This is a genomic window from Ruegeria sp. CDSA077 (assembly GCF_059612265.1).
On sequence record NZ_JBXWQG010000001.1, the window covers coordinates 219,830 to 335,172 of the forward strand.

Genomic DNA, 115,343 nt, shown 5'->3' on the forward strand with positions numbered 1-115,343 from the left:
CGCGAGTTGTCTAACGACGCCCTGAACGAGCTGCACGACCTGCTGGGTCTGCCGGCGCTTGCGGATTATGATGTTTTTGATGATGAAACAGAAAAGGAGTTGGTCGAAGATGAGGTTGAAGAAGAAACCGTAGACGGCTGAACCTTAACCCAATGAAATGGAAAAGGCGCGCCCCAGAGGCGCGCCTTTTTTTGCTATTCCAGCTCGATCAGCAGGTCCTTGGCGTCAATTTGGCCGCCTGGCTGAACGTGGATGGCTTTGACTACGGCGTCCCTTTCGGCGTGAATGCCAGTCTCCATCTTCATGGCCTCGATGGTCAAAAGCATATCGCCTTCTTTGACCTCTTGTCCCGCAGTAACCGCAACGGTTGCCACGACACCCGGCATCGGTGCGCCGATATGTGCGAGGTTGCCGATTTCTGCTTTGGGTCGGGCCTGCGTGGTTGATGTCACCAAACGGTTTGGCACCCGGATCACACGGGGCTGACCGTTCAGTTCAAAGAACACTTTGACCTCACCATTTTCATCGGTTTCACCGATGGCCTGACAGCGAATTTCCAGAGTCTTGCCGGGATCGATTTCCGCGGCGATCTCTTCGCCGGGCTCCATTCCATAGAAGAATGTGCGCGTGGGCAGGGTGCGGACGGGGCCATAGATCCGATGGCGACCCATGTAATCAAGGAACACCTTGGGATACATCAGGTATCCGTTCAGATCCTCGTCGTCGACCTCTTTGCCGTCCAGTTGTTTGGACAGTTCGGCGCGCGTTTCCTCCAGATCGACCGGGGGTACGTCTTTGCCGGGGCGGTCAGTGTTGGGGCTTTCGCCCTTAAGCGCCTTGCTGATGATCGCATCAGGGAACCCGCCCGGAGGCTGCCCCAGATTGCCGCGCATCATGTCGATGACCGAATCCGGGAAGGCCACGTCCGAGTCCGGGTTTTCGACATCGGCGCGCGTCAGCCCTTGGCTGACCATCATCAGCGCCATATCGCCAACCACTTTTGACGAAGGCGTGACTTTGACGATATCGCCGAACATCTGGTTCACGTCCGCATACATCTGCGCCACTTCATGCCAACGCTCTTCCAGGCCAAGGCTGCGCGCCTGAGCCTTGAGGTTAGTGAACTGGCCACCGGGCATCTCGTGCAGATATACCTCGGATGCAGGGGCCTGCAGGCTGGATTCAAAGGCCGCATACTGGCCTCGGACCACCTCGAAATAGTCGCTGATTTCGCGGATGGCCTTGATGTCCAGACCGGTGTCGCGTTCCGTATGGCGCAGCGCTTCGACCACAGTGCCCAATGTCGCCTGAGAAGTGTTGCCACTGAAGCTGTCCATCGCGCAATCCACTGCGTCCACACCCGCCTCGGAGGCGGCCAGAATGGTGGCGCTGGCGATACCGGCAGTGTCGTGCGTGTGGAAGTGGATCGGTAATCCGACCTCTTCTTTCAGCGCACGGATCAAAATCTTGGCCGAGGCTGGTTTCAGCAGGCCGGCCATGTCTTTCAGGCCCAGAATATGAGCCCCGGCATCGCGCAGCTCTTTCGCCATGCCAACATAGTATTTTAGGTCATATTTGGCACGGTTCGGGTCCAGAATATCGCCAGTATAGCAAACGGTGCCTTCACAGATTTTACCGTTCTCGACCACCGCATCCATCGCGACACGCATATTTTCGACCCAGTTGAGAGAGTCGAAGACGCGGAACACGTCGATATTTTCTGACGCCTGACGAACGAATTCCTGCACCACGTTGTCGGGGTAATTGGTGTATCCAACCCCGTTTGCGCCGCGCAAAAGCATCTGGGTCATCAGGTTCGGCATCACCTCGCGCAGGTCACGCAGACGTTGCCATGGACATTCCTGCAAGAACCGATAAGCCACATCGAAAGTGGCGCCGCCCCAGCATTCGACGCTGAACAGCTGCGGCAGGTTGGCCGCATAGCTCGGGGCCACTTTGATCATGTCGATCGACCGCATCCGCGTCGCCAGCAGCGACTGGTGCCCGTCGCGCATCGTGGTGTCGGTGATCAGCAACTGGCGCTGAGCCTTCATCCAATCGGCCACCGCCTGCGGGCCCTTTTGTTCTAGCAGATTGCGGGTGCCCATCTGCGGTTCACTTTTCAGAGCCGGGGCCTTGGCCTCTTTCAGATCGGTACGCGGTTCGGGACGATCCTTGGTTTCGGGATGCCCATTCACGGTGATATCCGCAATATAGGTTAGAACCTTGGTGCCCCTGTCACGGCGTCGTTTAAAGGTGAACAGCTCGGGCGTCGTGTCGATGAACTTGGTGGTGTATTCATTCGACAGGAAAGTCGGGTGTTTCAGCAGGTTGATGACAAAGTCGATATTGGTGCTGACGCCACGAATACGGAACTCGCGCAGCGCTCGGTCCATTCGCGAAATCGCGGCCTGTGGCGTCGGGGCCCAGGCCGTGACCTTGGTCAGCAGCGAGTCGTAGTACCGCGTGATTACACCACCCGCATAGGCCGTGCCGCCATCCAGGCGAATACCCATGCCAGTAGCCGAGCGGTATGCGGTGATGCGACCGTAGTCGGGAATGAAGTTGTTCTGCGGGTCTTCGGTTGTGATCCGGGTCTGAAGGGCATGACCGTTCAGGTGCACATCCGCTTGGCTGGCGGCGCCGGTGGCTTCGGCCAACGATTTGCCCTCGGCGATCAGGATCTGTGCCTGCACAATGTCGATACCTGTGACTTCCTCGGTGACGGTATGTTCCACCTGAACGCGCGGGTTCACCTCGATGAAGTAGAACTTGCTGGTTTCCATATCCATCAGGAACTCGACGGTGCCTGCGCATTCATAATTTACATGGGCGCAAATCTTGCGGCCCAGTTCGCAGATTTCCGCGCGTTGTTCTTCGCTGAGATACGGGGCAGGCGCGCGTTCCACGACTTTCTGATTACGGCGCTGGACCGAGCAGTCGCGCTCATACAGATGGTAAATTTCGCCATGTTTATCGCCCAGAATCTGCACTTCGACATGGCGGGCGCGGATAATCATCTTTTCCAAATAGCCCTCGCCATTGCCAAAGGCAGCCTCGGCTTCGCGGCGGCCTTCCAGGACCTTTTCTTCCAGTTCGTCCTCGGATTCGATTGGGCGCATGCCGCGGCCACCTCCGCCCCAGGATGCTTTGAGCATCAGGGGATATCCGATCTCTTTGGCTTGTGACCGGATCGCGTCCATATCGTCGCCCAGCACTTCGGTCGCAGGGATCACCGGAACTCCGGCGGCGATGGCCACGCGGCGGGCGCTGGCCTTGTCGCCCAAGGCGCGCATGGTTTCGGCCTTTGGTCCAATGAAGGTGATCCCGTTCTGGACGCAGGCATCCACGAAATCTGGGTTTTCCGACAACAAGCCATAGCCCGGGTGGATGGCATCCGCACCACATTCCTTGGCCACGCGAATAATCTCGTCAATGCTGAGGTAAGCGGCAACCGGCCCCATCCCCTCGCCGATGCGATAGGCCTCGTCCGCCTTGAAACGGTGCAAGCCAAGCTTGTCCTCTTCCGCATATACGGCGACTGTGCGTTTGCCCATCTCATTCGCTGCGCGCATCACGCGAATGGCAATCTCGCCGCGGTTGGCGATCAGGATCTTGTCGAAATGTGTCATATCAGGTCCCGGTCCTGTTTGTTTGGCGAACTTCTAGGCGAACAATACGCGCAGGTATATCGGTGATTTGGGTAGAACCGGCATGTTAACGCTCGCAAACGCCTCCTGTTGGTGAATGCTTGATAGCCTTGCTGCGCTGCGGCATCAAGACTGGTGAATTGCGGCGTGATTTGGCGTGTTCATTATGGACTTTTTGGCCACGGTCGGCAGATGCTTTGCCAAGTTTCGACATAGCAGGCAAGTTGCGCGCATGGTCGTGCCGGGTGCCGAGCCGATTGACTTCAAGAACGTTGGGAACGAAAGGCCTGACCGTGTCCGGTTATCGTGGATGTGCAGCCCCGAGAGGTTTTGGGCAGATCGTTTGCGTGCTGCTTGCCTCAAATCATTGCGTTACTTCTTTATCCGATCCTCTGAAAGATCACCGACCGTTTAAGAGTCTAGGGATTGTGCCGCTCAAAAGCGATAGGGCTGGCTAGGACGGTTGGCAAGATCGCGATGTGGCCAAGATGTTGGTGAAAGCTAACAAGTATAGAAGTGGCTACCTTGCCCGCTCAGTCAGGCGCCGAGTAACTGAAGTTTTTGCTAAGTATTAGCTAGAGTTTCACGCCGCCGCGACTGGGCCTGAAGTCCGAACCTTTTGGCCGTTGCTATCAGCGGACCCGGTTTCGGTTGGCGTTCCCTTGGCGACTTGCACCTGATTGCGCCCTTTGTCTTTTGCCATATACAGCGCGTCATCGGCGGCGCGCATCAAATCTTGCGGCATGGTGCCATGCGCCGGGTAATGCGATACACCAACCGAAATCGTTATTCGCGGCAGCGACTTGTCACCGTATCGGACCGAGACCGCTTCGACCGACTGCCGTAATTTCTCGGCACGGCTCACCGCGTCATCCGGGGTGTTGTCCGGCAAGATCAGCATGAATTCCTCACCACCAATACGGCAGGCAACCTCGTCCCGGTCACAGCCCTGTTCCAAGGCGGCTCCGACTGCGCGCAGCACCATGTCGCCTGCATCATGGCCATGAGTGTCGTTGAACTTCTTGAAATGATCGACATCAACGGCGATCAGGCTCAGCGGTACACCGGTCTGTTGACTGCGTGAAATAGACTTGCGCAGGGTTTCCGTCATATGACGACGGTTGAACAGTCCGGTCAAAGGATCACGCACGGACTGGTCGTGCAGCTGATCGCGCATCCTCACATTTGCAATGGCCATGCTGATCTGTTCAGCGCAGAGCTGCGCCAGTTTCCTGCTAACGTGAAACTCTTCTTCGCGCTCTTCAAGCGCGCGCAGATGCAGCAGGCCGACTGTTTCGCCATGCGCCAGAATTGGAAAGCAGAAATACGGGCGACCGTCATGCGGTTCCGCATGTTCGCAGATGAAATCAATCTCGGAGACGCCGAATTCATAGGTACGCCCCCGGCGCAGACCCCAGCACCCCTCGGGGTGGATATGCGCTTTATGGGTGCCGCCGTTCCAGCTGGCACATCCATCCAGCACATCGCGCGAGTTCGAGTAGACGTAAACGCTGCCCTCTGCTTCGGGCAGGATATGGGTCATAAAGCGTGAGACCATGTCGAACAGCTCATCCAGAGAACGGCTGGATTGCAGCCATTCGTTCAACTCCCCTAGCAGCCGCACCTCACGCGCCAGCCGCAACTGGTCAGCCATCAGATCACGCTCTTTTTCGGATTGTTTGTGCAAAGAGCGCAGTTGCGCCCGGTTGGTCCTGTAGGTCACCAATGACACCATCGCCAGCGCCAACAGGGCCACACCGCTTAGAACGATCAGCGAAATTCTAAGCCGGGTTATGAAGGTCGCCCGCAAATCCGAGATATCGGTAAAAAACTCTATCGCACCGATGAAGCGACCGTTTTTTGTAACCGGCATAAAGACTTTGACTATGTGATGCGCACTGGAGTTCTGAATGTTGCCTGTGTGCAAGTCCAAGCCGTCAATCTCGGATAGGGGCACAACCTCTTGTAAATAGTACACCATTCCCCGGGCAACATCGGCGCGAAAGAACGCGCTGTCTTCGCGCAGGCCGACCTCACCTTGACGAGTGGACCAGACCACGCGTCCACTCGTGTCGAACAACCTGAACCGGTAGACATCCGATGCTTCGGGCATCGAGGTCAGAAACTCTGCGTCATGCCCGTCTATATGGCCGGTTCGCAGCGTTGTTTCGGGGTCTTCAAGGTGCAAAACAACCCTGCGTTTCCACAATTCTGACTGTTTGAGGATATCTGTCCGCAGCATCCGTTCCACCAAGGGCGCAGGAAGCCGATAGACACCCCAGCCCGCTCCAATGGCGAGGCTGATCAGCAATAGGGTGATCCCGGTCCATTTGAGTCGATGATTGATCGTCCCCCGCTCAGCCAATGCCATATCCATATGCTCCCAAACCTTTGGGCCAAGCATCTGACCTAAGGCTTTACAGAGAGTTAATGGCATCAGTCGAACACCGCTTCATTTGGTTAGAATTGAACGCAAGGAAAATCTTAAAAGCTTGTGAACAAGCCGTGAACAAAGCCTTTCCCTTTGCGCCCATCCGGCGTAGTTTAAGCGTATGAGCAGTTTTGACGAAATGGACGCCTTCGAGGGCGCATCGCTGTCGGCGCGGGCGATGCCTGCGGTGGCTGCCGACTATTTGAACGACCTCAACCCGGCACAGCGCGAAGCGGTCGAGCGGCTGGACGGTCCGGTTTTGATGCTGGCAGGTGCCGGCACGGGCAAGACCAAGGCACTGACCGCGCGGATCACCCATCTGCTCAGATCGCATCGGGTACGCGAGAACGAGATTTTGGCCGTGACCTTCACCAACAAGGCCGCGCGCGAGATGAAAGAACGGGTCGGGCGCATGCTGGGCCGACCTGCCGAAGGGATGCCGTGGCTGGGAACGTTCCACGCGATCTGCGTCAAACTGTTGCGCCGCCATGCCGAACTGGCGGGCCTCAAGTCGAATTTTACCATTTTGGATACGGATGACCAAAAGCGCTTGCTCAAGCAACTGACTCAGGCAGCCAATATCGACGACAAACGCTGGCCTGCGCGGATGCTGGCCGGGATCATTGATGACTGGAAAAACCGCGCGCTGACGCCAGATAGGGTGCCTGCTGCGGATGCCGGAGCTTATAATAACAAAGGCATTGAGCTTTATGCCCAATACCAGACCCGCCTGCGTGAGCTGAATGCGGTGGATTTCGGCGATCTGCTGTTGCACGTGGTGACGATCTTTCAAACCCACCCGGATGTGCTGGAGCAATACCAACGCTGGTTCCGCTACATCCTTGTCGACGAGTATCAGGATACCAATGTCGCCCAATATCTCTGGCTGCGTCTGCTGGCCGGGGGGCATAAGAATATCTGCTGTGTTGGCGATGACGATCAGTCGATCTATGGCTGGCGCGGGGCTGAGGTGGGTAACATCCTGCGGTTTGAAAAGGATTTCCCCGGCGCTTTCGTGGTGCGGTTGGAGCAGAACTATCGCTCGACCCCGCATATTCTGGCCGCCGCCTCGAATGTGATCCGTGGCAATGAAAAACGACTGGGTAAAGAGCTTTGGACCGACCGGGAAGAGGGCGAAAAGGTTCGCCTGATCGGCCATTGGGATGGCGAGGAAGAGGCGCGCTGGATCGGAGAAGAGATCGACGCGATGCAGAGCGGGACGCGTGGCGTGCGCCCGATGAACTTGGACGAAATGGCTATCCTCGTGCGCGCGTCGCACCAGATGCGCGCGTTCGAGGATAGGTTTCTGACCATTGGGATGCCTTACAAAGTGATCGGCGGCCCTCGGTTCTATGAGCGGTTGGAGATTCGCGATGCCATGGCCTATTTCCGGCTGGTGGTCAGCCCCGAGGATGATCTGGCCTTCGAGCGGATCGTGAACACGCCCAAACGCGGCCTTGGAGACAAGGCGCAGCAGACGATTCAGGTGGTGGCGCGCGAAAACGGAGTGTCTCTGGTCGAGGGCGCGCGGATCGTTGTCGACAACCAATTGATCAAGGGCAAGGGCGGCAAGGCGCTGCGCGAGTTGATCGACGGGCTGGCTCGGTGGAATGCGATGACACGCGGACCACGTATCGAAGTGGATGATGACACCGTCATTGATGACGGGGTGTCTCCGATCCGCTATGGCGCGCCCGAGCACACGCATATCGAACTGGCGCAGATCGTGCTGGACGAGTCCGGCTATACCGCCCATTGGCAGAATGAAAAGACGCCCGAGGCGCCGGGGCGGCTGGAAAACCTCAAGGAACTGGTCAACCAGCTGGACAATTTCGAGAACCTGCAAGGGTTCTTGGAACATGTCAGCCTGGTCATGGACAATGAAAAGGAAACGGATGGGGCAAAGGTCTCGATCATGACTCTGCATGCGGCCAAGGGGCTGGAGTTTCCCGCCGTGTTCCTGCCGGGTTGGGAGGACGGGTTGTTCCCGTCGCAGCGGTCGATGGACGAGACCGGAATCAAGGGGCTCGAAGAGGAACGGCGTCTAGCCTATGTGGGCATCACCCGTGCCGAAGAAGTCTGTACGATTTCCTTTGCCGCCAACCGCCGGGTGTTCGGGCAATGGCAGAATTCGATGCCATCACGGTTTATTGACGAACTGCCCGAGGAGCATGTCGAGGTTCTGACGCCTCCGGGGCTCTATGGCGGGGGGCAGCCGTCGGCCGGGATCGAAACCCGCGCGGCTGGGGCAAATGTCTATAACTCACCCGGCTGGAAACGGCTGCAGGCGCGGCAGGGACAATATGGCATGTCGCAACCGCGCGAAACCCGCAACACGGTGATCGACGCAACCGCGGTGGCAAGTTTCACACTGGGTGAACGGGTGTTTCACAAGAAATTCGGCTATGGCGCAGTGGAGGGCATCGAGGGCGACAAGGTTGAGGTCGCGTTCGACAAGGCGGGCACCAAGAAGGTTGTTGCCCAGTATCTTTTTCCGAAGGACGACGTTCCGTTTTAACCAAAAGGAATGCGCCTGACGGCGCATGCTCAATGTTTTGAAAGGCGCCTGGGTGGGCGCCTTTTTCTTTGGGGGAAACGAAAAACGGCGGTTCCCAGGGAGGAGGAAGGAAACCGCCGTTCTTTTCAACACCAAGGCAGGGAGGAGGAGAGCCCCGATGTATCCGAACCCGGGTTTGATCCCGGTATGAGGAAGACGCGGCGACGTCAGGGAGGAGGAGAGACGTCGCCGCGTACTTTCAACATCAGGGCAGGGAGGAGGAGAGCCCCGATGTATCTGCTTCCGGCGTTCAGGGCCGGTATAAAAGGCGGCAACGTCAGGGAGGAGGAGAGACGTTGCCGCAGATTACAGACCCAAGGGAGGAGTAGGGTCTGATCTCTGTATTGCTGTGCGCTTAACGCGCGAATTGTTCTTCTGCGGCCTGCATTGCCAGCCGACGGATCATTGAGCGGTGCAGGCCCAGGTCGGCCAACTCGCGATCGGACAACTCGGACAGTTCGTTAACCGTCTGGCGGTAGGCCCGATAGCGTGCAAACCGGGTCTTTGCGGTTTCGATCATCGAAGCCAGGCCGAATGCCGGAGCGCTTCTCAGAGCGGTTTGTTGTGTTGCTACACCCATCTGCGTAACCCGTTTCGTATGTTGGTGCCGAAGTGTTTCGGCGTTTGCTTGAGGATGAAAATAAGCAAATGCTGCGATTGCACAATAGTTGACGTCGTCAATGCTGCTATGCAGCAAATGCATGGATATCAAAGAGTTGAATGTTGGCAATCGAATATGCCTTAAAAATATGGGTTTGAGTTGCGCCAAGGGTGTCGCTTCTAATGCGGTTCCACTGAAAACCATAGGATCGTGACGTAAGGTCCGATTGCTTCGGTACGGTTATCGAAGAAGCCGAATGGCTGTGGTCGTGCGTATATGGGAAATCGTGGGTTCAGGTGGTTTTTAGTAACTTGGGAGTGCGTGGGAACCGAGCCACCTTTGTTGATTCGTAGTTTGGAATGGAGGATTTGCTGGCTCTATCTACGGGGAATCGATGAAAGTGAAAAAATGTTGGGAATTCATGGGATGCTCATAATTTCTCTGGTTTGTCTATATATGGTTGCTTTGAGGTAGTTGTGTTCTAATTCTGGTGTATAAATAGAGTTTCCATTCATTTTCTTATCGATTACATTGTGAGTTGGGACGTGAGTGTGAGAAATTTTCTATTGATTTCCATGAATTCCCATGCCATCCCTTGGTTATCCGATGAGGACGAGGCACATGGGGCGCTAAACGACCCCGAACCAATAAAATCAGGTTTCATACAGGCATCTCGCTTTCATCAATCAAGAGATCCGGCGCGCGGGCGAGCAGACATCCCCCCAGGTGGCGCGCGCAGCTGGACATCCCGCAAAGCGGGTCAATGCGGCGGGTTGATCAGTGGCAGCAGATCAACCCGCCGTTTTAATTCTGGGGGGAGTGAGAATTTCAAGTGGGGCGCAAGCGAAAGGGACAGTCGTCTTGGCGCGCAGGTTTAGAGGTGAAAGCCGCCATAAGGTGGACACGAAGGGCAGGGTCTCGATCCCGGCCTCGTTTCGCCGTGTGCTTGAAGCTTCTGATCCCAACTGGCAGCCCGGTGACAATCCCGAACTTGTAATTGTTTATGGCGACCACCGGCGCAAATTCCTTGAATGCTATACTATGCAGGCGATTGACGAAGTTGACGCCAAGATTGATGCGCTTCCACGGGGCTCAATGCAGCGGAAGACATTGCAGCGCATGTTCCACGGACAATCCTTTCCGACAAACGTGGATGAGACCGGGCGTCTGGTTCTACCCGCCAAGCTGCGCAGCAAGATTGACCTAGAGGGCGAAGCCTTCTTTATTGCCGCTGGCGACACGTTCCAGATCTGGAAGCCTGAAACCTACGAGTCTGATGAATTGGCGGCGGCCGAAGAATGGCTGGATGATCAGCCCGAAGATTTTGACCCTCTGGTGTTCCTAGATGGCGTCGGGGACGCGTGACGGCATGGCCGGTGCGCAACCCTCTTCTGACAAACCACATATTCCGGTATTATTGCGCCCTTTGCTGGCTGCGGTCTCTCCGGTGTCGGGTGTTTGGTTGGACGGAACCTTTGGTGCCGGGGGATATACCCGTGGCCTGCTCGAGGCAGGCGCGGACAAGGTCGTCGGCGTTGATCGTGATCCGCTGGCCTTTGAAATGGCCGCGGACTGGGCCAAGGGCTATGGCGATCGGCTGGTGATGCAGCCCGGCGTCTTTTCGCGTCTGGACGAATACGCGCAGGACTTGGACGGGGTGGTGCTGGACCTTGGGGTTTCCTCCATGCAGCTGGATTTGGCCGAGCGTGGCTTTTCCTTTATGAAGGACGGCCCGCTGGACATGCGTATGAGCCAGGACGGCGAAAGCGCGGCTGATCTGGTCAACACAGCAAGCGAAGCGCAGCTGGCCGACATCCTGTTTCACTATGGTGAAGAACGCGCCAGCAGGCGTATTGCCAAAGCGATTGTCAAGGCGCGGGCGGAAGAGCCGATCACAACCACTTTGCGGTTGGTGGGGCTTATCGAATCCTGTCTGCCCAGGCCCAAACCCGGTCAATCGCATCCCGCGACACGCAGCTTTCAGGGGCTGCGCATCGCGGTGAATGCAGAATATGAAGAATTGTTCCAGGGCCTGATGGCCGCTGAGCGCGCGCTGAAACCTGGCGGGCAGCTGGCTGTTGTGACGTTTCATTCGATCGAAGACCGCATGGTCAAGCGGTTCTTTCAGTCGCGGGCGGGCAAAACAGGTCGGGCAAATCGCTATGCGCCCGAAATTGCGCAGGACCAGCCGCAATTTACGCTCAAAACCCGTAAGGCAGTGGGGCCGGACGAGCAGGAATTACAAGAAAATCCGCGTTCGCGCTCAGCCAAGCTGCGTGTTGCTGTGCGCACCGAGGCTCCGGCGGGGGAAATTGAAGCCCGCGCCATTGGGATGCCGCAACTAGGGGGAAGGGCAAAATGAAGAGTGTATTGTATGTGTTGACTGCCTTGGCCGTGTTCGGGGTGGCCCTTTGGGCGTATCAAGAGAACTACCGCACCCAGCAAGTTGTGAAAGAAACGCAAACACTGCAACGAGAGATCGGCGTGGCGCAGGTCCGACTGGCCGTTCTGAATGCGGAATGGGCTTATTTGAACCGTCCTGATCGTCTTCGAGAGCTGGCGGATCTGAATTTTGAACGTCTCGGCCTGCTGCCCTTGCGAGCAGAGCAGTTTGGACGCGCGGATCAGGTTGCCTATGCCGAGGATCCGGATCTTCCGATTGTCGATCCCATCGAATTGCAGGCGATAACCAACATTAAGGCGTTGGGAGAGGTGCAATTCCCATGACGCGCACGCCCCTCCGCCCTCTGGCCCGTGTCCTGGATGCGCGTGCACGCGGTGAAAACCCCAAGGTTATCGAGCGCGAAAACATCCAGAAGCGCCATGAAGATATGAAGGACAGGGCCCGCGCTCGGGCCGAGGGCCGTTTGCTGGTGCTGGGTCTTTTCTTCTTTTGCGCCTTCTCGGTGGTTGGCGTTCGGATGGGGATGCTTGCGACATCCGAGGCGCAAGAACCCTTGGCCAACGCCCCCGGTGCCACAATCGCGATGCAGCGCGCCAATATTGTTGACCGTGAAGGGCGCATTCTGGCGACCAACCTGGACACCTATTCCGTCTATGCCCAGCCGCCGTTGATGATCGATCCGATTGCCGCCGCGGATCAACTGGTGGCAATCTTCCCGGATTTGGAAAAAGACCGTCTGATCAAGGATTTCACCGGCAACCGCAAGTTCCTGTGGATCAAAAAGCGTATCTCGCCCGAGCAGAAGCAAGCCGTGCATGACATCGGTGATCCAGGTATTCTGTTTGGCCCCCGCGAAATGCGCCTTTACCCGAATGGCAAGCTGGCAGCACATATCCTTGGCGGGTCAGGTTTTGGGCGTGAAGGCGTGAGCGCTGCCGAGGTGATAGGCGTGGCCGGGATTGAAAAGCAGTTCGACGATTATCTGCGGGACCCTGCCAACGGAAACAAGCCGCTGCAACTCTCGCTGGATCTGACTGTACAGGCCGCTGTCGAACAGGTGCTTTTTGGTGGCATGAAGATCATGAACGCCAAAGGCGCCTCAGCCGTTTTGATGGATGCGCATACGGGCGAGGTCATCTCGGCGGCGTCGCTGCCATCCTTTGATCCCAATGATCGCCCGCGCCCCCCGACCTCGGGGTTCGATCCATCGGACAGCCCCTTGTTCAACCGCTATGTGCAGGGCGTGTACGAGTTGGGATCGGTGTTCAAGATATTCACCGCCGCGCAGGCAATTCAGCTTGGTCTGGTGAATTCTGAAACGATCATCGACACCTCGGGTCCGATGAAAATCGGTCGTTTTCCGATTGGTGAGTTCAACGGCAAGAATTACGGCAAGATCAGCGTGGCGGATGTGATCGTCCACAGCTCGAACCGGGGTACTGGGCGTCTGGCGCTGCAAATTGGCGCGCAGCGGCAACAGGAATTCCTGCGTTCGCTGGGCATGTTCGAACCGACCCCGTTCGAGATTGTCGAAGCAAAAGGTGGTGAGCCGCTCAAGCCCAAGAAATGGGGTGAGCTGAGCACAGTGACCATTTCTTATGGCCATGGCTTGTCGACCAGCCCGATGCATCTGGCGGCGGGATATGCGGCGATTGCCAATGGCGGGTATTATGTCAGCCCAACCATTCTGCGCCGGAGCGGGTCACAATATGGCCCGCGCGTGATGTCGCTGGGGGCGGCGACGCAGGCGCAGAAGATGCTGCGCAAGGTTGTCACCGATGGCACCGCCAGCTTTGGCGATGTCGCGGGGTATGACGTGGCAGGTAAAACCGGTACGGCAGACAAACCGAAACCGCGCGGTGGGTACTATGATGACAAAGTCATCGCCACTTTCGCCACGATCTTCCCGGCCTATGATCCGAAATACGTGCTGATCGTCACGCTGGATGAACCTTCCATCGTGGCCTATGGCGAAAAGCGCCGGACGGCGGGGTGGACAGCCGTCCCTGTGGCGGCAGAATTGATCGGACGGATCGCGCCCTTGCTGGGTCTGCGCCCCCGGCTTGAGCCTGAGGCGCGCGCTGCTATAACGCTGACCTCGAATTAGGCGTCCGGCGAAAGGTGGGTCATGGGCACTAGGACAAAGAAACTCAGCCAACTGGCCCTGACCGCGCGTGCGGGTGCAAACCCTGAGATTACCGGGTTGGCCGTTGATAGCCGCGAGGTCAAAGACGGTTATCTGTTTGCGGCACTTCCGGGAACGCGGGTCCATGGCGCAGAGTTCATTCAATATGCTCTGCGCATGGGGGCCGCCGCAATCCTCACCGATGCCGAAGGGGTCGAGGTCGCAGCGGATGTGCTTGCGGGGTCGGATGCCGCGCTGGTGGTGGTTGAAGACCCAAGGCAGGCGCTGGCAGGATGCGCAGCACTGTGGTTCGGAAAGCAGCCTCAGACCATCGTGGCTGTGACGGGGACCAATGGTAAAACCTCTGTCGCGACCTTTGTCCGTCAGATTTGGATGGAGCTGGGCCATGCCGCCGTCAACCTGGGCACAACCGGGGTCGAGGGCGCATGGACTGCCCCTCTAGCGCATACAACGCCCGAACCGATCACCCTGCATCGGTGTTTGGCCGAGGCGGCTGAGAATGGCGTGACGCATGCGGCGATGGAGGCATCCTCGCATGGTCTCGAGCAGCGCCGCCTCGACGGGGTACAGTTGGCGGCAGCGGGTTTCTCGAATTTCACCCAGGATCATCTGGATTATCACGAAACCTTCGAGGCGTATTTTGCGGCCAAAGCAGGACTTTTCGACCGCGTGTTGCCTCAGGACGGCACGGTTGTGGTCAACATGAGCGATCCAAAGGGTGGGCAGGTTCGTCGTATCGCTGAAACCCGTGGACAAAATGTGCTGACCGTTGGATTGGGTGATGCAGATCTGTGTCTGCTCAATCAGCGCTTTGATGCAACCGGGCAGGATCTGCGGTTTTCGTGGCAGGGTAAGGTGTATCAGACCCGATTGAACCTGATCGGTGGGTTCCAGGCTGAAAACATCCTGCTGGCATGTGGGCTGGTGATCGCTGGTGGCGAAGATCCCACGCGTGTTTTCGAGACCCTGCCGCATCTGACGACGGTCCGGGGACGGATGCAACTGGCTGCGACGCGTGAAAACGGGGCTGCTGTGTTTGTCGACTACGCCCATACGCCAGATGCTGTGGCCACGGCACTCAAGGCTTTGCGCCCTCATGTTATGGGCCGGCTGATCGCCGTCATCGGTGCCGGCGGAGATCGTGATGCGACCAAGCGCCCGCTGATGGGCAAGGCTGCGGCCAATAACGCTGATGTGGTATTTGTCACCGACGACAATCCCCGAACCGAAGACCCAGCTACCATTCGTACTGCGGTGATGCTGGGCGCGCCCGAGGCAACCGAAGTGGGTGATCGTGCCGAAGCCATCCTGCGCGGCATAGATGCCCTGCAACCGGGTGATGCGCTGCTGATCGCCGGTAAAGGGCACGAGACAGGCCAGATCGTGGGCGATCAGGTTTTACCTTTCGACGACGTAGAACAGGCCAGCATCAGCGTGGCCGCCCTCGACGGGAGGGTGGCATGAGCCTCTGGACTGCGGCCGAGGCCGCTGCGGCCACGGGTGGGCGTGCCACTGCTGATTGGCAGATCAATGGCGTATCCATCGACACCCGGACACTGCAGTCCGGCGACTTGTTTGTTGCTCTCAAAGCGGCACGCGACGGCCACGATTTTGTGGCGCAAGCGCTTGAGAAGGGCGCAGGCGCAGCGCTGGTCTCGCAGATACCCGAAGGCGTTTCCCCGCACGCGCCGTTACTGATCGTCGAGGACGTGCAGACCGGGCTTGAGGCGCTGGGACAGGCGGCTCGTGCCCGGACAGAGGCGCGCGTGGTCGGTGTAACCGGCAGCGTCGGCAAGACATCGACCAAAGAAATGCTGGTCAACATCTTGGAAATTAATGGGAAAACACATGCCAGCGTTGCCAGCTACAACAACCATTGGGGGGTGCCGCTGACGCTTGCGCGGATGCCGCGCGATACCGAATTCGCTGTGATCGAGATCGGGATGAATCATCCCGGAGAGATTGCTCCGCTGGCGCGTCAGGCCCGTCCACACGTGGGATTGGTCACCACAGTTGCGGCAGTCCATCTGGAAGCATTCGAGTCGGTTGCAGGTATTGCGAAAGAGAAAGCCGCGATATTCGAAGGGTTGGTCCCAGGCGGTGCGGCCATCGTGAATGCGGATATCGAACACGCCGACATTCTGCGCCAATACGCAGATGAGGCCGGAGCAGGGATCGTCGATTTTGGGCGCGCTGCGTCAGATTACGTGCTGACCGATGTTGTGCAGAAACCGGACTCGGTCCATGCAACGGCCAGGGTCGACGGAAAAGCCATCTCCTTTGATGTGCAATCAGCAGGCACTCATTTTGCCATGAATGCACTTGGGGCATTGGCGGCCTGCGTTGAACTTGGTGTCGACCTGAACGAAGCCATCGCAGGCTTGGGCAACTGGTTGCCGGTAAAAGGTCGCGGCGTTCGCGAGCAGATTTCACTGGCGGATGGTGATCAGGTCGAATTGCTGGACGACAGCTATAACGCCAATCCAACTTCGATGGAGGCTGCCTTGGAAGTTTTGGCCGCCTCACAGGGCAGGCGCCGGATCGCATTTCTGGGTGATATGAAAGAGCTGGGCGAACAAGAGATCCCCATGCATGCAGCGATGGCGAATGTCGCGGCTATGACGCAGATGGATCAGGTTCACTGCATTGGCCCGCTTATGAAAGCGCTTTACGATGCGTTGCCAGCGGAAAAGCGCGGACTTTGGTTTGAGACCAGCGTTGAGATGGCTGAACGGCTGCCAGAGCTGATCTGCGCAGGCGACACTGTTCTGGCCAAAGGATCACTCAGCATGGCGCTGGCGCGAATTGTTGACGGTTTGCGGGAAATGGGGCAAGGGGACGCGCTTGAGCCATGATCGCCGCACGGGAAAGGTATTGATATGCTCTATTGGTTGACCGGCCTGTCGGACGGAGGGGACTTTTTCAATCTCTTCCGGTACATCACGTTCCGGGCGGGCGGTGCCTTTATGACAGCGCTGATTTTCGGGTTTATCTTTGGCAAACCGCTGATCAATGTTCTGCGCCGCAAGCAGGGCAAAGGTCAACCGATCCGGGATGATGGCCCCGAGGGGCACTTTTCCAAGGCGGGCACGCCGACCATGGGCGGCTTGCTGATCGTGGGCGCGCTTGTCACATCGACACTGGTTTGGGCACGGTGGGATAACCCTTATGTCTGGATGGTCTTATTCGTGACGCTGGCCTATGCCGCCATTGGGTTTGCAGATGACTATGCCAAAGTATCCAAGCAAAACACCAAAGGTGTTTCGGGGAAAATGCGGCTGGGACTTGGGGTGATTATCGCGGTTCTGGCCTCGGTCTGGGCCACGATGCACCACCCCGAGGCGCTGCAGAATCAGCTTGCTGTGCCGGTATTCAAAGACACGCTGCTCAATCTGGGGATATTCTACATTCCCTTCGCGATTGTCGTGATCGTTGGGTCAGCAAATGCGGTGAACCTGACCGACGGGCTGGACGGGCTGGCGATCATGCCCGCAATGATCGCCGCATCGACCCTGGGGATTATCGCCTATGCGGTGGGCCGGGTCGACTTTACCGAGTATCTGGATGTGCATTACGTGCCCGGAACCGGCGAGATCTTCATTTTCACCTCGGCCCTGTTCGGCGCTGGCCTTGGGTTTCTATGGTACAACGCGCCGCCTGCAGCCGTGTTCATGGGCGATACCGGATCGCTTGCCCTAGGCGGTGCTTTGGGCGCAATTGCGGTCGCCACCAAACACGAGCTGGTCCTTGCAGTGGTCGGAGGTCTGTTCGTGGTCGAAGCGCTGAGCGTGATCATCCAGGTGCTGTACTTCAAACGCACAGGACGCCGCGTGTTCCTGATGGCCCCTATCCACCATCACTATGAGAAAAAGGGCTGGGCCGAGCCCACCATCGTAATCCGGTTCTGGATCATCTCTCTGATCCTGGCGATGATCGGTCTGGCCACGTTGAAAGTGCGCTAACAAGGCCTTTTCCTTGCAGGTTTCGCCCGAACTCAGGCGAAATCCACCTTCCAAACGCGCCACATGCCGGTATGGTGGCGCAATAGATTATGGATTGGTGCGGCGTTGGATTGGCTTGCAGATTTTGGGTTTTCCATTTGGGCTTGGTTTGGGGATGAGGATCACCAAAACAGGGTGACGGCAATTTCGGCTGCGGTCGCAGTTTTCTTGCCGTTAATCGGGATGGTACTGGGGGCGATCTGGTTTTGTATTCAATGGATATCGCCAAAACCAAAACCCCTGCAGAACGACCAAAAACCAATTCCGCTTCCGGACGTCAACGTGCTGACTCTGGATCAGCATTTGGCGATTCTAGAGAAACGAGAGCATCAGTTAGAGCAGAAACTGGCAACTGCCCATGATGATGAGAAAGCGCAGTTAACTGCGCAGATCGCTGAGCTTAAAAATCAGATGGCCAATCCAGACGCGTCGCTTGCAACAGCGCGAAAACGTATTGCCGAGTTAGAAGCGCTGCTGGAACGATCCGGCAATGAAATCGGCGGGGGCCGTCTGGCAGAGGCGCGGGAGGCTTTAGAAAAAGGCGACTACTCCATCGCGGATAATTTGTTTGCCGAGATTGAGGAGCGCCGCAAACTGGAGATCGAGGAAGCCGCGCGCGCGGCCTTTGGCCGTGGAGAGATTGCTGAGGCTGAAGTCCGCTGGGCTGATGCCGCAGAGCACTACGCCCGTGCAGCAAAATTGGACGCTCGTTTTGATACTTTGAGCAAAGCTAGTGCTTTTGCCGAGCGCTCTGGAAACTTTGGCGCAGCTATACGTTTCAGCGGTGAACTTCTCGAAGTTGCACGATTAGATGAAAGACAAGAACGTCTCACTCACGCACTCAACGAACACGCAGTCAACTTAAATGCGTTGGGGCATTACGATGAAGCCGAGCCGCTTTATCGCGAAGGGCTGGAGATTGACCTCAATACGATTGGTGTCGAGCATCCCGCCTACGCCACCCGATTGAACAACCTCGCCTTATTGTTGGATGCGACGGGTCGTTATGACGATGCAGAGCCACTCTATCGCGAGGCACTTGAAGTTGGTCGTAAAACAATCGGTGCCGGGCATCCGGACTATGCCACCCGACTGAACAACTTCGCTTTGTTGCTGAAGAAAACAGGACGTTACGACGAGGCCGAGCGGCTTTATCGCGAGGCGTTGGAGGTTGACCGTATAGCGCTTGGAGACGAGCATCCCAACTATGCAACAGACCTTAACAACCTAGCGAGTTTGCTAAAGACAACGGGTCGTTACGACGAGGCCGAGCTGCTATATCGCGAAGCGCTGGAGATTGATCGCAAAACGACGGGTGTCGAGCATCCCAACTATGCAACGGACCTCAACAATCTCGCGAGTTTGCTCAAGACAACGGGCCGTCACAGCGAGGCCGAGCCGCTTTATCGCGAGGCGCTGGGGATTCTTGAACAGGCACTTGGCATCGAGCATCCAGATACGGTAACCGTCCAGAAAAACTTGGATGCCTTGCTCGCAAACAAGCCCGACTAACCGCGCTTGCATTCCACATCGTGGCCTGTACAGGGTAGTCTGCGCGGCAAACGGCAAGGATGGAGTGCACGAATGATCCCGGTCAAAGGGTTTTCAGGACAGAAAGTTGCGGTTCTGGGGCTGGGGCGATCCGGTCTGACCACGGCGCGCGCTTTGCGGGCCGGTAAGGCCGAACCCGTTTGCTGGGATGACAACCCGGCTGCACGTGCGGCGGCCGAAGCCGAAGGGTTCACATGCCGCGATCTTGGGCGCCAGGGGGCGTTTGATGAGGTTGCCTGTCTGATTGTCTCGCCCGGGATACCGCATCTCTATCCATCGCCGAACCCTGTTGTGGCTGCCGCGCTAGAGGCCGGGGTGCCCGTGGACAATGATATCGGTTTGTTTTTCCGCTCATTTGCCGGGCCGGAATGGGACAATCTGGATACTCCGCCCCGCGTGGTCGCGGTGACCGGGTCGAACGGCAAATCAACCACCGCCGCCCTTATCCATCATATCCTGACCGAAGCTGGCCGTGAGGCACAGCTGGCGGGGAATATCGGCCGAGGCGTATTGGACATTGATCCAGGGGGCAATGGCTCGGTCGTGGTGTTGGAACTGTCCAGCTATCAGACAGAGCTTGCGCGGTCGCTGACACCCGATGTGGCCGTTTTCACCAATCTGTCGCCGGATCATCTGGATCGTCACGGCGGCATGGGGGGCTATTTCGCCGCCAAGCGCCGTTTGTTTGCCGAAGGCGGCCCTGACCGGGCCGTGATCGGTGTGGATGAGGACGAAGGCGCCTTTCTGGCCGGTCAACTGGCCGAAGCGCCAACGGATGACCGGGTGATCCGTATCTCGGTTGCCCGCAAGTTGACCGGACCCGGATGGCAGGTATTCGCGCGCAAAGGGTTCCTGTCGGAATATCGCAAGGGGCGACAGGCGGGGTCGATTGACCTGCGCGAGATCAAAGGTCTGCCCGGTGCACATAATCACCAGAATGCCTGTGCCGCCTACGCCACGTGCCGCGCGTTGGGGTTGGCCCCACGGATCATTCAGGATGCGTTGCACAGCTATCCGGGCCTGCCGCATCGCAGTCAGATCATCGCCGAAGCGGATGGGGTCACCTATGTAAACGATTCAAAGGCGACCAATGTCGACAGCGCAGTAAAGGCGTTGAACGCGTTCAAGAAGGTCCGCTGGATCTGTGGCGGGCTTGAGAAAGAGGGCGGGTTGTCTGCACTCAACTCAGCCAGTGAACATGTGCTCAAGGCTTATGTGATCGGGCGCGAAGCTGCCGGATTTGCAATGCAGTTACATGCAGATACCCTGGTTTGCACCACAATGGCAGAAGCCGTTGAACAGGCAATGAACGACGCGCAGTCGGGCGAGACGATTTTGCTGGCCCCTGCCGCAGCCAGTTTTGATCAATATGACAATTTCGAACAACGCGGTGAGGATTTTGCAGAACAGGTTCGTAAACGGCTTTAGGACACGCCATTTGCAATAGATCGCCGGTTGGGCCAAGCTGAGATGCTATCAGCTTGACGCGCCATATTTTTTGGTTTTGCTACCCGTCAAATTCAACACGAGGTTATGACTATGCCATATCGTAAGTTTTCCCTGATCCTGCCTGCCATTCTGATTGCGGGTGCCTGCACCAACACTGGCGCAAACTACCAGCCGATCATCGATGGTCCGGTTGGCCCTAATTACAACGTTGATCTGCAGCAGTGCCAACAGCTTGCGGCATCGCAGGCATCTGTTGATGGCACCACGGCCGGGAATGCAGCCATCGGCGCCGTTGGCGCAGCCGCAGTGACCGGGATCGTACAGGACAGCAGCGATAATCTGGGCCGTGCTGCAGTTGCAGGTGCGTTGGTTGGCGCCGGTGCGGATGTGATCAACAAGAACCAGAACAAAGAAGTGTTGGTGCGTAACTGCATGCGTGGCCGTGGGTACAACGTCGTCGGCTAGTGCCGCGCAAATACCGTGTCGGCTAACCACGACTGGCGATTGCAGTTCCAGCGGCATGGCCTGAGGACCATGCCCATTGGAAATTGTACCCGCCCAGCCAACCGGTGACATCCACCGCTTCACCTATCGCATAGAGGCCGGGGACATCCCTGGCCTCCATCGTTTTTGACGATAGATCATCGGTGTCGATGCCGCCCAGCGTGACCTCGGCGGTGCGATAGCCTTCGGTCCCGGACGGGGTCAGATGCCAGTTCGACAGGGCCTCGACCAGGTCCGAAAGGGCGGTGTCCGATTGGTCGGCCAAATTGCCTTGCATGGGAATGTGTTGGCTCAGGAAATCGACCAATCGCGCGGGTAACTGCCGGGAAAGTTCAGTAGTCAGGGCTTTGCGTCCGCTGTTTTGGCGCTGATCTCGCAGCAGGTCGAACAGTGGCATATCCTGGATCAGGTTGACCCGGATCGCCTCACCCTCGCGCCAGTATGAGGATAGTTGCAGCGCAGCTGGTCCGCTGAGGCCGCGATGGGTGAAAAGCAAAGCCTCGTCAAAGCTGGTCCGGTCGTTCGACAGCCGCGTCGGCAGCGAGACACCGGACAGGTCCTTGAATCTGCCGTCGGTAAAGGTGAACGGCACCAGAGCCGCGCGTGTCTCGGTCATCCGCAATCCAAACTGGTGTGCGATGTCATAAGCCAGACCCGTCGCCCCCATTTTAGGGATCGACTTGCCACCCGTGGCCAGAACCAGATTGGTGCAGGTCAGGGCATGACGCTGTCCCTCGCGTTCAACCGTCAGCGCGAAACCAGTGTCGGTTTTGCACAGGTCCTTCATCTCGGTCCTTACCCACAGCTCGGCCCCGGCGCGCTCTATTTCATCCAGCAACATTTGGATGATCTGTTTCGAGGAACCGTCGCAGAACAGCTGTCCCAGTGTTTTCTCGTGCCAAGCGATGTCATGACGCCCGACCATTTCAATGAAATCCCACTGCGTGTAGCGCGCCAATGCGGACTTACAGAAATGCGGGTTCTGAGACAGGAAGTTGCCCGGCCCCGCGTACATATTGGTGAAATTACACCGCCCGCCGCCCGAGATGCGGATTTTCTCACCCGGCGCCTTCGCGTGGTCGATCACCAGAACGCGCCCAACGCAATGGGCGGCACACATCAAGCCAGCAGCACCGGCGCCCAGGATGATCGTATCATAAGTCATGCGCGGGGGATGGCGTGGAATGGCTGGGATGGCAAGGGGGAGACGTAAACACGCGCTGCAATCGTCCGTCCGTGACTGTGGATCCGTCCTCTGATTGGTTTGGGAAAATGGAATGAAATTGGCAGTTGGAACATTTGTGATATTGGCCGGAATACCATGTGCCAGAATACGCCCGACAAGGAAGCTCAATATGACGCACTGCACAGGAGGGCGGTTCAGTGATCACGCGCATTTCCCAAGTCACAGTTCAACTGGGAAAAAAGGCTGAATTGGTCGAATCCAGGAGGATAAAGCACTACGATCTTGTTCCCTAGGTGTTCCGAACGCCCGGGACGGGAAGCCCTGAAGCGGATCACTGGCTTGAAGGCGCCAATTTCCCTCTGTTGCGGCGTCATTCCACTAGCCCAAACACTAAAACCCCTGTAGACTCGCTCGTAGACCCCGAAAACGGGGCGTTGACGAGGCAGATAGTGGCGGTATCTCATGACTGAGATGGTGTATGGCGCGGTTCAGGACCAGCGCGGAGAACCGATTCTACCAAAGTGGTGGCGGACGATTGATCGTTGGACGATGTCCTGCGTACTGATCCTGTTTGTCATCGGGCTGTTGCTGGGGCTGGCCTCATCGCCGCCGCTGGCTGGTCGCAACGGGTTCGACCCGTTCCATTACGTCGAACGCCAGGCGCTGTTCGGCGGATTGGCGCTTGTTGCGATGCTGCTGACCTCGATGATGTCGCCCACACTGGTTCGACGTCTGGCGGTGTTGGGGTTTCTTGCTGCTTTTGTCGCGCTGGTCTTCCTTCCCGTCTTTGGCACAGATTTTGGCAAAGGTGCGGTGCGCTGGTATTCGCTTGGCTTTGCCTCGCTGCAGCCGTCTGAATTTCTGAAACCCGGGTTTATCGTTGTGGCGGCCTGGTTGCTGGCCGCGTCACAACAGATCAACGGCCCACCCGGTCGGCTATGGTCTTTTGCGCTGTGCATGGCGATTGTCGCCATGTTGGTTATGCAGCCCGATTTTGGTCAGGCCTGCCTGATCCTGTTTGGCTGGGGCGTGATGTATTTCGTTGCCGGTGCGCCGATGTTGTTGCTGGTTGGTATGGCGGGGTTTGTCGTGCTTGGCGGTATGTTCGCCTATTCCAACTCGGAACATTTCGCCCGACGCATTGACGGGTTCCTGAACCAAGAGGTCGATCCGACCACTCAGCTGGGCTATGCCACCAATGCGATCCGCGAGGGCGGGCTTTTCGGTGTCGGCGTGGGTGAAGGGCAGGTGAAATGGTCGCTGCCCGATGCCCATACGGATTTCATCATCGCTGTCGCGGCCGAGGAATATGGCCTGATCCTGGTGCTGATTATCATCGCACTGTATTCCCTGATCGTCGTGCGGTCATTGCTGCGGCTGATGCGCGAGCGCGACATGTTCATCCGTCTGGCGGGTACCGGTCTGGCCTGCATGTTCGGGGTTCAGGCGATGATCAATATGGGCGTCGCCGTGCGCCTTTTGCCTGCCAAAGGCATGACTTTGCCGTTCGTCAGCTATGGTGGGTCCTCGCTGATTGCAGGTGGTATTGCAATCGGCATGCTTCTGGCGTTTACCCGCACCCGCCCTCAGGGCGAACTTGGTGATATTCTACGCGGACGAGGCTGATGGGCAAACCCTACCTTCTGATTGCGGCTGGCGGGACCGGGGGCCACATGTTCCCGGCTCAGGCGCTGGCCGAGGCGATGCTGCACAGGGGCTGGCGTGTGCGCTTGTCCACCGATACGCGCGGCGCACGATATACGGGTGGCTTTCCGCATTCGACTGAAATTGTCGAGGCGTCCTCGGCCACATTCGCCCGTGGCGGACTGCCCGCCAAACTGATGGTCGGTCCCAAGATCGCAGGTGGTGTCGCCGGTATGGCGTTTCAGATGTTGCGCGACCGACCGGACGTCGTGGTCGGCTTTGGCGGCTATCCCTCAATCCCGGCGCTGGGCGCTGCGACGATGTCGAAGATCCCGCGCATGATCCATGAACAGAATGGCGTTTTGGGCCGTGTGAATCAGCTGTTTGCGACTCGCGTGGCGCAGGTGGCTTGTGGTGTCTGGCCGACTGATCTGCCGGACGGTGCAAAGGGCATACATACCGGCAACCCGGTTCGGGCCGCTGTGCTGGACCGGGCTGCGGCGGGCTATATCCCACCAGGTGATTACCCGATGTCGATCCTGGTGATGGGTGGCTCGCAAGGGGCGCGCATCCTTAGTCAGATTGTGCCCGAAGCGATTGCCGCGCTGCCTGATGAGGTGCGCCGCCATATTCGTGTCGCGCATCAGGCCCGCGACGAAGACGGTGCCCGTGTTTCCGCGTTTTATGACGACCACGGTATCCGTGCCGAAGTGAAACCGTTCTTTCAGGATGTGCCCCGTCGTATGTCCGATGCGCAGCTGGTGATATCACGCTCAGGTGCGTCAAGTGTGGCGGATATATCCGTCATCGGGCGGCCCTCGATCCTGATCCCGTATGCCGCCGCCGCGGGCGATCATCAGACCGCCAACGCACGCGGGCTGGTTCAGGCCGGAGGGGCAATCATGATCCCCGAGAACCTGCTTGACGTTCCTTCGCTGACGCAGCAAATCACCGCAGTTCTGACAAACCCTGAAGCCGCACAAAAGATGGCCCATGCCGCCCTATCGACCGGCGCACCGGACGCGACCGAGCGTTTGGTCGCCCAGGTCGAACAGTTGGCGCAGAAGGAGACCGCATGACCCCAGCAACCAAACTGCCGCAGGATGTCGGGCCGATCCATTTTGTGGGGATTGGCGGGATCGGGATGTCAGGCATTGCCGAGGTGCTGTTGAACCTGGGCTACCGGGTGCAGGGCTCGGACCTGAAAGCGTCAAAAATCACCGACCGCCTTGCTGGTCTGGGCGCCGAGATCTTTGTCGGTCAAAGTGCTGAAAACCTTGAGAACGCCGCCGTAGTTGTGGTGTCGACCGCGATCAAACCGGTCAACCCGGAGCTGGACGGTGCCCGTGCGCGCGGCCTGCCAGTGGTGCGTCGGGCCGATATGCTGGCCGAGTTGATGCGCCTGAAATCCAACATTGCCATTGCCGGAACCCACGGCAAGACCACCACCACCACGATGATGGCTGAACTGATGGTGGCAGGGGAATTTGACCCGACCGTGATCAATGGCGGTATCATTCACGCTTATGGCTCGAATGCGCGGATGGGGCAGGGCGAATGGATGGTGGTCGAGGCGGACGAATCCGACGGCTCGTTCAACCGGCTGCCCGCGACCATTGCCATTGTCACCAATATCGACCCCGAGCATATGGAGCATTGGGGTGATTTCGACCAGCTGCGCGACGGGTTCTACGAATTTGTCTCGAACCTGCCGTTTTACGGGCTTGCCGTCTGCTGCACCGACCACGCCGAAGTGCAAACACTGGTGGGTCGCATCACAGACCGGCGCGTGCGGACCTATGGTTTCAACGCGCAGGCGGATGTGCGGGCCGAGAACCTGACCTATAAGGGCGGCGTCGCACATTTCGACATTCACCTGCAATATGAAGACAAGAGGATCGAGGGTTGCACCCTGCCGATGCCAGGCGACCACAACGTCTCGAACGCATTGTCGGCCGTCGCTGTTGCCCGCCATCTGGGCATGAAAGCCGCCGAAATCCGCGAAGCGTTGGCTAATTTCGGTGGCGTCAATCGTCGCTTTACCAAAGTGGGTGAGGTCGATGGCGTCACGATCATCGACGATTACGGTCACCACCCGGTTGAAATCGCAGCGGTTCTGAAAGCCGCACGCCAGGCCACCGAAGGCCGTGTGATCGCGGTCCATCAACCCCACAGGTATTCGCGTTTGTCTAATCTGTTCGATGATTTCTGTACCTGTTTCAATGACGCCGACGTTGTTGCCATCGCCGATATTTTCGCTGCCGGAGAGGACCCGATCGAAGGGGCGTCCCGCGATGACCTGGTTCAGGGGCTCATCCGGCATGGGCATCGACATGCCCGCGCTTTGATGGACGAATCCGATCTTGAACGTCTGGTTCGTGAGCAGGCTCGCCCCGGAGACATGGTTGTCTGCCTTGGTGCCGGTACGATCAGCGCCTGGGCCAATGGCCTGCCTTCGCGCTTGCAGAAATAACAGGCGATGTGACGTAATGGACTCTTTTGCGGTGCAACCCTAAAGAGTGATCGTGCAACCGCAGAAAAAGCGGTCTCGGAGGCAAGATTTGGCGTACTCGGTATTATTTGCAGGGATGTGGGTCATAGCGTCGACTATCGTGGCCATGCTACCGATGCGCCTGCAATTTCCACCGGGGATTGTGTTGGTTATCGTTGCGCCGGCGCTGATTGTCTGGCTGGGTTACGATTTCGGCTGGTTCTTTTCGGTCCTGGGCTTTGCGGCTTTTGCATCCATGTTCCGCAACCCAATTCGCCACTATTGGCAACGTTGGACAGGCCGAGGGGACGACGAATGAATTGGTCCATTGCCCTTGCCGCCCTGTGGGGAATTGTTGCGAATGTGCTGGCGATGATCCCCAGCAAGGATAATCACTGGACCCGCGCCTATTTCTTGATTGCTGCGGGTATTCCTATCGTTGGCTATGTCACGCTGCAGAACGGCCCATGGATCGGGTTGATTGTTCTGGTTGCTGGGATCTCGGTACTGCGTTGGCCCGTGATTTATCTGGGCCGGTGGTTGCGTCGGATCCTGGGTGCCGCGCAATAGCGGATACAGCTTGCTTTGGCGGTTCAAATCCGCGAATTAGCGGTCATGACTTCTGTTCCCTCGCCACGCGGCAAGCTCACCCAGAACCGCCCGCTGAATGATCTGACCTGGTTGCGGGTCGGAGGACCGGCGGATTACCTTTTTCAACCCGCCGACCAGGAAGACCTGCAGCAGTTTCTGCGCGACTTGCCTGACGATATCACGGTTTTCCCGATGGGCGTCGGTTCGAACCTGATCGTCCGGGACGGAGGGCTGCGCGCCGTAGTGATCCGGTTGGGCCGGGGATTTAATGGCATCTCGATTGAGGGCAACATTGTCACCGCAGGCGCGGCGGCGCTGGATGGGCATGTGGCGCGCAAGGCAGCTGATGCGGGCGTGGACCTGACGTTTTTGCGAACCATTCCGGGGTCGATCGGCGGCGCTGTGCGGATGAATGCGGGATGTTATGGCAGCTATACGGCGGATGTTCTGTGCAAGGCGACGATCATCACGCGGCAAGGGCAGGTCGTCGATCTGACGCCCGAAGAACTGAATTTTCGCTATCGTCAGTCGGATCTGCCTGAGGGTGCGGTGCTGATCTCGGCCACGTTCGAAGGCCCCCTAGATGATCCTGATGAACTGCATGCCCGCATGGACTCGCAGTTGAAAAAGCGGGATGAGACCCAGCCGACCAAAGATCGCAGCGCGGGCTCGACCTTCCGCAATCCGGCCGGGTTTTCCTCGACGGGCCGCGCAGATGATGTGCATGACCTCAAGGCCTGGAAGGTGATCGACGACGCGGGAATGCGGGGCGTGATGCGGGGCGGAGCGCAGATGAGCCCCAAGCATCCCAATTTTCTGATCAACACCGGCTCTGCCACCGCTGCCGACCTCGAAGGGTTGGGCGAAGATGTGCGAAAAAAGGTTTACGAAACAAGCGGCATCACGCTAGAGTGGGAAATCATGCGGGTCGGTGATCCGCTGACAGATTAAAGCTCCGACCGTCAGACCCCAAACAGGCAAAATAGGGCGACGGATCAAAGGCATAAAGCAGGACGGACCACCACATAAGGTCCGCAGGATTTGAGGCGCACGACGTGGGTAGTTCGAGCAGGACAAACCCCAAAGTGGCGGTATTGATGGGTGGACCCTCGGCGGAACGTGAGGTGTCTCTCAGCTCTGGGCGCGAATGCGCAGCCGCCCTAAGGGGAGAAGGCTTTGAAGTGGTCGAACTGGACGCGGGTCCGGACCTCTATGCGCGACTTTTGGATATCAAGCCGGATGTGGTCTTCAACGCTCTGCATGGTCGCTGGGGCGAGGATGGCTGCGTGCAGGGTCTGCTGGAGTGGTTGCGTATTCCCTATACCCATTCGGGTGTGCTGGCTTCGGCGTTGGCCATGGACAAGCAGCGCAGCAAAGCGGCGTTTGGTATTGCGGGCCTGCCAATTGCCGACAGTGTGATCGAGGCCAAATCCGAAGTTGCCGCGCGTCACACGATGGAACCGCCCTATGTGGTCAAGCCCAACAACGAGGGTTCCAGCGTCGGCATTTATCTGGTGCATGAGGGCGCCAACACTCCACCGAAACTGGCAGACGACATGCCCGAACTGGTAATGGTCGAACAATATGTGGCTGGCCGTGAGTTGACCGTCACAGTCATGGGCGACCGCGCTTTGACCGTGACAGAAATCATGACGGATGGCTGGTACGATTACGATGCCAAGTACAAGCCGGGCGGGTCGTGGCATGTGCTGCCTGCTGAAATCCCGCAGGACATTTTTGACCTGTGTATGGGCTTTGCCAAACAGGCGCATGATCTGTTGGGGTGCAAAGGCGTCAGCCGCACAGATTTTCGGTGGGATGACAGCAAGGGCGCAGAGGGCTTGTTCCTGCTGGAAACCAACACCCAGCCAGGAATGACGCCGACGTCACTGGCTCCGGAACAGGGCGCGCATTGCGGGATAACCTTCGGCCAGTTTTGTGCATGGATGGTGGAGGACGCATCATGCGACCGCTGACAGCCACCCGTGCGCCGGTTATCCACCGGTCAAAGCCACTTGCTGGTCCGGATGCCGATTTCGCTTCAGGGGACCGCAACAATGTAGAACCCAAGTTCCGCCTGCGGCGGCTTTGGGGGCGTAAGTCATCGGCGTTTGATCCGGCGCCGTCTCGCCTAAGCTATCGGTTACAGCGCTGGATGTTGACGCCTGGTGTTCGCCGTGGCCTGAAATACGGGCTGCCGGTCTTCGCTGTGTGTGCTGCGTTTGGCGGGTATTTCAGCTCTCAGGACCGGCGCGAAGCGATTGTGGCTCATGTCCATGATGTGAAAATCTCGATCCAGCAGCGACCAGAATTCATGGTCAACCTGATGGCGATTGATGGGGCGGGAACCAACCTTTCGGAAGACATTCGTGAAGTGGTGCCGCTGGACTTCCCAATCAGTTCTTGGGACCTGGATGTCGAACAGATGCGCGAAACGATCACAGGGCTGGATCCGGTTAAATCCGCCTCTGTGCGCATCCGTCCCGGAGGTATCCTGCAGGTGGATGTTGTCGAACGGCAGCCCGCCATTGTCTGGCGTACCCGCCGAGGGGTCGAATTGCTGGATGAAACCGGCGCGCATGTTGAAATCATCGCATCGCGGCAGGATCACTCCAATCTGCCACTGATCGCGGGTGAGGGCGCGGATTCCTATGTACCCGAAGCGCTGCAACTGACGGCCACAGCCAGCAGTCTTGGCAATCGGGTGCGCGGTCTGGTGCGAATTGGCGAACGTCGCTGGGATCTGGTTCTGGATCGCGGTCAGCGCATCATGTTGCCGACAGAACGGCCAGTGCGCGCATTGGAACGCGTGTTGGCCGTGAACGAGGTTCAGGATCTTCTGGAACGCGATGTGGCCGTGGTGGATATGCGCCTGGGTCAGCGACCAACAATCCGAATGACCAAAGCCGCCAGCGAAGACTGGTGGAATACAAAAGTAGATGTGAGTAGCGGGCAGTAACGACAATGATGACCGATCTTTATCAGTCCCAACGGGCGATGCGGCAGATGCGCAGGCAGGCAATGCAACGCGGCGTCGTCGCCATTCTGGATGTCGGGAGTTCGAAGATCTCCTGCCTTGTGTTGCGGTTCGACGGTGCCGGACGCCTGCACGAGGACAGCGGCATCGGGTCTCTGGCCGGGCAGTCCGGGTTCCGGGTGATTGGTGCTGCGACGACGCGATCGCGTGGGGTTCAGTTTGGCGAAGTCACTGCGATGCAGGAGACCGAGCGCGCCATTCGCACCGCGCTTCAGGCCGCGCAGAAAATGGCAGATATCCGGGTCGACCATGTGATCGCCTGTTTCTCGGGGGCAAACCCGCGGTCCTATGGTTTGGATGCCCAGGTGGATCTGGAAGGCCAGCTTGTCACCGAGGCCGAAGTCGGCCGGGTTCTGAATGCCTGTGACGTGCCCGACTATGGTGCGGGCCGCGAAGTCCTACATGCTCAGCCGGTGAATTTTGCGCTGGATAACCGATCGGGCCTGATTGACCCAAGGGGTCAGATGGGGCAATCGCTGGCCGTCGATATGCACATGCTGACCGTGGACGCGGTCTCGATCCAAAACATCGTGCGCTGTATTAAACGCTGTGATCTGGAATTGGCCGGTATCGCGAATTCGGCCTATGTCTCGGGCATCTCGGCGCTGGTTGAGGATGAACAGGAACTGGGTGCGGCCTGTATCGACATGGGCGGTGGCACCACCAGCGTGTCAATCTTCATGAAGAAACACATGATCTATGCCGATTGCGTGCGCATGGGTGGGGATCACGTGACCAGTGACATCTCGATGGGGCTGGGCGTTCCGGCCTCTGTGGCCGAGCGGATCAAGACCTTCAATGGCGGCGTTCACGCGACCGGCGCGGATGATCGTGACCTGATCGACATCGGAGGGGATACCGGTGATTGGGAACATGACCGTCGTACGGTCAGCCGGGCCGAGCTGATCGGCATCATGCGCCCGCGTGTCGAAGAAATTCTGGAAGAAGTGCGTGTCCGGCTGGATGCTGCCGGGTTTGAGCATATGCCCAGCCAGCAGATCGTGCTGACCGGTGGCGGCAGTCAGATTATGGGGCTCGACGGGTTGGCCTCTCGTATTCTGGGGCAACGTGTTCGCCTTGGTCGCCCGCTGCGGGTCCATGGGTTGCCGCAATCGGCCACGGGGCCGGGGTTCTCTTCGGTTGTGGGGCTAAGCCTGTTTGCAGCCAACCCACAGGATGAATGGTGGGATTTTGAAATCCCCGTAGACACCTATTCCGCACGCCCGTTCAAGCGCGCTGTGCGGTGGTTTCGTGACAACTGGTAAGGCCGCGATCGCGGCGCTGGTCATGGCTGTGCCGTCAGCGATAGAGGCTCAGACCCGTATCACACCCGAAGCCTTCCTGGGGGCCGTTCAAGGAAAGACCGTAAAGTTTCACGTCTATGACAGCGGTATGCTGGTCGGCACCGAAGAGTTCCTGAGCCCGACTCTCTCGGTCTGGCGTATGGAGGGCAAGGGTTGTGTGTACGGGAAAATTACAACTCCTAATGGGCAGATTTGCTTTCTGTACGACGATGACGAGGATGGTCTGCCAGTTTGCTGGTGGCCGTTTTTGTATGAAGACCAGTTGATGGTGCGAATGGTCGGTTTCTCCAGGACAGAAATTCAAGAGGTCAGGGACATTTCTGAGAAAGGTCTTAACTGCCCAAGTGCCCCAATTAGCTAAAGAAATATCTTGCAGGGGCTGTCAAAATCCCGCAAGATATCCACAGGGCCCGTCAGAGGCCTTGCGAGAGGGCTTGAGCAGTTTTCCGCAGACAGAATGTGAATGAATTGCAAGTGACGCGCCCGTCAACAGTGGCGCGAGCGTCGCATGTTTTGTGGTGCTTTGAGATAATTCCGCAACATCTGGCAATCTCTGCCAAATACTGTTTCCAGGCGCCTTATTTCCTCCATATTTTGTGGATTTTCGCGATTTTTGGCGTGACGTTTGCCGTTTGGATCGGTAGGATTGTTAGTGGATAGGTAAGAAAAACACCGCGTTGGCGGGTTATATAAACAGGCGGACAGAAGCATGACATTGAATCTTTCGATGCCCGGGCACGACGAGCTGAAGCCTCGGATTACAGTTTTTGGCGTTGGCGGAGCGGGCGGTAACGCCGTCAACAACATGATTGAAAAACAGTTGGACGGTGTCGATTTTGTCGTTGCCAACACCGATGCCCAGGCGCTGCAGCAAAGCCAGTCTTCGTCACGAGTTCAACTAGGCGTGAAAGTCACCGAAGGTCTGGGTGCGGGCGCGCGTCCGACAGTGGGTGCGGCAGCAGCCGAAGAAAGCATCGAGCAGATTGTAGACCATCTGGCTGGCGCGCATATGTGCTTCATCACGGCCGGTATGGGCGGTGGCACCGGCACGGGTGCCGCACCGATCATCGCGCAGGCAGCGCGTGAATTGGGTGTTTTGACCGTCGGTGTTGTGACCAAGCCTTTCCAGTTCGAAGGCGCCAAGCGGATGCGTCAGGCCGAAGACGGTGTTGAAGCCTTGCAGCGCGTAGTCGACACGCTGATCATCATTCCAAACCAGAACCTGTTCCGTCTGGCCAACGAAAAGACCACGTTTACCGAGGCGTTTTCGATGGCGGATGACGTTCTGTATCAGGGTGTCAAAGGCGTGACCGACCTGATGGTGCGTCCGGGCCTGATCAACCTCGACTTCGCGGATGTTCGCGCCGTTATGGACGAGATGGGCAAGGCGATGATGGGCACGGGCGAAGCCACTGGCGAAGATCGCGCGGTTCAGGCCGCCGAGAAGGCCATCGCGAACCCGCTGTTGGATGAAATCAGCCTCAAGGGCGCCAAGGGCGTTCTGATCAACATCACCGGCAGCCACGACCTGACCCTGTTCGAACTGGACGAAGCCGCAAACCGTATCCGTGAGGAAGTGGATCCTGAGGCGAATATCATCGTCGGCTCCACGCTGGATACCGCAATGGAAGGCGGCATGCGCGTTTCGGTTGTGGCAACAGGTATCGACGCCAGCGAAAAGCAGGATGATGTGCCTGTCGCGCGTCGTTCGATGTCGGCACCGCTGACCCGTTCGGTTTCTGCAGAGGAAGCGGCCCTGGAAGAAATGTCAGTGGCGGCAAGCGCCGAACCTGAACCTCAGCCCGAACCAACGCGTGAACCTTCGCTGTTTGAGGCAACTGAAGAGCCGATGGAACCGCAGTTCCAACCGCGCGCAGAACAGGATGATGACGGCCTGCCACCCCCGGCTTATCAGCCGCGCGTGGCCGAATTCGAGCCGACTCCCGAGCCGGTCGAATACGCCCCAGAAAGCTTTGTCGCACCTCAGCCGCAAGCACCCGCAGGATCGCCATCACCTGAAGCGCTGAGGCGCTTGCAGGCAGCCGTCCAGAATGTACCTCCGGCTGAAAGAGGTCATCCTGCGCCTCGGCCGCAGGAGGTCTCCGATAATCATGGGGATGCCGACCGCCCGCGATTTGGTTTTAACCGCCTGATTGATCGCATGACCGGCCACGCAGCCGATACTCCGGCGCAGCAACCGGCCCGCCAGCAGCCGGTATTGCGCCAATCTGACGCTACGGCACCTGCACATGTCGAGGACGACCCGGAGCAGGATCGGATCGAAATACCGGCCTTCCTTCGCCGTCAAGCCAACTGATCGCGGTAACAATATACTAAAGAGGGGCTGCCATTTGGCGGCCCTTTCTTATTTTAAAACAGTGCATTATCCCTATGTGAGCAGGGTTTTGCCGACCTGTCACATTCATGTTTCATTCGGTTGCAAAGAGTGAGTTGAGCCTTTTGACCTGCTTCCTTAGTTGAATGCCAACACGGCCATCACAGGTCGGACGCCACTCACCGAGGTCACACTTGCAACATACGCTCAAATCTCCGATCACGTTTACAGGCCTGGGGCTGCACAGCGGTAAGCCTGCGACGATGATCCTGAAGCCGGCTGCTGCTGGCCACGGCATCTGGTTCAAACGGACGGATATCGAGCTGGGCAATGCGTTGATCCCTGCAATCTACGATGTGGTCGATCGTACCCCGCTTTGTACCCGACTGGTCAATGAAGCGGGCGTTACGGTTTCCACCGTCGAGCATATCATGGCAGCCTTGGCTGGATGCGGTGTCCACAATGCGCTGATCGAGATCGATGGCCCCGAAGTGCCGATCATGGACGGGTCTTCGATTGAATTCGTTCGTGGCATCATGTTGAAAGGCGTGCGTCGTCAGGCAAGCCCGGTCCTGGCCTATGAAGTTCTTAAACCTGTGACCGCAACCCGTGAGGGTGCCAGTGCTTCGATTGCGCCTGCGGACGGTTTGATTATCGATTTTCATATCGATTTTGAAGACAGCGCCATTGGTCGTCAGACTAAGAGGCTGGATATGTGCAATGGCTCTTTTGCACGCGAGCTTAGTGATTGCCGGACATTCTGCCGTCGTACCGACGTCGAAGCGATGCGCGAGAACGGCTTGGCTCTTGGCGGCACGCTTGAAAATGCTGTGGTCGTTCAGGGCGACGAAGTTCTGACCCCGGGTGGCCTTCGCCACGCAGACGAGGCAGTGCGTCACAAGATGCTAGATGCTCTGGGTGACTTGTATTTGGCGGGTGGACCGATTCTGGGTCATTTCATCGGCGACAAGTCTGGTCATGCGATGACAAACACGCTGCTGCGCAAGCTGTTTGAAACGCCCGGTGCTGTGCGTCCGATCCTGTGTACCCCCGAACAGGCCGCGCGTCTGCCCGGGCAGGGTCTGGTCTGGGACGAAATCCCCGAAGTCGCCTGATTGGTTCCACTCTGCTGACAAATCCGCCAAAGGGCCTACTAAGGCGTTTTGCACTGGAATTTTATGTGCTAGACCAAGGCCCAAACCGGGGTATTCCCATAAAGCAAGACGACAAGGATTGGCGGAATGATAGGCACCAAAGCGGCGGTCAGATTCGCAGGGGCGGTACTTCTGACGGCAGTTTTGACAGCGTGCAACAGTGGGGGCGCGGACCGCAATCAGAACCTTGAAGGGTTCACCCCCGAACAGATTTTCACGCGTGGGGAATTTGAGCTGTCCGAGAATCGGTCCGACGATGCGGCGTGGTATTTTTCTGAGGTTGAACGCCTTTACCCGTATTCTGACTGGGCAAAGCGCGCGCTGATCATGCAGGCGTTTTCGTACCATGCGGATGAGAACTACGAAGAAAGCCGTGCGGCAGCACAGCGCTATATCGATTTCTATCCAACCGACGAAGATGCGGCCTATGCCCAATATCTGTTGGCACTCAGCTATTATGACCAGATTGACGAGGTTGGCCGCGATCAGGGCCTGACCTTCCAGGCGCTTCAGTCTTTGCGCACGGTGATTGAGGTCTATCCAGACAGCGAATACGCCACCTCGGCAGTGCTGAAATTCGACCTGGCCTTCGACCATCTGGCCGGTAAAGAGATGGAGATTGGGCGCTATTACTTGCGTCAGGATCACTATACCGCCGCGATCAACCGGTTCCGCGTTGTGGTCGAGGATTTCCAAACGACGTCCCATACCGCCGAAGCGCTCTATCGTTTGATCGAGGCGTATCTGTCGCTGGGTCTGCTGGATGAGGCGCAATCGGCTGGTGCGATTCTGGGTTACAACTACCAATCCTCGGAATGGTATGACGCTGGCTATAAGCTGCTGACCTCACGCGGGCTGAAACTCAAGAGCCGCGGTAACAACTGGCTCAGCACGATTTACCGCCAGACCGTCAAAGGTCAGTGGTTGTAATCGCCATGGCCAAAGGCGTGGGACGCTAAGACCCGATGCTGCGCGCCCTTGATATCCGCGATATGTTGATCATCGACCGGTTGGAACTCACGTTCCAGCCGGGATTGAACGCGCTGACCGGTGAAACCGGCGCGGGCAAGTCGATCCTGCTGGATTCGCTGGGGTTTGTTCTGGGCTGGCGCGGGCGGGCCGAATTGGTTCGTCAGGGGGCCGCTCAGGGCGAGGTCGTGGCCGAGTTCGAGCTGCACGACAATCACCCCGCACATGCGATTTTGGCCGAGGCCGGATTGCCCGGAGGCGAAGAGCTGATCCTGCGCCGCGTGAACACAGCCGAGGGTCGCAAGACCGCCTGGGTCAATGACCGGCGCTGCTCGGGCGAGGTGCTGCGGGCCTTGTCGGAAACCCTGGTCGAGCTGCACGGCCAACACGATGACCGCGGCCTGCTGAACCCGCGCGGTCATCGCGCGATGCTGGATGATTTTGCCGGAGCGGCGGCGCAACTGGCCACAGTGCGCGCTGCATGGTCCGAGATGTCGCGCGCGCGTAAGGCTCTGGCTGAGATCGAAGCCACTTTGGCCGCCATGCGCGCCGAAGAAGAATTTCTGCGCCATTCGGTGGCTGAGCTTGATAAGCTCGGTCCCCAGCCCGGCGAGGATGCCGAACTGGATGTCCGCCGTCGGATGATGCAGGGGGCCGAACGGATCCGCGATGACGTCGCCCGTGCCTATGACTTGCTTGGCGGTGATGGAGCCGAGGGCACGATGTCTGATGCTTTGCGCTGGTTGGAAGGCGTGTCCGACAATGCGGGTGGGCAGTTGGAAGAGCCTGTCGCCGCGCTAGGGCGCGCGCTGGTCGAATTGGGCGAGGCGCAGGATGGCGTCAATGCCTGTCTTCAAGCGCTGGATTTCAATCCGGCGGAACTGGAGGCCGCCGAAGAACGGCTTTTCGCCATTCGCGCGCTGGCCCGGAAACATGACGTAGCCCCGGACGACTTGGGCGGGTTTGCCGAAACCCTGCGTGAGCGGCTGAGCCGCTTGGATGCCGGTGACGCCGATCTGGCAGACAGGCGCGTCGCTGTTGAGACTGCGCGGGCTGCGTACAGCAAAGCTGCCGAGGCGCTGAGCACCCTGCGTCAGCGGGCAGCGGCGGAACTCGACACTGCGGTGATGGCCGAACTTGCACCGCTAAAAATGGAACGCGCTGTCTTCCAGACCGAGATCACCCCCTCCGATCCCGGACCCGAAGGTGCGGATGCCGTCGCTTTCACCGTTGCCACCAACCCTGGTGCACCGTCTGGGCCGTTGAACAAAATCGCCTCGGGCGGTGAGCTGAGCCGTTTTTTACTGGCGCTCAAGGTCTGTCTGACCGGCGAAGACAGTGCGCGTACGATGATCTTTGATGAGATCGACAGGGGCGTTGGCGGCGCGACAGCTGACGCCGTTGGCAGGCGTCTGGCATCGCTGGCACAGGGCGGGCAGGTGTTGGTCGTGACGCATTCCCCGCAGGTCGCTGCCCGTGCCGCCTATCACTGGCGTGTTCAGAAACATGTGACCGACGGGCAGACCCTGTCGACCGTGGTGCCATTGGCCCAGTCCGACCGGGTGGACGAGATTGCCAGGATGGTCGCCGGAGACACGATCACCGACGAAGCGCGCGCCGCCGCCCGTGCTCTTCTGGACGCATAGGCCGTCACAGACGCGCGATCCGGCTTTTATCCGTGCCCTCCGTGGCTTAGTAAGGGGTGTATCCTGATCCCCCGAGGGCAAATGACCCAGTCAACCCGCACCGTTCTGCGCAACCAGCTCAATCAGGCTCTGGCCGCGATGAAGGACGCGTGGCGGGTGATGCGCAGGCGCGGGCCCAGCCAGATCCAGTTCTGGTTCATCGCGCTGGCGATCGGGATTGCAGCAGGCTTTATGGCCTTGGGGTTTCGTAAGGCAATTCAGGCTTTGCAGGCCTATGTCTATGACACCGGGGATATCTCATTGTTGCACAGCCATGTGGAAAAGCTGCCGTGGTTTCTGATCCTGATCACGCCGATCATCGGTGGTCTTATCGTTGGCATCATCCTGCATCGGTATACCGATGATGGACGCGTGCGTTCGGTTGCCGACGTAATCGAGGGCGCTGCTCTGACCGATGGTCGGGTCGAAGGCAAGGCGGGTATCGCGTCTTTTTTCTCCTCGCTGATTACGCTCAGCACCGGTGGGTCCACGGGTCGAGAAGGGCCGGTTGTGCATATGGCAGGCGTGATCTCGACCTGGGTCAGTAATCGTATCCATGCCGACGGAATTACTGGTCGCGATTTGTTGGGCTGTGCGGTGGCGGCGGCGGTGTCGGCCAGTTTCAACTCACCCATTGCCGGGGCTTTGTTCGCGCTTGAGGTGGTGCTGCGCCATTTCGCGGTACATGCTTTTGCGCCCATCGTTATCGCTTCGGTCGCCGGGACGGTGATTAACCGGCTGGAATACGGCGACGTGACCGAATTCACGCTGGATACGCCCGGATCCCTGCAATTCTATGTCGAGCTGCCCGCGTTTCTGATCCTTGGGTTGATCTGCGGGTTGGTGGCCTTGCTTCTGATGCGGTCGATCTTCTTTGCAGAAGATATTGGCAATCACATTCAAAGCCGGCTTTCCTTGCCCGGGTGGCTGCGTCCTGCTGTATCAGGCGCAATGTTGGGACTGATCGCGATCTGGTTTCCCCACATCATCGGCGTTGGATACGAAACCACGATCCGGGCTCTGGCCGGAGATTTGGTTCTGACAACCGCCATCCTGTTCGCAATCATCAAAACTGTGGCTGTTGCGATCACGATGGGGGGACGTATGGGTGGCGGTGTGTTTTCACCCTCGCTGATGATAGGTGCGTTAACCGGGTTGGCATTCGGGTTGATTGCAACGGGTTTGCTGCCCGATGTATCGGGGACCCATACCCTTTATGCATTTGCCGGGATGGGCGCGGTTGCCGCTGCCGTGCTTGGTGCCCCGATTTCGACCACGATGATTGTCTTTGAACTGACCGGAGATTGGCAGATCGGTCTGGCGGTGATGGTGTCGGTTTCAATGTCCACGGCGCTGGCTTCGCGCCTCGTGGATCGATCCTTCTTCCTGACACAACTGGAACGGCGCAATGTGCATCTGGCCGCGGGGCCACAGGCCTATCTTCTGGCGATGTTGCGCGCAGGCGCAGTGATGCGACCGCTTGGCGATGCACGTTCAATCACCCGGGAAGAAGCACAGGTTTTGATTGATCAGGGTCTTTTTGTTCAAGCAAGCGCTACACTTGAGGCGGCGATGCCGTTCTTCGACCGAGACGAAATCCTCTGCATACCGGTGGTGGTGAGCGGTGATGACGGAGCTGAGACGCCAGTCGGTACGCTCTACCATATTGATGCGCTAAAGGCCTATAACCGCGCGTTGGCAGCCACGGCTGCAGAAGAACATTCATAACAGAGGCCCCTGTAACATTGGTCTTTGTCCATCTTGTTCCTTGATACAGGCGAGGCATTGAAGCGATACGATCTTTGGATCTGCACCTGCCGGGCGTGGCCAGTCGAAATCCAGAGGCTCATGTGTTCGATCTGACAAGCTGTGCAGAACTGAGCTTTCTGGCTGAAAAGCATTAGGCCTTGGAGTGCTGGTGAAGGACTAACTTTACCTCACTGACGCTCTGGAATTTGTGGAACGACGCGCAACTTTGAGCCGTCGACAGCTTCCCAGAATCTTTTGGAGCCAGCGGGTCATGCAATATTGGCCGTAACATCGAGAAATTCTGATCTATTGCGGACTTTTGTCGGTATTTGGTCAAAGAACGGCAGTGCGGCGCAGCCCAATTCAGCGCCGGCTGCGCCAATGTCTGATTTTGGAAGTTAGATTCAATTTCCGCAGAATCCGATTTGCACACTCTTTGTCTGTCATCGCGCTCTGAGGGCAACAATCCGAGCGATTGATGAACTTTGCGCCAACACCGCTCCTTACGATCTGTTGGCATTCGCCGCTGGAAGGAGGCCATCCGGGCGTAACAGCAACAACAAGATGACTGAGGCCAGAACCATTGCATCCCGGTATGGGGCCAGACTGTCTGGCAGGAAAGCCTGTAGCAGAACCTCCAGCCCGCCGACGATGAACCCACCAAGGACAGCGCCGCCCAAGCTGCCCAACCCCCCAAGTACGGTCGCAATGAAGGCCTTGAGAACGGGGAAAAATCCCATCAGTGGATCCACTGACCCGCGTTGTGCCGTCCAGATGACAGCGGCAATACCCGCAAGTAGCCCTGACAGGCCAAAAGCCACAGCAACGACCCGGTTGGCCTTGATACCCAGCAGTTTGAGCATCTCGATATCTTCGGCAGCGGCGCGCATGGCCATGCCAATGGTTGTGCGCCGCAATACGAATGTCAGGCCTGCAAGGGCTGAAAATGTTACGATGATTGATACGGTCGGGATAATGCCAAATGTCGTCTGGCCGATATGATATGTGCCAGACCATGACGCTGGAAAAGAGATCGGGACGGGTCTGGCGGAAATTCCGTTCTGGAACAGAACTTTGAGGATTTCGGACACCGCGAAAGATGTGATCAAAAGTGCAACGACATCCGCGCCGCGCATGGCGCGAAACGCTGTACGCTCCATTGCCATGGCCATGAACACAGAAGCCCCAAGCCCGACAACAAGAGCGGCGATCGGCGGCAGGCCAAAGCTCATGGCCAGAAAGATGCCATAGCCCCCGAACGTCATGATTTCGCCATGCGCGAAATTGATCAATCGTACAATAGAGAACACAATCGCCAGCCCCAGGGCCAGCATCGCATAAATTCCCCCAAGGCTAAGCGCGTTGATCATTTGTTGAAGAAGAACTTCCATCGCTCAAGCCGCCAGATATGCGGATTGCAAGACCGCGTTATTTGCTAGTTCCGACGGTGCACCGGCAGCGGCAACAGCGCCATTCGCCAGCACGACAGCATGATCGGCAATGTCCAGGGCAAGAGCCGCGTTTTGCTCGACCAGAAGCACTGAAATACCGTCGGCTTTCAATTCTTCTACGATGTCGAAAATCTGATCCACGACCTGCGGCGCAAGGCCAAGCGACGGTTCGTCCAGCAACAGCAAGCGCGGTCCGCTCATCAAGGCACGTCCCACCGCCAGCATCTGTTGTTCGCCCCCCGACAAAAGCCCCGCCATCTGACGGCGGCGTTCGCCTAGGATCGGGAAACGCTCTTTCATCTCGGCCAAACGTTTGGCGCTGAGCGTCTCGTCGCCCAGAATTGATCCGGCCAGCATAAGATTTTCTTCGACCGTCAGCTGCGCAAACACGCGGCGTCCTTCCGGTGAAATGGCCACACCCGCCCGCACAATGGAGTCAGGTGCAGCCGCTGTCATATCCTTGCCAAAAAGGGAAACAGCGCCCGATACCACGGGCAAAGCACCTGCGATGGCCATTACCGTCGTTGTCTTGCCTGCGCCATTGGCCCCTAAAAGCGCCGTTATGCCGCCTTTGGGGACGATCAGGTCAATGCCCTGAACCGCGCGGATTGGGCCATAGCGGACGTGCAAGCCTTGGATATCGAGTGCTGTTTCCATTGGGTTCAGACCTTACGGCTGTGGCAGGATTGCGGGATCAGCTGAGGTGCGCAGGACAAACTCTTTTTCGCCTGCATCGGTAATCCGTGCGACCACAACATCACGCAGAGGCATCCGGTCGGTCCCCGCGAAAGTGAAGTTGGACATGATACCCTCACCATTCTCAATGCCGGCCATTGCGGCAGTCACGGCATCAGGGTCTGTCGTGCCAGCCGCTGCGACAGCATCCTCGATCATATGCGCAATATCGCAGCCATTTACGTAGTAATTGTTGTCCGGCGTGATCCCCTTTGCAGCAGAGAACCGCGTGATGAAATCGGCATAGGCAGAGCCTTCGTCTGGGAAGCCACCAGATGTATGCGTTACGCCTGTGACGACATCACCAAGGCCGCGTACGGTTGGTGAATCGAGTACGTCACCTCCCATCACCTGGGTATCAATCCCGGCACCCCGCAGCGCACGGATGAAGGCCGGGAAATCAGGCTCCCACGCCCATGTGACGATCACGTCCGGGGTGGTATCCGCATTCTTGATGGTCGTCACGATGGCAGAAAAGTCCGGCTGGTTCAGCGAATAGTTGCTTTCCCCGACAACGGCACCACCAAGCGATGTGAAGGCCTCGCCAAAGTACTCGGGCCCACCCAATGTGTAGGCACTGTCTGGGGATTTCACGAGCCAGACACGTTCGAACCCTTGCTCGCGTGCGTGGCCTGCCAGTACGGCGGCCTGTTGGTTGTCCGCGGGGTAACTGCCAAAGACATGTTCACCGACTTGCGTCAGAACCGGGGCTGTTCCGGCAAAGGTCATTGTTGGGATGCTGTCAGCCGCTGTGATCTGGGCCGCGGCGATTGTCGGATCGGCATCGGCTGACGCCACGATGAACTGCGCGCCGTCATCGATCATTTCCTGTACAACTTTAACGCCTTCGGCGATGTCAGACCGGGTGTCGCGCACAATCAACTCAACCGGTGTTGTGCCGTTCAGGCCCCCCTTGGCGTTCATTTCGTCAATGCAGAACTGGAACCCGGCATAGGCGGGTCCGTCATAGGGGGCCAGATAGCCCGATTGCGCGGACATTACGCCGATTTTATAACTCTCAGCCATCGCTGTTCCAGCCAGGCCGGTGATAACTGCTGTTGAAAGAAGAAGGGCATTACGTATCATTTTATTGCTACCTCTGTTGGTTGACTTCGGTTGGTTTCGCTAATTTCTGCTTTTTGGGCTGTGCGCCCTTTGCCGATGTAAGCCTCGATGACTTTGGGATTTGCGCGCACGTCTTCAGGCGTGCCTTGCGCGATGACGCCACCTTGGTGCATCACCACGATCCAGTCCGACAGGCGGTTCACGAACCTCAGGTCATGATCGATCAGAAGGACACCGATGCCGCGTGTTTTGCCGACCTTAATCAGCCGATCAGCCAGATCATCTGTTTCGCCAGGATTCATGCCAGCGGCCGGTTCATCCAGTAAAAGAATCTTAGGGTCTTGTGCCAAAGCGCGGGCGATTTCCAGGCGCTTGCGGGCACCATATGGCAGGCTGTCGGCGCGATACCCGGCGACTTCCCCAAGATCAAAGGCATCCAGTTCACGCAGGGTGATAGCCGCGGCAGTCTTGCAGTCGTGACCTGCGGCCAAAGCGGCAACAAGAACATTTTCGTAGGCTGTCAGACCGCTGAACAGGCGCAAGTTCTGGAAGCTACGCGAGACACCAAAGCCTGGCACTTTGTGATGCGCGACACGGGTCAGATCAACCTCGCCCATATGCGCAGAACCGGTGTCCGCCTGATAGGCGCGTGTCAGCAAGTTAACAAGCGTGGACTTGCCAGCACCGTTGGGGCCAATCAGGCCAGTGATGCGCCCAGTCGGAGCTTCGAAACTGACGTCTCTCACGGCTTTGACGCCTGCGAAACTTTTTGACAGGTTTGATGCTTTCAGCGTGGCTGGGACGACGGGCTCGGGCGTGCGCGCAGGAGTTACTCGGGACTTCAGGCGCGCGAGCAGATTTGCATCGGCGCCAGGGCCAAGTTCAAAGCCTCCGACCAGACCCTGAGGTCGCGCCCAGATCACCAGCAGGATGGCAAGCCCCAGGACAATCGTCGTCAGGCCAAAGACCTCGGGCAAGGTGACGCCAAGCACAGTCGAGCCGCCTTCGAACTGGCGCACAGTGTCCTGCAGCAGCGTCACCGCGATCACCCCGACCACTGCGCCGCCAACCGATGACATACCGCCGACAATCATCATGACCACCTGCGCAAAGACGAGCCCAAGGTAGAAGGATGCGGGTGAAAATGCCCCCAGCATATGCCCGTAAAGTGCACCCGCGACTGTCGCCATGGTACCAGAGGCACACCAAGCGATGAATCTTGTGCGTCGGGCATTGATGCCAAGTGCTGTTGCGGCATCCTCATCGTCACGGGCCGCGCGGGAAAACAGGCCCAAACGGCTTTCGCGAAACCAACGGGCCAGCAGGATTGCGACCGTGGCCGCGCCGAGGGCCAGAACCAGATCTGTCACCCTTGGCACACCGTAAAACGTCTGGCTGCCGCGTGTGATTTCGCGTGCGGCGATGGCCACGCCATGGGCGATGATCAGCAGGCCAAGCGTGGCAATCGTGGCAGACGCACCCACAAGCCGAGCGATGGCGCTTCCGGTTAGAGCTGCAAAGGCAAGTCCCGCAAGGGCGACCACCGGCAGCGACACCCAGATCGTTACTTCATGGCCTGCCAGAAATGACGGTAGATCCGGTAGGGCAGAACGTTGAAGAGCAGCAGGCATGGTGAGAATGCCTGACAGATAGGCGCCTAGCGCCAAAAACGCGCCATGCCCGAAAGACACAATGCCCGTGTTGCCGCAATAAATCGCAAGGGCCACTACAGCGACCACATTGACACACATCTGTACAGCAATCCGCTCGCCAGTGCGTCCAAAAATCAACGTCAGCCCAAGCACCACAGCCAGCAGCACAGCAACCGCCGCCGCCGTCCGGAGCAAGTTGGACGCCCGCAAGCGTCCGGGATGTGTATGAAGGGGGGCGATGCTCATGAGGGAATGTCCCCTACCGCTGTAAGGATTGCGTCTGCCAGCAGATCCGCCCACAGCCCGACTTGCGATTGTTCGCGGATTTGATCGTTTCGAATTTCAATCAGGCAATGCACAAGCTCACGGGGTTCTGCATGCGCTGGAATAAACCAATCGCCCTCAGTTTCGATCTGATAGGGCTTGTTCAACGCAAAGGTCATGTCAGGGCGGAGCTGCGCGATATGTGCCATCAATGCTTTGGCAGCACCGCCTGTACCGCGGCTTAAAAAGCCTGCCTGCCAAGGCCGGTCCTTGCCATCGAGATGCGGTGTAAAGGAATGGATCGAAAACGCGGCACGACGCGGACGGTTGGCAAAGAGCCGATTCAACTCTGCATCCATAGGTCGAAAGATTTCATCGACACGCATGGCCCGGCTCAATTCGGTGATCGCGCTGTTCCCCGGCACCTCAACCTGGTCGCTGATCGCAGGGACCGCCAAGGGGCTGTCAGGGGGACGGTTACAGTCAAATACCAGCCGTGAGTAATTTTGGACGACGAGAGGCGCGTTCAACTGTTCAGCCAACTGGCGCGCTACATCCTCGGCACCAATGTCCCAGCCGCGGTGGCTTTCAATGACGTCGCGGTGGACGCCCAAATCTCCAAGCATCTCGGGGACCGCATTGCCTGCATGCTCACACAGCAGCACGATCTCCGACGTGCTATCCGCATTAACGACGTCAATCGGCGCAGGATCGTTCGGCCCCAATAAGGTATGAGTACACAAATTCATGCAGCTTGGACCGCACGGTGTGTGTATCGTCTTATCATACCGAGCAGATCCTTGGGATCGTGCGGGTCGGCAATCAGATCCAGCATTTTGCTTGGGGCGCCGTCAGTCGCTTTTTGATGCAGCCAGCGTGTGGCCGAGAAATCCTCGACCACAAAGCCAACACCATCAAAAACCGTGATCTGATCTTCGGAGGTTCGTCCCTTTTTAGAACCGGTTAGAACCTGCCACAGTTCGTTGACCGCGTGATCCGGGTCGAGTTGCTGGATATCGCCCTCGATGCGCGTCTGTTTTGGGTACTCTACAGAAATATCATTGCGCATCAGAATATCCTGTAGCCGATACTCGCAGGGGTTTTAGCTGATTTTGGGGCCAATATTCGCGTCACCATCGCCGATGTTGCCACCGTGCGAAGCGCCGTCAGAAGGGTCATTTCAGAAAAGGGCTGTGGATAGCCGGGATCAACAGAGGCCAGCACACCAACGGCGGTTAGGGTTTGCAGGCCGACCTTGGTGTTCGATGGGTGCCCGTTCACGGATTTGAAGGTGTGATCCACACCATCAGAGCTTGGCATCAGTTCAATCACACCCGCCTTAGAATGGGACGCAACGCGCGGTGTTTTGTCAAATACCGGCCAGGGTTTGAAATCGGCTTCGATCATATTGGCCAATTCCGCAAGGCAGTCCCGTAGGCCATGCTTGTGGACCAGGTCCCGCATGTTTTCGACGCTGACAAATGGAACTAATGCTCTGTCAGAGGGCGCACTCATCAGTATGTTCCTTCATACGCGGCGCATTTCTGTGCTGTGTCCAGGTCTTTTACCGCGTCGATTTCTGCAGCCTTATGGGCGGCGTAGACGCTCGCGAAATCTGGTCCGAACCAACCGGTGACTGTCGTATCCGCCTGAAACGCCTCAAGGGCGGCCTCAAGCGTTTCGGGCAGGCGTACAAAACCACGCGCCGTGAGATCATCCGCTGACAGAAGCGACAGGTCTTCCTCGGTCGGCGCGGGCGCTTTCAGCCCATCTTCGATCCCCTGAACACCAGCATGTACAACAGCGGCCAAAGCCAGGTAGGGCGACGCCGCTGCATCCGCCGCGCGGTATTCAATGTTGAATTGTCTGGCGATTGAAGCGGGGTCCTTTGCCGTCACAGGGCAGACCCTTAACGAGGCCTCGCGGTCTCGGAACCCGAGATTGTTATACGCAGCCGACCACCGGTGCGGAGTAAGGCGTTCGTATGACACGACAGACGGTGCCGTTAGCGCCAGAATGTTAGGCAGGTATTTTAGCACGCCAGCAGCGAACCCATCAGTAAGTCTGGACATCCCGCAGGGGCCGCTTGCATCAAATGTGACCGGCTCGCCGGCATCGTCGACAAAGCTCATGTGGATATGAACGCCATTGCCGACGCTCGCCACATCGCGGATTGGCGTAAAGGTTGCAGCCTCACCCAGGTGACGCGCTGCCGAGCGAGTAAGCTCGCGCAGGATTACTGCCTCATCTGCCGAGCGCACACCTTTGGCAGGGCCGATAACGACCTCGTATTGATTGGGGCCGAATTCCTTCATGATACTGTCTGGTTCAAGCCCGTTTTCGGCGAGTGTCGCCATCAGCACTTCGCAAAGCTTCCGCTGAATCTCGAACCCTTCGCGTCCGTATCCCTGATTTTCCACCGCCGGTGGGCTTTTCAGTTGAAACTCGTGCTCGAACGCCGAGATCAGATGAACGCCTGCTACATCATGCAGGCGCTTCAGCGCGGATTTGAGGATAGCGCGCGTACAAAAGGCCCAAGGATCCCCGTCAAGCGTGACGACATCGCCCATCAGGAAATGCTCGGTCACATCTCCAAATGTCGCCCGGGCCTCTGCGTTTGCATCGGGAATCAAAAGCAAATCACCTAGCGCGCCGAACGGGCTGTCAGCGATTATGTCGAAACAGGTGATCTGCACATTGGTAGGGGTCCAGCCGACCCCCCGCACCAGCCGTTTTTCCAACTGATCAGCGGGAAAGGCTTTGCCGCGCACCTTTCCGGCAACATCGGATATGGCAGCAAAAATTAGCGGCAGGGTCATTTTTCATTTTCCTCTTGAGTAAAGCGCAAAGCATCCCAGGCCTTGATACGGTCTCGGGTCTGATCCCAGTTGTCCTCGGCGATCCGCGTCACGATGGCCTCGGTCACCGAGAGAGCCGCTGAGTAAGTATCCCATAAGGTGCCGCTATCAATTGGCACCGGCATGACCTCATGGGCGTGTTTGGCAATCGGTGAAATCCATTTGTCCGTCATCAGGATCACACGGGCATTCCGATCGCGTGAGGCAACAAGCGACAGCTGCTCCAGCGCCGGTTGGTAGCGGCGAAAATCAACAGCATATAGGATATCCCCGGGCCGCATCCGCAACAGATATTCTGGCCAGCCTTCAGGCGTATCAGGCAGATGAAACACATCCTTGCGGATCTGACGCAGGTGGAACGAAAGATGCTTGGCGATCGTATCGCTGATCCGGCCACCCAGCACGTAAACGCTGCGTTTCGGGTCGGTCAGAAGGGTGCAGATCTGGTTAAACTGATCTTCGGTGATCGCATCAGCCGCCATGGCCATCTGGCTGGCCGATTTGGAAATAAAGTCCTTCAGATATCCCCCATGAACGGGCCGTTCCGCCTGGTGGAGTTGAACAGGCGAGCGGTGCCCATCTTTCAATTCCGCGATAAGATCACGTTGGAAATCCTGATATCCATCAAGTCCAATCTTGGTAACAAACCGTGAGATTGAAGGCGGTGACACCTCGGCGTGTTTTGCCAGCTCCTGGATCGAGGAAAGGCCAGCAAATGGGTAATCCGACAGGATAGCTGCAGCAAGTTTGCGCTCTCCGCTGGTTAGCATATCGGCTGCGTTTTCGATGCGGTCTCTGATCAACATGCGCTATATGGTGGTGGAAAAATATTTTCTGTCAATCTAAATTGAATTGACTTTGGAATTTTATTTTCCTTTAGTATGGACGTCATGATCGCCCTCATTCATAAAATTAGACCTCTTGGGCAAACATTTGAAAGCAGAGACAGACATGGAATTGACCCGCGATCTTCCACTAGAACATGACCAATCGGGATTGCTGTTTATTGACGTGCAGAACTTTGCAGCCCACAGGGATGGTGCTGAATTCGAAGGGCTGACAAATGCCGATTTTGACGCAAAGTTTGGCTGGTTTTTTGAGCAGCTGAAATCCCGTATCGTACCTAATATGCAAGCCTTGCAAAAGGGATTTCGCGCGGCAGGAATCGAGGTTCTTTACACAACGATTGAAAGTCTGACCAAAGACGGGCGCGACAGATCTCTGGATTACAAAATCACGGGCTTCAACGTGCCCAAAGGATCCTGGGACGGCAAGGTGATCGACGAACTGGCACCAGCCGATGATGAGATCGTGTTTCCAAAATCTTCCTCCTCAGTCTTTGTCTCGACCCACATAGATTACGTGCTTCGCAATCTCGGCATAAAGCAATTGGTGCTGGCAGGGATCGTGACCGATCAATGCGTCGAAAGCGCAATTCGCGATGCCTGTGATCTGGGCTATCTGGTCACCCAAGTGACGGATGCCTGCATGACCTACACGCAAGAGCGTCACGACAATTCCCTGCAAACGATCAAAGGCTACTGCCGTCAGGTGACGACAGCCGAATTGCTTGACGAAATAGGTCGTGGCTAGGTCGGTGAGGCGCCCAGCCGATCCGTTTGACGGCGCGTCTCAGGCGTTACCCACACCCGTTTTCTCGCCAAATTCCGATTTTCCCCTGCGCGTCAGTTCAACCTGTCATCATCCAAAAAATCGCTCAGAAATATTGACGAGGCACACTCAAAACAGCATGTGAGATCAGAGACAAACCCACACTTTTCGGTAAAACGTCCAAGCATTATCTGCCCTCACCACATGTTTTCCTTGATGCAGCGAATGCCAGTTTCAGAGTGACATACTAAAAAGGCTACATAAGTGGTCACGGATTTGCCGATACACAAAGCAAATGCCAGGTTGAAACCAATTTTTTGATCGGTATCGGGGCCTTGGGAACAGCGGTAAGGCCACGAGCGTTGTAATTGCGTCTCCAAGTGGTTATATAGAGACCACTAAAGTTCTGGTTTTCTGCAGCCCTGGCGTATCGCCTGCTAGAGTGAACTAAGTTCTTCCATCATGAAAATTCAGCTGTCACGTCCTCTACTTGGATATGATGTTTGGGAAAGTTGCCGATGTTATCGCGCACGACCACATCGCTTGTGACGTTAGTTGATCCGTTTGTGGTGATCAGACGCACCGATGGCTTGCCAATAAACCACAACGCAACCGTTGATCAAATGAGCTTCCGATAGGCAAGAACTGCGCCTATCGACCATCGCGTCCTGAGAATGGCCTGGGCGCAAGATCAAGATTGCGCAGAAAGACATAAAACAGCGAGGCGGCGCTTTCTCCGCCAGAGGAACTAAAATGACATTTCCAGAATGGACGAAACCAGGCATCTACGGTGCTTTGTGTGGTGCGATTGCGGTCTCAATCCTTGGCTTTACCTGGGGCGGATGGACAACCAGCGGCAGCGCTCAAGAGTTGGCGAAAGACCATGCAAGCGAAGAAGTAACGCTTGCGATGGTGCCGGTCTGCCTGAACAGGTCAACCGCTGATCCCAAGCGCGAAGAAATAATCGAAACACTGCAAGAGGCCTCTGGCTTCAACCGCCGCAAGGCCATGATGGATACAGGTTGGGCAACACTGCCGGGGTCAGATTCGCCAAGCCGCGACCTCGCAGATGCCTGTATCGCGGGGCTTGAGCTGGATGGATCATAAGGCAAAGGCAATGCCGCAACTCTTTCGGACGACTTGGCGCGCAAATCTGTTACTAGGCATTCAGATGAGTGCGGCGCTGATCGGGTTTACACTCGGTGCTTTGCTTTTATTTTCGATGCCTGCATTCTCTCAATCTACATCGCAATCGGTGCCAGAAAATGCCACTGCAACGAGTTACGGTGACGGTTGGAAATGTAACGCCGGGTATAGGTTGAGTGGCGACGTCTGCGCGGCTGTTATAGTGCCAGCAAATGCCTATCCGACCAACCGTACCTATGGTTTAGGTTGGGAATGTCTTCATGGTTTTCGCGAGAACGATGAAGCGACCTGTGTTGCGGTGATTGTACCCGATGGCGGATTCCTTGATTCATCAGGTGAACGTTGGCATTGCTCGCGCGGTTTTCTCAAAATCGATGACACGTGCCAAGAAATCGTCGTACCCGCAAACGCTTATCTGGCTGATACGACCTATGGACCCGCGTGGGAATGCAAACGTGGGTTCGAAGCATTGGACGACCGTTGCGTCGCCATTGTGGTCCCGGCCAACGCGTATTTGAATTCATCAGGATACGGCCAACCCTGGACATGTGAACGTGGATATTTTGTACAGGATGGCACGTGCGCGGCCGTCGTGATCCCTGAACATGCCTACTTGGACGATGCAACGTACGGCACGGGATGGAAGTGCGAGCGGGGATACGCGACCTCAGGTGTGAATTGCGAAACAATAGAGATTCCTGCGAATGCCCATCTTGACAGGTCCGGAAACCGTTGGAACTGCAACAAGAATTTCAAGTCATCTAAAGGCCTGTGCGTTCTCGATAACTGAGCGCGCGGCGCGACTATTTCGACTTTGGTATCCGATGGTGACGACCGTGTTGCCTTGGGTGTCGACCACACAAAGGAAACATCATGAAAACCGACTTTAACGTGGCAAACACGATCCGTCGTCCTGTTAGCGGGGCGCAGGCGCCGCCATTTACCAGCGACGAACCCATAAGATCAACTTCTGCCACTCAGATCATCTTGCCGCCAACTGCGATTGTCTATTGCCAAGGTAACTTTGCCAAGGCGGATGGCAAAACTGCAAATGGCCTCGTTCGCCATTCAGAGGCCTATAGGATCCTGTCTGTCATAGATAGCGATCACGACGGCAAAGACAGCGGGTTGGTTCTTGACGATACTGTAAACCACATTCCGGTCTTCAGAAGTCTGGACGCTGCTGTTGTCCATGAAGCCGTAATCCCAGATACCCTCATTTACGGGATGGCACCATCTACGGGCAGGCTCTCATCGACAGATCGTGACGTTGTTCTCGACGCGATATCACTTGGTATGAACATCGTCAGTGGATTGCATGAGTATCTGGGCGATGATCCAGAAATCGCCTCTTTTGCGGCCGAACGCAAAGTCACCATCCGAGATATTCGCAAACCTAAACCCAGCAAGGATATGCGCCTGTTCGATGGAAGTATTGCAGGTGTGAAAGCACTGCGCATAGCGGTTCTTGGGACCGACTGCGCCATTGGAAAACGGACAACAGCGACCGTATTGGCCCGTGCTTTGAACGCAAGAGGCATCAAGACTGTCCTTGTTGGTACCGGCCAGACAGGTTTGATGCAGGGTGCAAAATATGGGGTGGCAATGGATGCCGTACCACCGCAGTTCTGTTGCGGCGAACTTGAAGGCGCGATTGTTGACGCATCCGAGGTTGAACGACCCGATGTCATATTGATCGAAGGTCAAGGAGCGTTGAGCCATCCGGCGTTCTGCACATCCGCCTTTATCCTGCGGGGCAGCCAGCCGGACGCCGTAATCCTCCAGCACGCTCCAAAGCGCGCGCATCGCTGTGACTTTCCCAATATGCCGATGCCCAAGCCTGCAAGTGAGATTGCCCTTATCGAAGCATTTGCTGACACAAAGGTCATTGGTGTCACGCTCAATCATGAGGGGATGTCCGAGGCCGAAGTAACCGACACGATCGCCGCACAGTCACAAATACTCGGGCTGCCGGTAACGGATGTACTCAGCCGGCCGGCTTCGCATTTGCTTGCAATGGTTGTTGCCGCTTATCCTGGGTTACATCACTCGACACCCGTGGCTGCGATATGAGTACCCCTCGCATTGAGGTGCATCTGAGCAAGATACGTCACAATGCGAAGACTGTTGTCGAGCGCCTCAAGACACGCGGCATCGGTGTCACCGGTGTGACCAAGGCAGTGTGCGGGCATCCAGCCATCGCTCAGGCTATGCTCGACGGCGGCGCTGTGGGGCTTGCGGAAGCGCGGCTTAGTAACGTGCGAAGGTTACGCAACGCGGGCATGACATGCCCGATCACATTGATCCGTACACCAACGCTGAGCCAGGTCGATCAGGTCATCCAATACTGTGAGGCGAGCTACAATACAGAAATCCTCGTGATTACCGCTCTGGCCGCCGCCGCGATCCGGAAAGACTGCATTCACGGCATTATCCTGATGGTTGAGATGGGCGATCTGCGCGAAGGGATCATGCCAAAAGACCTCGGCTCAGTTGCACAGCAAGTGGTGGACATGCCCGGTGTTACGCTGAAAGGCATCGGAGCGAACTTTGCATGTCTGGGGGGGATTGCCCCGAATGCTGCAGATATGGAGGCCCTATCTGACCTAGCGAATGAAACAGAGGGGCAGTGTGGTCCCTTCCTTCACACGGTATCTGGCGGAAACTCGGCCAACCTTCCTTGGGCCCTCGGCGGACACCCAGCTTGTCGCATCAATGATCTAAGGCTGGGGGAAGCAATACTTCTGGGCGTTGATCCGGTTTCCGGAGATCAGATAGGCGGGATGTATACGGATGCATTCACGCTTGTCGCTGAGGTAATTGAAACAGGGTCCAAACCTGCATCTCACCCTCAGAGCATCTGCGATCCGGTATTCAAAAGACTTCACCTCGTCCCGAAAAGCGGACAGAGCACACAAATAATTCTGGCCGTTGGTCAGCAAGATACGGACATTTTGGGGCTTTCGATGCCCCCTGGATACAGGTTTATCGGTGCAACAAGCGATCATCTTGTCGTTGGCACTTACCATTCGACGCAAAGCGTAGGATCGGAAATGAAGTTCCAAATGAACTATAGTGCATTGATGAATGCTATGTCCGCTCCTGACGTTAAGACAAAGCTGCTCCGTGGTAGTCATTCACGACACGCGCATGTCTCTCAAGGATCAGGCAATCACCTGGCATCGATTTGAACACTCAACTGATAAATGCACCGTTGAAAACGGTTAGGAGAATAACCATTGGCAAAGCTGACAAAAAAAACTGTCTTCAATGCACACGTTCCCAAGGCGGAAACACCGATGGACAAAACAACGCGGATCGTTAGAGAAATGGTCAACGAAGAAGCAGAGCAAAGACAGATCAAGAATGCCCGGCTCCGCAAAACTCGGCTCGAAAGGGATGCGAATACAATATCTGAAGCCTGTCCGCCGAAGCCCGTCAAAAAGCGGTGACAGGATTGTCGCCCCTTCTTTTTGCGCGACTTGAATGATCGAAACACGAACAAAGCGGCTAGCGAGCATTGTTTTTCGCATACATCAATCGCACCCATACTCATTTTACGGATACTGCCATGACAATCTCAGATGAGAGCTCAGAAAAAATTCACTATATCTGCCAGACATATGTGGAAAACAAGCCCGGTCGCGGAGGGCAAGGAAGCTTGAAAATTGGCAAGCAATTTGAATATTCCACGGCGGCAGAGGCACAAAACAGAGCAGAAAGGGAAGCGCTATCCGACGATTGCGCTGGCGCTGATGCCTACATGGTCAGTGAGGACCCGAACAGTGGCGAGGTCGGGGCGCCGAGTTTCATCATTAGGCTTGGAAATGTTCCGGAATTTGATGAGTTTTAGATCTTGAGCAGGCTTCAGTTTAACTCTCTAAACTCACATTAATTGCGGCATTAGATCGACAAAAAGTAAATCTATTTGGTGCCAGAAAAACAGACCATTTTGGGCGTGGGTTTTGCCAAGAAACTGCGCCATGAATACCGGAAAAAAGCAGTTTTTAGTGTAGGCGCAGCGAGAAATCCCAAGGTGCAGGTCGGGCTCGTTTGATACTTTCGTGGTATCCAGCGTAAAGGATCGTTCTCTTACTTCGAGCCAGATTTTGACGTGAAGGCCAAAGCGATCTGGCCTTTCATATTGTGCAACAACTAGATTGAGTAGAGGTATTGCGCATCTGGGACATACGTCAGATTTGTTCGACCTTCACGGAATCAAGCGGGTAGAAGGCAACATGGCCTTTGATGTCTAAGGCAGAATGGATCGGGTCTTCATAGCTCCAAGCAGCGTTTTCAGTGACCGAGGATTTGTTGACGATCGAAAAATGCGTGGCTTGGCCCTTGTGTTTGCACTGCGTGACCTTGTCGGTAACATCCAGAAATGCCATCGCGATATCGGTACGAGGGAAATAGATGACCGGATCAAGATCGCCCTCGAGCAATTCCAGAGCATTTGTGGTTTCACCCAGAATGGCGCCTCCTGAACGGACGCTCCATTTGCCTGGTGTCTTGCGAATGGTGATCTCGGTCATCTTTGCTCTTTCCTCTGGTCCGGTTTCCCGCTTGTCCACTGCCCGGTATATGTAACGATGCGGTGTCAGATCGGTGCGGTTGCGGCATCCAACCATAGTTGGGCGTCATCTCCCAGCCTTGGTCGAACTTTTTCGGCAACTTCGCGGTGATATGCGTTCAGCCAGTCGCGTTCGACTGCCGTCAGCATATCGGTCAGAACCAAGCGTCGGTCGATAGGGACATAGGTCAATGTGCGCCAATCCAACATGGGACGTTCCGCGTCACCACTTGGCAGGGTAGCGGCAGACTGCACCACCAAAAGGTTTTCAATCCGGATTCCAAAGGCGCCTTCGCGGTAGTAACCCGGTTCATTCGACAAGATCATGCCCGGCAGCAAGGGCTCATGGCTGGCTTTGGACAGACGCTGAGGGCCCTCATGCACACTCAGATAGGCACCGACGCCGTGCCCGACACCGTGATTAAAGTCCTGACCCGCTGCCCATAGGGGCATACGCGCCACGGATTCGATATCACGTCCAGCCAACCCGGCAGGCCAGCGCAGCATAGACATGGCGATCATGCCTTTCAGCACGCGAGTAAAGCAGGCTTTTTCTTCTTCACCCACATTGCCGATAGCAATGGTCCGGGTGATATCAGTCGTGCCATCCAAATATTGTCCGCCGCTGTCCAGCACCAAGATATGACCGTCTTGCAGCAGGCTGTCGGTTTCCTCGGTCACCCGGTAATGCATGATCGCGCCATTGGGTCCTGTCCCTGCAATCGTATCGAACGAGATATCCTGCAGGGCATTATCCTTGCGCCGGTTCTCCTCAAGCCGAGTGACCATCTGCGTTTCCGTAACATTGCCAGCGGCTTGCGCATCCAGCCAGCATAGCGTTTCGATCACAGCGACAGCATCGCGCAGATGTGCCTCGGCACTGCCTGCGATTTCGGCAGGGTTCTTGCAGGCTTTGGGCAGCGCACAAGGGTCGCCGCCATCGACCATCTGCCCCTCTAGCACATCGGCCACTGCCTGTGGCAGCGTACCAAGATCAACCTGAACCTTACCGTCAAGCGCTGCGACAGCCGTCAAAAACGTGTCCGGCGCATGAACTGTGACTGAATCGGCCATCGCCACGTTCAGCTTTTGGTGCGCCATGAACAGATCCACGCGGCCATCCGCATGCAGTATAGCAAACCCATGCGCCACCGGGTTGTACCCGATATCGGAGCCCCGAATGTTCAACAACCACATGATCGAATCGGGCAGGGTAATCACCGCTGCGCTACAGCCCGCGTCCTGCAGGGACTGCGCCAGACGCGCGATTTTGCTGTCTGCGCTTTCGCCCGCGAATTCGATCGGGTGCAGCTTTACCGGGTTCATTGGTGGATCGGGTTGATCCCGCCAAACCCGGTCCACCAGATTGTCGCTGCGCACCAGTGTAATATCGCGGCCTTCAAGGTCGGTCTGCGTTTTCGCGATCTGACCCGCCGAATGTAGCCACGGATCAAAGCCAACCCGACCACCCTGCGGGAGTTGTTCCTTTAGCCACGCGGCAAGGCTGACCTCGGGCCATGGAACAGGTGTGTAATCGGCGGCGACCTGCGCTTTGACCTGCGTGCGATAACGTCCGTCAATGAAGACGCCGGCCTTATCTGCCAAAACCACGCAGAACCCGGCCGAACCTGTGAACCCGGTCAGCCAGGCAAGCCGTTCGTCGCGCGGGGCCACATACTCGCCTTGATGCACATCCGCGCGCGGGACCAAGAAACCGTCCAACCCGTCGCGTGCCAATTCGGTCCGCAGATCGGCCAGCCGGGGCGGGCCCTGTTCCGGCCGTGCGGTCACGGCGAAGGACTGAAACATGTCATACCTCTATCAGTTTGGAGCGCGCGACGCCATGTTATGGAAAAGGCGATTCAGCCTACTCTCTTCATTCCCATCACCCGTGCTCGTGCGCGCGGATCACTGTCAAACAGAGCGGCCAGTTGCTCAGTCATGGCTCCGGCCAGTTGCTCGACATCCGTGATGGTCACGGCGCGGTCGTAATACCGGGTCACGTCATGGCCGATGCCGATGGCAAGCAATTCCACCATCTTGCGCTTTTCGACCATCCCGATCACATCGCGCAGGTGCTTTTCCAGATAGTTTGCTGGGTTCACGCTGAGCGTTGAATCATCGACCGGCGCCCCGTCCGAGATTACCATCAAAATCTTGCGCTGCTCGCGCCTTGCCGTCATCCGGCGATGCGCCCATTCCAGCGCCTCGCCGTCGATATTTTCCTTCAGCAGACCTTCTTTCATCATCAGCCCCAGATTGGGCCGGGCGCGTCGCCACGGGGCATCTGCGCCTTTGTAGATGATATGGCGAAGGTCGTTCAGGCGACCGGGCTGCTGTGGACGGCCATCGTTCAGCCAGGCCTCACGCGCCAGTCCGCCTTTCCACGCTCGCGTGGTAAAGCCCAGAATCTCAACCTTGACGTTGCAGCGTTCCAGCGTGCGTGCCAGAACATCCGCGCAGATCGCCGCGATCGAAATAGGTCGCCCGCGCATCGAGCCCGAATTATCCAACAGCAGCGTCACCACCGTATCGCGGAACTCAGTGTCCTTCTCGACCTTAAAGCTCAGCGGTGTGGTTGGGCTTGCAACAACACGCGCCAGACGGCCCGCGTCCAGTATGCCTTCTTCGCGGTCGAACTCCCAGCTGCGGTTCTGTTGCGCCTGCAACCGGCGCTGCAATTTGTTGGCCAAACGGCTGACGGCGCCTTTCAACGGTTCTAGCTGTTGATCCAGATAGGCCCGAAGGCGTTCCAGCTCAGCGGGCTCCGCCAGATCCTCGGCGGCGATCTCTTCGTCATGGGTGCTCAGGTAGACCTTATAGTCGGGATCAGCATCGGATGCAGGCGGAGGGGCAGGCGGCTCCAGCGGGGCCTCGCCCTCGGGCATCTCGGCCTCTTCTCCCATTTCATCCTCGGCCATCTCATCCATGGAGACTTGGGCCTGAGACTGATCCTGCTGTTCTTCCTGTGACTGCTCAGGGGTCGCATCCGCGTCCTGTTCGTCCTGATCATCCTGACCAGTGCTGTCGGGGTCGGGCTGTTCTTCGGCGTCGTCTTCGGCCTGATCTTCCTGATCTTCGTCCAGCTCATCCGGGTCATCGCCCAGCTGATCGCCATAGCCCAGATCCTTGATCATCTGGCGTGCAAACTTGGCGAATTCGGCCTGGTCCGAAAGCACCTCGTCAAGGTTCTCCAGTACGCCCCCTGCCTGATCTTCGATAAACCCGCGCCACAGGTTCATGACATTGTCAGCCGCAGGCGGCAGGTCGCGACCAGTGGCCAGATGCCGGATCAGATAGCCGGCGGCCACCGAAAGAGGCGCGTCAGCTGGCTGTTTGCACTGATCATACCCACGCCGGATCGCTTCGTGCCCGATCTTGACGTCGATGTTGGACGCAGTGCCTGGCATGTCCCGTGCACCCATCGCTTCGCACCGGGCCACCTCCATCGCCTCGTACAGATCGCGGGCCATGTCACCCGGAGGCGCATAGCGATTATGAGTAGCATCATCGTGATAGCGTCGCTGCAAAGCCAAAGCATCCGCGGTCCCGCGCGCCAACAGAACCTCTTCCCGCGTCATGCGCCGCGAGACCTGAGGCAACCGCATCGACTCACCCGACAGGCCCGACGGGTCGACCGTATAGCTCACCGTAAGTTCCGGATCGTCGGCCATCACTTTGGTGGCTTCGGCCAGAGCTTTCTTGAACGGATCAGCGGGGTTGTCTTTGGGTTTGCTCATCGGTGGCAGGTCCGGTCTTGTTCTACTCGGGCAACCTAGAGCCAATCATAGGTCTTGACCATAGGGTCGGCCTTGTTTTCCGGGTAATCAGCGGCACGCCCGAATTGCATAAACGCCGGACCTGTAGAAAAGGGGCAACGCCTGGCTTCTGCGTGGCCTGTGATTCTAACTGGGGGTGACTTTTCCGTCAGTACAATGCAAAACGAACGGTACACGAACGCGTGATATAGTTATTTGTTTGGGACGGTTTTATGGGACTCAGAAGACAATTTCGAAAATTGTTCGGGATCAAAAGACAGACCATAGAATTACAGCCCTCCGGCTGGCTAGCCGAGAATGTTTTCTGTCAGTCACCCTCAACGCCGCTGAGTGAGATAGTTCACGTTTTCGATCCCAAATACAAAGATCCTGACCCAATCAACCTGGTGCATATCGTCAATTTCTTTTCTTTCGACGGAGCGATGAATGATGTGCAGCGCGCTACGTTGGATAGCATGGTGACTGCCAAATCAGATCCGTTGGCTGGTGAAGGTGAAACAACATTGGTGCAGGTTCCGGTGCATGGGGACGAAGATCTGATTCAGGCCCATTTCGGCCTGCAAGTTGCGACAAAACTGGAACGCACGGTTCTGGATGTCGGAACGTTTCGAATTCCTCGGCCTTTGCCACTTTTGTTTGATATTCTGGAAAAGGGTGCATCCGTTGCTAAACCCGGAGATTTTATAATCTACACTAATGCAGATATTTGTCTTCAGCCCTATTTTTATGGCGCGGTACGTCAGCTTATTGCGGGTGGTTTCGATGCCATCACGATCAATCGCCGGACATTTGGCGATGCGCATGGGTTTTCCCATGACCCCCTGTCTATGGGCGAGGTTGGTATGCAGCATCCGGGTTTCGACTGCTTTGTTTTTTCCAAAGAAGTTTTCGATCAATTTGTTCGCACAGATTCCTGCCTCGGGATGTCTGGGGTCATACAGCCAATGCTATTCAATCTCGCTGCGCACTCGAAACGAATGCTGATGCTCAAGAATGTCAGTCTGACGTTTCATTTCGGCGATGATCGGCCGTGGAAAACCCAGGACTTTGATGATTATGCCATGCATAACTTTACAGAAGCGGCGGATAGTTTAACCAAATTGGCGGAAGACGTCAGTAAACGCGGTCATCTTCGCGAATTCTGTGACAATCACATTGGAATCTGGAAACTTGACGACGATGGACTGCTGGCTCCAGGTGCGGCTCAAGAAGTTGCACAGGCACATTTGGCCAATAATGCATAAAGGCTAGCTTTCGTAGCTTTTGATGATGTGGCCCTGCCAGAGCTTCCGAAAGCCTGTGCCACGCACAAGCCCCCGGAAATTCCGTATAATTTGTTATCCCAAGCTGGTGCTTGCAGCGCTTTCCGGGAGTTCCTCGTCAAAACACCGCTGATAGAACTCGGCCACTGTCTGGCGCTCCAGCTCGTCGCATTTGTTCAGAAAGGATAGGCGGAAAGCATAGCCGACATTGCGGAAAATCTCGGCGTTTTGGGCCCAGTTGATTACCGTTCGGGGGCTCATCACGGTCGAAAGATCACCGTTCATGAAGGCGGTCCGAGTCAGATCGGCAACGGTGACCATCTGAGCGACGATCTTGCGGCCCTCGGCAGTGTTGTAGTGCGGCGCTTTGGACAGAACGATCATCGTTTCTGCGTCATGGCTAAGGTAGTTCAGCGTCGCGACCAGAGACCAACGGTCCATCTGGGCTTGGTTGATCTGTTGTGTGCCGTGATACAGGCCGGTTGTGTCACCCAGGCCAACAGTATTGGCGGTGGCAAACAGGCGGAAATACTTGTGCGGGGTCAGAATCTCGTTCTGGTCCAGCAGGGTCAGGCTGCCATTGGTTTCCAGAACGCGCTGGATCACAAACATCACGTCTGCGCGCCCGGCATCGTATTCGTCAAAGACGATCGCAACAGGGTTACGCAGAGCCCAGGGCAGAATTCCTTCGTGGAAATCCGTAACCTGCTTGCCGTCGCGCAGTTTGATCGCGTCCTTGCCGATCAGGTCGATCCGGCTGATATGGCTGTCGAGATTCACACGCACAGCCGGCCAATTCAGGCGTGCGGCAACCTGTTCGATATGGGTCGATTTACCGGTGCCGTGATAACCCTGAATCATCACGCGGCGGTTATGGGTAAACCCTGCGAGGATTGCCAGCGTCGTATCTGGGTCGAACTTATATGTCGGGTCGATCTCGGGAACCCGTTCTGTCTGTTCGTAAAAGCGTTTGACCTGCATGTCAGAATCGATGCCGAACACATCTCGGACCGAAATCTCTTCTGTTGGTTTTGCGTTTGCGTCAATCGGCCAATCCATGCCTGTCGTCCTTATCCTGATACCGCGGCCCCCGCGCGGGCTTCTGAACCCGTGTGTGGTGCAACATATTGCGGGTAAGGGCAAGGGGAAGCGGCGAGGCTAAAAGACTGAGGCGCAGTTTCATTCGTATTGACGCACTCGGCATACCGCCTCCGTTCGTTTCAGATAAAGGCACAGTGCCCAATCGGTTTACACATAAGGAGATGGTCTTGGTGAAATTGCACTTTTACATCAGGCGATATTGTTGGCCAGCAGGCAACAATATGCATTCAAATATGAAAATATCACTTAGTTTGGGGGTAACTGTGTTTTAGACTGAACATATTAGTGAGTTTTGATGGGTTCCGAGTGAGGTAGTTTATGAGAAGCTTGGTTCAGTCTGCTTTCAGTTCTGTACTTTCCATGGTCATTTGTTGGCGCATTCGGTCGTCAGCATCCTGGGCCTGACCAATGGCTTTTGATGCCCTTCTTCATACTGTCAACAGCACTGGCCGCGGAGACCTGATCGTTCAGGACACGACCGTTCCTGCCATTATCTCTGGCTCTACGATCTCGTTCGACGGTGGGGCAACGTTCCAGACCTACACATATCTTGGCCAAGGCAATTACCGTGGAACAGGGGAATCTGGCGAGTTCATTCGGGTGGGCGGCCAGGTTTATGCCTGGGACACGGCGAACCCGACGGGCCCGATGACATTGGGGAACTGGAAGATCACGACCTCGGATCTTGATCCAACAGACCCACCCTGTTTTGTTTCCGGGACTTTGATTGATACCGACAACGGACCGGTCCCGGTCGAGAAATTGGTTGTTGGCGACAGGGTGCTCGTCTCGAATGGCGGGGCAACGCCTATTGTCTGGATCGGCAAAAGGGCTCTTAGCACTATGGCTTTGCACAGCAGGCCAAAGTTCAGACCTGTCTGCATCCGGAGAAATGCCCTGGGCAAAGGGGTGCCGGATCAGGATTTGTACGTGTCGCCTCAGCATCGGATCGTGCTGGAAGGCTGGCGGGCCGAGTTATTGTTTGGCGAAGCAAAGGTTTTTTCGGCTGCCATCCATTTGGTCAATGGCGATGCGGTCTATCAAGTGTCGCCCGATAAGCCGGTAGAATATTTTCACATTGCCTGCGAACGGCACGAGATTTTGACATCCAATGGCGTGCGCAGCGAAAGCCTGTTTCTGGGCGACAGGGCGCTGCAATCCTTTCACCGCGAAGACGTCGACGAATTGCGCGCGCTATTCCCTGAACTGTGTGCTGAGGCGTCGGTTCCTCGAACGCGGTTACGTTGCTTGAAACGCCCCGAAGTGCTGGCGCTGCAGGGTATGGCCAGCAATTAAAACGCCTATTTAAAGTTCCGGCTGTCTTTGATCTGGTCCCAGGCCCAGACAACCTCTTGCAGCTGCTCTTCCTGCGAGCGGTCGCCGCCGTTCATATCGGGGTGCAACACCTTGATCAGCTTTTTATAGGTCTTTCGGATTTCGGCCTTGGACCAGCTGTCATTGGCTTCCAGAATCTCGATAGCGCGACGTTCGGTCGGGGGCAGGCGGCGGCCGCCTCCGCCTGTAGTGCGCCCTTTGTTCTGGGTACTGTTCGCGCCCAGCACCTGGTGCGGGTCTTCGATTCCCAAACGGGCCCAGGCACGTGCCTCGGGATCGCCCAAGGGTTTGGTTTCACGCTCCCAGACTTTGTCCTTAGACTGTTGAGCATTCATTTCGGCCTCGGTCGTGCCGTCGAAGAAATTCCATTTCTGGTTATACTCGCGCACATGCTGCTGGCAGAACCAGAAGAAATCATCCAAAACATCCGGTGCTTTCGGGGCCCGAAATTTACCAGGCTCTTCACAGCCCTCATGGTCACAGATTCGCACCGAAGTTTCAGACGCGCCAGACATACCACGCCGTCCACGCGGGTTTTTTTTCTTCGCGCTGGAGACGGACATATCGAATCCAAATGGGTCTGATTTCGTCATGCTATGATCCTTAAGAACGCATCTTCTCGACTCGGAGGCAGCAGTTTAGTCTAAGCAGCCGAAAGTAGAAGAGGGGGGCGGTAATATTTTTGCCGCTGAGCGTAAAAATGACCGTGACCGAAGAAATGCGAAGCCGCCTGCAATCGGCGTTTGATCCACATGAGCTTGAAATTGTTGACGACAGCGAAAGCCACCGCGGGCATGCCGGATTCCAAGAAGGTGGTGAAAGCCATTTCAACATCCGAATCCGCGCGGCTGCATTCGAGGGGCAATCTCGCGTTGCCCGCCACCGCGCAGTGCACAAGGCGCTTGGAGATATCGTGCCGCGGATCCATGCTCTGGCATTGGATATCGGTGTTTAGGCAGGCTTTTGTAACGCGGCCCGGAACGGTCGCACCCCTGCAGCGAAGACAATTCGCGGGTTTTGCCGTGATCGTTCAGAGATTGGCACAGGGTCGCGGGTTGGATAGGTGAAAGCCGGCCGGTAATTTTTCGGTGTTTTGGTGATTTCGACCGGTTTCTTGCACTGATTGCAACAAATCAGGAAATTCAGCCTGAATGTGAAAACATTCCATGCATAACAGTTGCTCGAACGCGGGCCCTAATCTACCCTCCATTGACGGGATGTTTTTCAGGTATTTGGTTTTGAGAGTTCTTTTTGTGCAGGCTGGATTTGGGCCTGGGGGGGCAGAGAAAGTAATCGCCATGGTTTCAGGGCATTTTGCCCGGCGCGGTTGTGCTGTTCACGTTACCGGTTTTCAGATGCCGACCGATGGTCCCTATTTCCCGATGCATCTCGATGTTGAACTCAGCGTTGCAGAAAAGGCAACGGGACAGGCGTCACGTATTACGCATATCCGCTCTGTCATAAAGAAATTTCGACCGGACGTTGTAATCTCATTCCTGACCAAGGTGAATGTTCAGACTCTTCTGGCAAGCGTTGGAACCGGGATTCCCGTTATCATTTCTGAACGCAATAATCCGCTGCGACAGGACGCACATCCCCTTTGGGCACCGCTTCAGGGGATTGCGGGGATAAAGGCAGCAAAGGTTGTCGGGCTGACACATCGCGGATTGGCGGATCTTCCCTTCACTTTGCGCAAGAAGGGGATGGTTATTCCGAACCCGATCCTCCCCTTTGAGCGAGTTGAATCCTCTGGCACGAGGCAGGGTGTGCAGCTGGTCGCGGTTGGCCGCCTCGTTCGGCAAAAGGGGTTCGACATGTTGCTGCAGGCGATGCAGCGCATTCATTCCCAAGCTCCAGATACCAGGCTGATTATCTATGGTGAGGGCAGCGAGCGGGAAAATCTGCAGAAACTGCGCGATGATCTGGGGCTACAGTCGGTTGCTCGGCTGCCGGGCAATACGATCGAGGTCGGGGAATGGGCGCAGCGCGCGGACATTCTGGTAGCGACCTCGCGGTTCGAAGGGTTTCACAATGTCGTCGCTGAGGCGGCGGTCAGCGGGATACCGGTCGTGTCTTTCGATTGCGATTACGGTCCGTCAGAGTTCATTCAAAACGGACGGAACGGATATCTGGTTCCCGTCAACGATGTCAGTGGTTTGGAACAGGCAGTGCTGAAGCTGATCCATGAACCCGACCTCAGGGCGCAGATGTCCAAGGTGTCACCTACGCTAAAGGCCGATCTGTCCCCAGATCAGGTCTTTGCCCAATGGGACACGCTAATTCGCGACGTCACGAGCTGAGATTCAAAACGCTACTCCTGACAGCTGTTTTTGACAGACCCGGTAAGGGCAATCAGGTTTTTTGACCTTCAGTCTCTGCAGTTTCGTCTTCCGATTTTTCTGTTTCAGCACCTTTCAGCGACAAAGGCGGCTCTTTGGCCTGTTCCGCAATGGGGGCCGGGGCCTGAACGGTATCGGGACCAGGAACAGGTTGAGCAAGAGCAACGCCATCCTTTGTTTCGGTCGGGCCAGGTGTCGGGGCAACAGGCACATCAATTTCACGGCGGAATATCAGCACATTGCGCCAGTTCACGGTGCTGCCGGTCAGGCCGGAGCGTTCCTCGCTGGGCAACAACTCGGCGCGTTGATATTCCCAGCCATCCTGCCCCATCTGGTTTAGCACTTGTTCAATAGAAGCAGCGAAACGTCCCTCGGCTGACTTTTCACCCTTGGTCTTGGCAGACTTTTGGGGGGAAGGGACAACTTTGTATTCGTAGCGGGGCATCGGAATTCCTACCTGTAAGTTCCGGGTAATCTAGCAGGTTGATCACAATGGGAAAGTCATCATAGCGCAGCGGGCGAATTCCGGCACATCTGCTGGTGCGGGCCTGGTGCTACAAATGACAAGCGGCGGGACTTTGCGCAAAGGCTAAAGTCCCGCCGCCGAAATCAGTAAAACCGAAAGATCTACGATCCCAGTTTCTTGGCAATCAGCTCGTTAACGGCCTTGGGATTGGCCTTGCCGCCAGTCGCCTTCATTACCTGACCAACGAACCAGCCGGCCAGTTTCGGGTTTACCTTGGCCTTCTCGACCTGTGCCGGATTGGCGGCGATGATCTCGTCCAAAGCGGCCTCGATCGCGCCCGTGTCCGTCACCTGCTTCATGCCGCGGTCTTCGACGATCTGCGCCGGATCTCCGCCTTCGGTATAGACGATTTCGAACAGGTCCTTGGCGATCTTGCCCGAGATCGCGTCCGAGGAAATCAGGTCGATGATGCCGCCAAGCTGTGCAGGTGAAACCGGCGAGTCGGTGATCTCGTGATCTTCCTTTTTCAGGCGGCCAAACAGTTCGTTAATGACCCAGTTTGCAGCCAGTTTGCCATTGCGACCCTGCGCGACCTCTTCGAAATAGGCAGCCGATTCAACATCAGCAGTCAGCACCGATGCGTCATAGTCCGTCAGTCCGAACGTGCTGATAAAACGCGCTTTTTTATCGTCAGGCAGCTCGGGAAGGTTGGCGGCGATGTCGTCAACCCAGGCCTGCTCGATCTCTAGCGGCAGCAGGTCAGGGTCAGGGAAGTAGCGATAGTCATGCGCTTCTTCCTTGGACCGCATCGAACGCGTCTCGCCCTTGTCCGGGTCATACAGGCGGGTTTCCTGATCGACCTTGCCACCACCTTCGACGATGGCGATCTGGCGACGGGCCTCGACCTCAATGGCTTGCTGGATGAAGCGCATCGAGTTCATGTTCTTGATCTCACAACGGGTGCCCAGATGCGAGAAATCCTGTGTTTCCTGATACTTTTCATAGGCCCCCGGCAAACAGATCGAGACGTTCACGTCTGCCCGCAAATTGCCGTTCTGCATGTTGCCATCACAGGTGCCCAGATAGCGCAGGATCTGACGCAACTTGGCGATATAGGCGGCGGCCTCTTCCGGGCCGCGAATGTCGGGGCGGCTGACGATCTCCATCAGGCAAACACCGGTTCGGTTCAGGTCGACGAAGGACATATGCGGGTCCATGTCGTGGATCGACTTACCCGCGTCCTGTTCCATGTGGATGCGTTCGATCCGCACCATGCGCGCGGTGCCGTCGCCCATCTCGACCAAAACTTCACCTTCGCCGACAATAGGCTGATAAAGCTGGGAAATCTGATAACCCTGCGGAAGGTCGGGGTAGAAATAATTCTTGCGGTCAAAAGCCGATTTCAGGTTGATATCGGCTTTCAGGCCCAATCCAGTACGCACGGCCTGTTCGACGCAATATTCGTTGATCACCGGCAGCATCCCCGGCATTGCCGCGTCCACAAAGGCCACGTTCGAGTTCGGCTCGGCCCCGAATTGGGTCGACGCGCCAGAGAACAGCTTGGCATTGGACGAGACCTGCGCATGCACCTCCATCCCGATTACCAGTTCCCAATCGTGCTTGGCCCCGGCAATGGTTTTGGGCTTAGGCATTTCGTATGTCAGGTCGAGCATGGCGCGCCTCATTTCCGCAGAAGTCTAAGCCTGCGTATTAGGCCCGGCGCGCCAAAGGGGCAAGGGGGAATCAGTGTCCGGACAGGTGCAACCCTGTCGGAGTAAAGGTCACATCCATGCCGCTGCGCAGTTCCTCGCGAAACAGGTCGCCGATTGCCCGCAACGCATCGCGGTGCCCGCGGGCTGCAAACCGTTCGGGCGAGTTGATGCGGACCGAGTTATTGAACCCTTGTGCCGCATGGGCCCAGATCAGCGGATGCAGTTCGGTCAGGTGATCACGGATCAGCCAGTTGGCCGCGTCGTGGATCTGAGCGCGCACCGCGTCGGCCTTTTCATTCCCCCCAAGGCCGTTCTGGATGGTTATCGCACAATAGGCAGCTAGCATATTGACCATCTGCTGGTCGGGGCGGTTGCGCAGTATATCGTGCAAACCCTGCAGGAAATATTCGATATCCAGTCGTGCGCAGGCTTCGTCGTCCAGGGCGATGGCATCAAACTGGACCCACGTGTAGCCACCGGCGCCCCAAAGGTCATGGGTACGGGCTGCATTGCGCAGGGCCTGAACCTCAAGCTCTTCATAGCTGCCGAACCAGCGTGGCAGCAAATGGGTGCCCATTGCACGCATATGGCGTTGGTTATGCGGGTCCAGCGTAATCAACTGTTCATACTGATCAGCCACGCGCAGATTGGACTTGCGCTGACCTGCCAGCAGAGCACAGCCAACAGCCGCAACCAGCGCATTGTTGGGCGCGGCTTCGCGGCATTTTGGCAGGATATCGGCCGCGCGGTCGAAATGGGCGGTGCAGCGAGACCGGTGCAAGGGGGGAAGAACTGCGTTTGTCGCAGTGCCGCGCCACGCCCAGGCCAGGTCAATATGCGCCATAGCCACAACAAGGGCGATCATCGGATCATCCTCATGCGCCCGCATTTCATCCTCAAGCTCAGAAATTCCGCCAAGAAGATCATAGTCTGACAATGCCCGATAATCGGACAGAGCGTGTTCGACCGCCAGCACCACATCGGACCGAGCGCCGAATGCCAGCAAATCCGCGATTGGCATCCCATCGGGCGCAGTTTTGCGCGCGTCATCGGCGGCACGCATCTTTGCAGAAAGGTCTGCCCACCGATCCTGGCGGGCCAGATCGCGGCCAAGTTCGATGACGTCCTGACCGATCAGTTCATCGGCCGAGACATTTGCGACGGGGATATTTACCGAACCCTGATCTGGCAGAGCAGCGGCCAGCACTGCATCGGCGGCGTCGAAATCTGACGCAATTTTCAAGGATGGATGTGGAACGCGGGCCTTTTGGGCCATCAGAAACCGGAACATGCTTACACTCGAAACAAAAAAAATCGTAACCTAGCTTTAGAGACTGGCCTCTATTTGGCTCAAATTCAAGCTACAACCGTCTTATTGTCGCTTTGTTCCGGTCAATGCGCCCTGAGGCTCGGGATCGTTTCAAAATGGGCCGAAATGATGCCGTTCAACCTTTAGACCAGCCTCTTTCAGGCGGGACTCGAGTTCCTTATGCGGAGGGGTCGACTCATCGGGCAGGCGAATCCGCTTTTCCGAGGTCAGCACCAGCGACATGCGCACCGAGAAATCCCAGCGTGTATCCAGACGCACATGGTCGATTTCGCTCAATCTTACGCCAGCCTCGCGCCGCCCCGAGAACCACCGCAGCCCATCCTGATCCAGCCGGAGCCCCGAACGGGTGTTTTGTGCAAAGTCCCATAATGCGGGCAGGGTGAACAGGGCCAGCAGGCCAATCAGCCACCAGACGGCATCAAAGGCGATGACCAACACAGCCAGCGCGGAATAGACCGACAGCAGAATGGCGATGACCTGCGGTGACCTGTTATGCCGTGTATAGGAATAGGGGGTCATGCGTTCAGGATGCGCGTCACCATTTCGGTCGTGTCCCGTGAAAGGTCTGGCGTTTCGGCGATGCGGGTCAGCTGGGTGCGGATAAGGGCCTGGCGATCTGCGTCATAGCGCTTCCACGTCTGGAATGCCGAACACATCCGCGCCGTGGTCTGCGGATTGACCGGATCCAGTTTGATCAGCCAGTCCGCCAGCAGAGAATAACCAGCTCCATCAGCACGGTGGAAACCGGCGTGATTCGTCGCCAACGCCCCCAGAACAGCCCGGAAACGGTTCGGGTTCCTCCAGTTGAAATCCGGGTGCCCGGTCAGGTGGCTTACGATATCTGCTGTCTCTGCCGGGGCTGACATCGCCACCTGCAGGCCGAACCATTTGTCCATCACCAGCCGGTCATCTTGCCACCGGTCATAAAACGCGTTCAGTTCCTGTTCCCCTTTGCCCGCACGCAACAGGCAGGACAAAGCCGAAAGCTGAAGGGTCATGTTATCGGCGCGCTGATAATCCTCGGCCGCTTTTGCACCCCCGTCCAGCCGTGAGGTCAACGCCAGTGCGGCCCCACCCAGAGCCCGCTGGCCGGCTTGTTCTGCTTCCGGGCTAAAGGCGGCTTCGATGCTGGTCTCGCTGTGCAGGCGAGGCAGCAGATCCTGAACGTGCTGGGCCGTTACCTGCCGCAGCGTTTCAACAGCGGTCCAAATGGCCATCGGGTCGGGCGTGACACCCTGTTCATGCATCATCGCAGCAAGTTCAGATTGGGACGGCAACCCCAGCATCAAGGCGCGATAAGACGGGTCAAGATCGCTGTCGCGCAATACGGCGAGGATGCCATCGAGATAATCCGTTTCCGGTGCCGCATCCGTCAAGATCATCTTGATCAGCGTGTCTTCGGCTAAAGATCGCCCTGCTTGCCAGCGGTTGAACGGGTCGCTGTCATGAGCCAGCAAAAAGGCTCGCTCAGCGCTGCTCTGGTCATGTTCCAGAATCACGGGGGCCGAGAAATCGCGCAGGATTGAGGCCGTGGGTTTGGGCGGATTGGCACCGGACACGCGTTCCGGTCCTTCGCAACCCTGCAAACGCCAGCCTTCTACTGTGTATTCGAAAGCAAAGCTTTGGATTTCCTGCGTGAACTCCAGAATGGTTGTGGGCATGGTTTCATCCCCGTTCGCACCGATCAGCCCGACCGCAACGGGGATAACCTGCGGCAGTTTTTCTGACTGTCCGGGGGTCGGGTCGGTGCGCTGTTTCAGCGTCAAGGTGTAGATGCCATCAGTCCAATCTTCGGTCACCGATACACGCGGGGTGCCAGACTGGCTGTACCAGCGTTTGAACTGGGTCAGGTCGCGATCTGTGGTGTCTTCAAACACCTTGATCCAGTCCTCGATGGTGCAGGCCTGACCGTCATGCCGATCAAAATACAGCTCCAGCGCCTGCGCATAGGCCTCGTCACCTACCAGACGTTTCAGCATGCCGATCACCTCGGCGCCTTTTTCGTAGACCGTCGCGGTGTAGAAGTTGTTGATCTCCTGAAAGCTCTCTGGCCTCACCGGATGTGAAAGCGGGCCGTTATCCTCGGCGAACTGGCGCGCCCGCAGGTCGATGGCATCGTGGATACGTTTGACCGGGGCCGAGCGCATGTCCGAGGTGAACTGCGCATCGCGGTACACTGTCAGACCCTCTTTCAAGCACAGCTGAAACCAGTCGCGGCAGGTGATGCGGTTGCCAGTCCAGTTGTGGAAATACTCATGCGCGATGATCGCCTCGATCCGTTCGAAATTCATATCGGTGGATGTCTCAGGGCTGGCCAGCACGGCGGACGAGTTGAAAATGTTCAGACCCTTGTTTTCCATCGCCCCCATGTTGAAATCATCGACGGCGACGATGTTAAAGACATCCAAGTCGTATTCGCGGCCATAGACGTCCTCGTCCCATTTCATCGACTTCTTCAGCGCCTCCATACCGAAGGCGCATTTTCCCTCATCACCGGGGCGCACCCACAGGTTCAGTTCAACCTCGCGGCCCGATTTGGTTGTGAACTGACCGGGATGTGTAATCAGGTCGCCTGCGACAAGGGCGAACAGATAGGCGGGTTTGGGCCAGGGGTCATTCCATTCGGCCCAACCATCCCCCTTGCCGGTCGGGTTGCCGTTCGACAGCAGAACCGGCAACGCGCCATTAATGCGTACGGTGAAGATCGACATCACGTCGGGTCGGTCGGGATAGAAGGTGATCTTGCGAAACCCCTCGGCCTCGCATTGGGTGCAATACATGCCGTTCGACATGTAGAGCCCCTCAAGCGCAGTGTTGTTGCCTGGGTCGATTTCGACCTCGGCTTCCCAGACAAATGCCGCGTCGGGGACAACCGCTGTCAGGCCGGTCTCTGTGACGTCTGGAGTGATCTCAACCCCGTCAACAGTAGCACGGATCAGTTTCAGTTGCTCACCATGCAGGAAAAACTGACGGTCTGAGGCATCAGGATTGGGCCGGAAGGCGATGCGCGAAGTCACTCGGGTCGCATTTGGGGCCAGATCAAAGGTCAGATGTACGCTGTCCACCAGATAACCAAACGGAGTGTAGTCTTTCAGATAGATCGTCGTGGGGGCTGCGTCGCGCATCGGTGGCCTCGAATGGGTTGGTATCAGGCGCGACGTTATGGGTTGCTGCGATGGGCTGCAAGCGGTGCAAGTAAGCTTGCTCAATAGGCGATAAGCATCTGTCGATGTCGAAGTGGCCTGACGACCAAAGACCCAAACTGACCAAGACATGTTGCCTATCGGAAATATCCGCCCTAATTGGGGCCTGTATACAACGGCGTACATACGAGGGAATGTGGCATGAGCAGCAGACAGATGCGGAGCGGACTCAAGGTCGACGGGATTCTGACCGAATTCATAGAAGGGCATGCTCTGTCTGGAACAGGCGTTGCGGCTGACACCTTCTGGAACGGGCTTGCGCAAATGGTTCACGAGTTGGGCCCAAAGAACCGTACACTTTTGGCAAAGCGGGCCGATATCCAGGGGCGCGTCGATGCCTGGCATCTGGAAAACAATGGCCAGCCGCATAATGCTGTCGCCTATCAGGATTTCCTGCGCGAGATCGGCTATTTGGTGGCTGAAGGCGGTGATTTTCAGATCGAAACCGACAATGTCGATCCCGAGATCGCGTTGATTCCCGGTCCTCAGCTGGTGGTTCCTATTACCAATGCGCGTTTTGCACTGAACGCTGCGAATGCGCGCTGGGGCAGCTTGTATGACGCGCTTTATGGCACCGACGCGATGGGCGACCTTCCCGTCGGTGGTGGTTATGACGATGCGCGCGGAGCACGTGTGATTGCTTGGGCCAAAGGGTTTCTGGACGATGCCGCCCCGCTGGCCAGCGGATCGTGGGCTGAAATGTCAGAACTGCGCGTTGAAAATGGGGTTCTGGTGCCCGCGCTGGCAGATGCAGCGCAGTTTGTGGGTTTTGGCGGTGCTGCTGAAAACCCGGGCTTTGTTCTGCTGAAGAACAACGGTTTGCATGTCAAAGTCGTGATTGACGCTTCCAGCACCATTGGCGCCACCGACCCGGCCGGTATTGCTGACGTGCATCTTGAATCGGCGCTGTCGACGATTATGGACTGCGAAGATTCAGTCGCCTGTGTGGATGCCGAGGACAAGGTGGTTGCCTATGGCAACTGGCTGGGCCTGATGAAGGGTGATCTGACCGAAGAGGTCAGCAAAGGCGGCACGACTTTTACACGCAAACTGTCCGATGACCTGACCTTTACCGCGGCGGACGGTGGCGCTGGTGTTCTTAAGGGCCGGTCGCTGATGCTGGTCCGCAATGTGGGGCACCTGATGACCAACCCCGCCGTTCTGGATGCCGAAGGGCGCGAGATCGGCGAAGGTCTGATGGACGCGCTGTGCACCACTCTGATTGCGATGCACGACCTGCAGCGCGATGGCGGCAACTCGGTCACTGGTTCGGTCTACGTGGTAAAGCCCAAGATGCACGGACCTGAAGAGGTTGCCTTTGCCGTCGAAATTTTCGATATGGTTGAAGACATCCTTGGCCTGCCGCGGAATACCGTTAAGCTCGGTATTATGGATGAAGAGCGCCGCACCTCGGCGAACCTCAAGGAATGTATCCGCGCCGCCAAATCGCGCGTGGCCTTCATCAACACCGGCTTTCTGGACCGGACCGGGGATGAAATCCACACTTCGATGGAGGCAGGACCTATGCTGCCCAAGGGAGACATAAAGAACACGCCGTGGATTGCGTCTTATGAAGATCGCAATGTTGATATCGGTCTGGCATGTGGCTTGAAGGGCAAGGCACAGATTGGCAAAGGCATGTGGGCGATGCCAGACCGTATGGGTGACATGCTGGACGCCAAGATCGGTCACCCGAAATCGGGCGCAACTTGCGCCTGGGTGCCGTCGCCGACTGCCGCGACACTGCACGCAACACATTATCATAAGGTCAACGTCCTAGAGCACCAGGACGAACTGGCTGCCGGTGGCGCACGTGGTACGCTGGATGATCTGTTGACCGTGCCTTTGCTGGGCGGCCGCAATCTCAGCGATGATGAAATTGCGCGTGAGATCGAAAACAACGCGCAAGGCATCCTGGGCTATGTGGTTCGCTGGGTCGATCAAGGCGTTGGCTGTTCGAAAGTGCCGGACATCAATGATGTTGGCCTGATGGAAGACCGTGCCACCTGCCGGATTTCGTCTCAGGCCTTGGCCAACTGGCTGCATCATGGCACTGTCGATGAGGCGCAAGTCATGGCCGCGATGCGGAAAATGGCCGTAGTGGTCGATCGGCAGAATGATAACGATCCGGCGTATCGCCCAATGGCTCCCGGTTTCGACGGCATCGCCTTCCAGGCGGCCTGTGATCTGGTTTTCAAAGGCCGTGTTCAGCCCTCGGGTTATACTGAACCTGTCTTGCACGCCCGCCGTCTGGAGATGAAAGCCAGCCTTTAACCCAACAGAAATGACTGGATCGAATATGGTAATTTCTTTGCGCAAAGCCCGTACCCTTATCCGCAAAGCCCTTGAAAAAGGGCGCGAGTTGGGGCTGAAACCCCTCTCGGTCATCGTTCTTGATGCTGGTGGCCACGTCATCGCGTTTGAGCGTGAAGACGGTGCTGCCCCTGGTCGTTTTGCGATTGCGCAGGGCAAGGCCTACGGCTCGGTCATGCTGGGGATGGCGGGCACAGCCCAGATGCAACGCGCCGAGGCACAGGCCTATTTCATGGCCGCCGTAAACGGTGTTTATGGCGGTCAGGTCGTGCCGGTTCCGGGCGGTGTCCTGCTGCGTGACCGAAAAGGTGCCGTAATTGGCGCAGTCGGTGTGACCGGCGACACGTCGGATAACGACGCCATCGCTGCCATGGCCGGGATCGAAGCGGCCGGGCTGACTGGCGAAGTTTGACCTTTGGTGAACTCGGAGAGCCGGCAAAGGCTCTCCGATCTTTACGAGGGACAAGCGGCGCGCAAAGCGAATAGGGCCTATTCGGCGGTGGTCCGATCAGGCCCCTTGTTGTGCAGGGGTGAACAGAGACTTGCGCTGACACACAGGCTATGTGCTATTGCGCGCCTGTGACCCTGTCGATACCTTTCCCGGAACGTGCGGATAGAACTAGGAAAGAATAATGGCTCGACCTGTCGTCGGTATCATCGGCAATTCATATTTGATGAACGATCAATATCCGACTCATGCTGGCGGCACCATGAACTCGGACGCGGTGGCCAATGTCTCGGGTTGCTTGCCGATGCTGATCCCTGCCGACCCGCGGTATGTCTGTGTTGAGGAACTGTTGCAAGTCTGTGATGGCTTCCTGCTGACAGGAGGACGCCCCAACGTACACCCCGAGGAATATGGCGAACCCGCAACCGAAGCGCACGGTGATTTCGACCGGGCTCGCGATGCGATCACGTTACCTTTGGTGCGGGCCTGTGTCGAAAGGGGGCAGCCCTTTTTCGGCATCTGCCGCGGCTTTCAAGAAGTTAACGTGGCCATGGGCGGAACACTTTATCCAGAAATCCGGAATTTGCCGGGGCGAATGAACCACCGGATGCCACCCGACGGCACGCTGGAAGAAAAATTTGCCCTGCGCCATGTGGTCAACCTGACCGAGGGGGGCGTGTTTCATCGGTTGATGGGCGCTGCCGAGGTGATGACCAACACGCTGCACGGGCAGGGGATCAAAACGGTTGGACATCGCATTGTGATTGACGGAGCTGCACCAGACGGCACGCCCGAGGCGATTTATGTGCAGGACGCGCCCGGTTTCACCCTGTCGGTGCAATGGCACCCGGAATGGGACGCGGTCAATGACCCTGTCTCGCGGCCGCTTTTTGAGGCGTTTGGCGATGCGGCACGCGACTGGTCCGCAGGAGTGCGATCGGGATTGGTTAAACAAACCGCCTGAGTCCCTGCGCCAGCCCTGATTGAAGGGACCGGCGCTTTGCTATCAAACCAGCAGATTGAATTGATTGATCAACGGCAAGCTGCGTGCGCGCTTGCCGGTAAGGTCGAACAGGGCGTTGCCAAGTGCTGGCATCGACGGAGGCGTGCCCGGTTCACCCACACCACCCAGATGGCGATTGGTTTCCAGAATGCGGACCTCGGTCACCGGGGCATTATGCATCCGCAGCGCGTCATAGTCGGGGAAGTTATATTGCTCGACCTCACCGTCGGCGAAGGTGATCTCACCCATCACGGCTGCTGACAGGCCATAGATCATGCCACCGAACATCTGCGCCTCGACCGTTCCCGGATCCAAAGCAATACCCACATCACAGGCAATCCACGCTTTTGCGATGCGAATGGTGCCGTCCTCATCGACCACCTCGATCACTTGCGCAACCGGGGTGCCAAAGCTGTAGGTCATTGCTACGCCACGACCAACACCGGCAGGCGTTTCACCCGTCCAACCTGACATTTCCTTGACGGCTTGCAGGACAGCTGCCGAAGGCGCGTGCTCATTTTGGGCCAGCTCAAGACGGAACTCCAGCGGGTCGCGACCGGCAGCCAGGGCCAGCTCGTCCATGAATGTCTCGTGGAAGAACCCGTTATGGCTATTGCCGACCGAACGCCAGAACCCGACAGGTACATCCAGATCGGCGATGTGGCCGCTGACGCGATAGTTGGGCACGGCATAGGGCTGGTTAAAAAGACCTTCGACCAGGACCTTGTCGGGGCCTGCGCCGGGCAGGCCCGATATGCGTTCCACGGCCTGTTGCGTGCAGGATTGCGATGCAACCTTCGCGTCGATCAGAACCGCCTTGCCGTCTTTGACCGCGCCGCGCATCCGCGCCAGCGCGCCGGGGCGGTAGAAATCGTGGCGCATGTCCTCTTCACGGCTCCAGGTGGTCTGGACCGGAGTGTTGGGCATGGCCATGGCAACTTTGGTTGCGATTTCGATGAAATCCAGTTCTCCGCGACGACCAAATCCGCCCCCAAGATAGGTGGTGTGAATCTCGACCGCTTCTTTATCCAGATTCGCCGTGTTTGCAGCGCGGGTCAGAAGGAAGGTCGGCGCCTGGTTGCCACACCACAGCTCGAGGTTGGAACCAGTGAACAGCGCGGTGGCGTTCATGGGCTCCATCGTGGAATGCGCCAGATAGGGTACCTGATATTCAGCGGTAATTTCGGTGGCCCCTTCGGGCAAGGTTTCAACATCGCCATCGTCGCGCATTGTCGAATTTGGCGAGTCGTCAAACGCCTCGGCAATTTTTGCGAATATACCGTCAGTATCCGGCGGGTAGGGGGCGTCGGCCCAATCGACGTCTATGGCCTCAACCGCTTGAATGGCCAGCCAGGTGTTATTGGCAATAACGGCCACGCCGTTGCCCAGATCGACCACCTTTTCCACGCCGGGCATGGATTCCGCAGCGCTGGCGTCAAAGCCGTTCATCGCACCGCCCAGTTTCGGGTTCATCCGGACCGAGGCGAATTTCAGACCTTCGAGGCGCACGTCAATGCCAAACTCGGCCGTGCCCGTGGATTTGCCGACCACATCGACACGCGGCAGGTTCTGTCCCAGCAAACGCCAGTCTGAGGGATCGCGCAGCTCGACCTGCATGGGTTCGATCTGCCCGGCGGCCTCAGCCAGTTCGGTATAGGGAATGCGCGTCCCGTCCGGCGCGATCACGGCGCCGTTTTCGGTCTTCAACTGGTCACGCTCCACGCCCAGACGATCAGCCGCTGCTTGTTTCAGCGTTTCCCGGGCTGTTGCCCCGGCTTCCCGCATGCGTTCGAACCCATCGCGCATCGAGGTCGAGCCGCCTGTGACCTGCAGACTGACAACCTTGCCCAGAACGCCCAGCGACTGTGCCAGATTGTGCTGGAAATTCGAGATGTCATATCCCTTGTTCGGCAGGCTCTCACCCAAAATGGCCGAGTTGTAATAGGCGGCTGCCGCAGGCCCGTGAAGGACCCGGATATCGTCCAATTCGACGTCCAGTTCTTCGGCAATCAGGGCTGCCCAAGTGGTCATTACGCCCTGTCCCATCTCGGCACGTGGCGCGAACAGGGTAACGCCCTGCTGATCAATCAGGATGAACGGGCTAAGCGCGGTTTCCCCATCACCAGGCTTCAGCGGGTTGGCTGCCGGGCGGCTGACATAATAGGCGCCAAACGCGACGCCGCCAACAATGGCGGCTGAGCCGATAAGAAACGTGCGGCGAAGAATTTTTCCTACGGAAGCCATCGCTTATGCCTCCTTCAGTCTGGAGGCTGCGTCATGGATCGCGGCACGGATACGGGGATAGGTGCCGCAGCGGCACAGATTGCCCTGCATCGCATCGTCTATGTCCTGATCCGTGGGGCTGGGGTTCTCGGCCAATAGCGCGGCGGCCTGCATGACCTGACCCGACTGGCAATAACCGCATTGCGCAACCTGATGGTCAACCCAGGCCTGCTGTATCTTGGCCATCGCGTCCGGGCTGCCCAGACCTTCGATTGTGGTGACGTCACCCCAGACATCGGACAAGGCAACCTGGCAAGAGCGCACGGCTTCTCCGTCTATATGAACGGTACAGGCGCCGCATGCCGCAACCCCGCAGCCAAACTTGGTGCCGGTCAGTCCGATCTCGTCGCGCAGAACCCATAAAAGGGGGACATCCTCGGGTAGATCGACCTCATATGACGTCCCATTTATCTTTAAGCTGGCCGTCATAGCTGCGTCTCCCTCTTGGCATTTAGTGACGTTCTGACATAAATGGGTGTGAGTGTCAGAGTGTCAACTGACAAATTGAGTGAAAAGTGTCAAAAGGTTCAGATGAGAGATTTCGTGCTAGACGCAAAGTGCCTTGCCATACTGGATTCGGCGCGTAAGGCATTCGCGGCTTACGGCTTTAAAAAGACGTCGATGGATGAAATCGCAAAGGGCGTGGGGATCTCGCGCCCGGCATTGTATCTGTATTTCGACAACAAAGAGGCGATCCTGCGCAGACTCACCGAGTTGCACTATGAGGAGAAGATCGAAGCCGTTGCGAAAGCCCTGCAGGCAGACGGCTCGGTTTCGCAGATCATCGGCCAGGCAATCCACGTGCAGACCGATGGTATGGCTCAGATCATGTCCTCTCCACACGGGATGGAACTGTTAGATGCAGGAAAGTCGCTGGCCTCGGATATCATCACGCAGGGCGAGGCCCGGCTGCAATCTTTATATACCAGGTGGCTACAGAAAGAAGCGTCGAATGATCGTGTCCGTTTGTTTGATGGCGCAAGAGGGACTGCGGAGACCATTGCCTCTGCGCTGCGGGGAAACAAAATCAGCGCGACGGATTTCCAAGAATTTGACCGGATGAACTCGAACCTTGCCGCCATGATTGGTGCAGCGTTGGAAATCAGGTAACCCGCTGTCTGACTTTGTATTCCGGTGCGTCCCATAACCGGTTGGTCATGATGTCGGCCAGAATGTCCACCGCGCCTTTTACATCCTGCTCATCGATATAAAGCGGGGTGAACCCAAAGCGCATGATGTCCGGGGCGCGGAAATCACCGATCACGCCGCGCGCGATCAAGGCCTGCATTGCGGCATAGCCATCGGCGAAACGGAATGAGACCTGACTGCCACGCTGCGCAGGGTCGCGGGGGCTGGCCAGTTTCAGGTTAGGGCAGGTGGCCTCGACGCCCGAAATAAACAGCTCGGTCAGTTCGATTGACTTGGCGCGCACGTCTTTGATGTTGGCCATGTCCCAGATGTCCATCGCCGCAGACAGCGCGGTCATCTGGATGATCGGAGGTGTGCCGACACGCATCCGCTCGATACCCTGTCCGGGGCGGTAATCCAGATCGAACGTGAACGGGGCTTCATGGCCCAGCCACCCGGATAATGCAGGGCGCACGCGATCGGCATGGCGGGGCGCCACATAGATGAACGCCGGCGCGCCAGGGCCTCCGTTCAGATACTTATAGCTGCAGCCAACGGCAAAATCCGCTTTGCAACTGGACAGCTCAACCGGGATCGCCCCTGCGGAATGGGCCAAATCCCAAACGGTTATTGTGCCGTTCGCATGGGCCTGTTCCGTCAGCGCCTTCATGTCATGGATCCGGCCAGACCGGTAATCGACCTCGGTCAGCATCAGAACCGCGACGTCTTTGGTGATGTTTTCGGCAACATCCTCGGGTGCGACCACCCGTAATTCGTATTCCGATCCGAGTGAACGCAGCAGACCGTCGACCATATAAAGGTCCGAAGGGAAATTGCCGTTATCAGACAGCACAACCTTGCGGTCGGGGCAAAGCTCCAGCGCCGAGGCAACAGCCTGATAGACCTTGATCGACAGGGTATCGCCGGTCACGATGGTACCCGGTTCCGCCCCGATCAACCGCCCGATACGGTCGCCAAGCCCGGTCGGAAGTCCCATCCACCCGGCCTTGTTCCAACCGGTGATCAGCATTTGACCCCATTCGTGTGTCATCATTCCACTCACCCGCTCGGCGGCAGCACGTGGCAATGGGCCAAGCGAGTTGCCGTCCAGATAAATGGTTCCATTCGGCAGATCGAACATGGCTTTGGTTGCAGCGAAATCAGTCATGGAGGTCCTGTGCAGAATTCTGACAAATGTCTGACTAAAGGGCTATCTGATCAGTTCTGCCGTGTCTACGCGTTCGGCCGAAAATGCACAGATGCGACCAACTGTGGTTTTGCTTTCGTGGATGCAAAGCGGTACATACCCCGACAAATGCGACATCCATACCGCAGGATCAAAGGAACAAGCATGAAGCGCAAACTCGACATTCCGCCCGCTTGGTTGGCGGCCTTTGCTGTTCTCGCCTGGCTGCAGGCGACCTATGCGTCCTTCGGTCTGTCGCTGGCCAGCGGGTTTACCGACCTGCTCAGCGGCCTTCTGATCGGGGGTGGCGTCGTTCTTGTCGTGCTGGCGATTGCCGAGTTTCGTCGGCATCGAACGACCGTCCTGCCGCATGAAACTCCATCGAGTCTGGTTCAAACAGGTATCTTCAAGCGCAGCCGCAATCCGATCTACGTTGGTGATGTACTTATTCTGGCCGGCTTGATTCTGCGTTTCGACGCGGTGCTGTCCTTGGTGTTGATGCCTGTTTTTGTCTGGATTTTGGAACGCAGGTTTATTGTGCCGGAAGAAAACCGTATGCGCCGTGCCTTTCGCACGGATTTCGCCAGATATGAAAAGCAAACCCGCCGCTGGATCTGAGGTGGACGGGATTTTACACGACGTAACAATGCTGCGCTTGCGAAATAATCTTGCGCAGTTAAAACTGGTTCTTCAGATAGAATGCCAACTATCCTTGCGAACTGACCGAAAATTAGGGGGACGCGCCGTTGAAGATTGGAACGCCAAAGGAAACATTTGACGGTGAGAACCGGGTCGCGATGACTCCGGATTCAGCCCGTCAACTGCAAAAGCTCGGGTATGAGTGCCTGATCGAGAAAGGGGCCGGCGCTGCGGCCGGGTTCTCGGACGCCACATATAAAGAGGCGGGTGTCGAGGTTATCGGAACCGCGGCGGCGCTGTGGAAAGCCGCCGACATCGTCGCCAAGGTACGTCAGCCAAATGAAACCGAGCTGAAGCGTCTTGCCAAGGGCAAGACATTGATCTCGTTCTTCAACCCTGCAGGGAATGAAAAGGGCATGGAGGCCGCCAAGTCCAAGGGCGCCAACGTGATCGCCATGGAAATGGTGCCGCGTATCAGTCGTGCCCAGAAGATGGACGCTCTGTCGTCGATGGCCAACATCGCGGGCTACCGCGCGGTGATCGAAGCGGGTAACAACTTTGGCCGGTTCTTCACCGGTCAGGTGACGGCTGCTGGTAAAGTACCGCCTGCCAAGGTCCTGATCGTAGGTGCCGGTGTGGCCGGTCTGGCCGCGATCGGGACATCGACCTCGCTGGGGGCAATCACCTATGCGTTCGACGTGCGCCCCGAAGTGGCCGAGCAGGTTGAATCCATGGGCGCCGAATTTGTCTATCTGGACTTCGAAGAAGACCAGCAGGACGGCGCGGCAACCGGCGGTTACGCGAGTGTTCAGTCCGATGAATTCCGCGAGGCACAGCTGGCCAAGTTCCGCGAACTTGCTCCGGAGATGGACATCGTCATCACTACGGCGCTGATCCCCAACCGCGAAGCGCCTGAGCTTTGGACCAAGGACATGGTCGAAGCGATGAAACCGGGTTCGGTGATCGTGGACCTTGCGGCGGAAAAAGGCGGCAACTGCAAGCTGACCGTTGCTGACGAGAAGATCGTGACCGATAATGGCGTGACCATCATCGGCTATACCGATTTCCCCAGCCGGATGGCGGCGCAGTCTTCGTCGCTTTACGCAACCAACATCCGTCACATGATGACAGACCTGACGCCTGAAAAGGACGGTCAGATCAACCATGACATGGAAGACGACGTGATCCGCGGCGCAACCGTGACGCATGAAGGTGAAATCACCTTCCCGCCACCGCCGCCGAAAGTTCAGGCGATTGCCGCTCAGAAAAAGCCTGAGGTCAGGGAGCTGACCCCGGAGGAGAAAAAGGCGCAGGAAGTTGCGGCCTTCAAGGCGCAAACCAAACAGCAGTTCACCTTGCTGGGTATCGGCGGTGCGCTAATGCTGTTGATCGGTCTGATTGCTCCGGCCAGCTTCATGCAGCACTTCATCGTCTTTGTGCTGGCGATCTTCGTGGGATTCCAGGTGATCTGGGGCGTTGCACACAGCCTGCACACACCGCTGATGGCGATCACCAACGCTATCTCGTCGATCATCATCGTTGGCGCAGTGATGCAGATCGGATCCGGGTCGTTCCTGGTTATTCTGCTGGCGGCTCTGTCCGTATTCATGGCCGGGATCAACATCTTCGGTGGCTTCCTCGTAACTCGGCGCATGCTTGCCATGTTCCAGAAATCTTAAGGAGGCCGGGCACATGGATTATGGCTTCACCACTGCCGCCTACGTTGTTGCGGCTGTTCTGTTTATCCTCTCGCTTGGCGGTCTGTCGAACCAGGAAAGCGCCAAGCGCGCTGTCTGGTATGGCATCGTCGGTATGGCGCTGGCGGTTTTCGCCACGCTGGTCGGCCCCGGTTCGGGCTTGTGGCTGCTGTCACTGCTGCTGATCATAGGTGGTGGTCTGATCGGTCAATATGTGGCGCAGCGCGTCCAGATGACCGAGATGCCACAGCTTGTGGCTGCGATGCATTCGCTGGTTGGTTTGGCGGCTGTGTTCGTAGGTTTCAACGCGCATTTTGAAATCAAGAATGTCGCCGAAGTTTTTGCGGTTGTTGATGCCGCAAAAGACGTCGACCTTTCCGACCTGGGCGCGTTTGCCAAGCTGATCGCCAAGAAGACAGCGGCAGAGCTGGCAATCCTGCACGTGGAACTGTTCCTGGGCATCTTCATCGGCGCGATCACCTTTACCGGTTCGGTCGTGGCTTATGGCAAGCTGGCTGGCAAGGTCACATCGAAGGCAACCAAACTGCCCGGTGGTCACGCGCTGAATGCGTCTGCGGCGGGGCTCTCGCTGATCTGTCTGGTTTGGTACACGTCCACGGGCGGATTCCTGCCCCTGTTCCTGATGACGCTGGCCGCCTTGTTTATTGGTTATCACCTGATCATGGGCATCGGCGGTGCCGACATGCCGGTGGTTGTGTCGATGCTGAACAGCTATTCAGGCTGGGCGGCTGCGGCCATCGGCTTTTCGCTGGGCAACGACCTGCTGATCGTGGTCGGTGCTCTGGTGGGCTCGTCCGGTGCGATCCTCTCCTACATCATGTGTAAGGCGATGAACCGGCACTTTGTCAGTGTGATCCTGGGTGGCTTTGGTGGTCCGCAAGGTGAGCAGATGGCTGTCGAAGGCGAGCAGATTGCAATCGAGGCCGACGGTGTTGCCGCAGCCCTGAATGACGCCGACAGCGTGGTGATCATTCCGGGCTATGGCATGGCCGTGGCGCAGGCACAGCAATCGGTGTCCGAACTGGTTCGCAAGCTGCGGGCGCAGGGCAAGAATGTGCGCTTTGCGATCCACCCGGTTGCCGGTCGTTTGCCGGGCCACATGAACGTTCTGCTGGCCGAGGCCAAGGTGCCGTATGACATCGTTCTGGAAATGGACGAGATCAACGAGGACTTCCCGGAAACGGATGTTGCCATCGTCATCGGTTCGAACGACATCGTGAACCCTGCAGCGCAGGAAGACCCCAACAGCCCGATCGCCGGTATGCCGGTTCTGGAATGCTGGAAGGCCAAGCAGGTGTTCGTGTCCAAACGTGGTCAGGGTACGGGGTATTCGGGTATCGAAAATCCGCTGTTCTTCAAAGAGAACACCCGCATGTTCTATGGCGACGCGAAACAGTCGCTGGACAAGCTGCTGCCGATGATCGATTGATCTAAAGCCTTAACCAAAATGCAAAGGGCGCCTTCGGGCGCCCTTTTCTTGTTTGTCATGTTGGGGGCTTTGCCCCCAAGCCTCCAGGAAATTTCTGGCCAGATGAGGCGGACGGAATGTGGTATCCTTGGGCTATTAAAGAGAGACTAGGAGGTGCCCCATGGAAAAGGTCAACGGCATAGGTGGCGTGTTTTTTCGCGCCAGAGATCCGGAAGCGCTGCGGGATTGGTACGAGACCCATCTTGGCGTTCATCATTACGATCCCGTCCCCTGGAAACAGCGCGAAGGCTATACGGTCTTTGCCCCGTTTGCGCAGGACACCGATTATTTTGGCCGCGCCGAGCAGCAGTGGATGATCAATTTTCGGGTTGACGATCTGTCTGCCATGACGACCCAGTTGCAAGCCGCAGGCATTGCCGTCGAGACCAATCCGGAATGGGATAGCGAGGTTGGAAAATTCGCACGTATTCACGACCCTGAGGGCAACCCAATCGAACTGTGGCAGCCAAATCAATGACATAAGGGGTTTGTATACCGTAGTATCCATGTAAGCTATTGAAATAAAAAGATAATTGATGTATTTTTGAACTGTCGTATAGTGCGCCGGACAACGCCGGAGCATTCAATGACGCCGATCGACGATCATCCACTGCGCTATTCGCTGGCCAACGAGCTGCATGCGCGCCCGTTTCCCGTGGCCTCGACGCCATGCACCGTTGCGTTTTTGGCCATCAAGAAACCCGTGGCGGCGGTTGCGCGGGACCGGAGCGAAGACATAGCCCATCTGGTCAATCTTCTGGACCGTCACGGTGCGCAGCACCCGCAGCCGGACGCGACGCATTACGCGGGTCAGATCGGCCGTCACTGGCTCAAGTGGGAGCAGCACACGGAATTTGTGACCTATACGGCGATCACCCGGAATGTCAGTGACCGGGCCTTCAACCCCGCTGATTTTGAGGCTTTCCCACCTGATTGGCTGATGGCCAGCCCGGGCCAGAGGATAACCTCGGCCATGGTTCGGGTGACTGAAAGACCAGATGATGAGGCGGTAAAAGCCGCGCTGGCCGAATGGTTCGAACCCGAAAGCCTTGCGGTTGCGCGCGTGCTGGATGATGCTGCGATTTGTGCCAGTGACTTTCGGATTGATCCGGCTGGGCATATGCGGTTCGCGCTCTTCGTGACCAAGGGAACAGGACAGCGCCGAACCGGACGCATCATCCAGCGCCTGTGCGAGATCGAAACCTACAAGGCCATGTCCATGTTGGGCTTTGCTCGCATCAAGCAACTGATGCCGAAAATCGGAGAGCTGGATGGAAAGCTGACCCGGCTTATGGGGCAGATGACAGATAACTCGGCGCATCCTGACGAACTACTGCCGGATCTGCTGTCTACATCCATCGAATTGGAAACGCTTTCTGCCCGATGCGCATTTCGCTTTGGGGCTACCGGGGCCTATGAAGCCATCGTGAACCAACGGATCGAAGTATTGCGCGAGGAAAGGTTCGAGGGCCGTCAGTCCTTTGCCGATTTCATGATGCGCCGGTATGAGCCCGCAATTCGGACAGTGAAAGCCACGGAAAGTCGGCTGCAGACCTTGTCCGACCGGGCGATCCGGGGGGGTGAGTTGCTGCGGACCCGGGTAGATGTGGAACGCAGCGCCCAGAATCAGGCCTTGCTGGAAAGTATGGACCGCCGTGCTGATCTGGCCCTGAGGTTGCAGCACACAGTCGAGGGGCTTTCCGTGGTGGCGATTAGCTATTATGCGGTCTCACTGGCCAGCTATCTGTTGTACCCGTTGACCGCCACCGGGATCAGCAAGGGGATGCTGACCGCGGCGGCAACCTTGCCGGTTGTCCTGTGTGTCTGGCTGGGTATCAGGCATATACGAAAGCGGTTGGCCTAATCCGCGTTTGCTAAACCTTCCCAAGGCTGTAGAACTGACAGGGGCGGGCGCGGAGCAAAGGAAAATACGTGATCGGAATTATGGCCGCTTGGCGGGCCGTGGCGGCCATGTTCATTTTGAACGGCGCTTTGTTTGGGATCTGGGCCTCGCGTATTCCCGCAGTCAGGGATCACCTGGACCTGTCGCACGAAGCGCTTGGCTACGGCTTGCTGTTCATGGCGGCTGGGGCTGTGTGTTCGTTCCCGGTTACCGGACGTCTGACGGATCGGTTCGGGGCTGTGGTGATCACACGGATCATCGCCATTCTTTATACCGCATCCCTTATCCTGCTGGCCTTTGCCGGAAGCTTTTGGGCATTGGCGTTTTTCCTGTTCGTATTCGGGGCCTTCCACGGCTCAATGGATGTGGCGATGAACGCCTGGGCAGCAGAGGTTGAGCGCGCTTATGACAGGCCCGTTATGTCGTCTTTTCACGCGATGTGGAGCCTGGGGGCCGGTCTGGGAGCGCTGAGCGGATTTGGTGCGATACAGATGGGCCTGACGGTGTCACAGCACTTTTTACTGGCCGGTGGCATCGTAGTTGGGCTGACACTGGCTCTGTCCCGCGTGCAGTGGAATTCGCACCGTGTTGTGGCCGCGGGCGGGGCGATATTTGCACTTCCGTCGGGTGCGTTGATACTTGTCGGATTTATTGCCCTGTGCGGGGCATTGGGTGAAGGGGCCGTCGCGGACTGGAGCGCGATTTTCCTGCGGGATGTGACTGGTGCGCCCGAAAGCGTCGCAGCGCTGGGATATGCAGTCTTTTCGGTGACAATGGTCGCGTTCCGTCTGGTGGGTGGTGTCGTGATCGCGCGGTTCGGACCAACCGCGACGGCCCGTTTCGGAGGGGTAAGCGCCGCTTTGGGGGTGCTGGCTGTGGTATCGGCCTATGATGCCGGGATTGCTCTGGTTGGGTTTGGACTGATGGGGCTTGGATATGCAGTGATCATGCCGCTTGCGTTCAGCAGGGCGGCAAATGATCCGCATGTCCCGCCTGGTCAAGCCATCGCCAGCGTGGCCACATTAGGGTATGGCGGGTTGTTGATTGGCCCGCCCCTTATTGGGTTTCTGGCAGAGATGCTTACATTGCGTCTTGCATTCATGGCCTTGCTGCCGCTGGCTGTTTTCATTGTCCTGTTGTCAGGCGCGTTGCGTCCCGGTGACAGCGACGAACGATGATTTTGGGAGATACACATGCCGATCAAAAACCGGTTCGCAGAACTGCAGAGTGAAATCACGGAATGGCGGCGTGATATCCACCAAAATCCAGAGATCCTGTTTGAAACCCATCGCACCAGTGCGCTGGTGGCGGAAAAGCTGAAAGAGTTCGGCTGCGATGAGGTGGTCACCGGAATTGGCCGAACGGGCGTGGTGGGTGTGATCAAGGGCAAGGCGGACACGGGCGGCAAGGTTATCGGTTTGCGTGCCGATATGGATGCGCTGCCGATCCATGAGGCGACCGGATTGGACTATGCCTCGAATACCGATGGGGCGATGCACGCCTGCGGCCATGATGGTCATACTGCGATGTTGTTGGGGGCGGCGAAATACCTTTCGGAAACGCGGAATTTTGACGGGACAGTGGTGGTCATTTTCCAACCTGCCGAAGAAGGTGGCGGCGGTGGTCGTGAGATGTGTGAAGACGGGATGATGGACCGCTGGGGCATTCAGGAAGTCTACGGAATGCATAACTGGCCCGGCCGTTCGGTGGGCAGTTTCGCCATCCGTCCTGGCGCGTTTTTCGCAGCTACTGATCAGTTCGACATCGTTTTTGAAGGCAAGGGCGGCCACGCAGCCAAGCCGCATGAAACCGTGGATACAACTGTGATGGCGGCGCAGGCGGTTCTGGCGCTCCAGACCATCGCGGCGCGAAACGCTGACCCGGTGGATCAGGTGGTTGTTTCGGTGACCTCCTTCGAAACCTCTTCAACCGCATTCAACGTGATCCCTCAGACTGTAAAGCTGCGCGGTACGGTCCGTACAATGAGCCGGGACATGCGGGATATGGCCGAAAAGCGCGTGACCGAGATCTGCACCGGAGTGGCCGCCACATTTGAAGGAGCGGTTGAGGTGACCTATTACCGGGGATATCCGGTAATGGTGAACAGCGATGATCAAACCGATTTCGCAGCCCAGGTGGCGCGGTCTGTCTCGGGCGATTGTGACCAGGCTCCGCTGATCATGGGCGGCGAGGATTTCGCCTTTATGCTCGAAGAGCGTCCGGGCGCCTATATTTTGGTGGGTAATGGGGATACCGCTGCGGTTCACCATCCTGAATACAACTTCAACGATGAAGCTATCCCCGCGGGATGCAGCTGGTGGGCCGAAATCGTGGAGCAAAGGATGCCAGCGGCTTGACCCCAAGGGGCAGGCACCTGCGCTGCCCCTAATGCCCTTAACCAGATGAAGGTTTGGTCTTCAGGTCAAGCCGGTCGCACAGGGTCTCGACAATGGAATCGAGCGCGGAATTCTGCGTGTTGACGCAGGATTTTGCGGCATCGCGCGCTGTATCCAGCGCGTCCTGATCGCTGAGCCAAACCGCGACCGCGTCTGCCAGGGCCTGCGCCGAGTTCACCTCAACCGCGCCACCGGTTTCGATGAGCGGCGCAAAGGTCTCGGCAAAGTTGAAGTATCCGGGACCGGTTATTATTGCCGCCCCGGCCTGAGCGGGTTCGAACGGGTTATGGCCGCCGATCTCGTGCAGCGAACCGCCCAGAAATACGATTGGGCACAGCGCATACCACGTGCCGGTCTCGCCCAGTGTGTCGGCAACATAGACCTGTGATTCAGTTTCAATCCGCCTCTCCGATGTTCGGAAAACTGCGGATTGACCGGCCTGTCTCAACAGCGCGGCCACATCCTGCCTGCGTTCGGGGTGGCGCGGGATCAACAGCAGCAGAAGGTTGGGCCAGCGCTCCAACAATTTCGCATGGGCGGCCAGAACAATCTCTTCTTCTCCGGCATGGGTCGAGCTGGCGATCCACACAGGACGCCCTGCAATCTGGGTCTGGATGTCTTCCAGCACAGAATTATCGACCGGAAGCGGATCGGACATCGCTTTGAGGTTGGTTCCCGGTTGCACGCGGTCCGCCACAGCCCCCATGTCCACCAGATTAGCGGCGGTTTTGCCATTCTGGGTCAGGAACAGGCTGAAATTGTCCAAAATGAATCGTGCGGTTTGCGGCCGTTTTTTCCAACCTTCGACGGATTTCTCTGACAGGCGGGCATTCAACAGGGCCAGAGGGATTCCCCGTCCAGCCGCGTCAACGATCAGGCGTGGCCAGATTTCGCTTTCTACAAATACTCCGGCTTCGGGGCGCCAGTGATCCAGAAATCGCCGGACCGGCCCTGCGGTGTCCAGCGGCGGATACTGGTGTCGCGTACGGGGTGGCATCCGTTTTTCGATCAGTGCCGCCGAAGTTGGGGTGCCCGAGGTCACCAGGAACTGGGCATCCGGCAGGCGTTCACCCAGCCGTTTGATCAGGCTGATGACCGACAGGGTTTCCCCCACACTTGCAGCGTGGAACCAGATCAATCGGCCCTTGGGGCGTGGTAGGCTGACATGGCCGAGCCTTTCATGCTGACGAATTGTCGGGACATCTGCCGCCAGGAGTTTCTTGCGCACGGTGCGCCAAGCCAAAGGTGCAGCAACGGCGGTCAGGCTGCAATACAAACGGTAAAGCAGCGTCGGCTGGCCAGAGGGGGCGGTCATGTCAGCCGCCCGTATGGCTCATGTGGCGGCTCATCTTGCCGTCGACCGCCTGGCGGGAATAGTCGAAGTCGTGACCTTTGGGCTTAAGATTTATCGCCGCGCGGACGGCCTGTTCCAGCGGCACCTCGGTATCGAGATGATCTCGCAGGGGGGCACGCAGATCGGCCATGTCCTCTTGCCCCAGACACATATACAGCTCACCCGTACAGGTCAGGCGGACGCGATTGCAGCTTTCGCAGAAATTATGCGACAGCGGTGTGATAAAGCCGATCTTCTGGCCCGTTTCTTCAAGCCGCGCATATCGCGCGGGTCCACCAGTGCGTTCTGCCAGATCGGACACGGTATAGTGGCTTTCGTATTCCTTGCGGACATCCTTGAGCGACCAGTACTGATCCAGACGGTTCTCGTTCCCGATATCGCCCATCGGCATCACCTCGATCCAGGTCAGATCCATGTCGCGCTCAGCGCACCATTGGGTGATTGTTGGAAGTTCGGCCTCGTTGAACCCCTTCAGGGCCACAGCGTTGATCTTGACCCGCAGGCCAGCCTTTTGGGCAGTATCAATTCCGTTCAGAACCTGTTTCAACCGGCCCCAACGGGTGATCTGGCTGAATTTCTCATCATCCAACGTGTCCAGCGACACATTCACCCGGCGCACGCCCGCCGCATAGAGATCGTCAGCAAAGCGGTGCAGTTGCGAGCCATTGGTTGTCAGCGTCAGCTCTTTCAACGCGCCGCTGTCCAGATGCCGGGTCATGGCATTGAAGAATGACATGATGTTTCGGCGGACCAGCGGCTCGCCCCCGGTGATGCGCAGCTTTTCCACGCCCATCTTCACGAAGGTCGTGCACATACGGTCCAGCTCTTCCAGCGTCAGCAGGTCCTTTTTCGGCAGGAACTTCATGTCTTCGGACATGCAGTAAACACAGCGAAAATCACAGCGATCCGTAACGGAGACGCGGAGATAGGTGATGGCACGTGCGAACGGGTCGATAAGCGGAGCTGTCATGCGTCATACGTAAAGCGGCGACTGGCCTGCGACAAGCCTGAACTGTGCTTTGTGCTGGCACAGTCCTGTGAGGGGGGCTAAGTTCAGGCCATGAAATACGCTCTGCTGACCATTTGTATCCTTGTTGCGGGCTGTGACACTGTCCGCTCGACAACTGATCGGGTTTTCGGTCGCGACAAACCTGCGGCTGAACCAGAGGTCGCCGCGGAAGCAGACGTCACCGAATCCGTTCCGGTCCCCGCAACCGCCGCAGGTTGGGTTGGCGCCAAGACCACCATTGCCAGCTTAGGTGACCCGACAACGCCGGGACGCTGGATGGAAACGCCTTTGGTCGAGACAGAGTTCACGGGTCGCGTTGTCGTGCCCAGAACAGGGGCGCAGGCCTATATCACGCTGGTCCCGGCCCGTGGGCCCCAAGGCAGTGGAAGCAGGCTGTCGCTGGATGCGATGCGGGCGCTGCTTTTGCCTTATGACGAACTTGTCGAGCTGGAAGTTTATTCCAACTGACCTTTCAGATATTTGCCAGCTTCACGCCGAGCAAAGGGCTTCATGGCCGCACTATGGTCGCGCAGAAAGTTAACCACTCGGTCCGCGTCATGTTTCGACAACTCACGCAGCCACCAGGCAACGGCTTTCTGGATGAACCAGTCACGGTCAGACACATAACCCGCTGCCCAGCCAAGAATACGGTCGCGCCGGTTCAGGTCTTCTGGCTTAGGGTGGTTCTGCTTGGTCCAGGGCAGGGTGGCGACCAGCGCGGCGCGCCGTGTCCACATATGGTCTGACGCTGTCCAGCTTTCGACCTGATCCAACCGCGCCGGGTCCGCAGACAAGCGTTTCTGCATCGCCATACAGGCGTGATCTGCCACCGCCCAGGCGTCGAAATCCGGCAACCAGCTTTGCAGCAAGGCCCAAGCAGCCTCATCGGGGCGGATACGGGCTTGGGTCAGCAACTTGGCTGCGGCAAGACGGCCCTCGTGGATATCGGTCTGCCAGAGGGCGTCAGCCAGATCCACCCGCGCAGCAACGTCCAGTTCCTGTCGCCATAGTTTGGTCAGGTCGTTCAGAACCGGATTTGCAACGCCCAGATAGAGGCGTTCGACCTTGTGATAAGCCGCCATCTGCACGGCGCGCTCGGGGTCGGCATGGGCCCGGATCTGGTCAAGATAGGTGACGGGCGTCATTGGTCCGCAGCGCGTGTTGGCTTGCCGTCGATCGTCTGATGGTTCCGCTCAACCCAATAATCGCGGATATCGTCATCGGACTTACCGTCGACCCATTTCTGCATCGTGTCCCGTTCGGACTGGTATTCCATGAACGGTACGGCATATCCGCAAGAGGTCTGAACCATGTCAATCGCAAGGTCATAGATCTGGCGGGCGCTGCGGTGGTCGGGAAACAGCCCGGCCAACGCGTCCCAGCCCTCATCCCCGGCATGCAATGTACGCGCGGTGCCATAGGTCCGCAGGATCAGCGGGCGTGTGGTGAAGGAACACCACATGAGGGTCATGCGATTGACCTCCAGCAAATGCCCGGCGGTTTCATTGCCACTGCCGGTCAGGTTCATCCAGACAATCCGATTGGGCCCCAGTACCTGCAGCGAGTCCATCCCTTTGGGAGAGATATTGACCCGTCCTTCAGGTCCGGCGGTGCCGACGAAGAACAGATGCTGATCCTCGATAAACTTGCGATGGGCGTCATCCAGCGCCGGAAATTTCTTGGACATGTGTCACTCCACCGTTACGGATTTCGCCAGATTGCGCGGCTGGTCCACATCCGTACCCTTGGCCACCGCCGTATGATAGGCCAGCAACTGAGCGGGCACCGAATAGAGGATCGGTGCAAGGCTGGGGTGCACATGCGGCATGCGGATCGTGCTCCAGACCCCGTCTTCGGCCTCGGCGATGCCGTCATCATCGGACACCAGGATGACTTTACCCTTGCGTGCCATGACCTCTTGCATATTCGACACGGTTTTGTCGAACACCGTGTCTCGCGGGGCCAGAACCACCACGGGCATGTGTTTATCGATCAGGGCAATGGGGCCGTGCTTTAGCTCACCCGAAGCATAACCTTCGGCATGGATATAGCTTATTTCCTTGAGTTTCAGCGCCCCTTCCATCGCCAGCGGGTACATCAGGCCGCGTCCCAGAAACAGAACATCGCGCGCCTCGGACAAGCGCTGGGCGGATTTCCTGATGGCCCGGTTCTGATCCAACGCGGTGTTCAGCACCGAAGGCAGCCCGCGCAACGCGGCGGCGTGATCGGCAAGTTCCTCGTCGCTCAACGTGCCACGGTCCTCGGCAGCCTTGAGCGCCAGCATCAGCAACACGCTCAGCTGACAGGTGAATGCTTTGGTCGAGGCGACGCCAATCTCGACCCCGGCATGGATCGGCAGGGCGATGTCGCTTTCACGTGCGATCGAGCTTTCTGGAACATTGACGACTGAGACGACCTTGTCCGCTTTGCCGTCGCAATACCGCAGGGCGGCCAGCGTGTCGGCGGTTTCACCCGATTGGCTGACAAACAGCGCCATAGTGCGTTCCGGGATCGGAGGTTCACGATAGCGAAATTCGCTGGCGATATCGACTTCGACCGGTATTCTGGCAAGTTGCTCGAACCAGTATTTGGCGGTCAAACAGGCGTAGAAAGCAGTCCCGCAAGCGACCATCGTCAGACGGTCCAGCTTGGTGAAATCCAGATCCCCCGGCAGAACGACCTGATCCCCGGCAGAGGGCAGGTAGGACCGGATCGCCTCGGCAACCACAATCGGCTGTTCCGCGATTTCCTTGGCCATGAAATGCTTGTGCCCGGCCTTGTCGGCGCGGCTGTGATCCACTTTGATCTTGCGGGTTTCGCGATTGGCAAGCTCACCTGCTTCGTTGCGGATTTCCAGCGATGTGCGGGTCAGAACCGCACGGTCACCTTCTTCCAGATAGGTGATGCGATCCGTCAGCGGCGCTAGCGCGATGGCGTCCGAGCCGACAAACATCTCTCCGTCCCCGTGCCCGATTGCCAGTGGCGAGCCTTTGCGCGCGGCTACGATCAGGTCATCTTCGCCGTCAAACAGAAAGGCCAGGGCAAATGCGCCGACCAACCGGTCGATGGTTTTATAGGCGGCCTCAACCGGGGGCAGCCCCGATTTGAGGTAATGTTCGGCCATCAGGGCGACGGTTTCCGTGTCGGTTTCGGTTTCGAACCCGATCCCGTGTTCCGCCAGCTCTGTCCGCAGCTCCCGATAGTTTTCAACGATGCCGTTGTGAACAACGGCAACCGGCCCGGCCCGGTGGGGATGCGCATTCGAAACTGTCGGCGCGCCATGGGTGGCCCAGCGGGTATGGCCGATACCGGATTTACCCGGAAGCGGGTCATGCACCAGCAGGTCGCTGAGGTTTACCAGCTTGCCTACAGCCCGACGCCGACCCAGGGATCCGCCATTGACCGTAGCAATGCCTGCACTGTCATACCCCCTGTATTCCAGCCGTTTTAGGGCCTCGACCAGGATAGGGGCAGCTTCGTGCTTGCCCAATACGCCTACAATCCCACACATCTGTCAGGCTCCTTTGTCGCGACGAGCCTTCTTCGCCGTCAACATGTCAAACAATTTACGCGCATAACCGGGCTTGTTGTCCTGCTTGGCGCGCGCAACGGCCAAAGCATCCGCTTCCACATCGCGCGTCACCACGGTTCCGGTGGCCGTCATCGCGCCGTCACCAATGGTGACAGGTGCCACCAACATGGTGTTCGATCCGACAAAGACGTTCTGGCCGATGGTCGTTTGGTGCTTCATCACGCCATCATAGTTGCAGGTGATCGTGCCCGCGCCGATATTTGTCGCCGCCCCAACCGTTGCGTCCCCGATATAGCTGAGATGGTTGACCTTGGCGCCTTCGGCGATCTCAGCATTCTTGATTTCAACAAAATTTCCGACGCGGGTGTTTTCTGCCAGCTCAGCGCCGGGGCGCAGGCGGGCATAGGGGCCGACGATGGCGCCGCGGCTGACATGGCAGCCCTCAAGATGCGAAAACGCGCGGATCGTTGCACCGCTTTCCACCGTGACACCGGGGCCAAAGACCACGTTGGGTTCGATCACCGTATCGCGGCCAATGACGGTATCAGCGGCCAGATAGACGGTTTCCGGCGCCATCAGCGTGACCCCCAAATCCAGCAGTTCGGCGCGGGCACGGGCCTGAAAAACCGCATCCGCAGCGGCCAGGTCAACGCGTGAGTTCACACCCAGCGTCTGTGCCTCGTCACAGGCGACTGCGGTGACATTCAGGCCACGGGATCGGGCGATTGCCACGACATCCGGCAGGTAATATTCACCGGCGGCATTGTCATTTCCCACGCTGTCGATCAGCGAAAACAGCAATTCAGCGTCACAGGCCAAAAGGCCAGAATTACAAAGTGTTATATCGCGCTCTTTATCTGAGGCGTCTTTGTATTCGACGATGCGTTCAAGGGTCTGTCCGTTCATGACCAACCGGCCATAGCGTGCAGGATCTGCGGCCTCAAAACCCAGAATAACCAGATCGTTCTTGGTCCGCGCTTCGATCATACGTTCCAACGTATCGGGTTGCAAAAAGGGCGTGTCCCCGTACAGAACAACCACGTCGCCGTTGAAACCCTGCAGCGCTTCGCGCGCCTGTGCGACAGCATGGGCGGTGCCCAGCTGTTCGGCCTGAATGGCGATTTGTGCGGTCTCGTCCTCGGCCAGGGTTGCTTTGGCAACGGCTTCGGACCCGTGCCCGGTGACAATGACGGTCCGCTCGGGCGACAGAACAGCACCAGCGCGCATGGCATGGACCAGCATAGGCGCCTGAGCAATCGGGTGCAGGACTTTCGGGATATCCGAATTCATCCTGGTGCCTTTACCGGCAGCAAGGATGACAAGGGCGATACTCATGAAATCGTTTTCTCTTTGTGTTTTGTTGCAGTCCGTTTTATCCGCTGAGGGTAAAGTCGCAAGCGGTTCAGCCATCAAACTAGATTGCCGTTTGCAACAAGACGTGGCGAAAACCCGCCGAGGCAGGAGGCGTAATGCGAACAGTCATCTTTGATCTGGACGGGACACTGGCGGATACTTCCGGGGATTTGCTGGAGGCCGCAAACCATTGTTTTCGCGATATGGGGCACGGCGATGTGCTGGTCCACGGGCAGGATGCTGGCATCGCTTTGCATGGTGGGCGGATGATGCTGACCCACGGTTTGAAGCGGGTCGGAGCCTATGACGAGCAGGCTGTTCACGCTTATTACCCGATGCTTTTAGAAGCGTACTCGGAGGCGATTGACACCCATACCCGGTTTTATCCAGGCGCGCTGGACGCGGTTGGAAAGTTGAAAGAGGCCGGCTATGGCGTTGGCATCTGCACTAATAAACCCGAGGCTCTGGCACATCAGTTGCTGACCCAAATGGGTGTGCGCGACCGGTTCGGCTCACTCGTCGGTGCGGATACTTTGCCGGTTCGCAAACCCGATCCGGAGCCCCTGCGTGAAGCTGCCCGCCGGGCCGGCGGACACCCGGATCTGTGCGTTCTGATCGGGGATTCCGACACCGACCGGAATACGGCGCTTGCTGCAGGTGTACCTTCGGTGCTGGTAACATTCGGGCCATCTGGCGACGACATGGCTGCGCTGAAACCCGAAGCGCTGTTGCATCATTTTGATGACCTGCCGAAACTTGTTTTTGATTTGGTCGGAGCTGCAGCCTGACCCCTTGACCCCGGCCCATCGCGGCCTCAAGAGCGAAAAGATGACTGAGAAGTTTACTGGCAATTTCACCCAGCAGGAACCAATCCCGGATGAGGCGATCGAGGCGGCTCTGGCCGTTTTGCGTCATGGCCGGCTGCACAGATATAACGTGTCGCCCGGCGAACTGGCCGAGACCGCCCTGTTAGAACAGGAATTTGCCGCGCAGACCGGCGCAAAATATTGTCTGGCGGTCTCCTCGGGCGGCTATGCACTGGCGACAGCATTGCGCGCGATAGGGGTGCAGCCCGGAGATACGGTTCTGACCAACGCTTTCACCCTGGCGCCGGTGCCGGGGGCGATTGCCTCGATCGGAGCCAAGCCGGTATTTGTCGGTGTGACCGAAGCGCTGACGATTGATCTGGATGATCTCGAAAGCAAACTGGATCAGTCTGATGTGCTGATGCTCAGCCATATGCGCGGGCATCTGTGCGACATGGATCGGTTGATGCAAATCTGCGATGCCGCCGGTGTGGCCGTGATCGAAGATTGCGCGCACACGATGGGCGCCGCATGGCGCGGGCAAAAATCCGGACGGCAGGGCGTTATCGGGTGTTATTCCTGCCAGACCTACAAGCACATAAATTCCGGTGAAGGCGGTTTGTTGATTACCGATGACGAGGAACTGGCTGCCAAGGCGACGGTCCTTTCAGGTTCCTACATGCTGTATGAGCGCCACCTTGCAGCGCCGGGCCCAGAGGTGTTCGAGCGGATCAAGTACACCACGCCCAATATCTCAGGGCGCATGGACAATTTGAGGGCCGCGATCCTTAGGCCGCAGCTTCGCAATCTGGAACAACAGATTGACCGGTGGAATGAGCGCTATGTCGAGATCGAAAAAGGGCTGCGCGGCACGCCGGGACTTACCATTGTCGAACGACCCGAGGCGGAAACTTATGTGGGCTCGTCTATTCAGTTCTTGCTGCTGGACTGGTCACCCGAACGGATTGCTCTTGTGATGCAGCGCTGCGCGGCGCGTGGTGTGGATCTGAAATGGTTCGGCGGAGCAGAGCCCACCGGATTTACCTCGCGCTATGACAGTTGGCGATATGTGGAAAGCGCGCCTCTGCCTGCGAGTGACCGCATTTTGACCGGGATCATGGATATGCGGGTGCCATTGACTTTTTCACTGGATGATTGCCGGTTGATCGCACGGATCATTCGCTCCGAAGTCGGCGCGGTGTTCCAGTCCTGATCACATTACCTGTGACTCGAGCGGGGATTTTTGGTTCTTCCGCAGCCGCTCGACCAGTCTTTTTTGCAGCCGATTTTCAGGGATCGGATAAGACGGCACCGTATTCTTGGCTTCCAGCAGATTCGGAAAGATCATTTGGATTTCTTCGCGGGCCTGCGCCGTAACGGATGCCAGCGACGTGTCGGTCAGCAACAGGCTTTCGCTCGGGGCGCCATTTGCAAAAACGATTTCGTGGTTGTCGAACAGCAGGTGGTAATACACAACCTGATCAAGGCTGTTGTCTATCTCGATTCCCGGCAATTCCGACAGCTTGATGGCCGCGACCAGCACATCCGGCGATCCGAACATGCGCTGCGCCACCGCCGAAGAGATTTGCATTCTGTGCTGCCGGGAAACCAGTAGATCCTGTTTCGGCAAACCGTCCCCCAATGCGGATTTCGCGATTCGAACCGGATTCAGGTTTGGATTGATTGCCAGATCGGTTGCCGAAAGATGCCGCTGTCCGATCCATCTGACAGGTTTCAGCCCCGATCGGGTCAGCACAAGATCACCTTCACGCAAGGTTTCAACGGGACGTTCCCTGAATTCCGTCTCGATCAGGGTGCCCTGACAAAAACACACCAGTAACTCGATGTTATCGACAATGGCGCCAAGGCTATCATTAGGGCCAAGTTCGGTAAGGCGCAGGGTATAGTCACCGGCGGAAGGGAAATCGACCTGCATGGTGAATGTGGAAAAGCTGTTCGCAGTCGGCAGAACAGTCATCGAGGCGATAACGACGCCGTTGCTGTCCAGAATCTCGACGGTAAATCCTTCGCTGCCTGCATTTGAGTTAGATGCCGTCCTAAGTGCGGAATCCAGGCTAAGCTCGCCGGATTTGGGGTCATCCAGCGTAAAGGTTTGCTCCATCACCGTGACTTGGCTTGCGTTGCCATCCATTTCGGCAACACGATTCGATGAACCATTCCCGAGATAGGCACCCTCAGTGTGGTCAGCTTCGATATCCGTACCAGACCAATTTGCGGAACCGCTATTAAAAGTACCATTTACGATGACATTGGTTGGGGCCATTCGCAGAATCCTTGAAGCAAAAAACCTTAACGGCTTTGGCGATCTAATCGTCGAGTATGGTGAATTTGTGACGCCCCGGACCGGCTCGCGGGTGAACCTTTTTCGGTCAGCGCTTGACCCGGGTTCATGGTCATGGCAGATTATTTGAACAATCGTTCATTTACTGGGAGAGTTCGATGTTCACGGCGGCCATGCAATTCGATCTGGGTGAAGATGTGAACGCACTGCGTGAAATGGTGCATCGCTGGGCGCAAGAGCGGGTGAAGCCGATGGCCGCGAAGGTCGATGCCTCGAACGCGTTTCCCAATGAGCTTTGGCGCGAGATGGGCGAATTGGGCCTGCTGGGAATTACAGTGTCCGAGGAATATGGTGGCGCGGCCATGTCCTATCTGGCCCATACCGTCGCAGTCGAAGAAGTGGCGCGGGCCTCTGCCTCAATCTCATTGTCATACGGGGCGCATTCAAACCTGTGCGTCAATCAGATCAAGCTGAACGGCAGCCCCGAGCAAAAGGCGAAATATCTGCCTCGGTTGATTTCCGGCGAACATGTGGGCGCGCTGGCCATGTCTGAGGCGTCCGCCGGATCAGACGTCGTTTCGATGAAGCTGAAGGCGGAAAAGCGCAACGACCACTACCGGCTGAACGGAAGCAAATACTGGATCACGAACGGGCCGGACGCGGATACTCTGGTCGTTTACGCCAAGACGGATCCTGATGCTGGATCCAAAGGGATCACCGCCTTTCTGGTCGAAAAAGAGATGACGGGCTTTTCCACGTCGCCCCATTTCGACAAGCTGGGCATGCGCGGATCAAACACGGCGGAATTGATTTTCGATGACGTCGAGGTGCCCTTTGAAAATGTACTGGGCGAGGAGGGTAAGGGTGTCACGGTTCTGATGTCAGGGCTGGATTACGAACGCGTCGTGCTCGCCGGGATCGGAACCGGAATCATGGCCGCCTGTCTGGACGAAGTCATGCCGTATTTGGCCGAGCGCAAGCAGTTCGGCAAACCGATTGGCAGCTTTCAGCTGATGCAGGGCAAGATTGCTGACATGTACACGGCCATGAATTCAGCCCGGGCTTATGTCTACGAGGTCGCCAAGGCCTGTGACCGCGGGGATGTGACCCGGCAAGATGCGGCAGCGTGCTGTCTGTATGCTTCGGAACAGGCCATGACGCAGGCCCATCAGGCAGTTCAGGCTATGGGCGGCGCGGGGTTCCTGTCGGATTCGCCGGTCAGCCGCATTTTCCGCGACGCCAAGCTGATGGAAATCGGCGCCGGTACCAGCGAAATCCGCCGGATGCTGATCGGACGGGAACTGATGAACGAAATGCTCTGAGCAAAAAAACGCCCCGCCGACGAGGTAACGGCAGGGCGTTCTGTGTAAAGGATCAGAAGCGGTGAACGTAGGATACGCCAACCAGCCAAGGATCGATTTCAGCGGTGCCGATATCGGCACCGTTCAGTTTGACGTCCGAGTCGATGTCGAACCAGCGTACGTTCAAACGCACGGCGCCTTTTTCGGTGACCATATAGTCCAGACCGGCCTGCAGTGCGAGGCCGACCGAGTTGTCGAGTTCGAGATCACCCAGAGCCGATTTTTCGTCGAAGAAGATGGTATAGTTGATGCCCGCGCCGACATAGGGTTTCCAGACCGAGTTGGTCGGGAAGTGATAGTTCAGCGACAGTGTGGGCGGCAGGTGTTTGACGGTCCCTGCGTCGAGGCTGCCACCCAGTGTGACCTCATGGCTGAACGGTGTGGCGGCCAGCAGCTCGATACCCAGATTATCCCGAACGAAATACTCGGCAGTAAAGATCGGGCGTGTGTCGGAATCGACATCTGCATCCAGCCCGGCGAGGGATCCATTGTCGGATTTCGGGTCGAGATAGCCGACACCGACACCAACGGTCCAGTCGCCCTGATTTTGGGCGAAAACGGGCGCAGCAAATGCGACGAGCGCGGTCGAAAGGGTCAAAGCGGCGAGTTTCTTGGTCATTTTACGGCCTTTGGATTTGTTGATGACCGGGTTTTGCATGAAGCAAAGCCCGCCGACTCTGATCTGCATCAAATTCCCGTGACCGTCTTTGGTGGTTCGATTCAGAAAAGACCTAGAAAAACAAAGGGTTTCGGTAATGTGTCCCGCTGAAGGCATACCTGGTTTGCATCAGGGTGGGCGCCGGGACCTGCCGGACCGGTTGAACATGGCGCGGCAATGTTTGGAACAGCCCCCAGAGCAGACGGCGATCATCGACCTGACCGGGAGTGAGGGCAAGGTCGTCACGTTTGCACAACTCGGACGCTTGGCCGATGACATCGCACTCGCCTTGCTCGATCGGGTGCGGCCTGGGGATCGCGTTGGAGTACTGCTCAGCCAGTCACCCGGCTGCGCGGCGGCGCATCTTGCGATCTGGAAGATCGGCGCGATTTCGGTGCCTTTGTTTAAATTGTTCAAACATGACGCGCTGGCCTCGCGTGTCGCGGATGCAGGGGCGCAACTGGTGTTGACAGACGCAGAGGGTGCTGCACTGCTGGGGGATTTGGCCGTACCGGTTCGGGTCGATCAGATAGCTCCGTCTGATGATCCGGTGCCCTTTGCCGATACCGGCCCCGAGGATCCGGCAGTTCTGATCTATACCTCCGGCACCACGGGCAGCCCCAAAGGCGCGCTGCATGGGCATCGGGTTTTGACCGGCCATTTGCCGGGGGTCTCGATCAGCCACAACCATCTGCGCGAAGGTGACTGTGTTTGGACGCCCGCCGACTGGGCCTGGATTGGCGGGTTATTCGATGTGTTGATGCCAGGGCTGGCACTGGGCATTCCCGTTGTGGCGGCCCGGCTTGAGAAATTCACTTCAGAGGCCTGTGTGGATGTTATCGCACGTGGCGGGGTACGGAACGTGTTCTTTCCGCCTACCGCATTGCGGATGCTCAAGGCCACGGATCAGGCGATTCCCGGTCTGCGCTCGGTCGCTTCCGGAGGGGAGCCGCTGGGTGCCGAGATGTTGGAATGGGGGAAGCAGGCGTTCGGCCTGACGATCAACGAATTCTACGGCCAGACCGAATGCAACATGGTCGTGTCTTCCTGCGCTGAGGATTTTCCCGTGCGCCCGGGTTGCATCGGTAAACCGGTTCCGGGGCATGAAGTTGCAGTGATCGACCAGGATGGCCAGCCCACAGATCAAGAGGGCGACGTGGCCATCCGCCGAGGCTCGGCCTCGATGCTGTTGGAATATTGGAGCCGGCCTGAGGCGACGGCCGAGAAGTTCCGGGGCGACTGGCTGATCACCGGCGACCGAGGCGTCTGGGACGGCGACTATCTGCGCTTTGTCGGCCGCGAGGATGACGTGATCACCTCGGCCGGGTACCGCATCGGCCCGGCCGAGATCGAGGACTGCCTGCTGACCCACCCGGCGGTGGCGACGGTGGGTGTAGTCGGTAAGCCTGATGAACTGCGGACCGAGATTGTGAAGGCTTATGTGGTTTTGAAGCCGGGGGCTGAGGCTGCGGAGCGTGAACTGCAGGAGTGGGTCAAGGATCGTCTGGCGCAGTATTCCTATCCGCGTGAGGTGACGTTTTTGGAGGAACTACCGATGACGGTGACGGGGAAAGTGATCCGGAAGGAATTGAAGGCGCGGGCGGCGTTGGAGGTCAGAAGATGAGTTTCAGAAACTCCGCGTCATTTGGAAAGCGCATCGAATATTGGGTTATCGGGCTGCTGCTAAAAGATGGCTTCGATGTATTTGTACCGCTTGTCGATGATGATGGCATTGACGCGATCATCCGAGGCAGAGCAGGACAAAAGATCGACCTGCAAATCAAAGCACGTTCGGGTCAGGTGAAATTTGGTTCTTCCGCTTTGTTCGGCGTCGGGCAGTCTCATCCGAAGGAACGAGATGGTTATTACTTTTTGTTCTATTCAGAACGTCTCGACGAAATGTGGCTAATGTCGTCAGCGGATTTCATAAAGAACTGCGTGACCACTTCCTCTGGAAAAAATGCAGGACATCGGAGTATTTGGATGAATGGGCGCTCGAAAGTCAGAAATCAAGAATATCCGAACCCAAGGTTTGATACATGGCGCATTTCAATGCAGGGCCAACCCGACTTTTCGCGATTGAGACAGGCGCTAGGGGAATAAGATGAAACTCACATCAAAAGCCATACCCACCTCTGAGGGCTTTAAAGCAAACCGCGCGGCTCATCTCGACGCGCTGGGGCAAATCTCTGACGTTGCCGAAGCGGCCCGTATGGGCGGGGGTGAAAAATCCCGCGCGCGGCATGAATCGCGGGGCAAGATGCTGCCGCGCCGTCGGGTGGCGAACCTGCTGGACCCGGGGTCCCCGTTTCTGGAAATCGGCGCGACGGCGGCGCATGGGATGTATGGTGATGCAGCGCCAAGCGCTGGTGTGATTGCGGGCATTGGCTGGGTGCAGGGGCGCGAGGTCATGGTGGTTTGCAACGACGCCACCGTGAAGGGCGGCACTTATTATCCGATGTCGGTCAAGAAACACCTGCGCGCGCAGGAGATTGCCGAGGAAAGCCAACTCCCCTGTATCTATCTGGTCGACAGCGGCGGGGCGAACCTGCCCAACCAGGATGAGGTCTTTCCCGACCGCGACCACTTTGGCCGCATCTTCTATAATCAGGCCCGAATGAGTGCCAAAGGAATCCCGCAGATCGCGGTGGTCATGGGTTCGTGTACGGCGGGCGGGGCCTATGTGCCCGCGATGTCGGATGTGACGATCATCGTCAAAGATCAGGGCACGATCTTTCTGGCCGGTCCGCCCTTGGTCAAAGCCGCGACCGGAGAGGTTGTCAGCGCCGAGGATCTGGGCGGTGGCGACGTCCATACCCGTCTGTCCGGCGTGGCCGATTACCTGGCTGAGGACGACGCCCACGCGCTGGCCTTGGCGCGGCAGGCGGTGCGTTCTCTGAATCTGCGCAAACCGCAGACCGTGGATTGGGCCAGCCCCGAAGACCCGGCTTATGACCCCGAGGAAATTCTGGGCGTTGTTCCCGCCGACCTGCGCACGCCCTATGATATCCGCGAGGTGATCGCGCGGCTCGTCGATGGCTCTCGGTTCGATGAATTCAAACCGCGCTTTGGTGAGACGCTTGTGACCGGGTTTGCCCATGTCAAAGGCTGCCCCGTTGGGATCATCGCCAACAACGGCGTGCTGTTCTCGGAGGCGGCCCAAAAGGGCGCGCATTTTGTTGAGCTGTGTTCGCAACGCAAAATCCCGCTGGTATTCCTGCAAAATATCACCGGCTTTATGGTGGGCCGCAAATACGAAAACGAAGGCATCGCGCGGCACGGGGCAAAGATGGTGACAGCCGTTGCCACAACTTCGGTGCCCAAGATCACCATGCTTGTCGGGGGCTCGTTCGGGGCCGGGAACTATGGCATGGCGGGGCGGGCCTATCAGCCGCGGTTCCTGTGGACCTGGCCGAACTCGCGGATTTCCGTGATGGGCGGCGAGCAGGCCGCGGGCGTGTTGGCGACTGTTAAGCGCGACGGGATCGAGCGGCAGGGTGGCAGTTGGTCGGCTGAGGAAGAGATCGAATTCAAGCGCCCAACATTGGATATGTTCGAGGAACAATCTCACCCACTCTATGCCTCGGCCCGGCTGTGGGACGACGGCATCATCGACCCGCGCAAAAGTCGCGATGTTCTGGCCTTGTCGCTGTGTGCCGCCCTGAATGCCCCGATTGAGGAGACACGCTTTGGCGTGTTCAGGATGTAGATACGATGAATCTAAAAAAGAAAATTCTTGATACCCTGCCAGAGGTCAAAATGCCGGACCTCACCAAAAGAGCCGAGATTTCTGTTTTTCTGGTGCACAACTCTCGCGATCCGGAGTACTACTTTTTTCTCTTTGATTTCGAGGAATTTGTTGATCGGTCGAATGGCGGCTACTTCGTTCGCCCGGCGTTAAAGATATTCTCTGGGCGAGACGATTTCAGTCGCGTTCGGTTTGCGCGCGAATTTCGCCAGGTTTTTGCGCGTGAATTTGATCGGATGCGTGCAGAACTCGCAGCCGAGAAGGGTAAGCGTGGTTGGTTGAGTTGGAGTTTCGGATTGAACTCGGCTGTGGATATCGTTGGCGGATTGGTCGGTAATTTAATTTTGGCAATCGCCCTATCCGTAGGGAAGAAAGTGTTCGGTGACATCGCTTTGCCACGCATCTTGATGGGTAAAAGCGATGAAGCCAAGCTTGCGGACGAAATTGACAGAACAAAGACTAAGGTCGAAGGCGCGCTGGCTGAGATCGAGATCACTATTCACCCCGAACTTTATCGCCACGCATATCGCGATGGTCATCTTGGCAAGATTAGCGGCATGGATCGGGATGCATGGCCGTTGCCGAACTTTGTTCGCGTGCATTTGACAGACGAAAAGAGTGGGTCATGGTGGTAGGAGGCGATCAATGTTCAACAAAATCCTGATTGCTAACCGGGGCGAGATTGCCTGTCGGGTGATGGAAACGGCTCAGAAAATGGGTGTGTCCTGTGTTGCAGTGTATTCGGACGCGGACGCCTCGGCCAAGCATGTGCAAATGGCGGATGAGGCGGTGCATATCGGTGGCGCGGCCCCGGCGGACAGCTATTTAAAGGGTGATGTGATCATTCAGGCAGCGCTGGATACGGGCGCGCAGGCGATCCACCCCGGCTATGGGTTTCTGTCTGAAAACCCCGGTTTCGTTGACGCGGTTGAGGCTGCGGGTCTGATCTTTATCGGGCCCTCGGCGGATGCGATCCGCAAGATGGGCCTCAAAGACGCGGCAAAAGTGTTGATGGAGCAGGCGGGCGTGCCCGTGGTTCCGGGTTATCACGGCGATAACCAAGACCCTGATCATCTGGCGGGCGCGGCCCAGACCATCGGCTATCCAGTGCTGATCAAAGCCGTTGCGGGGGGCGGCGGCAAGGGGATGCGGCTGGTAGAGCACCCCGAAGACTTTACTGAGGCTCTAGACAGTGCGCGGGGAGAGGCGAAAACCGCCTTTGGCAACGATGCCGTTCTGGTCGAAAAATTCGTATCCAAGCCCCGGCATATCGAGGTGCAAGTGTTCGGCGATGGCACCCAAGCGGTACATTTGTTCGAACGCGATTGTTCGCTGCAACGGCGGCACCAGAAAGTGATCGAAGAGGCCCCGGCTCCTGGAATGACAACTGAAATGCGTGAGGCCATGGGGCAGGCGGGCGTGCGCGCCGCCGAGGCGATTGGCTACAAGGGCGCAGGCACGGTTGAGTTCATCGTCGATGCCTCGGACGGGCTGCGCCCGGATCGGTTCTGGTTCATGGAGATGAACACGCGCTTGCAGGTGGAACACCCCGTGACCGAGGCGATTACCGGCGTTGATCTGGTCGAATGGCAGTTGCGAGTCGCTTCGGGTGAGGCGCTGCCAAAAACGCAGGATGACCTGACGATCAACGGGCATGCGTTCGAAGCCCGGCTTTACGCCGAGGACGTGCCCAAAGGGTTTCTGCCCGCAACAGGTACGCTGACACATCTGCGCTTTCCTGCGGAATGCCGCGCCGATAGCGGAGTGCGGTCCGGCGATACAATCAGCCCCTGGTACGATCCGATGATTGCCAAGGTCGTGGTGCATGGCCCGACGCGCGCGGTGGCGCTGGAAAACCTGCACCGGGTTCTGCGGCGGACCGAGGTTGCCGGGACGGTCACGAATCTCTCGTTTCTTGGCGCGCTGACCCGGCACCCTGGATTTGCGGCGGGCGATGTCGATACCGGGCTGATCGGTCGGGATATCGACGGGCTGGTCCGAACTTCTGATGCGGGCGCGCGCTTGATTGTTGCAGCAGCCATGACGGCGCTTGATCTGGTCGAGACCGGGCCCGACACGGGTTTCAGCCTGTGGGCGCCGCTGCACCGGGCCGTCCAGTTGAAGTGCGATAGCGAGCTCATTGATCTAGACGTACAGGTCGAAGGACCTGTCCGGCAGGTCTGGCAGATCAAGGACACAACGGTTCTGGCGCAACGGCGCAATGGAGGCTGGTACATTGATGACCGCCCGATGCCGCCCGTGGCACTGGCTGGTGTGACAATCACAGTATTCGATGACTATGGGCAAGTGTTTGAGCATATCGATCCGCTCGATCGCGATGCAAGCGCCTTGGGCGATACGAATGTGGTCGAGGCGCCGATGCCCGGTCTGGTCAAGGCCATGTTCGCCACCGTAGGGCAAGCCGTCTCAGAAGGTGATCGACTGGCCATTCTGGAAGCGATGAAAATGGAGCATTCTCTGCTGGCCGCCCGCGATGGCGTGATCGCCGAGGTGCTGGCCGAAACCGGCGCTCAGGTCGAGGCCGGCGCGGCGCTGGTCCGGCTGGAGGAGGAATGATCTGTCCCGCTGCGCCGCAACGTGGCACAGTCGGGACAACACGGCATAACGGGAGGCGAAAGCTATGGGTGAACGGGTCGACATTTTTGAAGTAGGGCCACGTGATGGGCTGCAGAACGAACAGCGGGAAATTCCTGTTGCCGAGAAAGTCGCTCTGATCGATTGCCTGAGCAAGGCGGGCTTCAATCGGATCGAAGTTGCCAGTTTTGTGTCTCCGAAATGGGTGCCCCAGATGGCTGGCAGTGCCGATGTTCTGGCCGGGATCCAGCGGGTTGGTAAGGTGCGTTATGCGGCGCTGACGCCGAATATGCGCGGGTACGAGGACGCCTTGTCTGCCAATGCGGATGAGATTGCCGTATTCGCATCTGCCTCGGAAGGGTTCTCGAAGGCCAATCTCAACGCGACCATCGCCGAATCCATTGAGAGGTTCAAACCGATCCTAGAGGCTGCGCGCCATATTGACCTGCCAGTGCGCGGTTACGTGTCCTGCGTGACCGACTGCCCCTATGATGGTCCGACCCCACCCGAGAAGGTGGCCGAGATTGCGGACACATTATTTGCGCTGGGCTGCTATGAGGTATCGCTGGGGGATACGATCGGGCAGGGAACACCGGACACTATCGCCCATATGCTTCTGGCGGTGCGTGAGACGGTGCCTGTTACCCGCTTGGCGGGACATTTCCACGACACCAATGGTCGGGCCATCGACAATATCGACGCTGCATTGGCGCTGGGCGTGCGGACATTTGACTCAGCAGTCGGGGGGCTGGGCGGTTGCCCCTATGCACCCGGCGCCGCAGGGAACGTGGCCACCGAAGCCGTGGTCGCGCATCTAGAGCGTCTTGGATACGAAACGGGGCTTGATCTGGGGATCGTGGAACAAGCGGCACAAATGGCACTGGCCATGAGGGCGGAGTAGGCGATGTTTGAAACGATCTCGGTCACGGTTGATCCACGTGGCATTGCAACCCTGACGCTGAACCGCCCGGAGAAGCATAATGCGATGTCCGCGCAGATGATCCGGGAACTGACACAAGCGGCGGTGCAGTTGGGCAGCGATGGCACTGTGCGCGTCGTCGTTCTGACCGGAGCAGGCAAAAGCTTTTGTGCCGGTGGGGATCTGGGCTGGATGCAAGACCAGATGGCAGCGGATCCTCAGACACGCTTTGTCGAAGCACGCAAACTGGCCGAGATGTTGCAGGCGTTGAACGTGATGCCCAAACCGCTGATCGGAGCGTTACAGGGCAACGCCTTTGGTGGCGGTGTGGGTCTTGCCGCTGTCTGTGATGTGGCAATTGGCGTCGAGACCCTAAAAATGGGCTTGACCGAGACGCGACTGGGTCTGATCCCGGCCACCATCGGCCCCTATGTCGTCGCTCGGATGGGGGCGGCACGTGCGAGGCGGGTCTTTATGTCGGCCCGATTGTTTGACGCGGCCGAGGCCGTCGATTTGGGCCTATTGGCAAAAACGGTATCAGCAGAAGATATGGCCGACGCTGTCGAGGCCGAGGTTGAACCCTATCTGTCATGTGCGCCTGGTGCGGTGGCCTCGGCCAAGGCCTTGGTCCATGGTTTGGGGCCGCGTGTTGACGATCCCGTTATTGACCAAACGATCCGGGCGCTTGTTGCGCGCTGGGAAACCGACGAGGCGCATGAGGGAATCAGCGCATTCTTCGACAAGCGAAAACCTGTATGGAATAGTTAGGTTTACGTTCTGTCGGTTTGGGCGTTTCACGGATCGAAGTTCGGCTGGAATGAAACGGAATATTAGGGTGCCATGCGGTTGTGTTTGGTTGACCCTCTGACCCCGCGCGGATAGAGAATGTCCAGTCAACACGCTAATTGACGGCGCTCCCCTACGGGGCACGCGCAGGAAAGGAGCTATTCGTGGAAGACCTGCTGCGGGAGTACCTCCCGATCCTGGTGTTTCTGGTCGTCGCTGCGGGCCTTGGAATCGTCCTGATTCTTGCCGCTGTGGTGCTGGCCGTCCGCAATCCCGACCCGGAAAAGGTCAGCGCTTATGAATGCGGCTTCAACGCCTTCGACGATGCGCGGATGAAATTCGACGTCCGATTCTATCTGGTCGCGATTCTTTTCATCATCTTCGATCTGGAAATTGCGTTCCTGTTCCCTTGGGCCGTGGCTTTCAAAGACATCAGCGATGTCGGATTCTGGTCCATGATGGTGTTCCTGGGCGTTCTGACCATCGGCTTTGCCTATGAATGGAAGAAGGGGGCCCTGGAATGGGAGTGATGACGGGTGCAAACACCGCCGGCGTCGATAAAGAAGTCGCCACCCAGGCCCTGAATGCCGAGCTGCAGGACAAAGGGTTCCTGCTAACTTCGACCGAGGATATCATCAATTGGGCGCGCACCGGGTCGTTGCACTGGATGACCTTCGGTCTGGCTTGCTGCGCGGTTGAGATGATGCACACCTCGATGCCGCGTTACGATGCCGAACGGTTCGGGATCGCGCCACGCGCGTCCCCACGTCAGTCGGATGTGATGATTGTGGCCGGAACGCTTACCAACAAAATGGCGCCTGCGCTGCGTAAGGTCTATGACCAGATGCCCGAGCCGCGCTATGTGATCTCGATGGGATCCTGCGCCAACGGCGGCGGGTATTACCATTATTCCTATTCTGTTGTGCGCGGCTGTGACCGCATTGTGCCGGTCGATATCTACGTGCCTGGATGCCCTCCGACGGCTGAGGCGCTGTTGTATGGTCTGATGCAGCTGCAGCGCAAAATCCGCCGCACCGGCACCATTGTACGCTGAGGAGGGGGCAATGAGCGAAGCACTCAAAGAACTCGGCGCGCAGCTGGAACTCAAACGGACCGATTGCGTTCTGTCCTGGGATGTCACCTATGATGAGTTGAACGTGGACGTGGCCCCGTCGAACCTTGTGGAATTTATCGAATTCCTGAAGGGCGATGCCAGTTGCAAGTTTTCGACCCTGGTGGACATCACAGCCGTTGACTATCCCGAACGGGCCAAGCGGTTCGATGTGGTCTATCACTTCCTGTCGATGTACCAGAACCAGCGTATCCGCCTGCGCGTGTCGATCCGTGAGGATGACATGGTACCGTCGATTGTCGATGTTCACCCTTCGGCCAACTGGTTCGAGCGCGAGGTGTTCGATATGTTCGGCATCCTTTTCTCGGGCCATCCTGATCTGCGGCGAATCCTGACCGACTATGGCTTTCGTGGCTATCCGCTGCGCAAGGATTTCCCGACCACCGGTTATACCGAGGTCCGTTATGACGAGGCGCAAAAGCGTGTGGTCTATGAGCCGGTCAATCTGGTGCAGGAATACCGTCAGTTTGATTTCATGTCTCCGTGGGAGGGTGCGAATTACATCCTGCCCGGCGATGAGAAACAGGAGAACGAATAATGGGTGGCATTTGGTGGCTGATCCTATCTGCACTGACCATCATCCCGATGGTGAAGATTTTGCCGTTCTTCGGGATTAACAAATACTGGTGCCTGCTCTGTCTGATCCCCTTTGGCACGATCGCGTTGCTGTGGTGGGTCGGGCTGAAACTGCAAGAGCTGGAGCGCCGCTGAGATGATGATGCTGGGGGAACTGATCGTGCTGGGTGCGCTGGGGGTCCTTCTGGCGGGGGCTGCAGCCAAGGCGGCCGAGGCCGAAAAGGTTCGGGTTCGGGCTGATGCAAAAAAGAATAAGCGGGGGCGTTGATGGACGGCTCAAGATATGATGACGGCAGCACGGACGCGCTGAGCGGAGAACAGAAGATCCGCAATTTCAACATTAACTTTGGCCCGCAACACCCTGCGGCGCACGGGGTTTTGCGGCTTGTGCTTGAGCTGGATGGCGAGATTGTTGAGCGTTGCGACCCGCATATCGGTTTGTTGCACCGTGGCACCGAAAAGCTGATGGAAAGCCGGACGTATCTGCAGAACCTGCCGTATTTCGACCGTCTGGACTATGTGGCGCCGATGAACCAGGAACATGCCTGGTGTCTGGCCATCGAAAAGCTGACCGGGGTCGAGGTGCCGCGCCGCGGCTCATTGATCCGGGTACTGTATTCCGAGATCGGGCGCATTCTGAACCACTTGCTGAACGTGACCACTCAGGCGATGGATGTGGGCGCGTTGACCCCGCCTCTTTGGGGTTTCGAAGAACGCGAAAAGCTGATGGTGTTCTATGAACGCGCCTGCGGCGCCCGTCTGCACGCGGCCTATTTCCGCCCCGGCGGTGTGCATCAGGACCTGCCGCCGGAACTGCTGGACGATATCGAGGCGTGGAGCCACGAATTCCCCACCATTCTCGACGATATTGACGGTCTGCTGACCGAGAACCGCATCTTCAAACAGCGCAACGCCGATATTGGTGTGGTGACTGAGGATGACATCCAGAAATACGGTTTTTCGGGTGTAATGGTCCGTGGATCGGGTCTGGCCTGGGACCTGCGTCGCGCGCAGCCCTATGAATGCTATGATGAATTCGAGTTCCAGATCCCCGTCGGCAAGAACGGCGACTGCTATGACCGTTATCTCTGCCGCATGGAAGAGATGCGTCAATCACTGCACATCATCCGTCAGGCCATCGCCAAAATCCGGGACTGCCCCGGAGACGTTCTGGCCCGTGGCAAGATCACCCCGCCCAAACGCTCGGACATGAAGACCTCGATGGAGAGCCTGATCCATCACTTCAAGCTGTACACCGAAGGCTTCCACGTGCCTGCGGGCGAGGTCTATGCCGCCGTCGAGGCCCCGAAGGGCGAATTCGGCGTCTATCTGGTTGCCGATGGCACCAACAAGCCTTACAGAGCCAAACTGCGCGCGCCGGGCTTCCTGCACCTGCAAGCCATGGACCACATTGCCGGAGGCCACCAACTGGCCGACGTCGCCGCCATCATCGGCACCATGGATGTCGTATTTGGAGAGATTGACCGCTAATGCTCCGCCGTCTTCATCCCGAACAACCCGAAAGCTTCGCCTTTACCGCTGCCAACCAGCAATGGGCCAAAGCGCAGATCACCAAATACCCCGAGGGGCGTCAGGCCAGCGCAGTCATCCCACTGCTGTGGCGCGCGCAGGAGCAGGAGGGCTGGCTGAGCCGCCCGGCGATTGAATCCGTCGCCGACATGCTGGGAATGGCCTATATCCGTGTGCTCGAGGTAGCCTCGTTCTACTTTATGTTCCAGCTGCAACCCGTTGGCTCGGTGGCGCATATTCAGGTCTGCGGCACCACCTCCTGCATGATCTGCGGGGCCGAGGATTTGATCGCGGTCTGCAAGGACAAGATCGCCGCCAAGCCGCATGCTTTGTCCGCCGATGGCAAGCTGAGTTGGGAAGAGGTCGAATGCCTGGGCTCTTGCACCAACGCGCCGATGGCGCAGATCGGCAAGGACTATTACGAAGACCTGACCGCCGAGGGTTTTGGCAAGATCATCGACGATCTGGCCGCTGGCAAAGTGCCGACACCGGGCCCTCAGAATGGGCGCTATGCGGCAGAGCCCTTGAAGGGACTGACCAGCCTGACAGAGTATGACAGCGGCCGAACCCAGTATAATGCCAGCGTTCAGTTGGCGACTGATCTGGGGGATACCGTCAAACGCATCGACGGGACCGAGGTTCCGATCCTGACGCCATGGCTGGGCAAAGATGGCAAGGCAGCGGCGACAAAGGCTGCTCCGAATCCTCCCAAGGCCCCCGCACCGGCCAAACCCGCGGTTAAACAAGCGGCTGAGGCGAAGGCGGTCAAAGAAGACCAGCCCGACACGCTTTCGGGTGCACGGGACGGCAGGTCGGACGATCTGAAGCTGCTTAAAGGTGTCGGGCCTAAGCTTGAGAAGACGCTGAACCAGCTGGGCTTCTATCATTATGATCAGATCGCCAAATGGACGCCCGAGCAGGTTGCCTGGGTTGATGCGCGGTTGAAGTTCAAAGGCCGGATCGAGAGAGACGGCTGGATTGATCAGGCCACCAAGCTGGCGGCGGGTGAAGAAACCGAGTTCGCCAAGCGGGTCAAGGACGACGGTACATACGAAGACTAGGATGTGTGCCCGCTCTGGGCATTTAGGACAAGATGGACAAGGACAAGGAACAGGCCATGGCCCGCAAGGGTCGACATATCGGGGTGGTCATCGCCGTGACCATGCTGATCTGGCTTGCCATGACGATGTTCATTGGCCCTGCGATGGAACTGCCGGGACGCTATGCGCTGCTGTTTGATTTTGCCGCGCTGGCCGGTTTCATCTATGCGGGCGTCAACATATTTCAACTCTGGCGCATGCGTCAGGACAGCTGAAGGTAATACATGATGCTGAAGGATCAGGACAGGATCTTTACCAACATCTACGGGATGCACGAGCGTACTTTGCGCGGTGCACAGACCCGGGGGCATTGGGACGGCACTGCTGGCCTGATCGGCAACGGGCGCGACTGGATCATTCAGACGATGAAGGATTCAGGGCTGCGGGGCCGGGGCGGTGCAGGGTTCCCGACCGGTTTGAAATGGTCCTTCATGCCCAAGGAAAGCGATGGTCGCCCGTCTTATCTGGTGGTGAACGCGGATGAATCCGAGCCCGGCACCTGCAAAGACCGCGAGATCATGCGCCATGATCCGCATACGCTGATCGAAGGCTGCCTGATCGCCTCTTTCGCGATGAATGCGCACACTTGCTATATCTACCTGCGCGGTGAATACATCCGCGAGCGTGAGGCGCTACAGGCCGCGATTGACGAGGCCTATGATGCCGGTCTGCTGGGCAAGAACGCCGCCGGTTCGGGCTGGGATTTCGACCTCTTCCTGCATCACGGTGCGGGCGCCTACATCTGTGGCGAGGAAACCGCTCTGATCGAAAGCCTTGAAGGCAAAAAGGGCATGCCGCGGATGAAACCCCCGTTCCCGGCGGGCGCGGGGCTGTATGGCTGCCCGACCACGGTGAACAATGTGGAATCCATCGCCGTTGTGCCGACCATCCTGCGTCGCGGGGCCGATTGGTTCGCAGGCTTTGGCCGTCAGAACAACGCGGGCACCAAGCTGTTTGCGATCTCGGGCCATGTGAACAACCCCTGTGTGGTTGAAGAGGCGATGTCGATCCCGTTTGAGCAGCTGATAGAAACCCATTGCGGCGGCATTCGCGGCGGCTGGGACAATCTGCTGGCTGTGATTCCGGGCGGGTCTTCGGTGCCTTGCGTGCGCGGCGAAAACATGCGCGACGCAATCATGGATTTCGACTATTTGCGCGGTGAGTTGGGCTCGGGGTTGGGAACAGCGGCCGTGATCGTGATGGATAAATCCACCGACATTATCAAGGCGATCTGGCGCCTGTCGAAGTTCTACAAGCATGAAAGCTGTGGCCAGTGTACACCGTGCCGCGAAGGCACCGGCTGGATGATGCGAGTGATGGATCGTCTGGTGCGGGGTGAGGCCGAGCTGGAAGAGATCGACATGCTGTTTGACGTGACCAAACAGGTCGAGGGCCACACAATCTGTGCCCTTGGTGATGCGGCAGCTTGGCCGATCCAGGGCCTGATCCGCAATTTCCGGGAAGAAATCGAAGACCGCATCAAGGCCCAGAAATCGGGCCGCACGGGTGCGATGGCAGCGGAGTGATTCAAATGGAAGTATTCTCGGACTATGGCCATGCACTTGCATCGGTGATGATCTTCACCCTCGTCGTCCTGTTCCTAGCCCCATTTTCGGCAATGGCCAAACAGGGTAAAGGGCTGGCGCCAGGCGCCACGCCCGAGCAAGATTATTCAGACAGGGCCTATCGGTTGAACCGTGCTTATCTGAACGGCACTGAAACGCTTCCTGCTTTTGCGGCGGTTACGATCGCGGCAATTTTGGTGGGGGTCAGCCCGTTTTGGGTAAACTTGCTCGCCTCGGTGGCACTGGTTTCGCGTCTGGCAATGCTGTTTGTTCATCTGCGTGGACTGGGTAAGCCGAACTCTGGCTTGCGCTCGGTTCTTTACGTGGTTGCCTGGCTTTGCATGTTCGTGATGGGGATCATGGCATTGGTGGCGGCGTTTTAATGATTGAACGAACTGTTGATCTTGTGACCAGAACCAAGAATGTTTCCTTCATCGGCGCAGTTTTACTGCTGGCGGCGGTTTCGGCCTGCGGGCTGATTAAGCCGTCGGAAGATCGTATTCTATTCGATGGCAAGTCGTTCAGAGCCAAAGCAAAGCACATCAACAAAAAAGCGTCTCCTTCGGATTTCACCGTTGTGATCAAAGGAGTATCTGCCTCATTGGATGGTGCACGCGAGGCCGGCCGTTATGAGGGCACCAAGTTTTGCATCGCGAATTTCGGATCCTCCAGGATCGACTGGAAGGTCGGGCCGGATACCGAACCACAAAACCTTCAGATCAACGATGACAGACTAACCTTTGCCGGGAGCTGCCGCCGTCCATGAAGCGGGTTTTTGCATATCACGCCGTGACAGGCCCATTGCTATTGCATAGCAATGCTGGCCTCCGTCGTCTTGGTCTTTCCAAGACGAAAGGATTTGTCATGTCTGGTATCAAAATGCTTGCCGTTGCAACGGCGCTGACACTGCCTGCGGTTGCTTTGGCTAAACCTCCCTTGCGCGAAGTCAAAGAGATCGACAACGAACTCTATTACATCGCTATCGCGAACGAAATTTCGGAATACTGCCCCTCCATCAGCGGGCGGCGCATGAAAGCGATTGGTGTGATGTGGAGCTTGCGGTCGAAAGCGAACCAGTTGGGCTATTCCGACAGTGAAATCCGCTCCTATGTCGATTCGGATGCAGAAAAAGACCGGATGCGCGCCAAGGGCGAGGCCTATCTGGCCCAAAATGGCGTGTCGTATGGCCGGCCGAATTCTTTCTGTACGCT

General features: G+C 57.5%; 104 protein-coding genes and 1 pseudogene (2 of these 105 running past the window's edge). 72 read left to right on the plus strand and 33 right to left on the minus strand.

Annotated features, from left to right (window positions below; genetic code table 11):
* Positions 1 to 141, plus strand: the final stretch of a protein-coding gene (locus AC2FLE_RS01180; protein ID WP_496694808.1) for a hypothetical protein. The gene continues 690 nt to the left of window position 1, outside the view; the window shows 141 of its 831 coding nt (coding positions 691-831); its start codon lies off the left edge, out of view; it ends in the stop codon at positions 139 to 141.
* Between the two features lie 53 nt (positions 142 to 194).
* Here AC2FLE_RS01180 and AC2FLE_RS01185 read toward each other — a convergent pair whose 3' ends face one another.
* Positions 195 to 3,632: a pyruvate carboxylase gene (locus AC2FLE_RS01185; protein ID WP_281994913.1), complete on the minus strand. Its 3,438-nt coding sequence runs from the start codon at positions 3,630 to 3,632 to the stop codon at positions 195 to 197.
* A 601-nt stretch (positions 3,633 to 4,233) separates the two neighbouring features.
* Positions 4,234 to 6,021, minus strand: coding sequence for a sensor domain-containing diguanylate cyclase (locus AC2FLE_RS01190; RefSeq protein WP_496696063.1), 1,788 nt, complete (start codon positions 6,019 to 6,021; stop codon positions 4,234 to 4,236).
* Between the two features lie 181 nt (positions 6,022 to 6,202).
* Between AC2FLE_RS01190 and AC2FLE_RS01195 the strand changes: the two genes are divergently transcribed.
* Positions 6,203 to 8,599, plus strand: coding sequence for an ATP-dependent helicase (locus AC2FLE_RS01195; RefSeq protein WP_496694809.1), 2,397 nt, complete (start codon positions 6,203 to 6,205; stop codon positions 8,597 to 8,599).
* A gap of 394 nt (positions 8,600 to 8,993) precedes the next feature.
* On the opposite strand, the gene AC2FLE_RS01200 is transcribed toward AC2FLE_RS01195, so the two are convergent.
* The gene (locus AC2FLE_RS01200; protein WP_142635057.1) at positions 8,994 to 9,218 is read right to left on the minus strand and encodes a DUF1127 domain-containing protein; all 225 of its coding nucleotides are present in this window, start codon (positions 9,216 to 9,218) and stop codon (positions 8,994 to 8,996) included.
* An 882-nt stretch (positions 9,219 to 10,100) separates the two neighbouring features.
* On the opposite strand from AC2FLE_RS01200, the gene mraZ reads away from it, so the two are divergent.
* The 10 genes from mraZ to AC2FLE_RS01250 all read left to right on the plus strand — a co-directional run bounded on the left by mraZ (position 10,101) and on the right by AC2FLE_RS01250 (position 21,255).
* Positions 10,101 to 10,604, plus strand: a complete 504-nt coding sequence (gene mraZ, locus AC2FLE_RS01205; RefSeq protein WP_496694810.1) for a division/cell wall cluster transcriptional repressor MraZ — start codon at positions 10,101 to 10,103, stop codon at positions 10,602 to 10,604.
* A 4-nt stretch (positions 10,605 to 10,608) separates the two neighbouring features.
* The gene (rsmH, locus tag AC2FLE_RS01210) at positions 10,609 to 11,601 is read left to right on the plus strand and encodes a 16S rRNA (cytosine(1402)-N(4))-methyltransferase RsmH (protein WP_496696065.1); all 993 of its coding nucleotides are present in this window, start codon (positions 10,609 to 10,611) and stop codon (positions 11,599 to 11,601) included.
* Positions 11,598 to 11,966: a cell division protein FtsL gene (gene ftsL / locus AC2FLE_RS01215; RefSeq protein ID WP_142635053.1), complete on the plus strand. Its 369-nt coding sequence runs from the start codon at positions 11,598 to 11,600 to the stop codon at positions 11,964 to 11,966. Before rsmH ends, ftsL begins: the two co-directional genes overlap by 4 nt.
* The gene (locus AC2FLE_RS01220) at positions 11,963 to 13,750 is read left to right on the plus strand and encodes a peptidoglycan D,D-transpeptidase FtsI family protein (RefSeq protein ID WP_496694811.1); all 1,788 of its coding nucleotides are present in this window, start codon (positions 11,963 to 11,965) and stop codon (positions 13,748 to 13,750) included. The genes ftsL and AC2FLE_RS01220 overlap by 4 nt, the downstream gene beginning before the upstream one ends.
* A 21-nt stretch (positions 13,751 to 13,771) precedes the next feature.
* Entirely contained in the window at positions 13,772 to 15,253 is a 1,482-nt protein-coding gene (locus AC2FLE_RS01225; RefSeq protein ID WP_496694812.1) for a UDP-N-acetylmuramoyl-L-alanyl-D-glutamate--2,6-diaminopimelate ligase, read from the plus strand.
* Positions 15,250 to 16,644, plus strand: a complete 1,395-nt coding sequence (locus AC2FLE_RS01230) for a UDP-N-acetylmuramoyl-tripeptide--D-alanyl-D-alanine ligase (RefSeq protein WP_496694813.1) — start codon at positions 15,250 to 15,252, stop codon at positions 16,642 to 16,644. The genes AC2FLE_RS01225 and AC2FLE_RS01230 overlap by 4 nt, the downstream gene beginning before the upstream one ends.
* 24 nt (positions 16,645 to 16,668) lie before the next feature.
* On the plus strand, positions 16,669 to 17,751 hold the full coding sequence (gene mraY / locus AC2FLE_RS01235; RefSeq protein WP_496689709.1) for a phospho-N-acetylmuramoyl-pentapeptide-transferase: 1,083 nt from the start codon (positions 16,669 to 16,671) through the stop codon (positions 17,749 to 17,751).
* A gap of 105 nt (positions 17,752 to 17,856) precedes the next feature.
* The gene (locus AC2FLE_RS01240) at positions 17,857 to 19,302 is read left to right on the plus strand and encodes a tetratricopeptide repeat protein (protein ID WP_496694814.1); all 1,446 of its coding nucleotides are present in this window, start codon (positions 17,857 to 17,859) and stop codon (positions 19,300 to 19,302) included.
* 72 nt (positions 19,303 to 19,374) lie between these two features.
* Positions 19,375 to 20,769, plus strand: a complete 1,395-nt coding sequence (gene murD / locus AC2FLE_RS01245) for a UDP-N-acetylmuramoyl-L-alanine--D-glutamate ligase (RefSeq protein WP_496694815.1) — start codon at positions 19,375 to 19,377, stop codon at positions 20,767 to 20,769.
* 111 nt (positions 20,770 to 20,880) lie between these two features.
* A complete protein-coding gene (locus tag AC2FLE_RS01250) occupies positions 20,881 to 21,255 on the plus strand; it encodes a glycine zipper family protein (RefSeq protein WP_246097157.1) in 375 nt (124 codons plus the stop codon).
* 22 nt (positions 21,256 to 21,277) lie between these two features.
* On the opposite strand, the gene AC2FLE_RS01255 is transcribed toward AC2FLE_RS01250, so the two are convergent.
* A complete protein-coding gene (locus tag AC2FLE_RS01255) occupies positions 21,278 to 22,459 on the minus strand; it encodes a BaiN/RdsA family NAD(P)/FAD-dependent oxidoreductase (protein WP_496690899.1) in 1,182 nt (393 codons plus the stop codon).
* Between the two features lie 483 nt (positions 22,460 to 22,942).
* Here AC2FLE_RS01255 and ftsW point away from each other — a divergent pair, with 483 nt between their 5' ends.
* The 15 genes from ftsW to AC2FLE_RS01330 all read left to right on the plus strand — a co-directional run bounded on the left by ftsW (position 22,943) and on the right by AC2FLE_RS01330 (position 39,418).
* On the plus strand, positions 22,943 to 24,106 hold the full coding sequence (gene ftsW, locus AC2FLE_RS01260) for a putative lipid II flippase FtsW (RefSeq protein ID WP_142635039.1): 1,164 nt from the start codon (positions 22,943 to 22,945) through the stop codon (positions 24,104 to 24,106).
* Positions 24,106 to 25,203, plus strand: a complete 1,098-nt coding sequence (locus tag AC2FLE_RS01265; RefSeq protein ID WP_496694816.1) for a UDP-N-acetylglucosamine--N-acetylmuramyl-(pentapeptide) pyrophosphoryl-undecaprenol N-acetylglucosamine transferase — start codon at positions 24,106 to 24,108, stop codon at positions 25,201 to 25,203. The genes ftsW and AC2FLE_RS01265 overlap by 1 nt, the downstream gene beginning before the upstream one ends.
* On the plus strand, positions 25,200 to 26,597 hold the full coding sequence (murC, locus tag AC2FLE_RS01270) for a UDP-N-acetylmuramate--L-alanine ligase (RefSeq protein ID WP_496694817.1): 1,398 nt from the start codon (positions 25,200 to 25,202) through the stop codon (positions 26,595 to 26,597). The genes AC2FLE_RS01265 and murC overlap by 4 nt, the downstream gene beginning before the upstream one ends.
* A gap of 88 nt (positions 26,598 to 26,685) precedes the next feature.
* Complete coding sequence (locus tag AC2FLE_RS01275) at positions 26,686 to 26,934, plus strand: DUF2484 family protein (protein WP_496694818.1); 249 nt, start codon at positions 26,686 to 26,688, stop codon at positions 26,932 to 26,934.
* Positions 26,931 to 27,185, plus strand: a complete 255-nt coding sequence (locus tag AC2FLE_RS01280; RefSeq protein ID WP_496694819.1) for a DUF2484 family protein — start codon at positions 26,931 to 26,933, stop codon at positions 27,183 to 27,185. Before AC2FLE_RS01275 ends, AC2FLE_RS01280 begins: the two co-directional genes overlap by 4 nt.
* A 45-nt stretch (positions 27,186 to 27,230) precedes the next feature.
* Positions 27,231 to 28,157, plus strand: coding sequence for a UDP-N-acetylmuramate dehydrogenase (gene murB, locus AC2FLE_RS01285; RefSeq protein WP_496690897.1), 927 nt, complete (start codon positions 27,231 to 27,233; stop codon positions 28,155 to 28,157).
* Between the two features lie 104 nt (positions 28,158 to 28,261).
* Positions 28,262 to 29,182, plus strand: coding sequence for a D-alanine--D-alanine ligase (locus tag AC2FLE_RS01290; protein ID WP_496694820.1), 921 nt, complete (start codon positions 28,262 to 28,264; stop codon positions 29,180 to 29,182).
* Positions 29,170 to 30,165, plus strand: a complete 996-nt coding sequence (locus tag AC2FLE_RS01295; RefSeq protein WP_496694821.1) for a cell division protein FtsQ/DivIB — start codon at positions 29,170 to 29,172, stop codon at positions 30,163 to 30,165. The genes AC2FLE_RS01290 and AC2FLE_RS01295 overlap by 13 nt, the downstream gene beginning before the upstream one ends.
* A gap of 8 nt (positions 30,166 to 30,173) precedes the next feature.
* The gene (gene ftsA, locus AC2FLE_RS01300; protein WP_496696066.1) at positions 30,174 to 31,508 is read left to right on the plus strand and encodes a cell division protein FtsA; all 1,335 of its coding nucleotides are present in this window, start codon (positions 30,174 to 30,176) and stop codon (positions 31,506 to 31,508) included.
* The gene (locus AC2FLE_RS01305; protein ID WP_271950279.1) at positions 31,495 to 31,908 is read left to right on the plus strand and encodes a hypothetical protein; all 414 of its coding nucleotides are present in this window, start codon (positions 31,495 to 31,497) and stop codon (positions 31,906 to 31,908) included. Before ftsA ends, AC2FLE_RS01305 begins: the two co-directional genes overlap by 14 nt.
* Positions 31,909 to 32,256: 348 nt before the next feature.
* Positions 32,257 to 33,864, plus strand: a complete 1,608-nt coding sequence (ftsZ, locus tag AC2FLE_RS01310) for a cell division protein FtsZ (protein WP_496677586.1) — start codon at positions 32,257 to 32,259, stop codon at positions 33,862 to 33,864.
* A 212-nt stretch (positions 33,865 to 34,076) separates the two neighbouring features.
* A complete protein-coding gene (gene lpxC, locus AC2FLE_RS01315; RefSeq protein WP_496694822.1) occupies positions 34,077 to 34,997 on the plus strand; it encodes a UDP-3-O-acyl-N-acetylglucosamine deacetylase in 921 nt (306 codons plus the stop codon).
* A gap of 126 nt (positions 34,998 to 35,123) precedes the next feature.
* Positions 35,124 to 35,966, plus strand: coding sequence for an outer membrane protein assembly factor BamD (locus tag AC2FLE_RS01320; protein WP_496694823.1), 843 nt, complete (start codon positions 35,124 to 35,126; stop codon positions 35,964 to 35,966).
* Between the two features lie 35 nt (positions 35,967 to 36,001).
* Positions 36,002 to 37,651: a DNA repair protein RecN gene (gene recN / locus AC2FLE_RS01325; protein ID WP_496694824.1), complete on the plus strand. Its 1,650-nt coding sequence runs from the start codon at positions 36,002 to 36,004 to the stop codon at positions 37,649 to 37,651.
* A gap of 81 nt (positions 37,652 to 37,732) precedes the next feature.
* On the plus strand, positions 37,733 to 39,418 hold the full coding sequence (locus tag AC2FLE_RS01330; RefSeq protein ID WP_281972772.1) for a chloride channel protein: 1,686 nt from the start codon (positions 37,733 to 37,735) through the stop codon (positions 39,416 to 39,418).
* A gap of 524 nt (positions 39,419 to 39,942) precedes the next feature.
* Here the strand turns inward: AC2FLE_RS01330 and AC2FLE_RS01335 are convergent.
* The 8 genes and pseudogenes from AC2FLE_RS01335 to AC2FLE_RS01370 form a co-directional block, all read right to left on the minus strand.
* Positions 39,943 to 40,830 carry a branched-chain amino acid ABC transporter permease gene (locus AC2FLE_RS01335; RefSeq protein ID WP_496694825.1) on the minus strand — a complete coding sequence of 296 codons (888 nt, stop codon included), beginning with the start codon at positions 40,828 to 40,830 and terminating at the stop codon, positions 39,943 to 39,945.
* 3 nt (positions 40,831 to 40,833) lie between these two features.
* Positions 40,834 to 41,547 (minus strand): ABC transporter ATP-binding protein, encoded by a 714-nt coding sequence (locus AC2FLE_RS01340; protein ID WP_496694826.1) that lies wholly within the window; start codon positions 41,545 to 41,547, stop codon positions 40,834 to 40,836.
* 12 nt (positions 41,548 to 41,559) lie between these two features.
* Positions 41,560 to 42,711 carry an ABC transporter substrate-binding protein gene (locus AC2FLE_RS01345; protein ID WP_496694827.1) on the minus strand — a complete coding sequence of 384 codons (1,152 nt, stop codon included), beginning with the start codon at positions 42,709 to 42,711 and terminating at the stop codon, positions 41,560 to 41,562.
* A complete protein-coding gene (locus AC2FLE_RS01350; protein ID WP_496694828.1) occupies positions 42,708 to 44,588 on the minus strand; it encodes a branched-chain amino acid ABC transporter ATP-binding protein/permease in 1,881 nt (626 codons plus the stop codon). The genes AC2FLE_RS01345 and AC2FLE_RS01350 overlap by 4 nt, the downstream gene beginning before the upstream one ends.
* Positions 44,585 to 45,355, minus strand: a complete 771-nt coding sequence (locus AC2FLE_RS01355) for an N-formylglutamate amidohydrolase (RefSeq protein WP_496694829.1) — start codon at positions 45,353 to 45,355, stop codon at positions 44,585 to 44,587. The genes AC2FLE_RS01350 and AC2FLE_RS01355 overlap by 4 nt, the downstream gene beginning before the upstream one ends.
* Positions 45,352 to 46,121, minus strand: a pseudogene (locus AC2FLE_RS01360) (Rossmann-fold NAD(P)-binding domain-containing protein). Before AC2FLE_RS01360 ends, AC2FLE_RS01355 begins: the two are co-directional and overlap by 4 nt.
* Complete coding sequence (locus AC2FLE_RS01365; RefSeq protein WP_496694830.1) at positions 46,121 to 47,425, minus strand: glutamine synthetase family protein; 1,305 nt, start codon at positions 47,423 to 47,425, stop codon at positions 46,121 to 46,123. Before AC2FLE_RS01365 ends, AC2FLE_RS01360 begins: the two are co-directional and overlap by 1 nt.
* The gene (locus AC2FLE_RS01370) at positions 47,422 to 48,270 is read right to left on the minus strand and encodes a MurR/RpiR family transcriptional regulator (protein ID WP_496694831.1); all 849 of its coding nucleotides are present in this window, start codon (positions 48,268 to 48,270) and stop codon (positions 47,422 to 47,424) included. Before AC2FLE_RS01370 ends, AC2FLE_RS01365 begins: the two co-directional genes overlap by 4 nt.
* Positions 48,271 to 48,415: 145 nt before the next feature.
* Here AC2FLE_RS01370 and AC2FLE_RS01375 point away from each other — a divergent pair, with 145 nt between their 5' ends.
* The 7 genes from AC2FLE_RS01375 (at position 48,416) to AC2FLE_RS01405 (ending at position 54,074) form a co-directional block, all read left to right on the plus strand.
* Positions 48,416 to 49,057, plus strand: coding sequence for a cysteine hydrolase family protein (locus AC2FLE_RS01375; RefSeq protein WP_281994901.1), 642 nt, complete (start codon positions 48,416 to 48,418; stop codon positions 49,055 to 49,057).
* Positions 49,058 to 49,828: 771 nt separating this feature from the next.
* The gene (locus AC2FLE_RS01380; RefSeq protein WP_496694832.1) at positions 49,829 to 50,182 is read left to right on the plus strand and encodes a hypothetical protein; all 354 of its coding nucleotides are present in this window, start codon (positions 49,829 to 49,831) and stop codon (positions 50,180 to 50,182) included.
* Positions 50,172 to 51,011: a hypothetical protein gene (locus AC2FLE_RS01385; protein WP_496694833.1), complete on the plus strand. Its 840-nt coding sequence runs from the start codon at positions 50,172 to 50,174 to the stop codon at positions 51,009 to 51,011. The genes AC2FLE_RS01380 and AC2FLE_RS01385 overlap by 11 nt, the downstream gene beginning before the upstream one ends.
* 83 nt (positions 51,012 to 51,094) lie before the next feature.
* Positions 51,095 to 52,294 carry an N-acetyltransferase DgcN family protein gene (locus tag AC2FLE_RS01390; protein ID WP_496694834.1) on the plus strand — a complete coding sequence of 400 codons (1,200 nt, stop codon included), beginning with the start codon at positions 51,095 to 51,097 and terminating at the stop codon, positions 52,292 to 52,294.
* A complete protein-coding gene (locus AC2FLE_RS01395) occupies positions 52,291 to 53,412 on the plus strand; it encodes an alanine/ornithine racemase family PLP-dependent enzyme (RefSeq protein WP_496694835.1) in 1,122 nt (373 codons plus the stop codon). Before AC2FLE_RS01390 ends, AC2FLE_RS01395 begins: the two co-directional genes overlap by 4 nt.
* A 48-nt stretch (positions 53,413 to 53,460) precedes the next feature.
* Entirely contained in the window at positions 53,461 to 53,673 is a 213-nt protein-coding gene (locus tag AC2FLE_RS01400) for a hypothetical protein (RefSeq protein WP_496694836.1), read from the plus strand.
* A 119-nt stretch (positions 53,674 to 53,792) separates the two neighbouring features.
* Complete coding sequence (locus AC2FLE_RS01405; RefSeq protein WP_282021446.1) at positions 53,793 to 54,074, plus strand: hypothetical protein; 282 nt, start codon at positions 53,793 to 53,795, stop codon at positions 54,072 to 54,074.
* Positions 54,075 to 54,414: 340 nt separating this feature from the next.
* Here the strand turns inward: AC2FLE_RS01405 and AC2FLE_RS01410 are convergent, their stop codons facing one another.
* From AC2FLE_RS01410 to cobT, 3 genes are all read right to left on the minus strand, one after another.
* Positions 54,415 to 54,756, minus strand: a complete 342-nt coding sequence (locus tag AC2FLE_RS01410; RefSeq protein ID WP_142634990.1) for a DUF427 domain-containing protein — start codon at positions 54,754 to 54,756, stop codon at positions 54,415 to 54,417.
* Positions 54,757 to 54,821: 65 nt separating this feature from the next.
* Complete coding sequence (locus tag AC2FLE_RS01415) at positions 54,822 to 56,603, minus strand: aminopeptidase P family protein (RefSeq protein WP_496694837.1); 1,782 nt, start codon at positions 56,601 to 56,603, stop codon at positions 54,822 to 54,824.
* 53 nt (positions 56,604 to 56,656) lie between these two features.
* A complete protein-coding gene (gene cobT, locus AC2FLE_RS01420; RefSeq protein ID WP_142634986.1) occupies positions 56,657 to 58,534 on the minus strand; it encodes a cobaltochelatase subunit CobT in 1,878 nt (625 codons plus the stop codon).
* A gap of 251 nt (positions 58,535 to 58,785) precedes the next feature.
* On the opposite strand from cobT, the gene AC2FLE_RS01425 reads away from it, so the two are divergent.
* Complete coding sequence (locus AC2FLE_RS01425; RefSeq protein ID WP_496694838.1) at positions 58,786 to 59,817, plus strand: hypothetical protein; 1,032 nt, start codon at positions 58,786 to 58,788, stop codon at positions 59,815 to 59,817.
* Between the two features lie 93 nt (positions 59,818 to 59,910).
* Here AC2FLE_RS01425 and cobS read toward each other — a convergent pair whose 3' ends face one another.
* The gene (cobS, locus tag AC2FLE_RS01430) at positions 59,911 to 60,894 is read right to left on the minus strand and encodes a cobaltochelatase subunit CobS (protein ID WP_496690879.1); all 984 of its coding nucleotides are present in this window, start codon (positions 60,892 to 60,894) and stop codon (positions 59,911 to 59,913) included.
* 450 nt (positions 60,895 to 61,344) lie between these two features.
* Between cobS and AC2FLE_RS01435 the strand changes: the two genes are divergently transcribed.
* Positions 61,345 to 62,232 (plus strand): Hint domain-containing protein, encoded by an 888-nt coding sequence (locus AC2FLE_RS01435; RefSeq protein ID WP_496694839.1) that lies wholly within the window; start codon positions 61,345 to 61,347, stop codon positions 62,230 to 62,232.
* A gap of 5 nt (positions 62,233 to 62,237) precedes the next feature.
* Here the strand turns inward: AC2FLE_RS01435 and AC2FLE_RS01440 are convergent, their stop codons facing one another.
* Positions 62,238 to 62,864, minus strand: a complete 627-nt coding sequence (locus tag AC2FLE_RS01440) for a J domain-containing protein (RefSeq protein WP_496694840.1) — start codon at positions 62,862 to 62,864, stop codon at positions 62,238 to 62,240.
* Positions 62,865 to 62,971: 107 nt separating this feature from the next.
* Between AC2FLE_RS01440 and AC2FLE_RS01445 the strand changes: the two genes are divergently transcribed.
* Positions 62,972 to 63,226 carry a BolA family protein gene (locus tag AC2FLE_RS01445; protein ID WP_142634975.1) on the plus strand — a complete coding sequence of 85 codons (255 nt, stop codon included), beginning with the start codon at positions 62,972 to 62,974 and terminating at the stop codon, positions 63,224 to 63,226.
* A gap of 283 nt (positions 63,227 to 63,509) precedes the next feature.
* Positions 63,510 to 64,571, plus strand: a complete 1,062-nt coding sequence (locus tag AC2FLE_RS01450) for a glycosyltransferase family 4 protein (RefSeq protein WP_496694841.1) — start codon at positions 63,510 to 63,512, stop codon at positions 64,569 to 64,571.
* A gap of 52 nt (positions 64,572 to 64,623) precedes the next feature.
* Here the strand turns inward: AC2FLE_RS01450 and AC2FLE_RS01455 are convergent, their stop codons facing one another.
* The 5 genes from AC2FLE_RS01455 to pepN form a co-directional block, all read right to left on the minus strand.
* Positions 64,624 to 65,055: a DUF4177 domain-containing protein gene (locus AC2FLE_RS01455; RefSeq protein WP_281972785.1), complete on the minus strand. Its 432-nt coding sequence runs from the start codon at positions 65,053 to 65,055 to the stop codon at positions 64,624 to 64,626.
* Positions 65,056 to 65,237: 182 nt separating this feature from the next.
* Positions 65,238 to 66,749 (minus strand): Asp-tRNA(Asn)/Glu-tRNA(Gln) amidotransferase subunit GatB, encoded by a 1,512-nt coding sequence (gene gatB, locus AC2FLE_RS01460; protein WP_271950243.1) that lies wholly within the window; start codon positions 66,747 to 66,749, stop codon positions 65,238 to 65,240.
* A 70-nt stretch (positions 66,750 to 66,819) separates the two neighbouring features.
* Positions 66,820 to 68,079: a hypothetical protein gene (locus AC2FLE_RS01465; protein WP_496694842.1), complete on the minus strand. Its 1,260-nt coding sequence runs from the start codon at positions 68,077 to 68,079 to the stop codon at positions 66,820 to 66,822.
* Between the two features lie 129 nt (positions 68,080 to 68,208).
* Positions 68,209 to 68,637, minus strand: a complete 429-nt coding sequence (locus AC2FLE_RS01470) for a hypothetical protein (protein ID WP_496690875.1) — start codon at positions 68,635 to 68,637, stop codon at positions 68,209 to 68,211.
* Complete coding sequence (gene pepN / locus AC2FLE_RS01475) at positions 68,634 to 71,243, minus strand: aminopeptidase N (RefSeq protein WP_496694843.1); 2,610 nt, start codon at positions 71,241 to 71,243, stop codon at positions 68,634 to 68,636. The genes AC2FLE_RS01470 and pepN overlap by 4 nt, the downstream gene beginning before the upstream one ends.
* Before the next feature lie 219 nt (positions 71,244 to 71,462).
* On the opposite strand from pepN, the gene AC2FLE_RS01480 reads away from it, so the two are divergent.
* The 3 genes from AC2FLE_RS01480 to AC2FLE_RS01490 all read left to right on the plus strand — a co-directional run bounded on the left by AC2FLE_RS01480 (position 71,463) and on the right by AC2FLE_RS01490 (position 75,046).
* The gene (locus AC2FLE_RS01480) at positions 71,463 to 73,595 is read left to right on the plus strand and encodes a malate synthase G (RefSeq protein WP_496694844.1); all 2,133 of its coding nucleotides are present in this window, start codon (positions 71,463 to 71,465) and stop codon (positions 73,593 to 73,595) included.
* A 25-nt stretch (positions 73,596 to 73,620) separates the two neighbouring features.
* The gene (locus tag AC2FLE_RS01485; RefSeq protein WP_271950308.1) at positions 73,621 to 74,046 is read left to right on the plus strand and encodes a GlcG/HbpS family heme-binding protein; all 426 of its coding nucleotides are present in this window, start codon (positions 73,621 to 73,623) and stop codon (positions 74,044 to 74,046) included.
* Between the two features lie 220 nt (positions 74,047 to 74,266).
* Positions 74,267 to 75,046: a gamma-glutamyl-gamma-aminobutyrate hydrolase family protein gene (locus AC2FLE_RS01490; RefSeq protein ID WP_496694845.1), complete on the plus strand. Its 780-nt coding sequence runs from the start codon at positions 74,267 to 74,269 to the stop codon at positions 75,044 to 75,046.
* A 42-nt stretch (positions 75,047 to 75,088) separates the two neighbouring features.
* On the opposite strand, the gene AC2FLE_RS01495 is transcribed toward AC2FLE_RS01490, so the two are convergent.
* The gene (locus AC2FLE_RS01495) at positions 75,089 to 77,329 is read right to left on the minus strand and encodes a xanthine dehydrogenase family protein molybdopterin-binding subunit (protein WP_496694846.1); all 2,241 of its coding nucleotides are present in this window, start codon (positions 77,327 to 77,329) and stop codon (positions 75,089 to 75,091) included.
* Between the two features lie 3 nt (positions 77,330 to 77,332).
* Positions 77,333 to 77,797: a (2Fe-2S)-binding protein gene (locus AC2FLE_RS01500; protein ID WP_496690871.1), complete on the minus strand. Its 465-nt coding sequence runs from the start codon at positions 77,795 to 77,797 to the stop codon at positions 77,333 to 77,335.
* Positions 77,798 to 77,911: 114 nt separating this feature from the next.
* Between AC2FLE_RS01500 and AC2FLE_RS01505 the strand changes: the two genes are divergently transcribed.
* Entirely contained in the window at positions 77,912 to 78,478 is a 567-nt protein-coding gene (locus tag AC2FLE_RS01505) for a TetR/AcrR family transcriptional regulator (RefSeq protein ID WP_496694847.1), read from the plus strand.
* Here AC2FLE_RS01505 and kynU read toward each other — a convergent pair.
* A complete protein-coding gene (gene kynU, locus AC2FLE_RS01510) occupies positions 78,471 to 79,664 on the minus strand; it encodes a kynureninase (RefSeq protein WP_496694848.1) in 1,194 nt (397 codons plus the stop codon). The genes AC2FLE_RS01505 and kynU overlap by 8 nt on opposite strands.
* A gap of 183 nt (positions 79,665 to 79,847) precedes the next feature.
* Here kynU and AC2FLE_RS01515 point away from each other — a divergent pair, with 183 nt between their 5' ends.
* The 7 genes from AC2FLE_RS01515 (at position 79,848) to AC2FLE_RS01545 (ending at position 87,767) form a co-directional block, all read left to right on the plus strand.
* Entirely contained in the window at positions 79,848 to 80,300 is a 453-nt protein-coding gene (locus AC2FLE_RS01515; RefSeq protein ID WP_496694849.1) for a methyltransferase family protein, read from the plus strand.
* A gap of 128 nt (positions 80,301 to 80,428) precedes the next feature.
* Positions 80,429 to 82,000, plus strand: coding sequence for a Re/Si-specific NAD(P)(+) transhydrogenase subunit alpha (locus AC2FLE_RS01520; RefSeq protein WP_142634946.1), 1,572 nt, complete (start codon positions 80,429 to 80,431; stop codon positions 81,998 to 82,000).
* Positions 82,001 to 82,013: 13 nt separating this feature from the next.
* Positions 82,014 to 83,468, plus strand: coding sequence for an NAD(P)(+) transhydrogenase (Re/Si-specific) subunit beta (locus AC2FLE_RS01525; RefSeq protein ID WP_496694850.1), 1,455 nt, complete (start codon positions 82,014 to 82,016; stop codon positions 83,466 to 83,468).
* Positions 83,469 to 83,628: 160 nt separating this feature from the next.
* The gene (locus AC2FLE_RS01530) at positions 83,629 to 83,985 is read left to right on the plus strand and encodes a VOC family protein (protein WP_142634943.1); all 357 of its coding nucleotides are present in this window, start codon (positions 83,629 to 83,631) and stop codon (positions 83,983 to 83,985) included.
* A gap of 108 nt (positions 83,986 to 84,093) precedes the next feature.
* Positions 84,094 to 85,371 (plus strand): DUF3422 family protein, encoded by a 1,278-nt coding sequence (locus AC2FLE_RS01535; protein ID WP_142634941.1) that lies wholly within the window; start codon positions 84,094 to 84,096, stop codon positions 85,369 to 85,371.
* 68 nt (positions 85,372 to 85,439) lie between these two features.
* Complete coding sequence (locus AC2FLE_RS01540) at positions 85,440 to 86,588, plus strand: MFS transporter (RefSeq protein WP_496694851.1); 1,149 nt, start codon at positions 85,440 to 85,442, stop codon at positions 86,586 to 86,588.
* A gap of 15 nt (positions 86,589 to 86,603) precedes the next feature.
* Positions 86,604 to 87,767, plus strand: a complete 1,164-nt coding sequence (locus tag AC2FLE_RS01545; protein ID WP_496694852.1) for a M20 aminoacylase family protein — start codon at positions 86,604 to 86,606, stop codon at positions 87,765 to 87,767.
* Positions 87,768 to 87,804: 37 nt separating this feature from the next.
* On the opposite strand, the gene AC2FLE_RS01550 is transcribed toward AC2FLE_RS01545, so the two are convergent.
* Positions 87,805 to 89,121, minus strand: coding sequence for a 3-deoxy-D-manno-octulosonic acid transferase (locus tag AC2FLE_RS01550; RefSeq protein ID WP_496694853.1), 1,317 nt, complete (start codon positions 89,119 to 89,121; stop codon positions 87,805 to 87,807).
* Between the two features lies 1 nt (position 89,122).
* Positions 89,123 to 90,130, minus strand: coding sequence for a GTP 3',8-cyclase MoaA (moaA, locus tag AC2FLE_RS01555; protein WP_496694854.1), 1,008 nt, complete (start codon positions 90,128 to 90,130; stop codon positions 89,123 to 89,125).
* Between the two features lie 90 nt (positions 90,131 to 90,220).
* On the opposite strand from moaA, the gene AC2FLE_RS01560 reads away from it, so the two are divergent.
* A complete protein-coding gene (locus AC2FLE_RS01560; RefSeq protein ID WP_496694855.1) occupies positions 90,221 to 90,637 on the plus strand; it encodes a hypothetical protein in 417 nt (138 codons plus the stop codon).
* On the opposite strand, the gene AC2FLE_RS01565 is transcribed toward AC2FLE_RS01560, so the two are convergent.
* From AC2FLE_RS01565 to glmU, 4 genes are read right to left on the minus strand one after another with little or no spacing between them, the layout of a single operon-like run.
* On the minus strand, positions 90,625 to 91,314 hold the full coding sequence (locus tag AC2FLE_RS01565; protein ID WP_496694856.1) for a DNA alkylation repair protein: 690 nt from the start codon (positions 91,312 to 91,314) through the stop codon (positions 90,625 to 90,627). The two genes, AC2FLE_RS01560 and AC2FLE_RS01565, sit on opposite strands and share 13 nt — an antisense overlap.
* A complete protein-coding gene (locus tag AC2FLE_RS01570; RefSeq protein ID WP_496694857.1) occupies positions 91,311 to 91,856 on the minus strand; it encodes a pyridoxamine 5'-phosphate oxidase family protein in 546 nt (181 codons plus the stop codon). Before AC2FLE_RS01570 ends, AC2FLE_RS01565 begins: the two co-directional genes overlap by 4 nt.
* A 3-nt stretch (positions 91,857 to 91,859) precedes the next feature.
* Positions 91,860 to 93,680 (minus strand): glutamine--fructose-6-phosphate transaminase (isomerizing), encoded by a 1,821-nt coding sequence (gene glmS / locus AC2FLE_RS01575; RefSeq protein ID WP_496694858.1) that lies wholly within the window; start codon positions 93,678 to 93,680, stop codon positions 91,860 to 91,862.
* 3 nt (positions 93,681 to 93,683) lie between these two features.
* A complete protein-coding gene (gene glmU, locus AC2FLE_RS01580) occupies positions 93,684 to 95,036 on the minus strand; it encodes a bifunctional UDP-N-acetylglucosamine diphosphorylase/glucosamine-1-phosphate N-acetyltransferase GlmU (RefSeq protein ID WP_496694859.1) in 1,353 nt (450 codons plus the stop codon).
* Positions 95,037 to 95,170: 134 nt separating this feature from the next.
* On the opposite strand from glmU, the gene AC2FLE_RS01585 reads away from it, so the two are divergent.
* Positions 95,171 to 95,842: an HAD-IA family hydrolase gene (locus AC2FLE_RS01585; RefSeq protein WP_496694860.1), complete on the plus strand. Its 672-nt coding sequence runs from the start codon at positions 95,171 to 95,173 to the stop codon at positions 95,840 to 95,842.
* A 40-nt stretch (positions 95,843 to 95,882) separates the two neighbouring features.
* A complete protein-coding gene (locus tag AC2FLE_RS01590) occupies positions 95,883 to 97,073 on the plus strand; it encodes a DegT/DnrJ/EryC1/StrS family aminotransferase (protein WP_496694861.1) in 1,191 nt (396 codons plus the stop codon).
* Here AC2FLE_RS01590 and AC2FLE_RS01595 read toward each other — a convergent pair whose 3' ends face one another.
* The gene (locus AC2FLE_RS01595) at positions 97,074 to 98,144 is read right to left on the minus strand and encodes a Hint domain-containing protein (RefSeq protein WP_496694862.1); all 1,071 of its coding nucleotides are present in this window, start codon (positions 98,142 to 98,144) and stop codon (positions 97,074 to 97,076) included. It abuts the gene before it with no gap.
* 176 nt (positions 98,145 to 98,320) lie between these two features.
* Between AC2FLE_RS01595 and AC2FLE_RS01600 the strand changes: the two genes are divergently transcribed.
* The gene (locus tag AC2FLE_RS01600; RefSeq protein WP_496694863.1) at positions 98,321 to 99,484 is read left to right on the plus strand and encodes an isovaleryl-CoA dehydrogenase; all 1,164 of its coding nucleotides are present in this window, start codon (positions 98,321 to 98,323) and stop codon (positions 99,482 to 99,484) included.
* Between the two features lie 52 nt (positions 99,485 to 99,536).
* Here the strand turns inward: AC2FLE_RS01600 and AC2FLE_RS01605 are convergent, their stop codons facing one another.
* Positions 99,537 to 100,142 (minus strand): OmpW/AlkL family protein, encoded by a 606-nt coding sequence (locus AC2FLE_RS01605; protein ID WP_496696068.1) that lies wholly within the window; start codon positions 100,140 to 100,142, stop codon positions 99,537 to 99,539.
* 136 nt (positions 100,143 to 100,278) lie between these two features.
* Here AC2FLE_RS01605 and AC2FLE_RS01610 point away from each other — a divergent pair, with 136 nt between their 5' ends.
* The 19 genes from AC2FLE_RS01610 to AC2FLE_RS01700 all read left to right on the plus strand — a co-directional run.
* Positions 100,279 to 101,805 carry an AMP-binding protein gene (locus AC2FLE_RS01610; protein WP_496694864.1) on the plus strand — a complete coding sequence of 509 codons (1,527 nt, stop codon included), beginning with the start codon at positions 100,279 to 100,281 and terminating at the stop codon, positions 101,803 to 101,805.
* Positions 101,802 to 102,284 carry a DUF4365 domain-containing protein gene (locus tag AC2FLE_RS01615; protein ID WP_281994878.1) on the plus strand — a complete coding sequence of 161 codons (483 nt, stop codon included), beginning with the start codon at positions 101,802 to 101,804 and terminating at the stop codon, positions 102,282 to 102,284. The genes AC2FLE_RS01610 and AC2FLE_RS01615 overlap by 4 nt, the downstream gene beginning before the upstream one ends.
* A 1-nt stretch (position 102,285) precedes the next feature.
* Positions 102,286 to 103,890: a carboxyl transferase domain-containing protein gene (locus AC2FLE_RS01620; RefSeq protein WP_496694865.1), complete on the plus strand. Its 1,605-nt coding sequence runs from the start codon at positions 102,286 to 102,288 to the stop codon at positions 103,888 to 103,890.
* A gap of 5 nt (positions 103,891 to 103,895) precedes the next feature.
* The gene (locus AC2FLE_RS01625) at positions 103,896 to 104,564 is read left to right on the plus strand and encodes a hypothetical protein (RefSeq protein WP_496694866.1); all 669 of its coding nucleotides are present in this window, start codon (positions 103,896 to 103,898) and stop codon (positions 104,562 to 104,564) included.
* A gap of 10 nt (positions 104,565 to 104,574) precedes the next feature.
* Positions 104,575 to 106,506 (plus strand): acetyl/propionyl/methylcrotonyl-CoA carboxylase subunit alpha, encoded by a 1,932-nt coding sequence (locus AC2FLE_RS01630; RefSeq protein ID WP_496694867.1) that lies wholly within the window; start codon positions 104,575 to 104,577, stop codon positions 106,504 to 106,506.
* A 64-nt stretch (positions 106,507 to 106,570) separates the two neighbouring features.
* Entirely contained in the window at positions 106,571 to 107,425 is an 855-nt protein-coding gene (locus AC2FLE_RS01635; protein ID WP_496694868.1) for a hydroxymethylglutaryl-CoA lyase, read from the plus strand.
* Positions 107,426 to 107,428: 3 nt separating this feature from the next.
* A complete protein-coding gene (locus tag AC2FLE_RS01640; protein ID WP_496694869.1) occupies positions 107,429 to 108,211 on the plus strand; it encodes a crotonase/enoyl-CoA hydratase family protein in 783 nt (260 codons plus the stop codon).
* 182 nt (positions 108,212 to 108,393) lie between these two features.
* On the plus strand, positions 108,394 to 108,759 hold the full coding sequence (locus tag AC2FLE_RS01645; RefSeq protein WP_496690852.1) for an NADH-quinone oxidoreductase subunit A: 366 nt from the start codon (positions 108,394 to 108,396) through the stop codon (positions 108,757 to 108,759).
* The gene (locus tag AC2FLE_RS01650; RefSeq protein WP_037307875.1) at positions 108,750 to 109,283 is read left to right on the plus strand and encodes a NuoB/complex I 20 kDa subunit family protein; all 534 of its coding nucleotides are present in this window, start codon (positions 108,750 to 108,752) and stop codon (positions 109,281 to 109,283) included. Before AC2FLE_RS01645 ends, AC2FLE_RS01650 begins: the two co-directional genes overlap by 10 nt.
* 10 nt (positions 109,284 to 109,293) lie before the next feature.
* Positions 109,294 to 109,899 (plus strand): NADH-quinone oxidoreductase subunit C, encoded by a 606-nt coding sequence (locus tag AC2FLE_RS01655; protein WP_496694870.1) that lies wholly within the window; start codon positions 109,294 to 109,296, stop codon positions 109,897 to 109,899.
* Complete coding sequence (locus AC2FLE_RS01660; protein ID WP_170433422.1) at positions 109,899 to 110,072, plus strand: hypothetical protein; 174 nt, start codon at positions 109,899 to 109,901, stop codon at positions 110,070 to 110,072. Before AC2FLE_RS01655 ends, AC2FLE_RS01660 begins: the two co-directional genes overlap by 1 nt.
* 1 nt (position 110,073) lies before the next feature.
* Positions 110,074 to 110,205 (plus strand): hypothetical protein, encoded by a 132-nt coding sequence (locus AC2FLE_RS01665; RefSeq protein WP_271950199.1) that lies wholly within the window; start codon positions 110,074 to 110,076, stop codon positions 110,203 to 110,205.
* Positions 110,205 to 111,428: an NADH-quinone oxidoreductase subunit D gene (locus tag AC2FLE_RS01670; RefSeq protein WP_496694871.1), complete on the plus strand. Its 1,224-nt coding sequence runs from the start codon at positions 110,205 to 110,207 to the stop codon at positions 111,426 to 111,428. The genes AC2FLE_RS01665 and AC2FLE_RS01670 overlap by 1 nt, the downstream gene beginning before the upstream one ends.
* A complete protein-coding gene (gene nuoE / locus AC2FLE_RS01675) occupies positions 111,428 to 112,528 on the plus strand; it encodes an NADH-quinone oxidoreductase subunit NuoE (protein WP_496694872.1) in 1,101 nt (366 codons plus the stop codon). The genes AC2FLE_RS01670 and nuoE overlap by 1 nt, the downstream gene beginning before the upstream one ends.
* Before the next feature lie 32 nt (positions 112,529 to 112,560).
* Positions 112,561 to 112,782, plus strand: a complete 222-nt coding sequence (locus AC2FLE_RS01680; RefSeq protein ID WP_271950193.1) for a DUF5337 domain-containing protein — start codon at positions 112,561 to 112,563, stop codon at positions 112,780 to 112,782.
* 12 nt (positions 112,783 to 112,794) lie between these two features.
* The gene (nuoF, locus tag AC2FLE_RS01685) at positions 112,795 to 114,093 is read left to right on the plus strand and encodes an NADH-quinone oxidoreductase subunit NuoF (RefSeq protein WP_496696070.1); all 1,299 of its coding nucleotides are present in this window, start codon (positions 112,795 to 112,797) and stop codon (positions 114,091 to 114,093) included.
* A 5-nt stretch (positions 114,094 to 114,098) separates the two neighbouring features.
* On the plus strand, positions 114,099 to 114,515 hold the full coding sequence (locus AC2FLE_RS01690) for an MAPEG family protein (RefSeq protein WP_281994871.1): 417 nt from the start codon (positions 114,099 to 114,101) through the stop codon (positions 114,513 to 114,515).
* Entirely contained in the window at positions 114,515 to 114,898 is a 384-nt protein-coding gene (locus AC2FLE_RS01695; RefSeq protein WP_496690849.1) for a hypothetical protein, read from the plus strand. The genes AC2FLE_RS01690 and AC2FLE_RS01695 overlap by 1 nt, the downstream gene beginning before the upstream one ends.
* A gap of 98 nt (positions 114,899 to 114,996) precedes the next feature.
* Positions 114,997 to 115,343 carry the 5' portion of a DUF5333 domain-containing protein gene (locus AC2FLE_RS01700; protein WP_496694875.1) on the plus strand. The gene runs 58 nt beyond the window's last position, so 347 of the gene's 405 nt are visible here — the first part of the coding sequence; its start codon is at positions 114,997 to 114,999; the stop codon falls past the right edge of the window.

Coding starts and splice junctions, on each gene's coding strand:
- AC2FLE_RS01185 (WP_281994913.1), bottom strand. CDS start 3,632: ATGACACATTTCGACAAGATCCTGATCGCCAACCGCGGCGAGATTGCC.
- AC2FLE_RS01190 (WP_496696063.1), bottom strand. CDS start 6,021: ATGGCATTGGCTGAGCGGGGGACGATCAATCATCGACTCAAATGGACC.
- AC2FLE_RS01195 (WP_496694809.1), top strand. CDS start 6,203: ATGAGCAGTTTTGACGAAATGGACGCCTTCGAGGGCGCATCGCTGTCG.
- AC2FLE_RS01200 (WP_142635057.1), bottom strand. CDS start 9,218: ATGGGTGTAGCAACACAACAAACCGCTCTGAGAAGCGCTCCGGCATTC.
- rsmH (WP_496696065.1), top strand. CDS start 10,609: ATGGCCGGTGCGCAACCCTCTTCTGACAAACCACATATTCCGGTATTA.
- ftsL (WP_142635053.1), top strand. CDS start 11,598: ATGAAGAGTGTATTGTATGTGTTGACTGCCTTGGCCGTGTTCGGGGTG.
- AC2FLE_RS01220 (WP_496694811.1), top strand. CDS start 11,963: ATGACGCGCACGCCCCTCCGCCCTCTGGCCCGTGTCCTGGATGCGCGT.
- AC2FLE_RS01225 (WP_496694812.1), top strand. CDS start 13,772: ATGGGCACTAGGACAAAGAAACTCAGCCAACTGGCCCTGACCGCGCGT.
- AC2FLE_RS01230 (WP_496694813.1), top strand. CDS start 15,250: ATGAGCCTCTGGACTGCGGCCGAGGCCGCTGCGGCCACGGGTGGGCGT.
- mraY (WP_496689709.1), top strand. CDS start 16,669: ATGCTCTATTGGTTGACCGGCCTGTCGGACGGAGGGGACTTTTTCAAT.
- murD (WP_496694815.1), top strand. CDS start 19,375: ATGATCCCGGTCAAAGGGTTTTCAGGACAGAAAGTTGCGGTTCTGGGG.
- AC2FLE_RS01250 (WP_246097157.1), top strand. CDS start 20,881: ATGCCATATCGTAAGTTTTCCCTGATCCTGCCTGCCATTCTGATTGCG.
- AC2FLE_RS01255 (WP_496690899.1), bottom strand. CDS start 22,459: ATGACTTATGATACGATCATCCTGGGCGCCGGTGCTGCTGGCTTGATG.
- ftsW (WP_142635039.1), top strand. CDS start 22,943: ATGACTGAGATGGTGTATGGCGCGGTTCAGGACCAGCGCGGAGAACCG.
- AC2FLE_RS01265 (WP_496694816.1), top strand. CDS start 24,106: ATGGGCAAACCCTACCTTCTGATTGCGGCTGGCGGGACCGGGGGCCAC.
- murC (WP_496694817.1), top strand. CDS start 25,200: ATGACCCCAGCAACCAAACTGCCGCAGGATGTCGGGCCGATCCATTTT.
- AC2FLE_RS01280 (WP_496694819.1), top strand. CDS start 26,931: ATGAATTGGTCCATTGCCCTTGCCGCCCTGTGGGGAATTGTTGCGAAT.
- murB (WP_496690897.1), top strand. CDS start 27,231: ATGACTTCTGTTCCCTCGCCACGCGGCAAGCTCACCCAGAACCGCCCG.
- AC2FLE_RS01295 (WP_496694821.1), top strand. CDS start 29,170: ATGCGACCGCTGACAGCCACCCGTGCGCCGGTTATCCACCGGTCAAAG.
- ftsA (WP_496696066.1), top strand. CDS start 30,174: ATGACCGATCTTTATCAGTCCCAACGGGCGATGCGGCAGATGCGCAGG.
- ftsZ (WP_496677586.1), top strand. CDS start 32,257: ATGACATTGAATCTTTCGATGCCCGGGCACGACGAGCTGAAGCCTCGG.
- AC2FLE_RS01320 (WP_496694823.1), top strand. CDS start 35,124: ATGATAGGCACCAAAGCGGCGGTCAGATTCGCAGGGGCGGTACTTCTG.
- recN (WP_496694824.1), top strand. CDS start 36,002: ATGCTGCGCGCCCTTGATATCCGCGATATGTTGATCATCGACCGGTTG.
- AC2FLE_RS01330 (WP_281972772.1), top strand. CDS start 37,733: ATGACCCAGTCAACCCGCACCGTTCTGCGCAACCAGCTCAATCAGGCT.
- AC2FLE_RS01335 (WP_496694825.1), bottom strand. CDS start 40,830: ATGGAAGTTCTTCTTCAACAAATGATCAACGCGCTTAGCCTTGGGGGA.
- AC2FLE_RS01340 (WP_496694826.1), bottom strand. CDS start 41,547: ATGGAAACAGCACTCGATATCCAAGGCTTGCACGTCCGCTATGGCCCA.
- AC2FLE_RS01345 (WP_496694827.1), bottom strand. CDS start 42,711: ATGATACGTAATGCCCTTCTTCTTTCAACAGCAGTTATCACCGGCCTG.
- AC2FLE_RS01350 (WP_496694828.1), bottom strand. CDS start 44,588: ATGAGCATCGCCCCCCTTCATACACATCCCGGACGCTTGCGGGCGTCC.
- AC2FLE_RS01355 (WP_496694829.1), bottom strand. CDS start 45,355: ATGAATTTGTGTACTCATACCTTATTGGGGCCGAACGATCCTGCGCCG.
- AC2FLE_RS01365 (WP_496694830.1), bottom strand. CDS start 47,425: ATGACCCTGCCGCTAATTTTTGCTGCCATATCCGATGTTGCCGGAAAG.
- AC2FLE_RS01370 (WP_496694831.1), bottom strand. CDS start 48,270: ATGTTGATCAGAGACCGCATCGAAAACGCAGCCGATATGCTAACCAGC.
- AC2FLE_RS01375 (WP_281994901.1), top strand. CDS start 48,416: ATGGAATTGACCCGCGATCTTCCACTAGAACATGACCAATCGGGATTG.
- AC2FLE_RS01380 (WP_496694832.1), top strand. CDS start 49,829: ATGACATTTCCAGAATGGACGAAACCAGGCATCTACGGTGCTTTGTGT.
- AC2FLE_RS01385 (WP_496694833.1), top strand. CDS start 50,172: ATGGATCATAAGGCAAAGGCAATGCCGCAACTCTTTCGGACGACTTGG.
- AC2FLE_RS01390 (WP_496694834.1), top strand. CDS start 51,095: ATGAAAACCGACTTTAACGTGGCAAACACGATCCGTCGTCCTGTTAGC.
- AC2FLE_RS01395 (WP_496694835.1), top strand. CDS start 52,291: ATGAGTACCCCTCGCATTGAGGTGCATCTGAGCAAGATACGTCACAAT.
- AC2FLE_RS01405 (WP_282021446.1), top strand. CDS start 53,793: ATGACAATCTCAGATGAGAGCTCAGAAAAAATTCACTATATCTGCCAG.
- AC2FLE_RS01410 (WP_142634990.1), bottom strand. CDS start 54,756: ATGACCGAGATCACCATTCGCAAGACACCAGGCAAATGGAGCGTCCGT.
- AC2FLE_RS01415 (WP_496694837.1), bottom strand. CDS start 56,603: ATGTTTCAGTCCTTCGCCGTGACCGCACGGCCGGAACAGGGCCCGCCC.
- cobT (WP_142634986.1), bottom strand. CDS start 58,534: ATGAGCAAACCCAAAGACAACCCCGCTGATCCGTTCAAGAAAGCTCTG.
- AC2FLE_RS01425 (WP_496694838.1), top strand. CDS start 58,786: ATGGGACTCAGAAGACAATTTCGAAAATTGTTCGGGATCAAAAGACAG.
- cobS (WP_496690879.1), bottom strand. CDS start 60,894: ATGGATTGGCCGATTGACGCAAACGCAAAACCAACAGAAGAGATTTCG.
- AC2FLE_RS01435 (WP_496694839.1), top strand. CDS start 61,345: ATGGCTTTTGATGCCCTTCTTCATACTGTCAACAGCACTGGCCGCGGA.
- AC2FLE_RS01440 (WP_496694840.1), bottom strand. CDS start 62,864: ATGACGAAATCAGACCCATTTGGATTCGATATGTCCGTCTCCAGCGCG.
- AC2FLE_RS01445 (WP_142634975.1), top strand. CDS start 62,972: ATGACCGTGACCGAAGAAATGCGAAGCCGCCTGCAATCGGCGTTTGAT.
- AC2FLE_RS01455 (WP_281972785.1), bottom strand. CDS start 65,055: ATGCCCCGCTACGAATACAAAGTTGTCCCTTCCCCCCAAAAGTCTGCC.
- gatB (WP_271950243.1), bottom strand. CDS start 66,749: ATGCTCGACCTGACATACGAAATGCCTAAGCCCAAAACCATTGCCGGG.
- AC2FLE_RS01465 (WP_496694842.1), bottom strand. CDS start 68,079: ATGTTCCGGTTTCTGATGGCCCAAAAGGCCCGCGTTCCACATCCATCC.
- AC2FLE_RS01470 (WP_496690875.1), bottom strand. CDS start 68,637: ATGACCCCCTATTCCTATACACGGCATAACAGGTCACCGCAGGTCATC.
- pepN (WP_496694843.1), bottom strand. CDS start 71,243: ATGCGCGACGCAGCCCCCACGACGATCTATCTGAAAGACTACACTCCG.
- AC2FLE_RS01480 (WP_496694844.1), top strand. CDS start 71,463: ATGAGCAGCAGACAGATGCGGAGCGGACTCAAGGTCGACGGGATTCTG.
- AC2FLE_RS01485 (WP_271950308.1), top strand. CDS start 73,621: ATGGTAATTTCTTTGCGCAAAGCCCGTACCCTTATCCGCAAAGCCCTT.
- AC2FLE_RS01490 (WP_496694845.1), top strand. CDS start 74,267: ATGGCTCGACCTGTCGTCGGTATCATCGGCAATTCATATTTGATGAAC.
- AC2FLE_RS01495 (WP_496694846.1), bottom strand. CDS start 77,329: ATGGCTTCCGTAGGAAAAATTCTTCGCCGCACGTTTCTTATCGGCTCA.
- AC2FLE_RS01500 (WP_496690871.1), bottom strand. CDS start 77,797: ATGACGGCCAGCTTAAAGATAAATGGGACGTCATATGAGGTCGATCTA.
- kynU (WP_496694848.1), bottom strand. CDS start 79,664: ATGACTGATTTCGCTGCAACCAAAGCCATGTTCGATCTGCCGAATGGA.
- AC2FLE_RS01515 (WP_496694849.1), top strand. CDS start 79,848: ATGAAGCGCAAACTCGACATTCCGCCCGCTTGGTTGGCGGCCTTTGCT.
- AC2FLE_RS01525 (WP_496694850.1), top strand. CDS start 82,014: ATGGATTATGGCTTCACCACTGCCGCCTACGTTGTTGCGGCTGTTCTG.
- AC2FLE_RS01530 (WP_142634943.1), top strand. CDS start 83,629: ATGGAAAAGGTCAACGGCATAGGTGGCGTGTTTTTTCGCGCCAGAGAT.
- AC2FLE_RS01535 (WP_142634941.1), top strand. CDS start 84,094: ATGACGCCGATCGACGATCATCCACTGCGCTATTCGCTGGCCAACGAG.
- AC2FLE_RS01545 (WP_496694852.1), top strand. CDS start 86,604: ATGCCGATCAAAAACCGGTTCGCAGAACTGCAGAGTGAAATCACGGAA.
- AC2FLE_RS01550 (WP_496694853.1), bottom strand. CDS start 89,121: ATGACCGCCCCCTCTGGCCAGCCGACGCTGCTTTACCGTTTGTATTGC.
- moaA (WP_496694854.1), bottom strand. CDS start 90,130: ATGACAGCTCCGCTTATCGACCCGTTCGCACGTGCCATCACCTATCTC.
- AC2FLE_RS01560 (WP_496694855.1), top strand. CDS start 90,221: ATGAAATACGCTCTGCTGACCATTTGTATCCTTGTTGCGGGCTGTGAC.
- AC2FLE_RS01565 (WP_496694856.1), bottom strand. CDS start 91,314: ATGACGCCCGTCACCTATCTTGACCAGATCCGGGCCCATGCCGACCCC.
- AC2FLE_RS01570 (WP_496694857.1), bottom strand. CDS start 91,856: ATGTCCAAGAAATTTCCGGCGCTGGATGACGCCCATCGCAAGTTTATC.
- glmS (WP_496694858.1), bottom strand. CDS start 93,680: ATGTGTGGGATTGTAGGCGTATTGGGCAAGCACGAAGCTGCCCCTATC.
- glmU (WP_496694859.1), bottom strand. CDS start 95,036: ATGAGTATCGCCCTTGTCATCCTTGCTGCCGGTAAAGGCACCAGGATG.
- AC2FLE_RS01585 (WP_496694860.1), top strand. CDS start 95,171: ATGCGAACAGTCATCTTTGATCTGGACGGGACACTGGCGGATACTTCC.
- AC2FLE_RS01590 (WP_496694861.1), top strand. CDS start 95,883: ATGACTGAGAAGTTTACTGGCAATTTCACCCAGCAGGAACCAATCCCG.
- AC2FLE_RS01595 (WP_496694862.1), bottom strand. CDS start 98,144: ATGGCCCCAACCAATGTCATCGTAAATGGTACTTTTAATAGCGGTTCC.
- AC2FLE_RS01600 (WP_496694863.1), top strand. CDS start 98,321: ATGTTCACGGCGGCCATGCAATTCGATCTGGGTGAAGATGTGAACGCA.
- AC2FLE_RS01605 (WP_496696068.1), bottom strand. CDS start 100,142: ATGACCAAGAAACTCGCCGCTTTGACCCTTTCGACCGCGCTCGTCGCA.
- AC2FLE_RS01610 (WP_496694864.1), top strand. CDS start 100,279: ATGTGTCCCGCTGAAGGCATACCTGGTTTGCATCAGGGTGGGCGCCGG.
- AC2FLE_RS01615 (WP_281994878.1), top strand. CDS start 101,802: ATGAGTTTCAGAAACTCCGCGTCATTTGGAAAGCGCATCGAATATTGG.
- AC2FLE_RS01620 (WP_496694865.1), top strand. CDS start 102,286: ATGAAACTCACATCAAAAGCCATACCCACCTCTGAGGGCTTTAAAGCA.
- AC2FLE_RS01625 (WP_496694866.1), top strand. CDS start 103,896: ATGAATCTAAAAAAGAAAATTCTTGATACCCTGCCAGAGGTCAAAATG.
- AC2FLE_RS01630 (WP_496694867.1), top strand. CDS start 104,575: ATGTTCAACAAAATCCTGATTGCTAACCGGGGCGAGATTGCCTGTCGG.
- AC2FLE_RS01635 (WP_496694868.1), top strand. CDS start 106,571: ATGGGTGAACGGGTCGACATTTTTGAAGTAGGGCCACGTGATGGGCTG.
- AC2FLE_RS01640 (WP_496694869.1), top strand. CDS start 107,429: ATGTTTGAAACGATCTCGGTCACGGTTGATCCACGTGGCATTGCAACC.
- AC2FLE_RS01650 (WP_037307875.1), top strand. CDS start 108,750: ATGGGAGTGATGACGGGTGCAAACACCGCCGGCGTCGATAAAGAAGTC.
- AC2FLE_RS01655 (WP_496694870.1), top strand. CDS start 109,294: ATGAGCGAAGCACTCAAAGAACTCGGCGCGCAGCTGGAACTCAAACGG.
- AC2FLE_RS01660 (WP_170433422.1), top strand. CDS start 109,899: ATGGGTGGCATTTGGTGGCTGATCCTATCTGCACTGACCATCATCCCG.
- AC2FLE_RS01665 (WP_271950199.1), top strand. CDS start 110,074: ATGATGATGCTGGGGGAACTGATCGTGCTGGGTGCGCTGGGGGTCCTT.
- AC2FLE_RS01670 (WP_496694871.1), top strand. CDS start 110,205: ATGGACGGCTCAAGATATGATGACGGCAGCACGGACGCGCTGAGCGGA.
- nuoE (WP_496694872.1), top strand. CDS start 111,428: ATGCTCCGCCGTCTTCATCCCGAACAACCCGAAAGCTTCGCCTTTACC.
- AC2FLE_RS01680 (WP_271950193.1), top strand. CDS start 112,561: ATGGACAAGGACAAGGAACAGGCCATGGCCCGCAAGGGTCGACATATC.
- nuoF (WP_496696070.1), top strand. CDS start 112,795: ATGCTGAAGGATCAGGACAGGATCTTTACCAACATCTACGGGATGCAC.
- AC2FLE_RS01690 (WP_281994871.1), top strand. CDS start 114,099: ATGGAAGTATTCTCGGACTATGGCCATGCACTTGCATCGGTGATGATC.
- AC2FLE_RS01695 (WP_496690849.1), top strand. CDS start 114,515: ATGATTGAACGAACTGTTGATCTTGTGACCAGAACCAAGAATGTTTCC.